This window comes from Chryseobacterium angstadtii (assembly GCF_001045465.1).
GTDB classification, from domain to species: Bacteria; Bacteroidota; Bacteroidia; order Flavobacteriales; family Weeksellaceae; genus Chryseobacterium; species Chryseobacterium angstadtii.
Genome location: NZ_LFND01000003.1, coordinates 519,044 through 634,386, shown reverse-complemented (window position 1 = coordinate 634,386; position 115,343 = coordinate 519,044). Strand labels below are relative to the sequence as shown.

General features: G+C 36.6%; 96 protein-coding genes and 1 tRNA gene (2 of these 97 running past the window's edge). 37 read left to right on the top strand and 60 right to left on the bottom strand.

Annotated elements, in window-relative coordinates; genetic code table 11:
• The 3 genes from ACM46_RS10745 to ACM46_RS10735 all read right to left on the bottom strand — a co-directional run.
• Positions 1–1,256, bottom strand: partial view of a urocanate hydratase gene (locus ACM46_RS10745; protein ID WP_048506646.1) — the 5' portion only. Its footprint begins 730 nt before the window's first position; the window shows 1,256 of its 1,986 coding nt (coding positions 1–1,256); its start codon is at positions 1,254–1,256; the stop codon falls past the left edge of the window.
• A 155-nt stretch (positions 1,257–1,411) separates the two neighbouring features.
• Positions 1,412–5,611: a T9SS type B sorting domain-containing protein gene (locus ACM46_RS10740; RefSeq protein WP_083997382.1), complete on the bottom strand. Its 4,200-nt coding sequence runs from the start codon at positions 5,609–5,611 to the stop codon at positions 1,412–1,414.
• A 189-nt stretch (positions 5,612–5,800) separates the two neighbouring features.
• The gene (locus tag ACM46_RS10735; protein WP_048506644.1) at positions 5,801–6,091 is read right to left on the bottom strand and encodes a hypothetical protein; all 291 of its coding nucleotides are present in this window, start codon (positions 6,089–6,091) and stop codon (positions 5,801–5,803) included.
• Positions 6,092–6,325: 234 nt separating this feature from the next.
• Between ACM46_RS10735 and ACM46_RS10730 the strand changes: the two genes are divergently transcribed.
• Complete coding sequence (locus tag ACM46_RS10730; protein ID WP_048506643.1) at positions 6,326–7,663, top strand: S41 family peptidase; 1,338 nt, start codon at positions 6,326–6,328, stop codon at positions 7,661–7,663.
• A 9-nt stretch (positions 7,664–7,672) separates the two neighbouring features.
• Here ACM46_RS10730 and ACM46_RS10725 read toward each other — a convergent pair whose 3' ends face one another.
• Complete coding sequence (locus ACM46_RS10725; RefSeq protein ID WP_048506642.1) at positions 7,673–8,653, bottom strand: 2-hydroxyacid dehydrogenase; 981 nt, start codon at positions 8,651–8,653, stop codon at positions 7,673–7,675.
• Between the two features lie 925 nt (positions 8,654–9,578).
• A complete protein-coding gene (locus ACM46_RS10720; protein WP_048506641.1) occupies positions 9,579–10,229 on the bottom strand; it encodes a protein-L-isoaspartate(D-aspartate) O-methyltransferase in 651 nt (216 codons plus the stop codon).
• A gap of 139 nt (positions 10,230–10,368) precedes the next feature.
• Between ACM46_RS10720 and ACM46_RS10715 the strand changes: the two genes are divergently transcribed.
• The 5 genes from ACM46_RS10715 to ACM46_RS10695 all read left to right on the top strand — a co-directional run bounded on the left by ACM46_RS10715 (position 10,369) and on the right by ACM46_RS10695 (position 13,945).
• Positions 10,369–11,331: a Gfo/Idh/MocA family protein gene (locus ACM46_RS10715; protein WP_048506640.1), complete on the top strand. Its 963-nt coding sequence runs from the start codon at positions 10,369–10,371 to the stop codon at positions 11,329–11,331.
• Between the two features lie 59 nt (positions 11,332–11,390).
• A complete protein-coding gene (gene bla-A / locus ACM46_RS10710; RefSeq protein ID WP_048506639.1) occupies positions 11,391–12,269 on the top strand; it encodes a CGA/CIA family class A beta-lactamase in 879 nt (292 codons plus the stop codon).
• 70 nt (positions 12,270–12,339) lie between these two features.
• Positions 12,340–12,750: a hypothetical protein gene (locus ACM46_RS10705; RefSeq protein WP_048507136.1), complete on the top strand. Its 411-nt coding sequence runs from the start codon at positions 12,340–12,342 to the stop codon at positions 12,748–12,750.
• Between the two features lie 12 nt (positions 12,751–12,762).
• On the top strand, positions 12,763–13,653 hold the full coding sequence (locus tag ACM46_RS10700) for a 3-hydroxybutyryl-CoA dehydrogenase (protein ID WP_173426483.1): 891 nt from the start codon (positions 12,763–12,765) through the stop codon (positions 13,651–13,653).
• Positions 13,654–13,705: 52 nt separating this feature from the next.
• Positions 13,706–13,945 carry a hypothetical protein gene (locus tag ACM46_RS10695; RefSeq protein ID WP_007845674.1) on the top strand — a complete coding sequence of 80 codons (240 nt, stop codon included), beginning with the start codon at positions 13,706–13,708 and terminating at the stop codon, positions 13,943–13,945.
• Between the two features lie 49 nt (positions 13,946–13,994).
• On the opposite strand, the gene ACM46_RS10690 is transcribed toward ACM46_RS10695, so the two are convergent.
• The 5 genes from ACM46_RS10690 to dnaN form a co-directional block, all read right to left on the bottom strand.
• Entirely contained in the window at positions 13,995–14,405 is a 411-nt protein-coding gene (locus tag ACM46_RS10690; protein WP_048506637.1) for an META domain-containing protein, read from the bottom strand.
• 329 nt (positions 14,406–14,734) lie between these two features.
• Entirely contained in the window at positions 14,735–17,137 is a 2,403-nt protein-coding gene (pheT, locus tag ACM46_RS10685; protein ID WP_048506636.1) for a phenylalanine--tRNA ligase subunit beta, read from the bottom strand.
• Positions 17,138–17,449: 312 nt separating this feature from the next.
• Positions 17,450–17,719 carry a M23 family metallopeptidase gene (locus ACM46_RS23795; protein ID WP_277619852.1) on the bottom strand — a complete coding sequence of 90 codons (270 nt, stop codon included), beginning with the start codon at positions 17,717–17,719 and terminating at the stop codon, positions 17,450–17,452.
• On the bottom strand, positions 17,680–18,222 hold the full coding sequence (locus ACM46_RS23640; RefSeq protein ID WP_241485991.1) for a hypothetical protein: 543 nt from the start codon (positions 18,220–18,222) through the stop codon (positions 17,680–17,682). The genes ACM46_RS23795 and ACM46_RS23640 overlap by 40 nt, the downstream gene beginning before the upstream one ends.
• A gap of 138 nt (positions 18,223–18,360) precedes the next feature.
• Complete coding sequence (gene dnaN, locus ACM46_RS10675; protein ID WP_048506635.1) at positions 18,361–19,491, bottom strand: DNA polymerase III subunit beta; 1,131 nt, start codon at positions 19,489–19,491, stop codon at positions 18,361–18,363.
• A gap of 203 nt (positions 19,492–19,694) precedes the next feature.
• On the opposite strand from dnaN, the gene ACM46_RS10670 reads away from it, so the two are divergent.
• Complete coding sequence (locus tag ACM46_RS10670; RefSeq protein WP_048506634.1) at positions 19,695–20,048, top strand: diacylglycerol kinase family protein; 354 nt, start codon at positions 19,695–19,697, stop codon at positions 20,046–20,048.
• Positions 20,049–20,082: 34 nt separating this feature from the next.
• Here ACM46_RS10670 and ACM46_RS10665 read toward each other — a convergent pair whose 3' ends face one another.
• The 6 genes from ACM46_RS10665 to purB form a co-directional block, all read right to left on the bottom strand.
• Positions 20,083–20,265 carry a bacteriocin-like protein gene (locus ACM46_RS10665; protein ID WP_048506633.1) on the bottom strand — a complete coding sequence of 61 codons (183 nt, stop codon included), beginning with the start codon at positions 20,263–20,265 and terminating at the stop codon, positions 20,083–20,085.
• A 77-nt stretch (positions 20,266–20,342) separates the two neighbouring features.
• Positions 20,343–20,675, bottom strand: coding sequence for a gamma-glutamylcyclotransferase family protein (locus ACM46_RS10660; RefSeq protein ID WP_048506632.1), 333 nt, complete (start codon positions 20,673–20,675; stop codon positions 20,343–20,345).
• A complete protein-coding gene (locus tag ACM46_RS10655; RefSeq protein WP_083997381.1) occupies positions 20,675–21,304 on the bottom strand; it encodes an SGNH/GDSL hydrolase family protein in 630 nt (209 codons plus the stop codon). Before ACM46_RS10655 ends, ACM46_RS10660 begins: the two co-directional genes overlap by 1 nt.
• Before the next feature lie 191 nt (positions 21,305–21,495).
• Entirely contained in the window at positions 21,496–21,912 is a 417-nt protein-coding gene (locus ACM46_RS10650; RefSeq protein ID WP_048506631.1) for a barstar family protein, read from the bottom strand.
• A complete protein-coding gene (locus ACM46_RS10645) occupies positions 21,890–25,585 on the bottom strand; it encodes a phosphoribosylformylglycinamidine synthase (RefSeq protein WP_048506630.1) in 3,696 nt (1,231 codons plus the stop codon). Before ACM46_RS10645 ends, ACM46_RS10650 begins: the two co-directional genes overlap by 23 nt.
• Before the next feature lie 159 nt (positions 25,586–25,744).
• Positions 25,745–27,172 (bottom strand): adenylosuccinate lyase, encoded by a 1,428-nt coding sequence (gene purB, locus ACM46_RS10640; protein WP_048507134.1) that lies wholly within the window; start codon positions 27,170–27,172, stop codon positions 25,745–25,747.
• A 291-nt stretch (positions 27,173–27,463) separates the two neighbouring features.
• Between purB and ACM46_RS10635 the strand changes: the two genes are divergently transcribed.
• Together ACM46_RS10635 and ACM46_RS23365 are read left to right on the top strand one after the other, a co-directional pair.
• Positions 27,464–28,018, top strand: coding sequence for an OmpH/Skp family outer membrane protein (locus tag ACM46_RS10635; protein ID WP_048506629.1), 555 nt, complete (start codon positions 27,464–27,466; stop codon positions 28,016–28,018).
• A gap of 202 nt (positions 28,019–28,220) precedes the next feature.
• Positions 28,221–28,370 carry a bacteriocin-like protein gene (locus tag ACM46_RS23365; RefSeq protein ID WP_157859446.1) on the top strand — a complete coding sequence of 50 codons (150 nt, stop codon included), beginning with the start codon at positions 28,221–28,223 and terminating at the stop codon, positions 28,368–28,370.
• 134 nt (positions 28,371–28,504) lie between these two features.
• Here the strand turns inward: ACM46_RS23365 and ACM46_RS23105 are convergent, their stop codons facing one another.
• The 8 genes from ACM46_RS23105 to ACM46_RS10600 form a co-directional block, all read right to left on the bottom strand.
• Positions 28,505–28,642, bottom strand: a complete 138-nt coding sequence (locus tag ACM46_RS23105; RefSeq protein ID WP_117614429.1) for a bacteriocin-like protein — start codon at positions 28,640–28,642, stop codon at positions 28,505–28,507.
• A 480-nt stretch (positions 28,643–29,122) separates the two neighbouring features.
• The gene (locus ACM46_RS10630; RefSeq protein ID WP_048506628.1) at positions 29,123–29,536 is read right to left on the bottom strand and encodes a hypothetical protein; all 414 of its coding nucleotides are present in this window, start codon (positions 29,534–29,536) and stop codon (positions 29,123–29,125) included.
• A 218-nt stretch (positions 29,537–29,754) separates the two neighbouring features.
• Complete coding sequence (locus tag ACM46_RS10625) at positions 29,755–30,141, bottom strand: hypothetical protein (RefSeq protein WP_048506627.1); 387 nt, start codon at positions 30,139–30,141, stop codon at positions 29,755–29,757.
• Positions 30,142–30,221: 80 nt separating this feature from the next.
• Positions 30,222–32,552 (bottom strand): beta-glucosidase BglX, encoded by a 2,331-nt coding sequence (gene bglX / locus ACM46_RS10620; protein WP_048506626.1) that lies wholly within the window; start codon positions 32,550–32,552, stop codon positions 30,222–30,224.
• 264 nt (positions 32,553–32,816) lie between these two features.
• Entirely contained in the window at positions 32,817–33,524 is a 708-nt protein-coding gene (locus tag ACM46_RS10615; RefSeq protein ID WP_048506625.1) for a carboxylesterase family protein, read from the bottom strand.
• A 111-nt stretch (positions 33,525–33,635) separates the two neighbouring features.
• On the bottom strand, positions 33,636–35,027 hold the full coding sequence (locus ACM46_RS10610; protein WP_048506624.1) for a glucoamylase family protein: 1,392 nt from the start codon (positions 35,025–35,027) through the stop codon (positions 33,636–33,638).
• A gap of 73 nt (positions 35,028–35,100) precedes the next feature.
• Entirely contained in the window at positions 35,101–36,528 is a 1,428-nt protein-coding gene (locus ACM46_RS10605; RefSeq protein WP_048506623.1) for a RagB/SusD family nutrient uptake outer membrane protein, read from the bottom strand.
• A gap of 11 nt (positions 36,529–36,539) precedes the next feature.
• Positions 36,540–39,365 carry a SusC/RagA family TonB-linked outer membrane protein gene (locus ACM46_RS10600; RefSeq protein ID WP_083997380.1) on the bottom strand — a complete coding sequence of 942 codons (2,826 nt, stop codon included), beginning with the start codon at positions 39,363–39,365 and terminating at the stop codon, positions 36,540–36,542.
• A gap of 350 nt (positions 39,366–39,715) precedes the next feature.
• Between ACM46_RS10600 and ACM46_RS10595 the strand changes: the two genes are divergently transcribed.
• A complete protein-coding gene (locus ACM46_RS10595; RefSeq protein ID WP_048506621.1) occupies positions 39,716–40,390 on the top strand; it encodes a DUF4197 family protein in 675 nt (224 codons plus the stop codon).
• Between the two features lie 41 nt (positions 40,391–40,431).
• Complete coding sequence (locus ACM46_RS10590) at positions 40,432–40,737, top strand: DUF493 family protein (RefSeq protein ID WP_048506620.1); 306 nt, start codon at positions 40,432–40,434, stop codon at positions 40,735–40,737.
• A gap of 38 nt (positions 40,738–40,775) precedes the next feature.
• On the opposite strand, the gene ACM46_RS10585 is transcribed toward ACM46_RS10590, so the two are convergent.
• The 23 genes from ACM46_RS10585 to ACM46_RS10475 form a co-directional block, all read right to left on the bottom strand.
• The gene (locus ACM46_RS10585; protein ID WP_048506619.1) at positions 40,776–41,126 is read right to left on the bottom strand and encodes an ArsC/Spx/MgsR family protein; all 351 of its coding nucleotides are present in this window, start codon (positions 41,124–41,126) and stop codon (positions 40,776–40,778) included.
• Between the two features lie 87 nt (positions 41,127–41,213).
• Positions 41,214–41,828: a deoxynucleoside kinase gene (locus tag ACM46_RS10580; protein WP_048506618.1), complete on the bottom strand. Its 615-nt coding sequence runs from the start codon at positions 41,826–41,828 to the stop codon at positions 41,214–41,216.
• Between the two features lie 29 nt (positions 41,829–41,857).
• The gene (locus ACM46_RS10575) at positions 41,858–42,823 is read right to left on the bottom strand and encodes a hypothetical protein (protein ID WP_048506617.1); all 966 of its coding nucleotides are present in this window, start codon (positions 42,821–42,823) and stop codon (positions 41,858–41,860) included.
• Between the two features lie 227 nt (positions 42,824–43,050).
• Positions 43,051–44,073 (bottom strand): glutaminyl-peptide cyclotransferase, encoded by a 1,023-nt coding sequence (locus tag ACM46_RS10570; protein ID WP_048506616.1) that lies wholly within the window; start codon positions 44,071–44,073, stop codon positions 43,051–43,053.
• 35 nt (positions 44,074–44,108) lie between these two features.
• Positions 44,109–44,486 (bottom strand): VOC family protein, encoded by a 378-nt coding sequence (locus ACM46_RS10565; protein ID WP_048506615.1) that lies wholly within the window; start codon positions 44,484–44,486, stop codon positions 44,109–44,111.
• Positions 44,483–44,992, bottom strand: coding sequence for a GNAT family N-acetyltransferase (locus ACM46_RS10560; protein ID WP_048506614.1), 510 nt, complete (start codon positions 44,990–44,992; stop codon positions 44,483–44,485). Before ACM46_RS10560 ends, ACM46_RS10565 begins: the two co-directional genes overlap by 4 nt.
• A 5-nt stretch (positions 44,993–44,997) precedes the next feature.
• Entirely contained in the window at positions 44,998–45,423 is a 426-nt protein-coding gene (locus tag ACM46_RS10555; protein ID WP_048506613.1) for an SRPBCC family protein, read from the bottom strand.
• Positions 45,424–45,447: 24 nt separating this feature from the next.
• A complete protein-coding gene (locus ACM46_RS10550) occupies positions 45,448–47,061 on the bottom strand; it encodes a Na+/H+ antiporter (protein WP_048506612.1) in 1,614 nt (537 codons plus the stop codon).
• Between the two features lie 211 nt (positions 47,062–47,272).
• The gene (locus ACM46_RS10545) at positions 47,273–48,277 is read right to left on the bottom strand and encodes a bestrophin family protein (protein WP_048506611.1); all 1,005 of its coding nucleotides are present in this window, start codon (positions 48,275–48,277) and stop codon (positions 47,273–47,275) included.
• 88 nt (positions 48,278–48,365) lie between these two features.
• A complete protein-coding gene (locus ACM46_RS10540; protein WP_048506610.1) occupies positions 48,366–49,043 on the bottom strand; it encodes a DUF2490 domain-containing protein in 678 nt (225 codons plus the stop codon).
• A 154-nt stretch (positions 49,044–49,197) separates the two neighbouring features.
• On the bottom strand, positions 49,198–49,590 hold the full coding sequence (locus ACM46_RS10535; protein WP_048506609.1) for a DUF1398 domain-containing protein: 393 nt from the start codon (positions 49,588–49,590) through the stop codon (positions 49,198–49,200).
• 203 nt (positions 49,591–49,793) lie between these two features.
• Positions 49,794–50,243 carry a VOC family protein gene (locus tag ACM46_RS10530; protein ID WP_048506608.1) on the bottom strand — a complete coding sequence of 150 codons (450 nt, stop codon included), beginning with the start codon at positions 50,241–50,243 and terminating at the stop codon, positions 49,794–49,796.
• 40 nt (positions 50,244–50,283) lie between these two features.
• Positions 50,284–50,826: an SRPBCC family protein gene (locus ACM46_RS10525; protein WP_048506607.1), complete on the bottom strand. Its 543-nt coding sequence runs from the start codon at positions 50,824–50,826 to the stop codon at positions 50,284–50,286.
• Between the two features lie 8 nt (positions 50,827–50,834).
• Positions 50,835–51,206 (bottom strand): VOC family protein, encoded by a 372-nt coding sequence (locus ACM46_RS10520; protein ID WP_048506606.1) that lies wholly within the window; start codon positions 51,204–51,206, stop codon positions 50,835–50,837.
• 77 nt (positions 51,207–51,283) lie between these two features.
• A complete protein-coding gene (locus ACM46_RS10515; protein ID WP_048506605.1) occupies positions 51,284–51,688 on the bottom strand; it encodes a hypothetical protein in 405 nt (134 codons plus the stop codon).
• 2 nt (positions 51,689–51,690) lie between these two features.
• Positions 51,691–52,161 carry a hypothetical protein gene (locus tag ACM46_RS10510; RefSeq protein ID WP_048506604.1) on the bottom strand — a complete coding sequence of 157 codons (471 nt, stop codon included), beginning with the start codon at positions 52,159–52,161 and terminating at the stop codon, positions 51,691–51,693.
• 11 nt (positions 52,162–52,172) lie between these two features.
• Positions 52,173–52,628, bottom strand: a complete 456-nt coding sequence (locus tag ACM46_RS10505) for a DUF1569 domain-containing protein (RefSeq protein ID WP_048506603.1) — start codon at positions 52,626–52,628, stop codon at positions 52,173–52,175.
• Positions 52,629–52,943: 315 nt separating this feature from the next.
• Positions 52,944–54,134 (bottom strand): ABC transporter permease, encoded by a 1,191-nt coding sequence (locus tag ACM46_RS10500; RefSeq protein ID WP_048506602.1) that lies wholly within the window; start codon positions 54,132–54,134, stop codon positions 52,944–52,946.
• A 2-nt stretch (positions 54,135–54,136) separates the two neighbouring features.
• On the bottom strand, positions 54,137–55,093 hold the full coding sequence (locus ACM46_RS10495) for an HlyD family secretion protein (RefSeq protein WP_048506601.1): 957 nt from the start codon (positions 55,091–55,093) through the stop codon (positions 54,137–54,139).
• Positions 55,094–55,111: 18 nt separating this feature from the next.
• Entirely contained in the window at positions 55,112–56,521 is a 1,410-nt protein-coding gene (locus tag ACM46_RS10490; protein WP_048506600.1) for a TolC family protein, read from the bottom strand.
• Positions 56,522–57,422: 901 nt separating this feature from the next.
• Complete coding sequence (gene eco, locus ACM46_RS10485) at positions 57,423–57,911, bottom strand: serine protease inhibitor ecotin (RefSeq protein WP_048506599.1); 489 nt, start codon at positions 57,909–57,911, stop codon at positions 57,423–57,425.
• A 45-nt stretch (positions 57,912–57,956) separates the two neighbouring features.
• The gene (locus tag ACM46_RS10480) at positions 57,957–63,830 is read right to left on the bottom strand and encodes an alpha-2-macroglobulin family protein (protein ID WP_048506598.1); all 5,874 of its coding nucleotides are present in this window, start codon (positions 63,828–63,830) and stop codon (positions 57,957–57,959) included.
• A 12-nt stretch (positions 63,831–63,842) separates the two neighbouring features.
• Positions 63,843–69,722, bottom strand: coding sequence for an alpha-2-macroglobulin family protein (locus ACM46_RS10475; RefSeq protein ID WP_048506597.1), 5,880 nt, complete (start codon positions 69,720–69,722; stop codon positions 63,843–63,845).
• A gap of 78 nt (positions 69,723–69,800) precedes the next feature.
• On the opposite strand from ACM46_RS10475, the gene ACM46_RS10470 reads away from it, so the two are divergent.
• From ACM46_RS10470 to ACM46_RS23360, 5 genes are all read left to right on the top strand, one after another.
• Complete coding sequence (locus ACM46_RS10470) at positions 69,801–70,496, top strand: UbiA prenyltransferase family protein (RefSeq protein ID WP_338151992.1); 696 nt, start codon at positions 69,801–69,803, stop codon at positions 70,494–70,496.
• A gap of 3 nt (positions 70,497–70,499) precedes the next feature.
• A complete protein-coding gene (gene recF, locus ACM46_RS10465) occupies positions 70,500–71,603 on the top strand; it encodes a DNA replication/repair protein RecF (RefSeq protein ID WP_048506595.1) in 1,104 nt (367 codons plus the stop codon).
• Positions 71,604–71,686: 83 nt separating this feature from the next.
• Positions 71,687–72,238, top strand: coding sequence for a hypothetical protein (locus ACM46_RS10460; RefSeq protein WP_131707574.1), 552 nt, complete (start codon positions 71,687–71,689; stop codon positions 72,236–72,238).
• A 1-nt stretch (position 72,239) separates the two neighbouring features.
• Positions 72,240–72,536, top strand: a complete 297-nt coding sequence (locus tag ACM46_RS10455; RefSeq protein WP_048506593.1) for a DciA family protein — start codon at positions 72,240–72,242, stop codon at positions 72,534–72,536.
• 75 nt (positions 72,537–72,611) lie between these two features.
• Positions 72,612–72,767 carry a hypothetical protein gene (locus tag ACM46_RS23360; protein ID WP_157859445.1) on the top strand — a complete coding sequence of 52 codons (156 nt, stop codon included), beginning with the start codon at positions 72,612–72,614 and terminating at the stop codon, positions 72,765–72,767.
• 279 nt (positions 72,768–73,046) lie between these two features.
• Here the strand turns inward: ACM46_RS23360 and ACM46_RS10450 are convergent, their stop codons facing one another.
• The 3 genes from ACM46_RS10450 to ACM46_RS10440 are packed head-to-tail and all read right to left on the bottom strand — an operon-like array spanning position 73,047 to position 76,826.
• The gene (locus ACM46_RS10450; protein WP_048506592.1) at positions 73,047–75,077 is read right to left on the bottom strand and encodes a recombinase; all 2,031 of its coding nucleotides are present in this window, start codon (positions 75,075–75,077) and stop codon (positions 73,047–73,049) included.
• A 13-nt stretch (positions 75,078–75,090) separates the two neighbouring features.
• Complete coding sequence (gene mtgA / locus ACM46_RS10445; protein ID WP_048506591.1) at positions 75,091–75,735, bottom strand: monofunctional biosynthetic peptidoglycan transglycosylase; 645 nt, start codon at positions 75,733–75,735, stop codon at positions 75,091–75,093.
• Positions 75,736–75,779: 44 nt separating this feature from the next.
• Positions 75,780–76,826 carry an ABC transporter substrate-binding protein gene (locus ACM46_RS10440; RefSeq protein WP_048506590.1) on the bottom strand — a complete coding sequence of 349 codons (1,047 nt, stop codon included), beginning with the start codon at positions 76,824–76,826 and terminating at the stop codon, positions 75,780–75,782.
• A 59-nt stretch (positions 76,827–76,885) separates the two neighbouring features.
• Between ACM46_RS10440 and ACM46_RS10435 the strand changes: the two genes are divergently transcribed.
• A tRNA-Arg gene (locus tag ACM46_RS10435) sits at positions 76,886–76,959 on the top strand.
• On the opposite strand, the gene ACM46_RS22985 is transcribed toward ACM46_RS10435, so the two are convergent.
• From ACM46_RS22985 to ACM46_RS10415, 5 genes are all read right to left on the bottom strand, one after another.
• Positions 76,925–77,326 carry a hypothetical protein gene (locus ACM46_RS22985; RefSeq protein WP_083997379.1) on the bottom strand — a complete coding sequence of 134 codons (402 nt, stop codon included), beginning with the start codon at positions 77,324–77,326 and terminating at the stop codon, positions 76,925–76,927. The two genes, ACM46_RS10435 and ACM46_RS22985, sit on opposite strands and share 35 nt — an antisense overlap.
• Positions 77,327–77,579: 253 nt before the next feature.
• A complete protein-coding gene (locus tag ACM46_RS10430) occupies positions 77,580–78,104 on the bottom strand; it encodes a GNAT family N-acetyltransferase (RefSeq protein WP_048506589.1) in 525 nt (174 codons plus the stop codon).
• Between the two features lie 191 nt (positions 78,105–78,295).
• Positions 78,296–78,649, bottom strand: coding sequence for a DUF1772 domain-containing protein (locus ACM46_RS10425; RefSeq protein WP_048506588.1), 354 nt, complete (start codon positions 78,647–78,649; stop codon positions 78,296–78,298).
• 15 nt (positions 78,650–78,664) lie between these two features.
• Positions 78,665–79,201: a cytochrome b gene (locus ACM46_RS10420; RefSeq protein WP_048506587.1), complete on the bottom strand. Its 537-nt coding sequence runs from the start codon at positions 79,199–79,201 to the stop codon at positions 78,665–78,667.
• Positions 79,202–79,264: 63 nt separating this feature from the next.
• Positions 79,265–80,080, bottom strand: a complete 816-nt coding sequence (locus tag ACM46_RS10415; RefSeq protein ID WP_048506586.1) for a helix-turn-helix transcriptional regulator — start codon at positions 80,078–80,080, stop codon at positions 79,265–79,267.
• 586 nt (positions 80,081–80,666) lie between these two features.
• On the opposite strand from ACM46_RS10415, the gene ACM46_RS10405 reads away from it, so the two are divergent.
• From ACM46_RS10405 to ACM46_RS10385, 5 genes are all read left to right on the top strand, one after another.
• Positions 80,667–81,293, top strand: coding sequence for a DUF6134 family protein (locus ACM46_RS10405; protein WP_048506584.1), 627 nt, complete (start codon positions 80,667–80,669; stop codon positions 81,291–81,293).
• Between the two features lie 193 nt (positions 81,294–81,486).
• Entirely contained in the window at positions 81,487–82,623 is a 1,137-nt protein-coding gene (locus ACM46_RS10400) for a helix-turn-helix domain-containing protein (RefSeq protein ID WP_048506583.1), read from the top strand.
• Between the two features lie 125 nt (positions 82,624–82,748).
• The gene (locus tag ACM46_RS10395; RefSeq protein ID WP_048506582.1) at positions 82,749–84,245 is read left to right on the top strand and encodes a serine hydrolase; all 1,497 of its coding nucleotides are present in this window, start codon (positions 82,749–82,751) and stop codon (positions 84,243–84,245) included.
• A 66-nt stretch (positions 84,246–84,311) separates the two neighbouring features.
• A complete protein-coding gene (locus tag ACM46_RS10390) occupies positions 84,312–85,733 on the top strand; it encodes a serine hydrolase domain-containing protein (protein ID WP_048506581.1) in 1,422 nt (473 codons plus the stop codon).
• 66 nt (positions 85,734–85,799) lie between these two features.
• Entirely contained in the window at positions 85,800–87,275 is a 1,476-nt protein-coding gene (locus tag ACM46_RS10385; protein WP_083997377.1) for a serine hydrolase, read from the top strand.
• A gap of 69 nt (positions 87,276–87,344) precedes the next feature.
• Here the strand turns inward: ACM46_RS10385 and ACM46_RS10380 are convergent, their stop codons facing one another.
• From ACM46_RS10380 to ACM46_RS10365, 4 genes are all read right to left on the bottom strand, one after another.
• The gene (locus ACM46_RS10380; RefSeq protein ID WP_048506579.1) at positions 87,345–87,863 is read right to left on the bottom strand and encodes a DUF2911 domain-containing protein; all 519 of its coding nucleotides are present in this window, start codon (positions 87,861–87,863) and stop codon (positions 87,345–87,347) included.
• A gap of 35 nt (positions 87,864–87,898) precedes the next feature.
• Entirely contained in the window at positions 87,899–89,590 is a 1,692-nt protein-coding gene (locus tag ACM46_RS10375; protein ID WP_048506578.1) for a sodium:solute symporter family protein, read from the bottom strand.
• A 100-nt stretch (positions 89,591–89,690) separates the two neighbouring features.
• The gene (locus ACM46_RS10370) at positions 89,691–92,195 is read right to left on the bottom strand and encodes a PIG-L family deacetylase (protein ID WP_048506577.1); all 2,505 of its coding nucleotides are present in this window, start codon (positions 92,193–92,195) and stop codon (positions 89,691–89,693) included.
• Positions 92,196–93,202: 1,007 nt separating this feature from the next.
• Complete coding sequence (locus ACM46_RS10365; protein WP_048506576.1) at positions 93,203–93,874, bottom strand: hypothetical protein; 672 nt, start codon at positions 93,872–93,874, stop codon at positions 93,203–93,205.
• Positions 93,875–94,266: 392 nt separating this feature from the next.
• Between ACM46_RS10365 and ACM46_RS10360 the strand changes: the two genes are divergently transcribed.
• The 7 genes from ACM46_RS10360 to ACM46_RS10330 all read left to right on the top strand — a co-directional run bounded on the left by ACM46_RS10360 (position 94,267) and on the right by ACM46_RS10330 (position 102,007).
• The gene (locus ACM46_RS10360; RefSeq protein ID WP_048506575.1) at positions 94,267–94,806 is read left to right on the top strand and encodes a hypothetical protein; all 540 of its coding nucleotides are present in this window, start codon (positions 94,267–94,269) and stop codon (positions 94,804–94,806) included.
• Between the two features lie 157 nt (positions 94,807–94,963).
• A complete protein-coding gene (locus ACM46_RS10355) occupies positions 94,964–95,986 on the top strand; it encodes an AlbA family DNA-binding domain-containing protein (RefSeq protein ID WP_048506574.1) in 1,023 nt (340 codons plus the stop codon).
• A gap of 170 nt (positions 95,987–96,156) precedes the next feature.
• Positions 96,157–97,563, top strand: coding sequence for a hypothetical protein (locus ACM46_RS10350; RefSeq protein ID WP_048506573.1), 1,407 nt, complete (start codon positions 96,157–96,159; stop codon positions 97,561–97,563).
• Between the two features lie 127 nt (positions 97,564–97,690).
• The gene (locus ACM46_RS10345) at positions 97,691–98,815 is read left to right on the top strand and encodes a helix-turn-helix domain-containing protein (protein ID WP_048506572.1); all 1,125 of its coding nucleotides are present in this window, start codon (positions 97,691–97,693) and stop codon (positions 98,813–98,815) included.
• A 151-nt stretch (positions 98,816–98,966) separates the two neighbouring features.
• Entirely contained in the window at positions 98,967–100,013 is a 1,047-nt protein-coding gene (locus tag ACM46_RS10340; RefSeq protein ID WP_048506571.1) for a serine hydrolase domain-containing protein, read from the top strand.
• Between the two features lie 318 nt (positions 100,014–100,331).
• Positions 100,332–101,375 carry a helix-turn-helix domain-containing protein gene (locus ACM46_RS10335; protein ID WP_241485989.1) on the top strand — a complete coding sequence of 348 codons (1,044 nt, stop codon included), beginning with the start codon at positions 100,332–100,334 and terminating at the stop codon, positions 101,373–101,375.
• 89 nt (positions 101,376–101,464) lie between these two features.
• On the top strand, positions 101,465–102,007 hold the full coding sequence (locus ACM46_RS10330) for a DUF3575 domain-containing protein (protein WP_048506569.1): 543 nt from the start codon (positions 101,465–101,467) through the stop codon (positions 102,005–102,007).
• An 80-nt stretch (positions 102,008–102,087) separates the two neighbouring features.
• Here the strand turns inward: ACM46_RS10330 and ACM46_RS10325 are convergent, their stop codons facing one another.
• Entirely contained in the window at positions 102,088–104,007 is a 1,920-nt protein-coding gene (locus ACM46_RS10325; protein ID WP_048506568.1) for an amidohydrolase, read from the bottom strand.
• 846 nt (positions 104,008–104,853) lie between these two features.
• On the opposite strand from ACM46_RS10325, the gene ACM46_RS10320 reads away from it, so the two are divergent.
• From ACM46_RS10320 to ACM46_RS10285, 8 genes are all read left to right on the top strand, one after another.
• A complete protein-coding gene (locus ACM46_RS10320; protein ID WP_048506567.1) occupies positions 104,854–107,259 on the top strand; it encodes a hypothetical protein in 2,406 nt (801 codons plus the stop codon).
• A gap of 516 nt (positions 107,260–107,775) precedes the next feature.
• Positions 107,776–109,659, top strand: coding sequence for a type VI secretion system Vgr family protein (locus ACM46_RS10315; protein ID WP_048506566.1), 1,884 nt, complete (start codon positions 107,776–107,778; stop codon positions 109,657–109,659).
• Positions 109,660–109,749: 90 nt separating this feature from the next.
• Entirely contained in the window at positions 109,750–111,432 is a 1,683-nt protein-coding gene (locus ACM46_RS10310) for a PAAR-like protein (protein ID WP_131707573.1), read from the top strand.
• A complete protein-coding gene (locus tag ACM46_RS10305; RefSeq protein ID WP_048506564.1) occupies positions 111,413–111,988 on the top strand; it encodes a hypothetical protein in 576 nt (191 codons plus the stop codon). The genes ACM46_RS10310 and ACM46_RS10305 overlap by 20 nt, the downstream gene beginning before the upstream one ends.
• Positions 111,989–112,008: 20 nt before the next feature.
• Positions 112,009–113,673 carry a hypothetical protein gene (locus ACM46_RS10300; protein WP_048506563.1) on the top strand — a complete coding sequence of 555 codons (1,665 nt, stop codon included), beginning with the start codon at positions 112,009–112,011 and terminating at the stop codon, positions 113,671–113,673.
• On the top strand, positions 113,670–114,158 hold the full coding sequence (locus ACM46_RS10295) for a hypothetical protein (protein WP_048506562.1): 489 nt from the start codon (positions 113,670–113,672) through the stop codon (positions 114,156–114,158). Before ACM46_RS10300 ends, ACM46_RS10295 begins: the two co-directional genes overlap by 4 nt.
• Before the next feature lie 22 nt (positions 114,159–114,180).
• Positions 114,181–115,050 carry a hypothetical protein gene (locus ACM46_RS10290; RefSeq protein WP_048506561.1) on the top strand — a complete coding sequence of 290 codons (870 nt, stop codon included), beginning with the start codon at positions 114,181–114,183 and terminating at the stop codon, positions 115,048–115,050.
• 112 nt (positions 115,051–115,162) lie between these two features.
• Positions 115,163–115,343 carry the beginning of a hypothetical protein gene (locus ACM46_RS10285; RefSeq protein ID WP_048506560.1) on the top strand. Its footprint extends 1,409 nt past the window's final position, so the window shows 181 of its 1,590 coding nt (coding positions 1–181); it begins with the start codon at positions 115,163–115,165; its stop codon lies beyond the right edge, outside the window.

The window sequence follows — 115,343 nt, the reverse complement described above, 5'->3', positions numbered from 1 at the left end:
CTTCCCAAGCTTGGATTCTCTGCCATTACATCTGCTCCGGCTCTTGAAGCCTCCAATAAAAAGGCATTTCCATAGTCAAAGAAATACATTCCTTTCTGAGTATGTTTGTTGATGGCTGCAGCGTGTCTTCTTAATGTTTCCTGAACTTTCTCTTTGAATAATTCAGGTTCTTCAGCCATCATTCTGTTTGATTCCTCAAAGCTTTGTCCTGCCGGATAATAACCGCCAGCCCAAGGATTGTGAAGCGATGTCTGATCTGAACCGATATCAATCTTTAAATTTTTCTCATCGAATTTCTCCCAGACTTCCACAATATTCCCCAGATAAGCAAGAGAAACGGTTTCTTTATTTTCCTGAGCTTTTCTTACTCTTTCTATCAGTTCATCTATATTTTCATGGATCTCGTTCACCCACTTCTGTTCGTGACGGATTTTTGTGATCTTTGGATTCACTTCAGCACATACAGTCACACAGCCTGCAATATTCCCTGCTTTTGGCTGTGCACCACTCATTCCCCCTAATCCCGAGGTTACAAAAAGGCCTCCTTTCGGATCTTTTTTAATCTTTCTGAATGCATTCAGAACAGTAATCGTAGTTCCATGAACAATCCCCTGCGGACCAATATACATATAACTTCCCGCTGTCATCTGTCCATATTGCGTAACCCCTAAAGCATTGAATTTCTCCCAATCATCCGGTTTGGAATAGTTCGGGATCATCATACCGTTTGTTACCACCACTCTTGGAGCATCTTTATGAGACGGGAAAAGCCCCATCGGATGGCCGGAATACATCACCAGCGTCTGTTCATTCGTCATTTCAGACAAATATTTCATCGTTAAAAGATACTGAGCCCAGTTTGAAAATACCGCCCCATTTCCTCCGTACGTAATCAGTTCGTGAGGATGCTGCGCCACGGCATAATCCAGGTTGTTCTGAATCATCAGCATAATGGCTTTCGCCTGCTCAGATTTCCCGGGATAATCCGCAATAGATCTTGCTTTCATTTCATAATCCGGACGGAAACGATACATATAAATTCTTCCGTATTTTTCCAGTTCCTCCTTAAATTCAGGCAATAACTCTGCATGAAACTGAGGTTCGAAATAACGCAGTGCATTCTTCAGAGCAAGCTTCTTTTCTTCTTCTCCTAAAATTTCTTTACGCTTTGGTGCATGGTTGATATTGGTTTCGTATGGTTTAGGCTGTGGCAGCTGATTTGGAATCCCCTGCTGTATCTGTTCCTGAAATGTCATATGGCTATTTAAAATTCAATGTTTAGAATAAAATGTTTGAAGTTTTAAAGATATTCAAATTAGGAAATATAGGCAAGGGAATTTCGTGATGTGTTGATTCGGGTGATGTGATGATTTGATGATGTGATAATGTGGTGATATGAAAATTTTACATTTTACTTCGTATTTTTAACGAGAAGCCAGCCTGAAATTACTTTACCGTTCGGCAGGGTGATCACATACCAGTAGGTGGCTGTAGGAATCACTCTTCCGGCTATAGTTCCGTCCCATACAATCTGTGTATTTGTACTTTGCTCAAATATTAAGGACTGATATCGGTCAAATATCTTCACATTGGTCATACCTCCACCAAAAATCCGGAGATTTTTTATAACCCACTGATCATTATGGCCGTCTCCATTAGGGGTAATAGTGTTTTTAATATCCAGAATCAATTCTTCATGGGTTACAATACATGCCTCATCTTTATATTTCACATAGAACGTAATAATTTCTCTCGGTAAATTATAGAATATATTACTTGTCTGCCAATTAATTCCGTCTATAGAATACAGGATTGTTTTTGAACCTGTTGCAAATACTGTACATTGATTATTATTAACATCAATTCTTTGAATAACCGGTACCTCATAATATTTAACTTCAAGAGTTGCTGTATAAGTACATCCATTATCCGATGTTACGGTAAGACTGTATATTCCTGGAGTTTTGATTCCGGTAACGGTAGCTGCTGTTGAAATGACCTGTCCATTAGGATGGGTCCAAGCATAGCTTACAATGGTATATCCCGGAACCTGGGCTGTGTAAGTAAGTGAACCGTCAGGACAGATATATTGCACAGGCATTGTAAAAAAAGGAGGCTTTTTTAAAGAAAGGTGAATTTCTGCCTTTTCGGAACAAAATTCAGGAATACTTACTTTTACATAAATGATATTGGGACCTGTATTTTGGTTAAATAAATACACTGAAGGATTTGGAATTACATTCGTATTGGCGTTCATGTCAGCCAAAGAAGGATAATATATAAATGTTGCGTTACCACCAGGATTGAGCTGTTGCTCAAATTGTGTTAAATTAACATTTTCAATTCCATCATTTCCATTATCACAAACATTGTTAAGCTGGAAAGGACCAGGATTTTGAAGGGTCAGTTTAGTTCCAAAAACAAAATTTATTTTCACAATATCATCACAACCCGGAATATTCTGTACTTTCACCCAGATCTGCAAAGGGAAAGGATTAGCCGTGTAATTACTCGGATTAGCAATGGCGTTCACCCCGTTTTGTGCGTCCTGCTGGGTAAGATAAAAACTGAAAGTATTGGCTGCATTAGGTGTATTAACCATTGAACCTGTATAATTCAATAAATTGACTTCGTAGCTTCCATCCAGATTTTCATCACAAACACTGATGGTTGTACTTATCGCTTTTGGAGGGAAATAAGTATTCAGCTGAATTGAAGCTATAGAATAACAGCCTGTGGTATTGGATTGAAATCTTGCCCAGACCATCAGCATGGAAACATTGGTAGTGATCGTATTTCCAATCTGGCTGGCCGGATTTCCAGCGTTGGCTTCTGCAGATGTGAGATAGTAAGATATGGTAATGTTTGAAAGCGGCACCGTATTTTGCGCAGGAATGAACAACTGAGGTACGGCGTCATTTAACTGGAATGTTTCATTTAAATCAAAATTTTTATCACAGGTATTCAATATTGCATTATTCAACCGGATTGGGGCTAAAAATGTCATTTGTATATTGACTTTCGCCACCGAGAAACATTCACTGTTATTGAATTCAACTTTAACGTATACTGTCGCATTTCCTGCTACCGGAAACTGCCCCGGGTTATTGATCGGATTGGAAAAAACGTGCGTGGCGGGATCATAATTAAGATAATAGGTAAAAGTAGCATTCGCTCCATTATAGATCTGAGGCTGAGCCAGCAGCAAGTTATAGTCTTCAGATCCGTCGTTGTTATTATCGCAAATATTGTTAACGATAATATTCACCTGCGAATTGACTCCGGAGTTTGAAGTAAGACTGAAATTTACAGGATAAATTTCATGACAATTATAGGAAGTAATTTTTACAAAAATCTGATGATTGCCCGTCACTATTAAAGTAGTTATTGCATTAGTTCCATTCTGCGCATCAGCCATTGTCGGGTAAAATGCTGTTGTTGCCACCTGATTTCCCACCATAGCAGCCGAGTACTGATCCAGCTGTATCGTTTCTGTGTTATTATGGTCATAATCACAAACTGTAAAGTTGGACTGAATAATAACAGGATGCACTAAATGAACATTAATAGGTCGTATCGTATAGCAAAGGTCAGACTGCTCAAAACGTACAAAATATGTTTTTATGACCAGATTTCCGTCAGTCGTAATCACCTGATTAGGACTGATGGGATTTACCCCTGCTGTGGCTGCTGTAAAATCATCGTAAAATTCGGTGACCGGAACTGTGGGCGGAGCAATAAGCATACCTGCCGAAAGCGTAGTGAGATTGATACTAATATCATCTGTCCCATTAAAACAAATATATTCATTCTTTACCTCTACGATAATTTTTGTAAACGTCACATTCATATTCACGGGAACAATGGCAAAGCATCCGTTCGGGATCTGAACCCTGATAAAAATCTGATATATGCCTTCCCTAATTGTTATTAAACCGGTTCCTGTACCTGCAAGAGCTTCATCATAGGTTTCAAAAGCTGTAAAAACAGCTCCGGGTTGGGTTGTTATAAGCGGACCAATAGTGACAGCATAATCAAAAGGCTCACTGTTATCTGCATTAATATCACAAACCGAATAAGAAAAATTGATAGGTGAATTAATATTAACTCCGGGTTTGAAATTAAAACGTACAGGTCCTAAAACATAAGTACAGTCTGTATCCTGAAGTCTTACCCAGAGAAGTAAATTCGTGGTTATGTTTGCTGTTGTTACTGCATTGGTATTATTCTGAGCATCCGTTTGCGTTAAATGATAAGAAATTCCTGTAGTTCCCGCTGGAAAAAGTTCGCTGTTCAGTAAGGATAGATTATAATTTGGTTCTACATTATCATTATTGGTGTCACAAATTTCTACAGTAGTTTTAAGCAAATTTTTGGTGAGAAAATTTAAGGTTAAGACAGCAACCCTGAAACATCCCGGAACATTGGGATTTTGAATTCTTACATACAATACGGTATTGGCGGTAAGGGTATAAGCTGTGGGGATGGCATTCGTTCCATTTTGTGCATTTTGCAGTGTTGTATGGAAACTGAAATTAAAATTGGCCGGATTTTGAGAAGTAAGATTTGACTGAAAATTATTTAGATTAAGATTAACTGGCGCATTTCCACAGAAATTCTGCGTAAAATCTTTTGCTGCAGGATACGTAGGATCAAATGTAACGGTAAAATCATCTGTCAAAGTAAGAGTACTGGTTCCACAAATGGCAAAATTAGCACTGGCCGTATAGGTCTCATTCTGCGTGGGGCAAAGCGTTGTCTGAATCCCGGTTCCTACGGTCTGACCCTGGGAATTCGTCCATGTGACTTCAGGCACTATATTGTTTCCCAGCGGACTGAATCTCCAACCTTCCTGAGAAGCTTGCCAGACCCCTGTATTTCTTGTAGCAGGCGAATATCCTGCTGTTCCGTCTGCATTAATCACCCCAATGAGTGCATTTTCAAATTTTCTGGTTGGGCAGGGAGTCATTTTTTTCTCTACAAAAACTTCAATAACATTCGTTGTTTCGTGCAAAACAATCTGGGATGAAGACCGGTCTGTACAACCTGCTACTCTGCCTTCATAAAAACTAATCACAAATTTCCTGTACGGTGCATTTCCTACGGTAGAATAGTAGATCTCTGAAGGATCTCCGGCAGAAAAAACAAGATCATGATAAACTCCGAAAATAGAATTTTTAGAAAGACCGGTATTAGGATTTTGCCATTGTACATTTGGATAGTTAATATTCCCTAGCTGATCAGCATCAAAAGTAATCATCCCGTTGGAACCTACCACAAGAGCATCAAAATGCTGATTGAAAAAACAGAATTTAAAAGGTAGATCCAGTTTTACAGCAAATAAATCATCATAATCCGCATTAAGTGGTGTTCCCTGATTCAGGGCAACAGGTGGATTGTAAGGAGTGGAACTCACTTCGTAACTGGTAGTCTGCTTCAGAACCGGGTATTCTACATGAAGAGACAGGCAGCCATTGGCATCGAGGTTATTATTACAGGTTACATTAAAACTTTCGTTTCCGGCCGCATCTTTTACCTTTATATCGCCAGAAGCCTGTGAAAAAACAAAAACAGCAATGAATAACATTGATAATTGTAGAGCTTTCACCATATATTGAAAAATTTAAAAAAATTAATCACAATAATACAGTGAAGTTAGCAATTTGTCAAAACATTTCAATCCATTTAATTCTAAAAAAAATTAAAATTAACGCAGGTAAAATACAAACAACTGATAGTCAAATAATTGCATTGTAATTATTAATAAAAAACTATACATTTAATAGATACTACTTAAATACTACCTTATCAGATCATCATTCTCTTCTTCGTGATCATCTTCATTATCGCTGAGGCTCCAGTAGTTGTTTTCTTCATCTTCAGATCCAATTTCTTCCATATCGTCGTCATCTTCGGTTCCTGGAATATCCAGACCTCCATCTATTTTATCATCATCCTCTTCTTTCAGAATAGGATTTCCGTCACCATCCATCGGAATGTGCTTTTCCTTATTAAATATGTCTTCGCTGGGATTGTAATCCATCTCTTCCAGCTTTCTGTTTTGTTCGTTGATGTTATCTTCTGGTATCATAATATGAAGTGTTTAGGGTTTAAGAATAAGAACAAAAATAATTCCAAGCTCAGGATTTATGGGTAAACTTTTTTTCAAAATAAAATTTAAATTGTTATTCTAGTGCTATTTATTATTCATTGAGTTATTGTATTTTAACCTGACCAAAAGATTCTTTAAATCTACAAAAGAGACAGATCGAAAATAAAGCGGTGAATGGATTTAATGGTATCATTTAACTTATAAAATAGAGCAATGAAAAAAAATATATCGTTATCTCTGGCCGCCATTTCACTGGGATTAAGTTTATCCGGACCCGTCTTATTCGCACAGGAAAAAAAAACTCAGATTGATCAAACGACCATTAAAGAGGTTATTCACAGTATCGACACTATTATTCAAAGAAATTATGTTTATCCTGATAAAGGCGCATTAATTGTCAAATTTCTCAATAACCAATACAAAAAGGGGAAATACAAAAATCTGACTGATCCTGTACAACTTACGGATAAAATTACAACAGATATCCTTTCTGTTCAGAACGACAAACATTTGCGAATTGAGTATAATCCTCAGCTTGAGAAAGATATTATTAAGTTTAATTCTTCCATTTCGGATAAAGACAAAATAACAGAACTGGATATTGCCAAAGAAAAGTCTCAGAACTTTTACTTTAAGAAGCTTGAAATTCTGCCCTCAAACATTGGATATATGGAATTTACCAATTTTGCATTATCCAGTAATGAAGCCCGGAAAATAATTCAGTCGGCGATGCAGTTTTTATCAAACACCGATGCCTTGATCATCGATTTACGAAATAACCGTGGTGGCAGCGGAGCATCAAATAATATATTGGGCTACTTTTTTGATCATCGAACGAAAACAGGACGCACCTTTAACCGTATCCAAAATACATGGACCGACAGTTTTGTGGAAAGCCCCGAAAATGGTGAAAACTTACGCATGAAAATGCCTGTCTATATATTGGTTAGTAAAAAAACATTCTCTGCCGCCGAAGGATTTGCGTATACTTTACTGACCCTTCGAAATGCAAAAGTGGTTGGAAATTCTACAAGCGGAGGCGCTCACCTCACCCGAAGTTTTAGTCTGGGCAATGGTTTTGTTGGTTTTATCCCTTATCTCCGTCATGAAAATGAGAAAACACATACGGACTGGGAAGGTACAGGAGTTGTTCCGGATATCCTATCTGATTCTCCTTTGCTCACCGCACAAAATGAAATACTTAAAGATAAACTTAAAACAGCGAACAATCAGGAAAAGTCAAAAATACAATGGCTTATTCATTACAACGAATCACAAATAGCCGATATCAAAATTGATAGCAGCCAAATGGAAAAATATACTGGTCGTTTTGCCGAGTTTGAAATTACAAAACAGGACAGCCAATTGTATTTCAGAGATGTCAACCAAAACAGCAAAGTTCCCTTTCCGATGATTGCTATTTCTCAAACCTTGTTTCAGATAGGCGGAGATTATCAAATAGAATTCATTAATCTGTCAAATGATAAATTCCAGGCAGTCAATATGAGCTGGAGCGACGGATGGTCTGAAAAAATTGACAGAACACCTTAAAAATGAAAATCAATTAACTTTATAGATTTCCGGATTCACGCAATAAGGTATTTTTTCACCTTTTGAAAAAGCAATAATATTCTTGGCTGCGATATTTGCCATCCCTGTTCTTGCCTCGATCGTTGCAGAACCGATGTGCGGCAGTACACAAACACTCGATAATTCTAAAAGCGGACTTTCCTTAGACATAGGCTCGGGATGAGTTACATCTAAACCTGCTCCCCATATTTTTTTCGAGATTAGTGCTTCATACAGGTCTTTTTCGTTCTGGAAACCGCCTCTCGCCGTATTGATGAAAATGGCGTTGTTCTTCATTTTTCCAAAAACAGGAGCATTGAAAAGATCCTTCTGTTCAGGGGTAAAATTCGCGTGAACACTTAAAACATCAGATTGCTCCACCAATTCTTCGAAAGAAACGTAGCGGGCATTTAACTCCTTTTCTGCTTCTTCATTGCGGTTTCGGTTGTGGTAAATGATTTCCATACCAAAAGCATTTTTAGACTTTTTAGCCATTTCAAAACCTATTCTTCCCAAGCCCAATATTCCTAGCGTTTTTCCATACAGTTCCTGCCCTAAAGCATGTAATGGATCAAAGCCTCCCCAATGTCCGTCTTTTACTTTCTGAAAATTATAGCTGGCTCTTCTCGCCACCGACTGCATCAACAGAAATGCTACATCAGATGTGGCTTTGCTGAGTACATCCGGTGTATTTCCAACCGGAATATTTCTCCGAGAGGCTTCCGGAATATCTACATGATCAAAACCTACAGAGTATAAAGCAATCATCTTTATATTGGGGCATTGATCGAAAAAATCTTTATTGTATTTAAATTCTCCGCCTACCCCTAAAATAGCATCACTATTCTGACAATAAATCAGCCATTCTTCATAAGACAGATTTTCGTGTTCCGGAATAAAAACCTCAAGTCCTGCTTCTTTCAGCTTATGGATTCCTGTTTCCGGAATTCTTTTATTGATAAATACTTTCATTGATTATTTCTGATTGAAGTTCTGTTTGAAGTTCAAGATAAAAAATATAAACCACAAAAGGAACAAAAGTTTTTTAACACTTTAATTTAAGTTTTAAATAATACTGCAGAAAAGGACACACAAGTTTTGTAAAAAATCTTAGATTTTTATTGGGTATGATAAAGAAATCTGCATCATCAGCTCAATCTGCGAGAAATTAAAACAATTGAACCATTAAGGTTTTTTAAGCTTTTAAGAATATGAAGGTGAACTTCGCTTGAAGACATACAGCTTAAAAAATCATTTGATTTTTCTTAACTATTCTTATCATCTTCATTGATCTTAATGGTTTATATTAACCACAAAAGGCACAAAAGTTTTTAACACTTTAATTAATGCAAAGTTTAAAATATTGCTGCAGAAAAGGACACCGAAGTTTTACAAAAAATCTAAGATTTTTATATGGGATAATAAAGAAATCTGCATAATCTGCACAATTCGCGCGAGCTTAAAGATTGAACACAAACATCTGTGCTCCTCCGTGAAATCCGTGGTTAATGAAAAATATCAACCACAAAAGTCACAAAAGTTTTTAGACCCATCAGTTAATTTAAAGTTTAAAATCCTACTGCAGAAAAGTACACCGAAGTTTTATAAAAAATCTGCGCCATCAGCTTAATCTGCGAGAAATTAAAACAATTGAACCATTAAGGTTTTTTAAGCTTTTAAGAATAGTAAGGTGAGCTTCGCTTGAAGAAATACTGCTTAAAAAATCATTTGATTTTTCTTAACTATTCTTATCATCTTCATTTTATATTAACCACAAAAGTCACAAAAGTTTTTAGACCTATCAGTTAATTTAAAGTTTAAAATCCTACTGCAGAAAAGTACACCGAAGTTTTATAAAAAATCTAAGATTTTTATTGGGTAAATTAAAAAATACGCATTAATGATTGGTATTTCCCAACATGGGAACAAATTTATAAGCTCCGAATTCCTCTTTTTCAAACTGAGTAGGAGCCGTTTTTGTAAATCTGTACAAAATCTGTTCATCAGTAGGCCCCAACGGAATAACCATTTTTCCTCCAACATTCAGCTGTTTCAGTAATTCCGTAGGCAACACTGAAGCACCACAGGTAACAATAATCTTATCAAATGGAGCAAAAGTAGGAAGCCCGGCAAAACCATCTCCGAAACTCTGAAATTTTGGGTTCAAATGCAGCTCTCTGAACTTCTTCTTGGAAAAATCAAAAAGATCTTTCTGCCTTTCCACGGTATAAACCAAAGCTTTCATTGCCAGTAGAACGGCTGTTTGGTATCCACATCCTGTCCCGATTTCCAGTACTTTCTCGCCCGGTCTTACCTGTAACAGCTCAGACTGTTCTGCTACCGTTGAAGGATGGGAAATAGTCTGATGGGATAAGATGGGAAATGCCCGGTCTTCATACGCATAATCTTCAAAAATACTTTCGATAAAAAGATGTCTCGGAACTTCACTCATTGCCGAAAGTACATTCTCATCTGAGATGCCGATTTTATGTCTTAAATATTCAACTAAGATTTTTCTTTTTCCTTTATGTACAAACGAATCATGCATCATTACTAAGATAGTAGTTATTAGGTTGTGGGTAGTAGATTCTACAAAAGTAAAAAAACTATCAATACTTATCAACCTAAAAGCGACAACGTATTTCCTAATACCTAAAATTCTTATCTTTACAAAAATTAAAAAATCTATGTTAAAAGCAGGTTTGGTAGGTGCCGGACATCTGGGAAAGATCCATTTAAGACTTCTTAACCAATCAGATAAGTACGAGCTGGTAGGTTTCCACGATAAAGATATTGAAAACGGAAAAAAAATAGAAGCTGAATTCGGATATAAATATTTTGAAAATTTTGACGAACTTCTTGAGCAGATTGATATGCTTGATATTGTGACGCCTACAGTGTATCACTACGATTATGCATTAAAAGCCATTGAAAAAGGTCTTCATTTTTTTATTGAAAAACCGGTAACCCAAACTCTTGAGCAGGCGGAAGAAATTCTTCAGAAATGCAAAGAAAACGGGATCAAAGCGCAGGTAGGTCATGTTGAAAGATACAATCCTGCTTTTATCGCTACCAAAGACTATATCAAGGATCCGATGTTCATTGAGATTCACAGATTGGCGGAATTCAATCCAAGAGGAACTGATGTTTCTGTTGTATTGGATCTTATGATTCATGATCTGGATATTTTATTAAGCATGGCTAAATCTAAGGTTAAAAATATTCATGCCAGCGGCGTATGTGTAGTAAGCAAGACTCCGGATATTGCCAATGCCAGAATAGAATTTGAGAATGGCTGTGTAGCGAATCTTACGACTTCCAGAATTTCGATGAAGGCGATGAGAAAAAGCCGTTTCTTCCAGAAAGATGCCTATATTTCTGTAGATTTCCTTGAGAAAAAAGCAGAAGTTATCCGGATGAAAGATGCTCCTGAAAATCCTACTCCTTTCGATATGATCATTGAAAATGCCGATGGGGAAAAGAATCAGATTTTATTTGAATATCCGGATATTCAGCCTAATAATGCTATTCTTGACGAATTAAATTCTTTTGCAGATGCCATTACCGACGGTACAAATGTAGAAGTTTCCCTGGAAGACGGGACCGAAGCTTTAAAGGTTGCTCTGGAAATTGTAAAGCTTATTTCTTAATTATTTTAAACCTGAATATTCTTGTTAAGCAGTAAAAAAGCTGCTTTAATAGCCATATTATGAAAAAAATAGGACTTTTCTTTCTTCTGGTTTCATCATTCACCTTCGCGCAGAAATCAGCTTTAGCGCAGAAAATAGACGCTATTACTAAGGGTAAAAAAGCGACCGTCGGAGTTTCTGTTCTGGGTTTTGAAAACAATGTGAAATATAATAAGAATGGAGATCGGCCGTATCCGACTTTAAGTGTATTCAAATTCCATATTGCGTGTGCAGTGCTGGATCTTGTTGACCAGGGAAAGCTTTCACTGGATCAGAAGCTGTTCTTCAAAAAAGAAGATATGCTGGAAAACACCTGGTCGCCCATCCGTGAGAAATATCCTGATGCCAATATTTCCCTTTCTTTGGGAGAAGTACTCGATTACACTGTTGCGCTAAGCGATAATAATGGCTGTGATCTGCTGTTAAAACTTATCGGAGGAACGCAAACTGTGCAGAAATTCATGGACTCCAAAGGGGTAAAAGGCTTCCAGATCAAGCGTAATGAAGATGACATGCACAAAAACTGGAAAACACAGTATGACAATTACAGTACACCCAATTCCGCAGTACATGTTCTGAAAAAATTCTATGACGGAAAACTGCTTTCCAAAAAGTCTACGGATTATCTGATGCAGATTATGATCGGAACCAAAACAGGTACCAACAAAATTGTGGAGCAGCTTCCTAAAAACACGCCTGTAGCTCACAAAACCGGTTCTTCCGGAAAGTATGACAACGGTCTTACGGTTGCTGAAAATGATATGGGAATTATCACTCTTCCCAACGGAAAACATTATGCAATTGCTGTATTTGTAAGCAATTCTACGGAAACTGATGCGGTAAACTGCAAAATGGTTTCCGACATTTCCAAAGCAGTTTGGGACGATTTTAATAAATAAAATATTAAGCTTATTTTTAAAGCTGAGAAACTGATTGAACACAGTTCTTCATCCTTTAAAAATGATTGATATGAAAAAAATAGCAGTAACAACATTTCTCTTCTGTTCAGCACTCTTTTTTGCACAAAAGAGCCTGAGCTATATAAAAATAAGTTACGGCAGCATCTGTTGCGGAACTCCTTCTACAAAACCGGTAATGGATTATCTGAAAAAGTTTGAGAAGACTAATCAGCTCGGTACTTTTGAAGTTCTGAAACAGGGAGGAATGGGAAGAGAAGGTGAATTTAATTTATACATCGGAACAAACAAATTGGGTAAAAAGCAAAAAAAGATGTTTGCAAAAGGCCTTCAATCTATCATTACTTCACAAAATAAAGCCAGAAAACAGGACAGTGACGGTACAGTGGATTTCGATCCGGCAGTAACTGTTTATCAATCTGATTTAACTGGAATTAAAAATTTAACTATCTATAAAAAATAAAAGAAAAAAATGATCAAAAACATTGTCGTTATTGGAGCAGGAACTATGGGAAATGGCATTGCGCATACTTTTGCACAAAGCGGATTCAAAGTAAATCTTGTGGATGTATCTCAGGATGCTCTGGACAGAGGACTGAAAACCATTACAACCAACCTTGACAGAATCATTGCCAAAGGAAACCTTACCGAAGAGCAAAAAGCTGAAACATTAGGGAATATCACTACGTTTACAGAGCTTAAAGACGCTGCCGGAGCTGCAGACCTTATAGTAGAAGCAGCTACTGAAAACCAGGATCTTAAACTGAAGATCTTCGGACAGATGGATGAGCTGGCTCCTGCCAACTGTATTCTGGCGACCAATACGTCTTCTATTTCTATCACTAAAATTGCCGCTGCTACCAAAAGAGCTGATAAGGTGATCGGAATGCATTTTATGAACCCGGTTCCTATCATGAAGCTGGTAGAGATCATCAAAGGATATTCTACTTCTAAAGAGACGTTTGACGCGATCTACGACATGAGCAAAACCTTAGGAAAAGTGCCTGTAGAAGTGAATGATTATCCAGGTTTTGTAGCCAACAGAATTCTGATGCCGATGATTAACGAATCTATTGAAACCCTTTACAACGGAGTAGCCGGCGTGGAAGAGATTGATACGGTCATGAAGCTTGGAATGGCTCATCCTATGGGACCTCTTCAGCTGGCAGATTTTATCGGTCTTGATATCTGTCTTGCCATTCTTAATGTAATGTATGACGGTTTCAAAAATCCTAAATATGCGCCGAACCCACTTCTTGTTAATATGGTAATGGCGGGGAAACTGGGCGTAAAGTCCGGTGAAGGTTTCTACGATTATTCAGAAAGCAAAAAAGCTGAAAAAGTTTCAAAAATGTTTTTGAAATAATTTTAAGTCAATAATTTTATTTATCTTTGATAAAGTTAAAACATTAAAAAAAATGAAATTACCAAAGTTTTTATTAGCAGACAATTCGGAATTTCCTGAAGATTTATTCGTAGTTCACACAGAATATCCAAGATTCATCTTAAACGTTGAGGAAGAAGAAGTTGAGTGGCTAGATGATTTGGAAGGTGACGATGAAGAAACTATGGCAGACGAAGCTACAAAAGTGGTAGAAGCTGCGTTTAAATGGTGTGATGAGGAGTTGGCTAAGTACGACGAAGAAGAGGAAGAATAATAACAACCTAAACATAAAAAAGGAACTCAAATTGAGTTCCTTTTATTTTTTATTCAGTTTTATTGAATTTCAACAGCAGAAGATTGTCTTTATAAAGTTCCAGTGTAGTTCCGGAAATCACATATTTGTTGGCCTTCCCTACCATATCCATAAAATTCTGCTCAACGCTCATATTATTGCACATCATTTTAGTAGATCCCATTTGTCCTGCAGAGAAATCACCTGTAGAAGCATCTATTTTAGCGGTTCCGAAATAGTTGTTGCATCCTGCATTTCCATTGATCTTTTCCCCCTCAATATTAAGGGTTGGCACCTTACCTTTCACATTATCAGCTAATGTCCATTTTGTATTGGCCAGTGAAGGCTGTGCTTTTCCTACTTTAGAAGCGGAAGCACTGGACATTGTTCCGCATGATGCCAGAACAGCTGCTGCACATATACTTAAAAAAAGATTTTTCATTTTTTACTTTTTGAATTACTCAAATTTAAGGAAATTATATTATTTAAACGGGATGCGGGGGATTTTATTACTTTTTAAGGGTTCTAATTTTGGGCTAAAGCCTTTCTTATTGTGGTAATTTGAAAGCGGGCTAAAGCCCGCTCCTATTGAATATCTATCAGGATTCTTTTATTCTCTCGCTGATTATGCAGATTGAACTGATCTTTATTTTGCTGAAAATTACAGATAAAATTTTTGTTCCGAATCTACGGGATCTTTGGGTGATCTGCACAGAATAGGAAACAAAAAAACGGGCTAAAGCCCGTTTCAATACTATATTTTCTTAAGATTTATGATCTTAATTCTGCGTTATATTCCTTTTGGAATGCTTTGATCAGAGAATCCATTACTTCAGAAATTTCCTTTTCTTCCAGTGTTTTCTCTTCGTTTAAAAGTTCAAAACTCATGGCATAAGATTTCTTTCCTTCCGGAAGGTTTTTACCTTCGTATACATCAAACAGGTTAATGGCTTTGATGAAAGGAGATTTGTTCTTTTTCGCAGTCTGATACAGATCCTGATAGTTTACATTCTTATCTATCAATAAGGCAAGGTCTCTTCTGATCTTATTGAATTTAGGAATATCTTTAAACTTAAGAACGTTTTTGGAACGTAATTCCTGTGCCCATTCAAGTTCTATTTCTGCATAGAAACATTCCTGCTCAATATCAAACTCTTTCGTCAGTGCAGGAGAAACTTTCCCGATTCTTACTAAAGTTTTTCCACCGGCTTCATAAGACAATGAATCAGAGAATCTGTCATCGGCTAAAGCAACTTCTTTATAATCAACAGCCAGTCTTTCCAATAAGACTTTTACATAGGCTTTAAGATTGTAGAAGCTTACGGCAGATTTAGGCTGCAACCAGTTTTCTGCAACTTCTCTTCCTGTTACCAGCAAAGCAAGCTGTTTTCTTTCCTCGTATTTATCTTTTTTGTGGTAGATCTTTCCAAACTCGAAGAACTTGATATCCTGGTTCTTTCTGTTGATATTGTACACCGCATTCTGTAAAAGACCTTCCAATAAAGATTTTCTCATGAAGGCAAGATCTCCGCTTAACGGGTTCAATAATTTTACAGCATCGGTTTCGTCTTTTACGGAAGTCAGTGAGTTGTTCATTGCTTCGTTGAATCCAAGACCTTGTAATGTTCTTGCCCAGTTGTTTTCCAATTCATCCTGATCGTTTGCACTTAGCTTAACCGGAGTGAAGGAAATTTTCTGAGGAGCATCAATTTTATTATATCCGTAGATTCTTAAAATCTCTTCAATTACATCAATTTCTCTCGTAACATCAGCTCTGTAGGCAGGTACGGAAATTTCAAGTCCGTTCTGAATTTCATTTAAAACCTGGATTTCCAAAGATTTTAAAATCTCTTTCACCTTTTCTCTGTGAATCTTTGTTCCCAGGATCTGTTCAATCTTTGAGAATCTGATGATCACATAATTGTCTTCGATTTTCTTTGGATATTCTTCCAGCAGATCTCCTGTCAGTTTTCCACCTGCAATTTCCTGAATCATTTTAATCGCATGAGTGATTGCCGTTCTGGTAATATTCGGGTCTACTCCTCTTTCGAATCTGAAAGAAGCATCCGTATTCAATCCATGAAACTTAGCTCCTTTTCTTACGGCAACCGGATTGAAATAAGCGCTTTCCAGGAATATGGTTTCAGTTGTATCGGAAACACCGGAATTGGCACCCCCAAAAACACCTGCAATACACATAGGATTGTCTTTTCCGTCTTTAATCATGACTTCAGAACCGTTCAAAGTTCTTTCCACACCATCCAGAGTGGTGAACTTCGTTCCCGGTTTTACCGTTCCTACTTTTACTTTATTTCCGGCAATTTTATCTGCATCAAATGCATGAAGAGGCTGCCCATATCCGTGAAGAATATAGTTGGTAATATCTACAATATTGTTAATTGGGCTTAAACCGATTGCTTTTAATCTGTCTTTTAACCAAGCCGGAGATTCTGCTACTTTCACATTTTCAATGACAGCTCCAATATATCTTGGGCACAGTTCCGCATTTTCAACTTCCAGAGTAAACTGGTGCGAACCTTCATTATTCAATACTACAGAAGATACTTTTTCAAATGTAGATTTCTGCTGGTTGGTTGAAAGGAATGCATGAAGATCTCTTGCAACACCATAATGCGACATAGCATCTGTTCTGTTTGGCGTTAAACCAATCTCGATCACTTCATCATTGGTTAATTCAAAGTAATCTGCAAAATTCTTTCCTACTTCATATTTGGTTTCGTCTAAAACCATAATTCCGCCATGATCGTCACTAAGTCCGAGCTCGTCTTCCGCGCAGATCATTCCCTGAGAAACCTCGCTTCTGATCTTGGCTTCTTTAATTTCGAAAAAGTTTCCGGTTTTATCATAGATCTTAGTTCCCACTACTGCTACAGGTACGGTTTGTCCTGCTTCTACGTTGGGAGCACCACAAACGATATTTAATATTTTCCCGTTTCCTACGTCAACTGTCGTTTTCTTTAATTTGTCTGCATTCGGGTGTTTTTCGCAGGTTAATACTTTTCCTACTACAATACCTTCCAGGCTTCCTTTTACACTTTCAAATTTTTCTATCCCCTCTACTTCAAGGCCTATATCAGTAAGGAATTCTCCGATTCTTTCCGTTTTCAGTTCCGTTTTGATAAAGTCTTTCAGCCAGTTGTTTGATATTTTCATTTGCTCAATCTATTTTTATTGGTCAGATATCCGTTTTTCTTCTTTTACCTGATCATTTTTGTTGTTTCAAAGGTCAGAAACCTTTTTTTATTTTGAAAATTTACTTGAATTTTTCGCGATACAAATGTCGTGTTTTTTTAAGAAACAGCGAAATTTAGAGATGACTTTAAGAGAATAACTTTTAATTTTTCTCGGTCATGATTTAGTAAATTCAGTTTATTTTTCCAGTGAAAATTTAAAATTATTTATAACCGTCATACCATGATTAATATTCAAAATTATGAACAAACCCACCAAGTATTCTATTCAATATTAGTATTCTTTTGAATAGGTCTTTTTTTCCACGAGATATTCTGCTTTGTTCCCGTTCCCTGTTTTAAAAAGAGTTTTGATCGTTTCTCTGGATTTATTCTCACTCACCCTTGGAATATAGCAAACAAAATGCAGATGCGGTCCTTTGCTCCAACCTGTATTTCCACTTAATCCAATGACATCGCCTTTCTTCACCTGATCTCCGATATTAACTTTAACACCGTTTTGTTTTAAGTGATAATATTGTGCAAAAGTTCCGTCCGGATGCATAATAGTAATATAGTAATATAATTAGCCTGATCTATACAAGCTCTTGTAGGACAGCCAGTATTATTATGCTTAACAAAATCTGTCACCACTCCCTCTCGGGAAGCCACAATCTCTGTACCTTCCGGCATATTAAAATCTAAAGAATTTTCATTTTGATGGGAAAAAGCACCATTATATCCTTGATAAATACCAATTGATTTCCCTTTTTTAAATGGTAAATCATATTGATAATCTTTGTCATAATTCTTCAAAGTTACGTCACCAACGTACATCATGTAACCCGGGATTTTTTTCACAGCCCATTTCTTTGTTTTATCCGCAACAACAAAATACGCTATTTTATTCCTTACTGATTGGGCAGGTATCACCTGAGTCATTTTAAACGCTTCAGGAGTTTTCATATTATCTAATTCCGGCATCCCTGAAAAAATAAAAGACATGGGATATATTTCCTGATTATCAGCATACAAAACCAAAGTATCCCCTTTTTTTTCATGGTACACTTTGATGTTTTTTTGAGAGAATAGATTGATAGACTGTATGATTAGGATGAATATAAATGTTCTTGTCATCACGCATTAGCTCATTAAAAAAGAGACTGAAAAAATCAATCTCTTATATGTTATTATAAATTTGAAATATTACAATCCGATTACCGGCATTGATAACATCAGAATATTTTCACTGTCTTCAAGACCATCCAAAGGTTCAATAATCCCTGGTCTGTTAGGCTGAGACATTTTCATTGTGATATCGTCAGAGCCTAAAATAGTAAGCATTTCCGTTAAAAACTTGGAGCTGAAACCAATATTGATATCTTCTCCGTTATAGTCGCAAGGAATCTGCATATCTGCCTTGTTTGCGTATTCTGTATCTTCAGCGTGAAGGTGAAGAATATTGGCAGACAATTTAAATCTTACCTGGTTGGTTGATTTATTAGACATGATAGACGCTCTTTTGATTGCTCCTAGTAGAAGGTTTCTGTTGATCGTCAGTACATTTGGATTTTCTTTCGGAATTACCGCTGTATAGTTAGGATATTTCCCATCTATCAGTCTGCAGATCCAGATATGTTTTCCAAAAGTAAATTTAGCCATATTCTCGTTGAAGTCGATGGTAACGTCTTCATTGGAGCTGGCAAGGATATTTTTGAAAATGTTCAAAGGTTTCTTAGGCATGATGAATTCCATAGGCTCGGCATTCATCAGATCTGTTCTTTTATACACCACCAGTCTGTGGGAATCTGTAGAAACAAAGTTAGTTTCATTTTCTCCAAACTGGAAAAGTACTCCTGTCATTACCGGACGAAGAGAATCATTACTTGTTGCAAAAAGAGTGTTGGTTAATGCTTCGGACAAAACTCCTGCAGGCATGGCTACACTTTGAGAAGCATCAAATTCGGGAAGTTCCGGGTAATCATCTGCATTATCCAGTGCTACCGCAAAATTGTCTTTTTCATCTAAAATCTCAAGCTGGCTTCCGGTTCCTTCTGCATTATCTTTTACAGCGAAGGTAAGAGGCTGTTCTCCGTAAGTCTTGATAAAATCCTGAAAAATTTTAGCAGGAACGGCAAATTTACCCGTATCGTCAGACTTTACCTCCAAAGAAGTAACGAGAGTAGTCTCGCCATCAGATGCTGTAATGGTAACGTTATTCCCGTCTAATTCAAAAAGATAGTTTTCTAAAATCGGTCTCGACTGAGAGCTTGATATTACGCCACTTACAGTTTGCAATGCTTTCTGCAGTTCACCACTTGAAATAATAAATTTCATAGATTTAAAAATAAGTTTCTACAAATATAATAAATAGAAACTATAATGAAAAAAATAATCTCAAGGAGTTTTTCACAAATATCACTAATTTGTTTTGAGACTTGATATTAGGTTCCGATTTCTTTTGTCATTAATTTTTGAACAGAAGATTTTATCTCCTGCCGCCATCAAAATACAAGTACTATATTTGTGAAAAAGAATCTATGAAAAAACCGCCTGTTCATAAAAGTTTTATCAACGCTTTCCGCGGTATTTTCCTGATGATAAAAACAGAAAGAAATTTTCAGATCGAACTTGCTGCTTTTTTCATCAATCTTTTTTTAATTTTCTATTGTAAGCTTTCGGCTACAGACACCATCCTTATTATTCTGGCTTGTATTGCTGTTTTAAGTGCCGAAATTTTCAATACTGCCCTGGAAAAGATATGTGACATCATCCAGCCGGATTTTGATGAAAGAATCGGCTTCATTAAAGATATTGCGGCGGGAGCGGTGTTGCTGCTGACGGCGGGAGCGGTTGTTGTAGGAATTGTTGTTTACGGAAAATATGTGTTTTAACAGAAAAGCATCCCTTACGGAATGCTTCATTTTTTTAAGAACAGTATTTATCCCATGATTCTGGGGTCATGCAGCCATCAAATCTTGCACAGTAGGAAATATACGGAGGCGTACTACAGTATCCGTTTTCATCTGTTGGATAAATGATTAATGACGGACCTAAACCTCCTTTTACATTTTTCAGCTCATCTCTTTTAAGCTTTTTCAGATTTTTCATAGTATATTTTATTTACAAGCATAAAACTAATTAAATAAAATTAATATTTCACCACTTAAAGAGTAAATTAATTCATTTTACTTCCCTACATAAATAAACCCTTTTCTTCCGGATTTGAAAACGGTTTCAATTCTTTTGTAGTCATCCACCTCATATTCATCAGCCTGAAGAATCTCTTCTTCCGTAACTTCAAAAAGCATACCTTCCACCTCATCGCTGCTGTTTCCGGAAAATTCTAAGATGGGATGAAATTTCTGATTGCTTTTACGCAAAACTTCGGGATCTGTAATTTCAACCATTCCCAGTTTATATCCTGTAAGAATATCTTTATCTCCTGATAAAAGTCTTTTGAATGTTTCAAGTTGTACCTGCTCTTTTTGCAGGGTTCCGTAAGAAAACAAATGTGCCATTATAAATATTTTTCTATGATTGATATTGCGGTTTCAGCCATTACTCCATATCCTTTTTCATTGGGATGAACCCCATCTGCGGAAAGCAGGATTTCTTTGTCCTGCACGAATGCAGCATACAAATCAACGTAATGTACATTATTTTGAGCAGCAATATCCTTCAACCTCTGATTGTATTGCAGAACGTCTGCATTGGTTCTTAATTTTCCGCTTGCCGCTTCTACTCCATCTATTTTTTCAGAAAACGGAAGAATACTTACCAGATAAATATCCCCGGAATATTCTTTTGCATGCAGAACTGCCTTCTGAATATTATCTTTAAACTGTTCAGGAGACACAATCCGGTTTCCGTTTTTTACAGCAAGATCGTTGGCTCCATAACCGATGAAAATTATATTTCCCTCCGCAGAATTCCGGGCAGCCAGTTCATGGGGCATTCTCTTTAACAGTCCTTCTGTGGTTTCTCCTCCTATTCCGAGATTAAAAAGGATCAATTCATTATTGCTTCCTTCATGAAACTGCTGCAGGGCATATCTTTTCAGGATATCTACCCATCCGCCAAAGACTCCGTCATATTCTCCGTAGGTAATGCTGTCCCCGAAAAACAATCCATAAATTATTTTCTTCATTTTTTTTAATTAGAAATTAGATGCTAGATGCTAGATGTTAGATGTTAGATGTTAGATGTTAGAAATTAGTAATTTTGAGGGTAAAAGCGATATTATTCATTATTCAAAATCCACAATTCACAACTCACAACTCACAACTCACAACTCACAATCAACGATTCATCATTCATCATTCATCATTCATCAAAATATCAATCCAAAATTAGTGTAATATTTCCGTGTGACTCTATGATTTCGATTAAAATTTCAAACAGTGTCTGTCCTTTTCCGGAAATGAGTTCATCCAGTTTTTGCTGAATTAGCTCGATATTAAATGGTTTTCCCTGATTTATTTTGTTTTGATAAAAGCTGCGGGTTGCGTCAAAACCCAGATCATTCCTGGATTTTTGAGATTCTTTCCAGATGAGTTCAATTTCCTCATTATTTTCAAACACTCCGAAACCACCATAGAGAATATCATCGAAGCCGTCCAGAGTTCCTACTTTCCAGTCTGTACCTTTCATGAGTACTGAAGAAACCTCTTCGTAGAATCCGGGCATATTTGAAAAATGACCGCCATAGATGACGATCATTTTTCTTTTATTGTTATTTGAAGTATTCCACTCCATTTTTGAATATATTATGGTAATTCGCGGTCGGTATATTTTTCATGAGACCTTCAGCAAAACGTTCTGGATGGCCCATTCTTCCGTAAATCTTTCCGCATGGGCTGGTAATTCCTTCAATTCCGAATAGTGAGTTGTTCGGGTTGAACGGCATTCCGTGCGCGATGTTTCCGTCAAGATCGATGTATTGGGTGGCAATCTGGCCATTTTCGTACAACTTCTTAATTTCTTCTTCCGAAGCCATAAAACGTCCTTCACCGTGAGAGATCGGAATAGTGAATACCTGATCTTTCATTCCTTTTAACCAAGGGCTTTCATCGTTGATTACTTTTACATTAACCATCTGTGAAATGTGTCTTCTGATGGCATTATGAGCCAATGTAGGAGAATTTTCATCCAGATCTTTAATTCTTCCGTAAGGCAGCAGACCGGATTTTACCAAAGCCTGGAAACCATTACAGATTCCAATGATCATACCGTCTCTGTCCAATAGCTCGTGAACGGCATTTTTCATTTTCTCGTTTTTCAGAACATTGACGATGAATTTTGCAGAACCGTCCGGTTCGTCACCTGCAGAGAAACCTCCAGAGAAAGCAAGGATCTGAGACGTTCTGATCTCTTCTACCCATGCATCAATGCTCTCGTCAAGCAACTGATGGCTGATATTTTTCAAAGGAAGACTGCTGATCACTGCTCCTTCTTTCTGGAATGCATTCAACGTTTCGTACTCGCAGTTGGTTCCCGGGAACACCGGAGCAAATACTTTCGGCTGGGCAATTCCGTGTTTCTTAATGATGATATTTCTTGGGTTGATTGAGTTGGATTTCTCATCTATTTCAACCGTTAACTTTTCTTTTTCTTTCGTTGGGAAAAGGTTTTCAAACGTTCCTGTATACGCAGATTCAAGAGTTGAGATCTGAGATTCAAGACTGTTTATTTTTAAGATCCCTGAATCTTTTACTTCACCGATCTGCTGAAGAGAGGCATTGCTCAGTTCTTCTTTTGCTTCGATGATTAAGCTTCCGATATTTTTAGCCAATAAAGCTTTTTCGTCAATGGTAACGTCTGCTCCCAATCTGTTTCCGAAGCTCATTTTTGCAAGAGCTACTGCTGCTCCGCCTTCTTTAACCGTCTTCACGGAAACAATTTTTCCTGCCTTGATATTTTCAAAGATCAATTCGAAAATTCCTTTTAAGCTTTCATAATTGGGAAGTCCGTTTTCCTGAGGGATATGGTTGAAGAAGTATAATTTATTTCCGGCATTTTTGAATTCAGGAGAAATAATGTTCTTCTTTTCTCCGTTGGCGCAAGCAAATGAAATCAATGTCGGTGGAACATTCAGATCCTGATAGGTACCGCTCATGGAATCTTTTCCTCCAATTGCAGCCAGACCAAGATGAATCTGTGCGTCATAAGCTCCTAAAAGAGAGGCTAAAGGCTTCCCCCATTTCTCAGGATTCTGACCCAGTTTTTCAAAATATTCCTGGAAACTTAATCTGATGTTTTTATAATCGCCACCCATAGCAGCAATCTTCGCAACACTTTCTACTACGGCATAGGAAGCTCCCAATAATGAATTCTGCTTGGAAATTCCGGCATCAAAGCCCCAGCTTGCCAAAGAAACGGTTTCAATGTCTTTAGCACCCAAAATCGGAAGAGTCTGAGCACTTCCCTCCATTAAAGTCTGTTGGTATTTTCCTCCAAGAGGCATAGCTACTGTAGTTCCGCCTACGGAAGAGTCGAACATTTCCAACAATCCTTTTTGGGACGCTACATTTTTATCGCTTAATATCTTAATGAAGTTCTCTTCCGTGAAAGATACTGTTTCTTCTTTTACCTCATCAAGGTGTGTAATTTTCACCTCCTGAGTTTTGGAACAACCATTGGTATCTAAGAATTCTCTTGAAAGGTCAACAATCTTGTCTCCTTTCCAGAACATCTGCATTCTGCCTGAATCGGTTACTTTTGCCACTTCAACAGCAACAATGTTTTCATCTTCACAGAATTTAATGAACTGTTCTTTATCTTTTGGATCCACTACTACTGCCATTCTTTCCTGAGATTCAGAAATAGCCAGTTCAGTACCATTTAATCCTTCATATTTTAATGGTAAAACATCAAGATTAACTTCTAAAGAGTCTGCAATTTCACCAATCGCTACAGAAACTCCTCCTGCACCGAAATCGTTTGATTTTTTAATCAGTTTTGTAACTTCAGGTTTTCTGAATAATCTCTGAATCTTACGTTCTTCCACTGCGTTTCCTTTCTGAACTTCGGAACTCATGGTATGAATAGAGGTTTCATCCTGTTCTTTTGAGCTTCCGCTTGCCCCGCCAACACCATCACGGCCTGTTGCTCCTCCTAAAATAATGATGGAGTCGCCATTTTCAGGTTTGTCGCGTCTTACCCAGTCTAAAGGAACGGCTCCGGTAACGAATCCTACTTCCATTCTTTTGGCTTTGTAACCTTCGTCATAGATTTCGGAAACCATAGTAGTAGCCAGTCCGATTTGGTTTCCGTAGGATGAATATCCGTTGGCAGCCTGCTTGGTAATGGTTTTCTGAGGAAGTTTTCCCGGTAAGGTTTTGTCAACTGATTCTAAAACATCAGCAGCTCCGGTAAGTCTCATGGCCTGGAATACGAATGATCTTCCGGACAAAGGGTCTCTGATGGCTCCTCCCAAACATGTTGAAGCACCACCGAAAGGCTCGATTTCCGTTGGGTGATTATGGGTTTCATTTTTGAATAATAAATACCATGGCTCTTTTTTACCGTCGTATTCAGCTTCGATCTGGATGGTGCATGCATTGATCTCATCTGAGATAACAAGATTCTCCAGATTCCCTGTTTTATGGAAATATTTACCACAAACTGTCGCAAGATCCATTAAAGAGATCGGCTTCAGCTCACGGCCTAAGAATTTTCTTTTTTCGATATAATCATTGAAAATAGTTTCCAATGTCTGTTTGAATGCTCCTTCAAACTGAATATCTGACAATTCTGTTTCAAAGGTAGTGTGACGACAGTGGTCGCTCCAATACGTGTCTAAAACTTTAAGTTCTGTTTCCGTAGGGTTTCTGTTTTCAGTTTTGAAATATTCCTGAATGAATCTCAGGTCATCCAATCCTAAAGCGAAACCATGATTATTGTAGAAATTTTCAAGTTCAGCTTCATTGAAATTGATGAAATTTTCGTGAATCAAAACTTTTGACGGCACTTCGTCTGCTGGAATATCCAGGATAGAAAGGTCTTTTTCCTGAGATTCCACTTTATTGATCAGAAGGTCTTTGATTTTTACAAGGTCTGCTTCAGAAACGCCTTCAAACTGGATCAGTTTTCCGCTTCTTACCTTTGATTTTTCATTCTCCGTCAATAAGGCGATACACTGCTGTGCAGAATCTGCGCGCTGATCGTACTGGCCTGGAAGAAACTCCATAGCAAAACAGATTCCTTGTGCAGGGTTTTCCGTGTGCAAAATATCAGTTACAGGATCTGCGAAAGTGCTGTTGACTACTTTCCCGAATTCTCCGTCATTCAGTCCGAAAATATCATATACATTATAGACTTTTACATTTTTGACTGCAGGAACAACTGCTTTTACTTCATCAAAAATTTTTGGACTTTCAACATCGAAAATTCCTCTTTTTTCTACGAAAATTCTTTTGTTATTAGACATATTAGATGTCAGATTTTAAATATTAGATTTATTACTTTCTTTTTTCTTTTTCAGAACCAATGGCTGGTTCACTTTTTATTTTACCAACTGAAGGATGATGAGACTATTCTGAAGAAAGTCTTTTAAAAAAAATATGCAGCCCAAAAGACTGCATATGTTTTATACTTTAAGATCAGCCTCCAATCCTATCAGGTCTTTATTCTGATCCAGAATCGGCTGAACTTCATTGCTGATAAATTCTTCCGTCTGAATAGGTGCAAAACCGATAAAGTTTTTAGGATCTAAAACTTCTTTTAATTTTGATTTGTCTAGTTTTAAAGAATCATCATTCAGGATTCTTTCAATCAGGTCGTTTTCTTTTCCTTCTTCTTTCACTTTCTTGGAAGCTTCCATAGAATGAACTCTGATTACTTCGTGAATTTCCTGGCGGTCTCCTCCTGCTTTTACTTCTTCCATGATGATGTATTCTGTAGCCATGAAAGGAAGCTCTTCTTCAATATGTTTGTTGATTCTGTTCGGATAAACCACGATTCCGTTCATAATGTTGTTCCAGATCAATAAGATGGCATCAACAGCCAGGAACGCCTGAGGAATCGTTAATCTCTTGTTCGCAGAATCATCCAGTGTTCTTTCAAACCATTGCGTAGAAGCTACCATCGCAGAACTTGTCGTAAGCGACATTACATATTTTGCCAATGCTCCGATTCTTTCACTTCTCATTGGATTACGCTTGTAAGCCATTGCCGATGAACCGATCTGGTTTTTCTCGAATGGTTCTTCAATTTCTTTAAGATTCTGAAGAAGACGTAAATCATTGGTGAATTTGTGAGCAGACTGAGCAATGTTTCCTAATAATGCTACCACTTTAGCATCAATTTTTCTGTCGTAAGTCTGTCCGGAAACTCCGAAAACTTTCTCAAAACCAAATCTTTTTGAAAGTTCTTTATCTAAGTGTTTTACTTTGGAATAATCACCGTTGAAAAGTTCCAAGAAGCTTGCTGCTGTTCCCGTAGTTCCTTTTACTCCTCTGAAACGTAGTGTTTCCAGGAAGAAATCCAGCTCTTCAATATCCAGAACCAAACTCTGTAACCAAAGTGTAGCTCTTTTACCAACGGTTGTCAGCTGTGCAGGCTGGAAGTGGGTGAATCCTAAAGTAGGAAGGTCTTTGTACTGAATAGAGAAATCGGCTAAGTTTTTCATGACGTTCACCAATTTTTTCTTCAGGATTAAAAGCCCGTCGCGAATTTGAATAAGGTCTGTATTGTCTCCTACAAAAGCCGAAGTAGCTCCCAAGTGGATAATTCCTTTTGCTGAAGGCGCCACATCACCATACGTGTGAACGTGAGCCATTACATCATGACGGAATTTTTTTTCGTACTCAGCTGCTTTATCGAAATCGATATTTTCTGCATTAGCTTTCAGCTCTGCAATCTGCTCATCTGTAATTTCAAGACCTAAGTCTTTTTCAATTTCAGCAAGGGCAATCCAAAGCTTTCTCCAGGTACGGAATTTATTGTTATGTGAGAAATTAAACAACATTTCTTCACTGGAATAACGCTCTTCCAATGGATTTTTGTAGGAATTCATTCTTTCTTTTACTTTTAGATGCACAAAAATACGGATTTTCATTGAGAGATAAAAATTGTGAATAGTGTTTTAAATTTTAACTAAAAAGATGGAATCATTCAATCATTTTCACATGGATTAAAAGCCCAGATTCCAGATATATTATTCTTATTACTCCACCATAAACTCACAAAAAAATTTTATGATTTAATCGTGTTAACCCTTTAATAATTAGCTTTTTTTAACACAAATGCAAAATCTAAATTGTGAATTATGCAATATATTTGTACCCAATTTCTAAAAAAAAATAAAATGAAAAAATTAATTATTGTGTTTTCAACAGCACTTTTATTCGCTACTAACTGGGCATATTCCCAACAAAAATTGGGACATGTGAACTCAGATGTTATTTTCGCTACTTTTCCTGAAGCAAAAACAGCATCCCTAACTTTTGAAAATTTTGCCAAGACAAAACAGACCGAGATTGATAAAATGGTGAACGATTTTCAGGCTAAGTTAAAAGTGGCCCAAGAAAAAGAAAAAACGCTTAGTGAAGCTAACAGAGAAAAAGTAACCAAAGAGCTGGTTCTTGCACAAACTGAGTTACAAAATCTGGGAAGCAGAATTGAGGAGTTTAGAGCAAAACTGACAAAAGATGTCGCTGATAAACAAAATGAATTATTCCAGCCGTTACAGAAGAAAGTCAATGATGCAATCAGTGCAGTTGCCAAAGAAAAAGGTCTTGCCTACGTTTTTGATACTTCAAAATCTCAAGGTTTTAATAATATCGCATATCTTGATGGCGGAGAAGACATCACGGCTTCCGTAAAAAGCAAATTGGGAATTCCTGTAACATCAAAGTTATAAACGGCATTCATTTTATCAGAATAGGTATATAACGGTATTCTTACGTTAAAGATTTAAGATATTTATTCAACAATTTGTATAAAATCATTTTATTTTTCAACGTTCAGTGATTTTATTTCAATTAATTTGTTTTAATTTAGTAAATATGGTAAAGCTCAAAACAGTGAAGAGCACCAATCAACTCAATTAAAACAAATTAATTATGAAAAATCTAAAGAAGCTATCAAAATCCGATTTAAAAATGATTTCAGGAGGATGGGTACCGCAACCGGGACAAAGCTGCCCGTCAGGAACATGTCAGTACACTGAGAATGGGCCATGCAGAAGGTATAATGAAGCATTGTGCATCTAAAAAGATAATGTCTGATCAAAAATCAGGTCTTTCTTTGTAATAGATATTCACTCTTTTAAAATAAGAATAGCCGTTCATCCGAACGGCTATTTGCTTTAATGAGAACAGCCCTGAGGCCGTAAGCGAATGTTCTGTTATGCAAGTCCGCACTCTACATTCACCGAAATACATTTTTTTACGAATGCACACCAGTAATACCCTGGCAAACACATAGGAATACCTCCCTGAACTGTTTTCAATTCTTTCTTGGTTAATTTTTTCAGATTTTTCATAATTAATTTGCTTTGTTGTTTTTCCTACTCTGTAAGCTTTTCGGATTCTGCTATGATTTAGTTATACGAATATACATTTTTTAACTAAAACAGAATTTATATATAATCAATTATAATTTTTAAGACTTTTCATTAAAAATCAGTTTAAACTTTTTTATTAAACCACAAAAATCACAAAAGTTTTATTTCAAACACTTTAGTGATTTTTAAGTTTAAATACTTTGCGCATAGAAGTTCATATAAGCCTTTAAAAATCTTTGATTTTTATTCTTTTGAGAACTTTTATCATATCTAACATCTGTGCAAATAGCTTTTGTCTCTTTTGTGGTTAAGCTTAAAATGTGTTTAACAGATTTATTTTATACTTTTAATGTCTTGTTAAAAAAGTTTAAACAAGTTTTAAATAAAAAACTATATTTTGCTTTGTTTAATTAAAAAAGCCACTCTTTCGAACGGCTTTATATTATCTAAAATTTAGATTTACTGATAAATCACGACATCATCTTTTTTAATCTGGTAACCTGTTTTTTTGTAAGGAATTAAAACGTAAGATTCTTTAATATGGCTTCCGCTTTTCCACATTTTGGTTTTTCCTTCTCTGTTAAGAATAATGCTTTTCGCACTTTGATCCGGGATGAAAACCTCAGCCCTCTTCATATCTTTACTAAAAATAACGGCAGTCATTGAAGTTGAGCTTTTATCAGAACTTACTTCCTTCAACTTAATTTTCTGTGCAAAAACCTTTACACAATCATTCTTGATTTGTGAATACGTATACCCTGCTGAAGCTCTACAGCCATGGACATCTTTATCGCCTCCTACAACCGGAGATTTTTGTTGGGCAAAAGCCAAAGAGCTGAGTAACACTGAACCCAGTAAAACAATTTTTCTCATATTAAAAATATTTATGGTTTAAGTTTTATAAAAAATAACAGAAACAAGGTATTAGTTGATCCAAGATACAAAAAACCACTCATTGTAAGAAACTTATACCTATATTTTGTTCTATTGATTTTCTGATTACCATGTCCTGTTAATTGATATATACATACGGTAAAAAACAAAGAGACCGCCTAAACAGACAGTCTCTATTGTATTTTATAAAATTTGATTTACTGGTAAATCACCACATTATCTTTTTTAAGCTGGAATCCGTTTTTCTGAAACGGAACCAAAACATACCCGTCTTTTTTCCAGGTTTTTCCTTTACCCAATCTGGTAAGAATAAGGCTTTCCCCGTCTGTATCCGGAATAAAAACCTCTGCTTTCTTCATATCTTTACTGAAAATCACGGCTGCCATTGAAGTAGAACTTCCTTTCGAAGCCACTTCCGTTAATTTAATTTTCTGTTCAAAAACCCTTACACAGTCTTTTCTGATCTGAGAATACGTATATCCTGCAGAACCGATACACCCATGGGCATCCTTATCTCCTCCTACGGTCTGAGCGAACATCAAAGAACCTACAAACATTGCACTAAGCATAATCGTTTTTTTCATAATTATTATTTTAATGTTACAAGTGTTTTAATAAAAATCATGCCAAAAGAATAAAAAAGCCACTCAAAAGAATGGCTTTTTTATTCTTTTGTCCAGTTGATTTTTGAATTTCTAACCTTATCAGAACTGGTTCCGATCATGATATCAAACTCTCCCGGTTCCCAATCAAGCTTCAGTTCTCCATTGTAAAATTTCAGGCTTTCAGGGGTAATATCAAAAACTACTTTCTTAGATTCACCTTTTTTCAGGAATATTTTCTGGAATCCTTTCAGTTCTTTTACGGGTCTTGTAATGCTTCCTACTATATCTCTGATATAAAGCTGTACCACTTCCGCTCCATCATAATTTCCGGAATTGGTCACCGTTACCACAGCCTGAATCGTTTGATTTCCTTTTGGATTCGGGTTCGAAACAGACATATCGGAATAGCTGAATTTAGTATAGCTCAGACCATATCCGAACGGATAAAGCGGCGTGTTGCACTCATCCATATAATTGGAACGGAATCTTTCGTATACACATTTATCCACTTTGTCCTGGCTCAGCGGGCGGCCTGTATTTTTTGCATTGTAATAAATAGGCACCTGCCCCAGACTTCTCGGGAAAGTCATCGGAAGTTTTCCTGAAGGGTTTACTTTTCCAAACAGAACATCAGAAATAGCGTTTCCTGCTTCTGAACCGGCAAACCAGGCATTAACAATAGCATCCGGTATATCTTTTACATTGGTTAAAGCCAGCGGACGACCAGTGTAAAGAACCATTGCAATTGGTTTTCCTGTCTTTTTCAATTCATTCAGCAAATCTACCTGAGACTGAGGAATTGTAATTTCAGTTCTTGAGGAAGATTCACCGCTCATTTCTGCAGATTCACCGATAGCAAGAACGATTACATCTGCTTTATTGGCCACATCAACGGCTTCTTTCAGTAATTCTTCTTTTGAACGGTTATCACGGTCTGTTTTTTTGCCGTGGGCTGCGTAAATATCTTCTAATTTAGCATCATAATCAATGTTGGCACCTTTTGCTGAAAGGAATTTCACTTCTTTTCCGTAATTGGCCTGAAGCCCCTGCATTAAAGAAACTGAAGCTGCATGCTTGGTAGCTACACTCCATGTTCCGGCCATATTCAGTGAATTATTAACCAATGGTCCGATTACGGCTACTGTCCCTGATTTCTTCAACGGAAGTACCTGGTTTTCGTTCTTCAGCAATACCATAGACTGTGCTGCCGCACTTCTGGCAATGTTTCTGTTTTCCATATTGTACACCTCTTTTGCGGCCAGTTTAGCATCACCATAACGGTAAGGATCATCAAATAATCCGAGGTCGTACTTGGCTTCCAGAATTCTTCTTGCTGCCATGTCTATTTCTGCCTGCGTTACTTTCCCTTCATCCAAAGATTTTTTAAGAGTTGTTAAAAATCCTTCGCCTACCATATCCATATCTATTCCGGCTTTCAGGGCTAATGCTGATACCTGCTGAAGGTCTCCCATTCCGTGCTCTATCATTTCGTTGATCCCTGTGTAATCGGTTACCACAAAGCCTTTGAAGTTCCACAATTTTCTAAGAACATCGGTTTGCAGCCATTTGTTTCCGGTTGCAGGAACTCCGTCCACTTCGTTGAAAGAAGCCATTACCGAAGCTACACCTGCATCTACAGCCGATTTGTAGGGTGGAAAATATTCGTTGAACATTCTCACGTGGCTCATATCTACCGTGTTGTAATCTCTTCCTGCTTCACCCGCACCGTACAATGCAAAGTGCTTTACGCATGCCAGAATGGTATTGCCCGCAGAAAGATCTTTCCCCTGATAACCGTACACCATATTTTTAGAAATTTCACTTCCTAAATACGGATCTTCTCCGGAGCCTTCAGAGACTCTTCCCCATCTTGGTTCTCTGGAAATATCCACCATTGGCGAAAACGTCCAGTTGATTCCATCGGAAGAAGCTTCTTTTGCTGCAACTCTTGCAGACTGCTGCACCAGGTTCATATCCCAGGAAGCGGCTAGTCCCAAAGGAATCGGGAAGGTGGTTTCGTAGCCATGAATCACATCCATTCCGAAGATCAAAGGAATTTTCAGACGGCTTTTTTCAATGGCCACTTTCTGAACTGCCTTGATTTTTTCAGCTCCTTTTATGTTGAATAATCCTCCTACTAATCCCTGCTCCACTTTTTTTCCGATATCTGAGCTTTGAGCCTGCCCTGTTGTAAAATCTCCTGAGGTAGGCAGGTTGAGCTGTCCAATCTTTTCATCTAAAGTCATTTTCGACAAAAGATTTTCTACAAAAGCTTTTCTTTTCGCTTGGTATTGGGCCGTCTGATAAGACTGCACCGGCTTGTTTACCATTTCCTGTGCGGAAAACACGGGTGAAAGTGCTAAAGCTGCAAGTACAATTAACTTTTTCATAAATCTATCTTCTTAAATTATAGTTCTAATTTTATTGTTTACTTTGGGTGTTTTGTTGGATAACGCAATGGCGCTATTTTTTTCAAGCTTTATGTTTTAAGGCGCAAAGATTTTATCAGAGATAAAATTGATTGTGTTATAACTCGCGTCTTTATTCTTTATTCTTTATTCTTTATTCTTTATTCTTTATTCTTTATTCTTTATTCTTTATTCTTTATTCTTTATTCTTTATTCTTTATTCTTTATTCTTTATTCTAATTAAACTTATTCTCCTTTTTTCTTCGAAAGCATCCATTCGTATAATTTAGGGTCAGAATAGGTAGAATCCCATGAATTATGGTTATCATTCGGAAAAATCACGAGTTCTGCCGACGGATTTACCGGATGCAGGCTCTGATAAAATCTAAGGGCGTTTTCCGGAAGGACAATATCATCCATTCCTCCATGAAAGATTTTCATATTCAACCCTTTATACTGATTAATATTGGCATACATTCCTATATCCGTAGGAGCGCATACTGAAGTTACGGATGCAAACATCTCTGGGTGCTCCATAGCCAGTTTTAAAGTTCCCCATCCTCCCATTGAAAGTCCTGTAAGGTGTATTCTTGAGGCATCAATTTTATATTTTTTCTGAATTTCTTTGATCAGATTATATACTGTAATCGTGTCCCACCAAGTATCTGCCGGGCATTGCGGTGCCAGAATCGCTACCGGTTCCTTAATCAGGTTTTTATATGTAAACGGACTGTGAGCCTTTACTAATTCCAGATTATTCCCTCTTTCTCCCGAGCCGTGGAGAAATACAATCAACGGAACATTTCCTTTTACCTTTTGAGGGTAATCCAGAATGTAGGACATTTTCTCCGTTCGCTTAATTTCTTTGTTTAATTCTCCTTTTATTTCCTGGGCATTCATCTGTAATGAAAATGGCAAGAGTAAAAGAGGCAGGTGTTTCAGTTTTAAATTCATATTATTATTTAGGTTTTGGCTAAAGCCGTTTGGTGTATTTGCTTTTTTATTTAAACGGGCTAAAGCCCGTTTCTATTGAATGAAAATCCTGTTGAAGATAATATTTCTCCACTATTTAATATTGTATTTTTCAGATTTGAAACTTAATTTCTTTAATCCCTGCTGAATTTCGGGAGCATTCATAAACAGTTTCCAAAGAAATCCGCTTCTGTAGTTTTCAATCATCGGAGCGATGGTTCCCTGATCTATTGCCAGATATCTCGGAGTGAACCAATTGTTATAATTCACTGAAGTGGCATCATAAGGTCCTGCTGACCCAATGAATTCAGGTTTTTGTATATAGAGGAATCTCAGGAAATCCATAGACTGTCTCGGGGTATATGGAAAGCTGCTTAATGCGGCGGTAGGTGTTATTACACCATTGTCATTGGTTGGCATATGAGCGGTGTACCCTGTGGTTCCGTCTTCATTTCTTGTATATCCGGCTGTCAGTCCCCAATAGTTCGGGCCGTAGCCTTTCCATTGTTTTGGATTTTCAACGCAGTATTTATAATCGATGAGAACTTGATTTTTATTTACATCAAAATAATTTTTCACCAGTTTATCGGAAAGTCCGGTGGGATCTAATCCGATATAGGAATATTGTGACCAGAAAAGCGGTCCGCCGTATTCTTCAGCGTAATTGTGTTTTACATACAGAGGAAGTCCGTATTTTGTTTTATCAGTAAGATAGGTCCCGTTTCTTGTCCAGCCTTTGTAGTATGTTTCCACATCTATGGGATGTGTAGGCGAAGAAGCGGCCAGAATGTAAGTGATGAGGCATTCGTTGTAGCCTTCCAGCGGGAAGTTCATTTCCCATTGATATTCCGGTGACCAATGCCAGTACAGCACTTTTTCACCTCCTTTTGTATACCAGTTCCATTGAATACCTTTCCAAAGTTCGTCGCATTTTGAGGCGAGTGCTTTTTCTTCGGCATTTCCATTTTTAAAATATTCACGAACCATCAGAATTCCTGAAGTTAGAAAGGCTGTTTCTACAAGATCTCCGCCATTATCTTTTTTCCCGAAAGGCACCGTTTTTCCTGTTTCCCCATTGATCCAGTGAGACCAGGCTCCTTTGTGACGGTCTGCTTTTGCAAGGAAATCCATCATATGGGTCAATCTTTTTACAGCCTCTTTTCTGGGAATAAATCCTCTTTCCACTCCTACCAGAAGTGTTGCCAGTCCAAATCCGGAACCGCCTGTTGTAATCACATGTTTATCGTTATCCGGATAAATATTGTCTTCGTGGTAACGCTCCCTTCCCAGCATAGACTTAGGTTCAGCATAGTCCCAGAAATACTTTAAGGCATCTTTCTGTACTCTGTCCATAAGCTGTTCGTCTGTAATATCACTTTTTACAGCTTCAACTTGAGTAGGATTTTGTTTTGGATTTTGAGAATTTTTGCAAGCGTATGCAAAGAATAAAGAGGTTACGGCAATTGATAGTAAAGTCCTTTTCATGAAATCTTTTTTTACCTGGTTCTACTAAAAGAAGAGGAGAACTTTCATTCTCCTCTAAAGTTTATATTCAAATTTAATATCCTGGGTTTTGAGTAAACAGCCCGTTACTTTCAAGCATAGCATCTAAAGGAATCGGGAACAGCTCATTCTTTCCGGCCTTAAATCCATATGGAGCCAGTACGGTAGCAGCCTGTCCTGTTCTTACAAGGTCTACGAAACGGTCACCTTCTAAAGCAAGCTCTACTCTACGCTCGTGCCATATTGCTGTTCTAAGAGCCGTTTGTGTTGTCGCTGTAGTTACTCCCAGCTGAGCTCTGTTTCTTACTTTGTTAAGATTGGTAACAGCTGCAGCTGTATTTCCCAGTTCGTTAGCAGCTTCAGCATTGATCAGCAATATTTCAGCAAATCTGAGAATTCTGATATTCTGGATTGATCCATAGCCGCATGAACTATTATTAAGAGCTTTTGGAACATACACTTTTTGATTATAGGTCGTTACAGACTGATCGTCCCCCATAGCAATAAGATCTCCTTCAGGTGTAATTTCACCATTTCTCAAAATAGTTAATTCTTTACGGATATCTCCAGGCTCAAATGCATTTTCCAATGCTTGAGAAGGAGTAAAGAATCCCCATCCGAACTGATTTCTTACTCCCTGAACCTCGGCATACTGACTTCCTGCAGACTGCCCAAGCTGAGGGTCGCAACCACAATTAACTTCGAAAACAGATTCTGATCCAAATTCTCCTGCAGGTCTGAATAAATGATTAAAATCCGGGTCTAAATTATATCCCATACCAATCACCTGATTAGAAACATCGTAGGCTCTCTGCCAGTCTTTCTTATAAAGGTAAACTTTTGCAAGCATCCCTAAAGCACCCCCTTTTGTCACTCTTCCAAGATCCGCTGCACCATATGACTGAGGAAGAACTGCCGCCGCTGCAGTAAGATCTGAAATAATGAAATTATAAACCTCATCTACAGAATTACGCGGAATATTATAATTTGACTGAAGGCCATCAAATATAGGAACACCTCCATAAATTCTTACCAAATTGAAATAGAAGTAAGCTCTTAACATTTTGGCCTCTGCAACCAATCTGTTTTTCAAATCATTATCCATGCTAATTCCCGGCACTTTTGTAATTACCTGGTTAGCTCTGTTTACCGCTTGCCACTGGCCAATCCAATATCCTCTAACCCCCTCGTTACTAACGGTGTAAGTAAAATTATCATATTCGTTAATAAATGATGCGTCTCCGGGGTTCGATCCTTTTATGACATCATCTGCAGGTACCCCAAAAACAAACTGATAAGGGAATGCTGAATTTTCCCAGCTTCTTAAAAAGCTGTAGATAGCATTTGTACCATTCATTGCATCCTGCTGTGTTGTGAAGAATGTAGATGCTTCAATCTCTCCCTCTTCTTTTATATCTAAAAAATCATCTTTGCAACTAGCCAAAAGAGAAACTAATGCGATTGATAAAAATATTTTTTTCATAACTCTTCTAATTAAAATGTTAAATTCATACCGAATGTATAGATTGCCGAGATAGGATAGATATTGTTATCAACCCCCATTTGCACTCTGTCCGTATTCATAATTTCAGGAGAGAAACCTTTATACTTAAAACTTGTCCAAGGGTTCTGTGCACTTATATACAATCTCAGTTTAGTTATAGACATAGCATTGGTGAATGCTTTTGGCAGGTTATATCCAACCTGAATATTTCTAATTCTGATATAGCTTCCATCTTCTACATAGAAACTGTTTGGTAAAATAATCGCCTGATCATTAGTAACCATTGAATAAGAGTTAGATGTACCTGCACCATTCCATCTGTTGTTATAGAAATCCAGATCCCAGTTTTCGTTTCCAAAACGCTGTTCACGGTTATAATTATAGATTTTGTTACCGAAAACTCCCTGGAAGTCAATGGCAAAATCAAAATCATAAATATTCATATTAACACCAAATCCATAAGTTCCTTTAGGTATAGGACTTCCTAAGAATGTTTTATCTCTTGTATCAATCACACCATTTCCGTCCAAATCTGCAAATTTAAAAGCCCCCGGTCTTGCCTGATTCTGGGTTGCCGAAGCATTTACATCTGCCTGATCCTGGAAGATCCCCGTAACCTGATATCCATAATAAGATCCAACTGCCTGTCCTTCCTGAAGTCTTACAATAGAATTACCAAATAAACTTGCTCCGGTTTCTAAATAAGAACCTCCATATACTGAAGTGATTCTGTTTTTCAACCCTGTGAAATTACCATAAGCTCCAATTCCTATATTCTCACTGATTTTTGTATTGTAGTTTACGGAAACTTCAAATCCTTTATTGTTAAAAGAATAGGCATTGGTTACAAAATTACGCCAGTTACTGGCTCCGGAAACTGTTCCCTGGAAAATTCCATAAACAACATCTTTGGAATCCTTGTTGAAATAGGTAGCGTCAATTTTCAGCTTGTTATTAAGTAAAGCCATTTCCAAACCTAAGTCTCCTCCGGATGTCGTTTCCCAGCCAATACTTGGATCTATTATTTGGTCAATCGTTTGTGCCGGATACCCTGTATTTCCATAATATGCACCTCCTGCAATGCTGGAAACGTTCAGAGTATATTTTCTTGTTACATTAGGATTTCCAAGTTTACCATAACTTGCTCTCAGTTTTAATAGATTGAACAGGTTCTGATTGCTCATGAAATCTTCCTTCGTTACAACCCAACCTACACTTACTGCAGGAAAGACTTTGTTTCTGTCATCAGCGGAAATCTGTGATGTACCATCTCTACGGATAGAAGCATTCAGGAGATATTTTCCTTTATAGTCGTAATTCAATCTTCCAAAGAATGATTCAATACGGTATTGATCCTGGTTCAGATTGAGCTCAGGTCTGTCGTTCGTATAAATAATAATATTGGTTCCGTTGCTTATAGCCAAAGACTCATTGCTTCCGTCATATCCCACATTGAGTGCTTCAGAATACACTTCAGAATAAGAGTTTCTTGTTCTGGAGAAACCGGCCAATACTTCAAAATTGTGGTTTCCAAAACTTTTTTTCCAGGTTAAGGTATTATCCCAAACATAGTTTCTGTCTTTGGAATCTCTTGTAATCAGCTTTGGTGGTTTCTGATCTGAAACAGGAGCGTAATTAAGCGTTGGAGAGTACTCGTACTTGCTCGTATTAATATTATCTGATGTGTAGCTAACTTTTAATGTAAAGTCTTTCAGGAATTTGTATTCTCCCCAAACATTATTAAGCAGCCTTTCCTGTCTGGTCTGCGAACGGAATAAATCCAGCTTTGCTCTTGGGTTGGGAATAGAGTAACCGTTGAAAAACTGATAATCTCCTGTTGCAGGATTTATCGTTGAAAATATCGGAGGGGCATTATAGGCATCCAGCAATGGATTCTGTGCCGCATCCGTACGCATTTTTGAAAATGAAAAATTATTTCCAATGGTAATATTGTCCGTTATTTTATACGTAAGGTTTAATTTTGTATTGAATCTGTTGAACCCGCTTCCTGAGTTGATTCCTCTTCCTGCAGCCAGGTTACCTTCATCCTGTAAATTTCCGATACTTCCATAATAATTAAGTTTCCCTAAATTACCGGAAGCTGAAAAATCATTGGAATTAATGATACTTGTTCTGAAAATTTCTTTAAACCAGTTGGTATCTGCCGGAAAATTAGATCTGCTTAAAAACTTTGTAGGGTCAGTAACATTTTCATTTCTTAATTTTTCATTATATAATTCAATATACTGATCCGAATTAGCCATTTCCGGAATATTGGTTACCTTCTTAATACCCAGATAAGAATTAAAATTAAAAACAGGTTTCTTTCCTCTACCTGTCTTGGTTTTAATAATCACAGCTCCGTTGGAAGCTCTGGCACCAAAAATTGCCAAACTGGAAGGGTCTTTCAATACACTCATGGATTCAATATCCTGAGGATTTAAAAAGGAAATATCATCGGTGATCATACCATCCACAATGAATACCGTTTTACCTGTAAGTGACCCTACTCCTCTGATATCTACTCTGGGAGAACCTCCGGGAGCTCCGGAATTTAAAATCTGTACCCCGGATAGCTTACCCTGAATTGAGCTTATCGGATTGGCATTCGGTTTATCAGCAAGATCTTTTGCTGTAACCAGCCCGATACTTCCGGTAATATTTTCTTTTTTCTGAGATCCATATCCAATAAGAACCACCTCCTCGATTTTTTGTTCTTTAGGAACAGTATCTTTTGGAGTAGTCTGTGCATTGACATTCATACCGAAGTATAAAACAGCAATGAGACATGAATACTTTAAATCACGTTGTTTCATATAGTTCAATTTTATTCGTACAATCTAAATTTAATTTAATGTCCTCAATGGTGGAGTTATTTAAATTCTCAAAAAAAGACATTAGTCAAAAATAGAAAAAAAAACGAACATTGTTAACATATCTTAAAAATTTAAAAAAATTAAATAAAAACTAAACAAAACACCACCATAAACCCCTACCAATTAACTAAATCTCATTATAAATATGAATTAACAATCAAATAACCAATTAAAAAACCTGCATTTTTAACAAAAATTTCACCAAACAGGCACCAAGAATTTAATATTTTGTTAATACGGGAATAGTATTTACCTTTGGCGCAATATTTGAAAAAATAAGAAAAAGATCAATGAAAAAATACATTATAGCGGCAGCCCTGATCATAGGAACCGGAACATTAGTATTAACCAGCGTACAGTCATGCCAGACCATGGCCACTACCGACCTCGGCTTATCGATCATTAAAAGAGTCCTTCTGAATGGTATTGATAAAGGAATGGGGATTTACAGCAATAAAGAAGCTTTTCTTCAGAACAATATGGTAGACAAAGCTCTTCCAAAGGAGTTGAGAGATATTAATTCCACACTGGAAAAAATTGCCCCTTCACTCGTAGCTAAGGAAAGAGATTTTATTGCCCAGGCAGCAGCCTATACCGTCAATACTTCAAAACCTATTCTACAGGATGCTGTAAACAGTCTGACGGCACAGGATGTCACAAGAATCATCCAGGGTACTACGGCAACACAGATTTTAAAGGAAAAAGCGTCTCAGCAGCTAGTAGCAGCCATTGCCCCGAAAGTAGATGAAAAACTGAATGAATACGGAATCGCGAAAACCATCAATACGGCACTTTCCGGGAACAATCTTCTGGGAAGCCTTCTGGGAGGTGGAAGCGGTAACAGTGTGAACTCAGGTGGGCTGAGCAGACTGGCCTCTGAACAACTGGTAAACGGACTGTTCAATATCATTGAAGATTATGAGCATCAGAATTCCAAAGCGCTTCTCGGACCGCTTGGAAAATAGAATAATTTTCGCTATATTTATATATAATTTAACAACTGGAGATGGATATATTACAAGGAAACCAACATGCTAATCCAGAGGATTTTTACAGTTCTCTGAAGGAAAAACTGGAAGGTCACCATGACTTTCCTGAAGATTATTTATTCAAATTTATTATCCCTACAGATGACGCAAAACTTACTGAAATCTATAAAGTTTTTGATGGCATTCAATTTACACTGGGAAACCGCGAAAGTAAAAACGGAAAATATACGGCCTGCAATATCAACGCATTTGTTTTGGATGCAGATCAAATCGTGAAAATCTATAAAGAAGTCGCAAAAATAGAAGGCGTCATTCTATTGTAAAAACAAAAAAGTCAGCTTCCGCTGACTTTTTTTATGTCTTATTTTTCAATAAAGAATTTTACATTTTCAATAGGTCTTCCCAGCATCGCTACAGATCCTTTGATCAGAATAGGCCTTTGTATAAGGGAAGGGTTTTCAGACAGAATTCTGATCCATTCTTCTTCAGAGTAATTTTTATCTGCATAGTTCTCCGTATAAAGTTTATCTGTCTTACGGATCATATGAAAGACACTCTGATTCAATTTTTTAAGCACCGTTTTAATTTCTAAAATACTCAATGGATCTTCAATAATATTGATGATTTCAAAGGGTACCCCATTCTCGTCCAGATACTCCAGTACAGCATTTGATTTTGAACAGTTTCCGTTGTGTAAAACCTTAACCATCATAACGCATTTATTTAAAAGATTAAACTCTTCCACTCAAATTTAGGAAGAAATGAATTGAAAACCGTCTTAAATTCTGATAAAAATTTGTTAAAACAGACCGTTTAATTCTGCTTCAATTTTTTCAAGGATAAATCCGAAATCTTCAGGTTTTTCCACAAAATCCAGATCATCTACTTCAATCACAAGAAGTTTTCCTTCTGTATAATCGGAGATCCATTTTTCATATTTCTGATTCAGTTTGGAAAGGTATTCGATACTGATGGACGCTTCATATTCTCTTCCTCTTTTGTAAATCTTTTTTACCAGATTCGGAACGTCAGATTTTAAATAGATCAACAAATCCGGTGCAGAAACAAAAGATTTCATCAGCCCGAAAACAGAGATATAATTATTGAAATCCCTGTCTGAAAGAAGCTTCATATCATTCAGGTTTTCAGCAAAAATATGGGCATCTTCATAGATTGTACGGTCCTGGATAATATTTTTCCCACTTTCTCTGATCTCTTTTACCTGGCGGAATCTGCTTCCCAAAAAGTAAATCTGCAGGGCAAAACTCCATTTGCTCATGTCTGCATAAAAATCTTCCAGATAAGGGTTATGGTCTACATCTTCAAACTGTGCATCCCATCCGTAATGCTTGGCAAGCATCGTGGTTAAAGTCGTTTTTCCTGCTCCAATATTTCCTGTAACTGCAATATGCATTCTCCTAAGTATTTTTTTGATTAATTTAACTAAACGCCAACTGCCTGAACCTCCGAAATATTCTCCATCAGCTTCTGTAAGGTATTATCAGGGGCTTTTTCCTGAGATTCTTTATTTTCTTCGTCTGCTTTTTTACCTTCTTCTCCGTTCTGTTTTTCTGATGAAGGATCTGTAACCGGTACAGGTTCCTGCTTCGTTTCAGGTTCTGTCTGCAGTTTAGTTTCTTTTATTTTTTCCAGGTTGTAAAGATAGAGTTTGTTCGCTTTGATTTCAAAATAAGAAAGGATGTTTTTATCAACAATTTGTGCGTCTTTATCTCCAAAAATTGTTGCCATCCCTTTTTCAGGATCATATTTCAGGATAGAATTATCCGCAATGACCAGAATAGTATCATTTTCCCTTCTGAACCGTTTTCCGTTTTCCAACGGAGCTTCAAAGAGCTTTTCAAATTTCAGCGTATAAATCCTGATGTGCTTTCTGGTTAAAATGTACACTTTAGTTTCATAAACCAGCAAATCCATCAGATCATCAAAACTGGCATCAAAAGGATAAGAATTGATGGTGGTGTCATTTCTGAAATTATACTGTATAAGACGCTTTGTACTGTCATCCAGAAGCCATAGCTGCTGAAGGTCTTCCGCATATGCCATTTTGATAAACCCGAATTTCTGTTTGAAATCAATCCTCTGAATCTCGTTCATATTCTGATCTACGAATTTCATTTCCTGGGCATTTTCAGAAAACAACGGTACGCTGAGGGGGTTCTGTACAGACTGAACTTTATAGGGAACCGTAAGCATCATTTTGCCGAGCTGCTTTCCTAATGAATCATATTTTGTAAAACTGAAATCTTTGTTTTTATAGATATACAGATTTCCGTAATCGTCTGCCAGCATATCTCTGGCTTCCTTCAACTTCAATGTGTCTAAAGGAAGAGATTTCTGCGCATTCACTACACAGAAAAAGAAGACGAATATGATATGAAACAGTTTCAAAATTTATTTTGGTAAAGATAACTTTCTTACTCGGAACGTTAGCAATTTACATTCTTTTATTTGAATATTAAACAATGAATATGGTATGGGAATTTATAAATTTCCGGACAGTTCTACTCTGTCATCAGAACGTTCCCAATTATCCATCAAAAATATTATTTTTTATTCTGTAATGAAAATAGCGCTCCATAGGAACGCTATACTTTATAGATAGATCTTCAATTCAATTATTTGATCTGAACTTCATAGATTTTTGACCAGTTTTTACCTGTAACAAGCATATTATCCCCTTTGAAAGCAATACCGTTCAAGACATCATCACTTCCTTTGGTGTTTTTGCTGGCAATATCAGTAAAATCAAATGTTCCTACGACTTCTCCCGTTGAAGGATTGATTTTTAACACCACCGGCTTCTGCCATACATTCGCGTAGATAAATCCGTTGTGGTATTCCAGTTCGTTCAGCTGATCATAAATCTGAGAGCTTCCGGCTACTGCAACATACTTAATCAGTTTTGAAGGATCAGCAGGATCAAGGAAATACAAAAGCTTGCTTCCATCTGATGCAATCAGGTTTTTCCCGTCATAAGTAAGTCCCCATCCTTCACCTAAAACATTTGGATAAGCAAATTCTGAAAGCAGTTTTAAAGAGCTTTTGTCATAAACATACCCTTTTTTGCTCTGCCACGTAAGCTGATACACTTTATCTCCCACAATGGTACTCCCTTCAGAGAAATCTTCTTGGGCTTGTTTTGTAGAGGCGAGAGGCGTTGTAGTTCCCAAAGTATATTTCAGGATTTGAGAAGAGCCATTCTGCCCGTCACTTTCATAGATGGTATTTCCTTCAATCTGGAATCCCTGTACAAAGTTTTTCGGATCATGCGGATATTCTGCAATAATCTGATACGCTATATTTTTTTCAGGATTTTTTGCGAATACGTTAATAGTTGCATCCTGATTAAGAACTTTTCCGCCTTTTGTTTTGATATTAAAAGTAACGGCATTATCACCTAAAGTGAAAAATTTGGGATCAACAGTTAAGCTGGATGTTTCCTTATCTCCAAAACTAATGCTGATACTTTCTGCATTTTCCGTTACCTCTTTCGGAAGTTCAAGTTTATCACCGAAGTGATATCCTTTATCTGCCATTGTATTGTTATATTCGTTCAGCGTGTTGAGAATTTTCTCATCTTTATTACAAGATGCCAGCATCAAAACGACCGCTAAACCAAGTATGATGTTCTTTTTCATTGAATTTCTAAATATTTCCCCAAAAATAGCAAATTTTATTCCGTATTGCCAATAGTATCGACAGACTGTCCAAATTGTAACAAATAACCATTGTTGTCATAGATCGCAAACTCTCTCATTTCCCAGTCAAAAGTCTCGATTTCATAGCAGACTTTCGCTTTTGTTTTAAGATCTTCCCAGAGTTCATCCACATTGTCTACATTGAAATAAAATGAGCCTGTAAAGCCTATTCCGCTCTTTTTTTCGTATTCATTCTGAGAAAGCATGATCTGCACTTCATCTTTACAAAGCGAAGCCCATTGCCAGTCATCATTTCTTCCCATCAGAGTAAACCCTAAAATCCGGGTATAAAATTCGATGGTCTCATCTATATTTTCTGTCCAAAGTATAGGACGGAGCGCTGTAAATGTCATATTTTCCTGAATTCAAAAGTATTTTTACTGATTTTCATATTAATGGAAAGCCACGATTCATTATCAATACTGACTTCACTCATAACGTCCGGATCTATTTCAAAACCTACTTTTTTGTAGCATTCAATAGCACCGGTATTCCAGTCGTAAACATTGAGTTCTGCTGTTTTTCGATCAAAATGACCAAAGCCGTATTGCAGTAATTCCTGTACCACTTTCTTTCCATAGCCTTTTCCTCTGTTGTTTTCGTCCCAGATCAGAATTCTTCCCAGCAGAAAGGTTTTTTCTTTTAAAAATAACTGTGCATGGCCAATCACTCTGTCCCCGGTTTCTTCAGAAATCTTAAACATCTGTCTGTTTTCGTTTTCCACATCACCCATCAGCTGTTCTTTTGTCAGGGGAAAATGGTAGGCGGGGCCGGCAAACTGAAGCAGCTCTCTTTTGTCTTTAATTTTAGAAATCAGTTCAGGAATATCTTCTGTTTCGAATGTTTTCAGCTTAATCATTTTCTTTATTTTTCCAGGTATTCTTTCATGCTCTGTCCAATAATTGCATGCCAGCCTTCAGTAAAGCTCTTTCTGGAAAAGACTTCCCCCAGCCCATCAAAGCCTTCGATATTTTCATGGATTAATGTGACCAGAGTTCCTTCATTTTCCTTCAGAAGATCCCATGTTACCGTAGTTACAGCGTCAGAAAGTTCCGGATATGCCCAGGTATGCTTTAATTTCTTATTAGGAATAATTTCTTCAATACGGCAATGATGAAGGTATTTCCCTCCATCGCAGGATTCGTAAAAATCAAATTCTTTCCCTGTTTCCAAAACAAAATCCGGAATTGTAAAATACCAGGATTTCATTTCGTTTTTATCGGTCAGCGCATTCCATACTTTTTCAATTGGAGCGTTTATTTTGTACTGAACAGTGATGGGTGTATTCATTGGATCAGATTTAATGTTACAGTTTTAGCTGTGAGAAAATCCTGTGATTTTGGCTTCATCGAAATCCAGCTGCATTTCTATACTTCTCATCACATGATCATCAAATATTTTTTCTTTTTTCATCCGGTGCAGTTCGTTTCTCTGGGCCTGGATAATCTGGCGGAGCACATCTTTATTTTCATTGACAGCATTCACATAATCTCCCGTAGAAGCCATACATTGGGCTTTATCTGCCATCAGCATCATTTCGGTTTCCAATTTATGTTTCTGATGACGTACCAGTGTATTTTTCACGGCCAGTTCAGAAAAATCATTGTCAAGTTTGTGCAGTGCCGTTTCTTTAAGTTTACGCATCAGGATCACTTCCTGTTTTTCTTCCGGCAGCTCGCTTCCTGCATCGTCTATTTTTAACCATTTTAAGATAGGCGTAAGAAGAAGTCCCTGCCCAACCAAGGTGATTAATATGATGACGAAAGTTACGAATAAAATGATATTCCTGTGCGGAAAAGCTTCTCCATTTGGCAGAAAAGCAGGAATGGAAAGAGCTGCAGCCAATGACACCACTCCTCTCATTGCAGCAAAGCTGATAATGAAAGGTTCCCGCCAATCCGGTTTTGGAATTTTTAATCTTAATTCTTTAGAGCAGAGTCTCGGGAAATACATCACCGCATAGCTGTACAGTATTCTGGTCAGAATAATAACACCTCCAATCACCACGCTGTAAAAGATTCCTTCTGAAATGGTATAGTCTTTCATGGCCGCAACCACTACAGGAAGTTCAAGTCCTATCAGAATAAAAATAATGGTATTCATCAGGAATATCAGGACACTCCATACATTTCCGGACTGTATCCTTGAAGTATGACTTAAATAACAGTGCGAATTGTAAGACATCAGAAGTCCTCCCGCCACTACCGCCAGTACTCCCGAAAAATGGAAATGTTCCGCTCCAACATACATAATGTAAGGAACGATAAGCGTAATCACGGTATCAATATTGGAATTGGAAGGAATAATCTTCAGCAAAGCTCCAAATAACATTCCTACCGCAACACCTACTGCCACTCCACCTACTGCCATCATAAAGAAATCCTGAATAGCATCTCTCCAGATAAACTGCCCTGAAATAACAGCTGCCAGAGCAAATTTAAATACAATTAAACTGGAAGCATCATTGATCAGACTTTCGCCTTCAAGGATACTGGTAATTTTTTTCGGAATTTTCATATGCTTCAGCACGGATGTAGCCGCTACGGCATCGGGTGGAGAATTTACCCCTCCCAAAAGGAAGCCCATTGCAACGGTGAGCCCCGGAATAATGGAAGATGAGAGATAAGCCACCACTACGGAAGTTAAGAACACCAGCCCGAAAGCCATAGAAAAGATCTGCTTTCTCCATTTGTGAAAATCCTGCCACGAGGTAAACCATGCCGCTTCAAACAGAATCGGGGGAAGGAAAATAAGGAATACGAGATCGGGCTCTATTTCAATATGAGGCATTCCGGGAATTAAACTGATCAGAAGACCGGCAATCACCAGGAAAATAGGATAAGCTACTTTCAGCTTTTGCCCTATCATCACCAATATCATTACAGACAATAGAACTGCAATGGATATGATAACATAACTGTGAATCATTTTGAGTTGTTGTTTTAGTTGTTGTTTGGGTTTGGTTAACTGAACCTTTTTTGTTGGTTATTGTGAAGGTGCAAGGTTGTTTAAGGTAGATGTTTTTAAGGCGTAAGAAAATTGGAGATTTTCAGCTTTTTTGCTTTTTATCCTTTTCTTTTTCTTTTTTAAACCTTATAGGTTTTGAAAACCTATAAGGTTTGGTGGGTCTTTTTTGTTATTAAAGTACAATATTGTTCTTTGGAGCAATGGCTGGCGGAAGATCAGCTTCATCCAGCATATCTCTCATATCAATCTCTATGGTACGGCTGATCTGGGTGATCGGTACATCATTCGGGCTGCCTTCAAAAGGGTTTACGGAGGCCTCTCCTACACTGTCCAGCGTATGGAAGCACCAGGTTACCATCAATGAAAACGGAATATTAAACCATATTGTCCAGCCTTCCAAAACCGTTCCCTCACCAAGTTTATCCAGTTCTTTTAATAATCCAAAAGGAACAAAAAGGATGAAGAGCAGCAAAAGATAAGTGGTAATTGATGAAAAATTTCGGGGATACGGAAAGTTTTTGATTCTTTCGGCTTTTCCCTGATCATCGGTAAATTTTACCAGCTGCTGATTAATCTGTGTCCACTGAAAATCATTGATCTCTCCTTTGGCATAAGCTTCGGAAAGTTCTTTGCTCTGACTGGCCATCAATTGGGTAGCTCTGTTCTTTTTGCTTAAAATATACTGAAGTTCCGTTTCCGAAAGGTATTTTTTAAGCTCGTCTTCTATTTTGGTCTGCCTTTCCGGAATATCATATTTTTTTGCATATTCGTCATACTGCGCCGTTCCCATATTTTCCCATGCTCTGGGTTCTCTCAACTGAAAACGAAGGGCCGTAAGCCAGGCATAATGACGAAGAAACATCTCCTTTACTTTTCCGGGATCTTTACCAGAAAGTGCATCTCTCAGGATATACCCGAAACTACGGCTGTCATTGATAATAGCGCCATAAATCTGTCTGGCTTCCCAAAGTCTGCTGTAGCTCGCATTATTTTTGAAACCTACAATAAAGGCCACTGCTGTTCCCAGAATAGCAATGGGCTGCCAGGGAACGGAAACGAATTTCCACCCTAAAAAGTACAATACTGTGGGTATTGCAGACAGTATCGTTAAAACATAGATACTGCGTCTTGTCCAGGTAGCGAACTCAATCGCTCCAAATCTTTTCCCTGAATGCATATGTGTTTATTTATTTTTATCTGTTGATTCTGTTTTCTAAACTAACAGTTTTTTTCTTCATCAAAGCATCCGGCAGGAACTGTCAATATTAATTTTTATTAAAAGGAATATTATTATAAAAACCGATCTGAATCTGTCCGCGGTTTTTATTCTCCTGGATCTGGTTCATGTAGCCGGCTTCTATCCTCATATTTTTGTTAATTACGTATCCCAAAGCTCCATACACCCTGTTTCTGTCGAAAACGGGATTATCAAAATGCAGAAAAATCTCATTATACACGGAAGCATATAATGATTTCGGAAGCATTTCTTTCTGGGTAATCGGAATATTCAGCCCGATCATATAACGGAATCTCATTCTGAAATCATCCTGCAGGAAACGTTCTTCCAAACGGTATCTGTGCTGCAGATTGAAACGTCCGAATTTCTGTTTGGTAATGAACTGCTGGAAGATTCTGTGTTCTATATTTTCCTTCTTCTCTCCGTTTACATAAGGCTGACTCAGGATAAAACCATAGCCCAGCAAAACATTATTGTTGTTTTCACTCAGATCATATCCAATTCCGGTACGGATGAGTAACTGTTCCAGGTCTCCTACCGCATCAAAGTTTCTGTACTGAATCTCGTTGTGCCAGTTCAGCTTTTTGCTGATCTTATTATTTCCGAAATACATATACCATGCTCCTAAATCGTTTTTCTGCGCCCATGCAGCCAGCGATCCCAAACTTAATACTATACATGCCAACCTGGTAAAGACCTTTCTCATATTATTCAATTACTATTATCTATCGTGCAAAACAAAATTAATAATTTAAATCAATAATAGCAAACAATACGTGTATTGGGTTTCGGGGTACGGGTTTCGTGATTCGTGATTCGGGCTTTCGGGTTTTGGGGAATAATTAACAGACTGTTGTTTGTTAGCCGGGAATCTGTTCTACCAGAATTTCGTTTCCTTGTTCATCCAGGTAAGTACAGGTCATTGCATTAAGATCCATTTTCCAACCTATTACTCCATTTTCTGCGCAGTCGTTGCAGAATGTAGGATAATCTGTTCCGCCTTGCTGATGAAGCTTCAGTCTTTCTTTAAAATATTCCAGATTTAGGTTCCGGGAAATGTTAAGTGGCTCATACTTCTTTCCGGTCTGCGCCGTTTCGTTTTCCGTATCAAAATACTGGGTATTTCCATCTGCAACAGCCACGGTATACTTTGAAACACCAAGATCTTTTATGGCTTTAATATATTGAGGAAAGTCTGCTCCGCTTTTTACTTTCTGATGTTCTGCTTTGATCTGTTCGATTGTAAATTTCATATCTGTTTTGTTTTTTTGCTTTAGGCAGTAAGCGTTAAGCAGTAGGCTTTATCACCCGTCCTAATTTCTAATCCCTGCTTCCTCTCATCTGCTGCCTATCCTCAAATTTAAAAATTTTTGAAATGCAAATGTATTATAAAATAAAAACCGACAGAAAAATCTGCCGGTTAGTTTTAACTATATTTCGTATTTAAAATATAAATTTACGGATGCTGCTGCATTTTAGCAGGATCGTCATAGTTTACCATCCAGTTGATCTCAAATTTATCGGTAAACATTCCGAAATAAGCGCCCCAGAAAGTATCTGCCATCGGCATGGTAACCTGTCCGCCTGCTGAAAGCCCGCTGAACAGCTTGTCCGCTTCTTCTTTAGATTCTGCGTTTACGGAAATGGAGAAATTATTTCCTGCTTTGAAATGAGATGCCCATTCTCCTCCTGTATCGCTTCCCATCAGGATGGTTTCCTTTGAAATAGGAAGGGAAACGTGCATGATTTTGTCTTTGTCTCCCTCAGGAGTTTCCTTGCCTTCCATTGGAGGCATTTCCCCGAAAGTTCCGATGTAAGGATATTCTCCTCCGAAAACTGACTTATAGAAATCGAATGCTTCTTTGCAGTTTCCATTAAATGTTAAATAAACGTTTACTGATGCCATGATTGTTTTTTTTATTTGTTAAGTTTTAATGAGTTTCTGTTTAAGGTTTCTCAGATAATTCTTTTAATCTGGAAAGCCCCTTCTGGTAATCTTTTCCTATAGCACCTTCCATATTCGTAAACATTTTCATTACCGTAAAGGGATAAGGTATTTTTGATATGAATCCCCATGTCACTTTACTTCCGCTACCTTCCGGAATAATTTTCACGTAGGTATGAGCCTCACTTTTATAAGGTGTCAAAAACTGAATATCCGTATCTATTCTTTTCCCGGCTGCATCTATCTTTTTTATTTCCTGACATCCTTTTCCGGCAGCCTCTTTCTGACTGTCCCAACATACTTTTTCTCCAATCTGTCCTGTGGTTCCGCTCCAATCTTTCTTCATTCCCGGATCCAGATCATTCCATGGGCTCCACTGATCCATTGCCTTTAATGTATTGGTTTGATGCCATACTGTTTCGGTAGGAGCATTGATGCTGATTGATTTTTCATAAACACAGTCTCCTGAAATAAAAGCTGCTACCACCATCCATAAGATAAGAACGGAAGCCAGAACGAGGATGATTCCTTTTAATACTTTCATAGATTCCGTTATCTGTGCTGATCAATTAAAATCATATTACCATCTGGATCTTTCAGAAAAATATGTTCCGGGCCTTCTGTAGTTTCATCAGCAGATTTATCAAGCTGTACTCCATTTTCCAGCAGATGTTTCTGGATGCTTCGCACATCGTCAAAAGATTCAAGATTCTGTGCATTTTCATCCCATCCCGGGTTGAATGTCAGCATATTTCCGTCAAACATTGCCTGAAACAACCCTACCAGAGTACTTCCATTTTTCATGATCAGATAATTCTGTTCCATTTTACCGGCCATAACGGCAAAGCCCAGTTTCTCGTAAAAATCTTTAGACTTTTCAAGGTCTTTTACACTTAAGCTGATTGAAAATGCTCCTAATCTCATATATACATTTTAATTTTTTATGGTTATACGGAATCGCCTAGATCAGAGGTATTGGGTTTACCTTGATCCCAGAAATTCTATATTTTTCTTGTTTTTAAAGCGAATTGACTTCCTACCCATACCAATCCCCAAACCAGGACTCCAAGAACCCAGAACCAAAGAGGAGTTGGCAGTGTAAACATCATATAAAGAGTTATAAAAAGGAAAATAACTCCACAGACAGCTGCAGAGGTGTGCTTTCCGTTATTGGCAATTTTTGAAGCGGTAAATCCTGAAACGAAAGCCGCCAAAGCATATCCTATGATTACAAAGAACAAGGCCATGAAAGGGGCACTTGCCACATATTCTTTCATCGCTTCCATATCTCCGCTTCCGGCCGCTGCAGGCGGCGGATAAAGCTGATGTCCTATTTTTTCAATGATGGTGATGCAGATCATCCCTGCTATCAATCCGGCCGGGACCGCCAATATTCGTCTTAACATGGTTATTGATTTTTTAAACGGGTTTTAAAATCCAGTGATCCGTCGTAACTTTTCCAATCTCCAATCAGTTCTATATACTGTCCTTCTATCTTTTCAGTTTTCTTGTTCCACCTGAAGGTATACACAAATCTACCTTTAAAAATACCTGAATGTTTTCCTTTCGCTTCTTCTGCCAGTTCATATTCTCCAAATACCACTCCTTTTCTTTTGGCATCCCTGTATTTTGTAATCGTTACTTTCCCTTCAAACTTTGCATAGTTTTCATCTACGAGAGAATACCCGGAAATAAAATATTCCTGGTCGTTTTTCTTGTTCTGTTCGGAAATATTGACTTTCAGTTTCAGTTCCTGACCACGGTCGCCAATAGTTCCAATGTAGGGTTTACTGTTATTCAGCCATACATTTGAAATATCCGGCATTTGTGCCCATGCAAAATTGCAGGCAAGAATGAGGATCCATAAAAATTTTTTCATTGTGTAAAGGTTTAAACTCCAAACTGGGAAAGGTGATGGTTCAAATGCTTCGCAAACATATTATTCCATTCCTGATAGTTTAATTTTCCGAAAGAAAATGATTCTTTACCGTCAAATGCTTCAGGTCCCAACTGCTGTGTTTTCTGAATGAAACCAATCAGTCTTTTTTTCTCATCATCAAAATTTTTCCTTCCTGTAATTAAAAACTGTGGAGCTGTAGGAGAATCTCTTGGATATGCTTTTTCTCCAATCACTTTTGGCTTTACAAAAGTTTTCAGAATAAACTTGGCAATAGATCCCGGTTTTTTATGTTTTTCAGGTTCATATACCATTTCATAAGACACATTACAGTGTGCAAGCATCTGATCCACTGTCATTTTACCCCACAAACCATGGGTATCTTCCACCAAATTATTTATTCTGTTAATATAGTTTTGAGCGTCTTTTGCGTCAAATACATTTTCCATATTCTTTCTAATTATCTGAAAGCAAATATATCAGTTTTTTCTTTTGATTTTACAGCCGGATGAAAAAAATGGTGACGTGTTTGAGGGGTGAGGTTCGGGATGCGAGGTACGAGGTTTGGATTATTGGTTGTCAGTTACTGGTTGTTAGTTGTAAAACGCAAATAAGGTTTTATTTTTCAGATAAGAGAGATGAACTGGTGACTTCGAGGCCCTCAGCCACCAGATATTTGTCATTCATTCAATGTTTCTGCATTTACCTCAAACTCTCCAGCTCTCAAAACTCGAAACTCGGAACCCGCATCACGAAATCCACAACTACTCTACCACTTCCTCTACCTCTTCTGGAACAACATTTCTAAAAACAAACCAAAGTTTGATCTTTAGCGCAATCCAGCCCAGAATACCGTAAACAACCAGTAAAATGCTTAAATGTTTCAAATAAGGAAAAGTGAGTTCTACAGAGCCTTTCTGTATCAATAAGATTTTAAAGGCCTGAAGAAAAGGAGTCAGAGGAATAATATTCGCAATAAACTGAACAAATGCAGGCATGGCACTCAAAGGCCATGTGAATCCGCTGATGATGAATGCCGGCGATGCAATCACCATTAAAATCTGTGTCGCTTTCAAGGCGTCCGGAATAAGGATACTGATCAATACTCCTAAGAAGGATACAGAACCAACAAACACTGCGGTAAGAACAATAAAATTGAGTATTCCTTCCGGCATCGGAACCCGGAAAATCATATGCATAAAGTAGTAAACTCCAACAATAAGGATAGAAAAGAACCAGATTGGAATCACTTTAATAAGCATCGTCGGGAATGCCCATCTTTTCATTTTCAGATATTCTTTTACAAAAGAGCCTCTTTCGAATTCAGCGGCAAAACTTACTGCCATGGCCAAAAGAATCACCTGCTGCAAAACAACTGCTAACATAGCAGGCCACATAAAGATCAGGTAGTTTCCGGTGGTATTGAAAAGGGTGATGTAATTGGCTTTGAAAGGTTCGTACTGCGTAGCTGCTTTTGTTGCGGGCATTCCTGCTTTCTGTAAAGCTTTTATGGACGCTCCGGCAGAGAAAGTTCCTATGGTAAGCTGAAGAGCTTTAGAGGCAAAATTGGCGGTCAGAACGTTTCCGGTATTAATGTATACATTCAGTTCAGGGTATTTTTTCTGGAGCATATTGGCTTCAAACCTTGACGGAATAATCACTACAGCAGCAGCTTCGTGTCTGATGACCTCATCTTTTATACTCAAAGGTTCCTGGGCATATTTAATAATACTGATGCTTTTATTATCATCCAGCATATCCGTCAACTGACTTGACAAAGGAGTATTGTCCCTGTCTATAACCAGTACAGGTGTATTTTCTACTTTTCCGCTTTTATAAACAAAACCCAGAAGTGTGGCATAAAATACCGGGGCCAGAAAAAAAACGGTCCTCAGCGTAGAATTGCCGATAAAAAGCCTGAACTCACGTTTCAAAAGCCGGAAAAATTCTTTCATAATTATTTCAGGATTACGTTAGCATTTACCAATATCGTTTTTGCCTTATTCATGTCTACGGGCTTCACTTTGATCTCGTAAACAGCATCCTGCAGCTGGTAATCGGGATAAGCAGTCGTAATATCTGCATATCTGGTCAGCTGTTTGATATAGACAACCGTTCCCAGCAGGTTTTCTTTGTTGTAAACCACCTGCATGTTTACTTCCTGCCCTTTCTTATATTTTGAGATGGCACTTTCGGGAACTGTAAACCTGAAATAAGTGCTTTCAGGAATATATCCGTTGAATAAAGCAAAACCTGCGGTAGCAAGTTCCCCCGTATTCAAGCTGATGGTTTCTATTTCCATGTCATTGGTCGCCATAATGTATCTTTCGGAATATGCTACATTCGCTTCCTGAAGAGCTCCTTTGGCCTGTGAAGCCTGTCCGGCCGCCATTTCCACTTTTTCGAAGCGGGTTCCTCTCTGTACGTCGTCCAGTTCTGCTACAACGGCATCATATTGAGCTTTTGCGCCCTGAAGTTTAGCATAAACTTCATCATACGCCTGAGGAGACATAAGGCTGTCGCGGAACATATTATTGGCTCTTTTAAAAGATTTCTGGGCAAATTCATACTGTTCTTTCAATCCTTTGTATTTAGCCTGAAGCTGTCTCAGCTGGTCTGCGGTAGCTCCGTTTTTAGCCATCTGTTCCTGGGCTGTTGCGGCACTTACCGCTCCCTGGGCCTGAGCAATTTTTGCTGAAACTTCCGGTACATCAAGCAGAGCCAGCGTATCCCCTTTCTTTACAGTCTGACCTTCGGAAACGTATATTTTAAGGATTCTTCCGGTTACTTTAGGAGCAAAAGAGATTACTTCTTTTTTTGTTTTTCCTTCGGAATCATTCAGGTTTTCTTTTTTTTCAGCACAGCTCCCTAATAAAAAAAGAGCTGCAAAGGCTATGAATATATTTTTATGCATCGTTTTAATGGTAAGGGATTAATACAGTTTGGTAATATCGAGTTCCTGAGTAGATCTCATGAGTTCTATTCCTGCTCTTCTCTGGTTGAAAAGGGCATTCTGATATTCAAGCTCAACCACTTCAAGGTCGTTTTCGGCATCAATGAGCTGTGAGGATTTACTCATTCCGTATCTGAATTCTTTTTCAGCTTGAATCAAGGCATTTTGAGCCAACTCCTTTTCTTTGGCTTTTAAAGTGATCTGTGCAGTCGCTATATCATAATTCGTCTGATTATTAGCCAGATTCAGAGTAAGTTTTTTTAAGGCATCTTCTTTTTTATTCTGAAGAACTTCTTTTCCAACTTTAGCCGTTTCTTCGGCATGCTTTCCTTCTTTTCCGTCAAATATTTCCCATTTGAAGCCAACTCCGGCCGTTAATAAAGGAAGAACATTAATATTGGTTGGTCTCCAATCCAGTTTTGCTCCTTCATAGCCTAAAGCCGGAACCGCGGGAATTACATTCTCAGAAGTTTTGATACGGCTGCCGTAAAGCCCAATATAATAGGCAGAAGCCATGAGCTGTACTTTAGGAATCATCCAGGTTCTTTCTGCTTTTATCTTGTAATCCGCAGCCGTTATTCCATGCTCGAGCGCGCGAACCTCAGCTCTTTCTTCTATTCCTTTTTCCGAAGAAAGAAGTTCCAGAGGTGAAAGCACAGGATCAATCATCCTGAGACGTTCTTTATTAATCCCTGTAAGAATATAAAGCTGGGTGAGCAGAAGTTCTTTCTTACCTTCGTACTCTACCATTTTGGCATTCAGTGTGGCCTGTGCAAGTTCAATCTTTTTATGATCATATGGAGTAATCAGACCATAGCCTAATGCTTTATCTGCTGTTTTCCGGTTGATATCAAGTCTCTTTTTACTTTCATCGAGAACTTTTTTGGATTGGTGAATCAATGCCAGCTGATCATAGGCCTTAGAAATATTGGCTACCACATCATCTTTCGTTTTCTCAATGAGTATATCTTCGGAAATCTTTTTTTCTTCGATGGCTTTTTTAAGGTATTTCACCTTTCCACCTGAATAGAGAAGCATTTTGGCATCTGCTTTTGCAATTCCTGAGAATCCGGAAACGTTGACATTATTATTGAAACTTCCTTCGGGAATATTGATGAAGGGCGCCAGATTGATTTCCGGTGACGTAAGTCTTACCGTACCGTTCAGGTATCCGGCCTGGCCGCTGAGTTCCAGAGTGGGAAGAAAGATGTCTTTCAGTTTGTGTCCGTCAAGGTCTGTGAGTTTATTCTGGGTAATCTGCATTTTGAGCTCAGAATCCCAAACCATAGCACTGTCCAGAAGTTCTTTGAAATCCGGCGCAGACTGTGCCCGGCAAAAAGCGGGGAAAGCCAAAAAACTAAACGCAAAAATCAATAAATTGTTTTTCATGGTTTATGTTTATAACAAATATAATGCAAAAATTCATTAAATACCGAAAGATAATTCCTCAATATGGTGAATTTAAAATAAGTTTAAAATGTGTTTAGTTTTAATCTTCTATTTGTGATAGATATAGCAGATCTGTTTAAGTTTAATTTGAGAGATGTTTTAATTTAAAAAAAAGATTTTTTCCTTTACTGGCTGTGTTTTTTTATCGCAAGGATAGACAAGGCTATTTTAAAATGCCATTATTTTAAGGTAGACAAAGGCGTTTCACTTATAAAAGTAATACGAAGTAAAGGAGTTTGTTTCTTATTGAAATGATATGATTGATCATTTCTGATTACTTTTTTGAAACATTAAGATGAGTGAAGGAGGTAAGGAGAATTAAGAGAAAAATCAAATGATTTTTTTTAAGCTATATTCTTCTTAAATTTCTTAAAAACTTAATGTTTGAATTTCTTTAAGATCTCGCAGATTGTGCAGATGATGCAAATTCTTGTTGGAACACGCAAAGACGCTATTTTTTTACTTGCTTTATGGGCATAAGGCGCAAAGATTTTATCTCCGATAAAATTTTATACCGCTAATACATAACCTTAGTGAACTTCTGTTTTCAAAGTATTTAAGCTTAAAAATAAATGTCTAAAAGCTTTTGTGACTTTTGTGGTTAATATTTTTCATTAACCACGGATTTCACAGAGGAGCACAGATGTTTTTATTCAATCTTTAAGCTCGCGCGGATTTTGCAGATTATGCAGATTTTGATGCCGGACTTTTAAAGATTGAAGCTGCTCAGTCAAACTGGTCTACGGGAGAAAATATATTATTTCATTTGCTCAGAAAAGGATTGTTACCAATAAAAAACTCCCCACGAAATGTGAGGAGTTGTTATTAAAGAGCGTTCGGATTATCTCTGAACGGCTGACTTTATTTTAGCATCAGGACGCAAGATTCTGTAACGAACTTCAAGGTCTTTCGGTACATAGAATACCAAAGGAAGCTTGCTGTTGTATCTTACGATCTCCGGTTGAAGCGTTACAAATTTCTTGGTTTTCTTCTGATCCGGGCAAGCCATTAAAGTTCCTCCCGTTTCACCGTTCGATTCTACTTCATAATAGTTGTAGCCCCATCCCTGAAGATCCTGGGTTTTCACATTTCCCATTAAAAAATGTTTGTTACAGTCCAGCAATTTCTCTGCGCCTACAAAAAATTCCACTTTTAAATCGCTTTCATTTTTGGCAACAGGCAGCTGAATATACACCTGCTTAAATCCGTCTTTAGCTTTCGGGAACATTTCAATCTCCAGCTTCTCAAACTTTTCTGCTTTCTTTTGTGCGAAAGCATTTACACCTGCCAACATAATCAGTCCTGTCATTAAAGTTTTTGAAAATCTCATCTTATTTTTGTTTTAAAAATTTTACTACTTCCCTATAGCCAAAAATCATTCCAAAATCTGCACATTGGTCCCTTTTGTATGGGCATTCATCTGCGGTGCATAATAATTCTGCATGGTGGTAATCCCGTTGGAGAATTTTCCTGAAGCATTTGAGATCACATCATACTCAAAGACATATTTTCCTTTCGGCATATACTGGATGTAGAAATTGGTAGATGCATCTTTCGTAGCCTGATAGTACCCCAGATTGTTTTTCCACTGGTAACCGGACAATACATCTGTAGGTTCAAATCCTGCCGCACGCATGTCTTTAATGTGAATGAATTCCATCGCTCTGTCTGTATTCAGGATCATTCTTACGGTTACTTTATCTCCTACTTTTAAAGGGGTATCCGCTGAAATTTTCTGAAGTTCTTCCCCATTTACCGTTTTCACTTTTTTGTAAAGTTCTTTGGTGATGGAGATGTAGTTTTCGGAAGATTTTATTTTATCCAGATCTTCATAGTACTGCCAGAACAATCCGCCTTGAACAATTCCCGGTCCCGGTTTTGTAACCGTTACTGTTCCCAGGTTTTTATCTACCGCGTCTGTTTTCACAGTTGATTTTACATAACCTGTGGCCTGAGTCTGGGGAACTAATTCTTTTCCGCCCCAAACGATTGTTGCTTTATCGCTTTCTGCACCTGTCCAGGATTTTCCTGAATTTAAAATCGTAAAGATCACTTCTGAGGTTCCTCTTGAGCTTCCCCATGAGTTCACTTCTTTCTGAGTCACCAGCCAGATCTTCATATCTTCAATCATTTTCTGATCGTTAGGCTTCAGTTTGTTGAATGCTTCCAACGCACCTGCCTGATTAACCACTTTAGATCCGAACCATCCCCAGTCATTAAGATTCTGTTTCCAGTAAACGCCCTGAGTTTTTGTATCGGTAGACGTTTCTTTCAGATAGTTCATTAATTTATCCGAAACATCTTTTAAGCCATAATCATTCATCAGTAAAGCAGCTCTGTGAAGTCCGAAGAAGGTAAAATCTGTGATCTTCGCTGTTTTTGCTTTCTGTTTTACCATAGATTTCAAGGATGCTCCTTTTCCGCTCAGAGGATATTGTTTTTCCAAGTAGTTTCGGGTATCAAGATAATCCATAGCCCAGTTGCTCCAGACATTATTGGCTTTTACATCCCAGTATTTGCTTACTTCATTATCTACATACTGCACTAATTTCGCTACCAGTTCTGCCTGTGCTGTCCCTTGATATTCTTTTGCATTATCTTTCAGCCAGCTGTTGATTTTTCCTAAATTTTTAAGGATATACAATGATGTTCCGTAAGAGCTCGGATATCCGGGATACCATGAGAAGCCGCCATCCGGATTCTGCAGTTTTTTAAGATCGTCCCAATCCTGAGTGACGGAGTTTCTCATTGTATTGGCATCGAACAATAAAGCCAGTTTCTGCATCTGTTCGCCTTCACTTTTACTTTCCAGCACCCAGGGTGTTTCTTCCAGTAAAAGCTGTTTCAGTTCCTGATTTTTTTCAAGATTTGAATTCAGTAATCCTTTATTCTGATATTCTTCAAAAACGGTCTTCATTTTCGGATTGGCTTTAAAGATTTCAGAAGCCAGTACATCGGCAAACCATTTATTGAAGATTACATCCGCAGAATTGTTCTGGTCGTTTTTAAGGCTTGGCAGTGCAAACATAATTTCCCAGATCGGATTGGTCGTAAGTTCCAACGTATTGGAAACATTGGTAATGGTTGCAGAGTTTGCGTTTTTAAGGTTATCCAAAACAAATGTTTTTGTTTCGCCTTCTTTTACAAATACAGGAAGTGCATCTGTTACGAGCATTCTGTTCGGAAGTATCGCTATAGCCTGCTGTTCACCATCTGAATAGGTGCCTGCTTTTGCTACTACTTTTAAAATAATAGAAGATACATTATTCGGAACTTTAAGTTTCCATGTGAGTGCACTGTTTCCTTTTTCGTCTAAATTAAAATTCTGTGTTCCTGCATTGATGCCGAACTGAGAAGAAATATTTTCATTCGTGAAGGCATCCAGAATCTGAAGTTCCGCAGAACCGCTCAATTTTTTATCGGTAAGGTTGGATAGTTTCGACTGAAGGTTCAGTTCATCCCCTTCTCTCAGGAATCTTGGATAGTTAGGCGTTACAGAGAATTCTTTCTGCGTTACCACCTGTTTTTCCAACACCGCTGCTCTGGCATCTTTTGTATGGGCCAGGAACATCAGTTTCCATTTCGTTAATGCTTCCGGGGAAGTGAATTCAAAATTAACATTGCCTTCTGCATCTGTTTTCAGATCCGGATAGAAGAATGCAGTTTCATTTAAGTTTTGACGTACAGGAACTTTTTCCAGGTCTTCTGCTGAATTTTCTTTATCAGCAACACCATCGGCATCAGCCTGCTGATCTCCGGCAGCAAATGAGTTTGCTCTTTTTGCCCTATTTCCTACCACTATAGCCTCTTCAACACTTTCCATTTTTGCGCTGGCAACCGGTGCCGGAAGAGCTGTACTGTAAACCTCCAGACCAGGGGCGATTCTTCCTCCCTGATTGTACAGACCTCCATCAAACCAATTAAAATTAGGAATATCTACATATTTTCCATTGTAGTATTTTAATCTTTTCTGATAGTATTGCTGAAGCAGATACTGTCTCACATCGTAAGACGTCACGATGGAATATGGCGTATATAAATTCTGCCAGCTAAATGTATTGGCTGCGAACTGATCCAGTGACATATCGTACATATTGGCTAGTACTTCAGCATTTACTTTTTCTTTATCATTTCCTGATACTTTCACCGTCCATTTTTCTTTGGAATTCGGCTCCAGTTTATCTCTGAAAGTAACGGTTTCTATTTTTAAAGGCTGTTCGGTATTTTTTATTTTCAGTGTGGCAGACTGGGTCTGAACATCATTGAAGGCTGCAATCTGGAACTGAATATTTAAAGCTGATACCGCTTTATCTTTAGGGATATCTGCGGTATATTCCAGTACACCTTTTTTCATCTGATGACTTTCTGCAACTGTTTTTCCTGAACCATCCTGAATAAATACATTCACCAGCGCATCCGGAATTGCCGAATACACATATACTTTCGCCTTTTCGCCTCTTGAAAATTCGTTCTTCGGTTCAATAACCGTTAAGAAGGTTTTCTGAGCGGGTTTCAAAGAACCTTTATCCCAGATACTGAAATTCTGAGAAGATTTTATGGTGTCTTTTCCTTCGATATTAAACAATTCAAGCTGATAATCTCCTGCATCCAGCTTTCCTAAATCCAGTTCCGGAGCTGTCTGCTGAAGTTTTTCATTGATTACTTTTTCTGTTTTCCAGTTTTTGGCTTCGTCATTTTTATCAAACAAATCATGTGGGAATTTACTGATAAATTCGTCTTTTGAATATTTTGGAAGGTTCTGAACCTCTGTCGCAAAATTGTCTCTGAAAATTCTGTCCGGAGCATTCAGTTTTGACAGTTTAACGTGATATGATTTTTTAAGATCCTGTTCGTTATAATTCAATGTTTCCACTTTCAGTTTTACACTTTCGTCACTGAATGCATTTTTGATGTTTTCTGCTTTGATGTAGTGGGAAACTGAGGACACTTTCAATTGTGTATTCGCAGACTGTGTTTCTCCATTGATATCGGTTACGGAAGCATTAATCTCATAATTATCAATCTGAATTCCTTCCAGTTTTTCATCTTTTTTAAGATCAAGACGGATTACAAATTCTCCTTTTTCATTGGTTTTGGCCTCGCCGAGAATAGAGTTTTCATTACCGCTATCATTTGGATACCACCAGAAGTATCTCCATCTGATGTTGTGTTTTTTGATCTCATAATTAACCGTCGTATTGCTCAAAGCAACACCGGAGAACATCATGGCTTTTCCTTTCAGTTCAATGACCTGCCCGTATTTGTATTCGTCTTTTACAGAGTCAAAAGTAACTTCAAATTTCGGTCTCTTGTATTCCTCCACTCTGATGTCCTTGTATCCCTGGGACACATCATCAGTTCTTAAATAAAACACCCCGTTCAGCTGCCCTTTCGGAAGAATAAAGCTTCCGTGGTAGGAACCGAAATCATTGGTGGTGAAATTCTGCGAAGTGACTTCCTGACCGTTGGCATCCTGAAGGGTAATTTTCTGTTTTACACCGGAAGTAACGGATTCTATTTCCTTATCTATTTTTGTGTTGATGACCTTAAAATAAACAACTTGTCCCGGTCTGTAAATCGCTCTGTCTGTAAAGATCTGCGCTTTGGTCCGGGTTTGTTTATTCGGGTTGTAGTCTTCCACATTTCCGTTGTTTCCATATACCTGCATCATTTGGAAATCATTGGTTTTAGGCTGGCGGATCAGAAATGTTCTGTAATATTCATTGCTTGAGGTGGAAGGAAATTTAAAAACACCGTTGGCATCTGTTTTCCCTTCTATTTTATTTAATGTTTTATTGGCCACAAATTCATAAAAAGTAAGGGTTTCATTGGCCGCCGGTTTTCCGTTTTCGCTGTTCACCAGTTTCAGAGTATTGGAAAGCTGATTCCTGTCTGTTTTTGCCTGATAGATGATTCTGTTTCCGGAAACCAGGAAATAGAAATTCTGTCTGGAATCGCTGTCTTTTGCATCAGATCCTGCCACGGAATATTCAAGAACATAGACTCCCGAAGGAAGAGGTTTGATCTCTAAAGCCGTTTTATGCACCTGATAGTCTTTGGCATCCACCAGCTGAAAGGTTTCTTTTCTTACCAGACTTTTTTTAACTCTTCCAAAACTGTTGTTGTAAGAGTTCTGCATATATTGCATGAAGGTTGTAAAATCTTCTTTTACTTCATAAATATTCAGTGAAAATTCGGTTACATTTTTGTGATCTGCCACAAGTTGGATCGGCAGATTATTCTGGGTCTGCTGTTCATATTTAAGCGTAAGAAAAGGATTGATGATCTGGTTTTCTTTGCTTTTAATGTTGTCGATAAACGGAGATTTCGGATATTGTTTCTTAGCTTGTTCAGCTATAGCCAAAGCTTCTTTATCCTTCTTTTTGGCCATCAGCTCATTCATGATATCTTCCATGATGATGACTTTATAATCTCCTTCCGTATCAGATTTCAACAGATTCTGAAGCTGTTCAAGTTTATCTTTGCATGAGTTGTAGTTGCAGTTTTCCATCAGCTTTTCTTTCATGAAATAAAGCTTAGGATTTCCGTTGTTTTGAGCAATCAGTTCATCAAAGGTGATATTGATCTGCGTTCTGTTTTCCGTCAGTTCATTTTTTGTGAAAAGGCTGTTTTCGGAAAGGAAACCGATCTTTTTCATGGAATACCATTCAAGCAAGGTCGGGAAATAAGCGATGTCTTTGCTGTCTGTAAAAATATCTTTATACTTCGCAAGGGATGTTTTTTTCATGTCCTGTTTCTGCTGATCCAGTTCCTGATAGCTTTTCTTCAGATAGTTTTTAAAGTCCAGCTTACTCCAGGTTTCTATCTGGGACAGATCCTGTGAATTGATGTTGGTTCTTCCTTCTATCTCCCACGAATTCTGATTATAGTAATCCATAAAGAATCCGTTCAGAAGAACACGGTACACCAGTTTTTCTTCTCCTTTCAGTTTGGAATCTGCTCCCTGAAGTTTCTTAAAAAACTGAGACGCAGCATCATTTTTATCGTCATCTACCGTTTGATTGACAATACTGAATTCCGCTTTCAGGGAACGGATAAGCTGGATGGCATTATTTTCTTTCATTGCGTGATTTTGGATGTCTAAAATAATGGGAAGATTAGATTTATAAGCGCCTTTCGCACTGTTTTCAATCACCTTTTTCCATTGGTCGTCGTAATATTTCTGGGCATGCATTTTCGCAAAAAAGCTGAAACACAGAAGTATCATTATTAGTTTAACATTTCTCATTTGCTTATGTTGTTATTTTCTTATTTCTATTTTGTCTCCTTTCGTTCTGGCATTCATCTGAGGTGCATAGTAGTTCTGCAAAACCGCAAAACCACTTGAAAAACTTCCTGAGGCATTGCATACCATATCATATTCAAACACGTATTTTCCTTTCGGCATATAATAGATAAAGAAGTTGGTAGAGGCATCTTTCGTCACCTGATAATACCCAAGATTATTTTTGTACTGATACCCGGAAAGTACGTCTACAGGCTCTAAACCGGCGGCTCTCATGTCTTTGAGATGCACATACTGCATCGGCCGGTCTGTATTCAGAATCATTCTTACCGTTATTCTGTCTCCTACCGTAAGCGGACTGCTATCTGTAATTTTTAACAGCTGTTCCCCGTTTTCGGTCTTTATCTTTTTATAATATTCTCTGTTCATCGAAAGATAGGTTTCCGTAGATTTTACGTTCTCCAGATCTTCATAATACTGCCAGAATAATCCACCTTGTGCAATTCCCGGACCAGACTTTGTAACTGTAACTTCCGCCAGGCCTGGATTGATCTTGTCAGATTTAATGACCTGTTTCAGATAGCCTGTTGTTTTGGTTTGCGGCACCACTTCTTTTCCGCCCCATATCACGGTGGCTTTATCTGCCTCGGGAGTTGTCCATGATTTTCCGGAATTCATCATAATATAAATGATCTCTGCCGTAGTTCTGGAATTCCCCCATGAATTTACTTCTTTTTGGGTAGCCAGCCATACTTTAGATTCTTCTATAAAATCAATGTCGTTGGGGGTAATTTTATTTAATGCTTCTATAGCCCCTGCATGGTTTACAGCTTTACTTTCATACCATCCCCAATCGTCCAGATTCTTTTTCCAGTAAGCTCCCTGAGTTTCTGAGGATACGGATGTTTCCTTTAAATAATTGATCAGTTTTCCGGAAGTATTTTTCAGTCCGTAGCTGTCATAAATAAGGGCTGCCCTGTGAATTCCAAAGAAAGTAAGATCTGTTACTTTGAATTGATCTGCCCGGTCAATAATTATTGTCTTTAATCTTGCTCCTTTTCCGGTGATAGGATATTCTTTTTCCCAATAGCGTCTGGCATCTAAATAATCCAGTGCAAAATTACTCCAGGGATTGTCTTCCCCTTCCTTCCAATACCGTTCCAGCTGCCAGTCTACAAAGCTGATGAGTGAAGAGATCATGGCATTTTGACCTGTCTGGTATTCGGAAATTCCGCCTTTAAGCCATTCATTCATTTTTCCAAGATTTTTCAGAATATATAATGAGCAGGTATAGGAGCTCTGATATCCCGGAAGCCACGGAAAGCCTCCATCCTGGTTCTGATATTTCATAAGCTGATTCCAGTCTTTATTGATTGAGTTTTTCATGGAATTCACTTCGAAAAGCCTTGAAATGCTATTCATGGTTTCTGCTTCGGATTTGGATTGCAGTACCCATGGGGTTTCTTCCAGTAAAATCTGTTTCAGCTCCTGATTTTTTTCAAGATTGCTTTTCAGAAGATCGGCCGTTTTGTATTCATCAAAAACAGCTTTCATCCGGGGATTGGCTTTGAATATTTCAGTTCCTACCACATCTGCAAACCAGGTATTAAAAATTTCGTCGGAGCTTATATTTAAATTCTGATTCAGATCAGGAAGGGCAAAAATAATTTCCCAGATAGGATTGGTTTTCAGTTCTAAGGTATTGCTGAAGTTAAATGCTGTTTTAGAAGTATTCTGTTTCAGATTATTCAATGTAAATGTTTTGGACTGTCCTTCTTTTACAAACACCGGAACCGCATCGGTAAGCAACATTCTGTTTGAAAGTACAGCAACCGGAATCTGCTCCCCGTCGGAATAGTTTCCTGCTTTTGCCAGTATTTTGATAATAACGGAAGAGGCTTTACCGAAAGGCGTTTTTATGTTCCAGCTTACGGTAGAATTTCCGGTTTCTCCCACCGTAAAATTCTGTACAGATGTGACCCCGAACAGGGAAGAAATATCCTCACCGCTTTCTGCATCCAGAATCTGTAAAGATGTAGCCCCTTGCATCGCGGTATCGGTAAGATTTGAAATTTTGGTCTGGAAATTAAGTTCATCCCCTTCTCTCAAAAATCTTGGATAGTTTGGATTGACGGACAATTTTTTCTGTGAAACAATATCTTTTTCCAAAACAGCTGCCCTTGCCTCTTTTGTATGGGCCAGAAACATCAGCTTCCATTTGGTGAGCGCTTCCGGTGTTGTGAATTCAAAACTAACCCTGCCTTCTTTATCTGTTCTAAGGTGAGGATAAAAAAATGCAGTTTCATTAAGGTTTTGGCGGGCTTTCACTTCATCCAGACCGTCTTTATCCTCTTCAGACTTTTTATCTTCTTTTTTATTGGAAGCCATGCGGATCTCTTCATTTTCAAAACGCCCGCTTTTTGTTTTCAAAGTCTGGTTGATTTCCATAGCCATTGCCCGCCTAGGTGCTGGGCAGCCATTATACGTTTCCAGTCCGGGAACAGTAGGGCATGCATCATTCGCGTCATCTACCCCATCACCGTCCGTATCTGTCAGCATACAATATTTAGCCAACAGATTATAAAATACATTTTTATCAAACCAATTGAACTGAGGAATGTAAACCGTTTTTGTTTCTATATAATTGAACTTCTGATACCAGCTCAAAGTCTCGGAGAAGTTACCGATATTATAATCCTCAATCACACTGTACGGGATATAAAATTTACTGAATCTGTAGGTATTTGGAACAAATTTATCAAGCGATTTATCATACATGGCCGCCAATACTTCTGCCACTACTTTCTCTTTGTTTTTCCCTACCACCGTCACGCTCCATTTTTCTTTTGAATTGGGCTCTACTTTATCTCGGAAGGTAGAGAGTTCAACTTTTAAAGGTTCTTCATCATTTTTAATATAAATATTGGCAAATTCATTCTGAACATCGTTGTAATGAGTCACAGAAAACTGTACATTATATTTCACAATGTTTCTGTCCTGAGAAACCGGAAAAGTATAGGCCAGAACTCCGTTTGTGAATGTCTTATTTTCAAGTTTTTTACGTCCTTGTCCGTCTTGCCAGTATACATTCACTACAGCGTCCGGGATTGCGGAATAGGCATACAGAGTCACCTGCGATCCTCTTACCACTTCATCTTTGGGTGCTGTGATTTTCAGGAACGGATACTGATCCGGCCCTAGCCCTTTTTTGTCCCAGATGCTGAAATCCTGCTGTGCTTTTATGGTATCTTTTTCTTCGATATTGTAAACCAGCAATCTGTAATCTCCGGCTTCCAGGCGGCCTAAGTTCAATTCTTTGTCACCTTGCGAGCGCTCTGTAACGGTTTTTAAGATTTCCCAGTTTTTACGGTCTTCCGACTGATCATATCTGTCATGTGGAAATTTCACCAGATATTCTTCTCTGGACATCTGCGGAAGGTCCTGAATATTGTTTCTGAAATTATTTCTCAGAACGCGTTTGGGCTGCTTTAGCTGAACCAGCTTGACTTTATAGTTTTTTTGCAGAGGAATATCGTTGTAATTGAAAGATTTCACTTTTACTTTCAGCTCATCGTCTGCAGCAGCTTCTTTTATTTCATCCACCGCCAGATAATGGGAAACCGAAGCTACTTTTATATTGGTTTCGGCAAGCTGTGTTTCCCCATTGATATCGGTAGCCGAGGTTTTTACTTTGTAGTTATGAACCTGTATTCCTTCTGTATTTTCATCCTTCTGAAGATCAATTTTAATGGTAAACTCCCCTTTTTCATTGGTTTCCGCCTTTCCTAAGATTGAATTCTCATTGCTGTACTGTTCAACGGGGTACCACCAGAAATACCTTTGGCGTATGTTCTCTTTTTTAAGTTCAAAACTGACATTGGTATTGCTTAAAGGAATCCCTGAAAAGGTAAGCACCTTTCCTTTCAGTTCTATAATCTGTCCGTATTTATAGTCCTTTTTGATGGTATCAAAAGTGATTTCAAATTTTGGACGCTTATACTCTTCCACAGAAAAATATTTTGAATCAGTGATGGCAAAATCGTTATACATTCCGGAGACTTCCAGTCTGAATTTTCCGTTCAGTTTATCTTTCGGAAGGACAAAACTTCCACTGTATGATCCAAATGCATTGGTTTTAAATTTTTCAGTCGCGATTACCTGATTGTTGGCATCGAACAAAGCAACCTTCTGTTCATTATTAACGATGACATTATCTCTCTTTTTATTAAAATCAGGAATGGTGGATATTGCTTTAAAATAAACGGTCTGCCCGGGCCTGAATATCTCCCTGTCCAGAAAAAACTGCGTATGAGGATATGGATAAGCGTCGGAACGCTCATTGTAGGTTCCATCTACCAAATTGAAATCATTATTTGCAGAGTCGTAAATCAGATATTGGGGAACAGCGTGGTACCGGATCTTTTCAGACGGAAATCTTGAAAAATTATCGGTTTTAATCAGCAGCTGGGTTTCATTCATATTGGAATAATCTCCAAATCCATATTTCAGGAGCCTTGTATTGGTCATGGGTTTACCATTCTCCCTGGAAACGAGGATATGGTCTTTATTTTCATCATAAATAACCCTTGAAGAGGTCACAAAAAACAAGAACTTTGACACATCTTCTCCGTTAATATATTCACAGATATACATTCCTTTGGGAAGTGCCTTCATCTCCAGTGCCGTGGTATGACTCTTATAATCTTTCTTATCAATCAGAGGAAAAACTTCTGTTCTGTAAAGTGTTTTATCTAGTTTTTTGTAATTCACTTCATAATCAAGATCTCTCAGATACTGAAGCTGCTTTTGGAAATTATTGATACTGTAGATCTTGATGGTAAAACTGTCCGCATTTTTATGTCGGGCTACAATCTGTATTGGTTTTTCAGGTTCGTTGTGAACTTCGTAATAAAGCTGCACTTCAGAATTCTTCATCCTGCTTTCCAGATAGGTAATATTGCTCATAAATTGGGATGCCGGATATTCTTTTTTTACCTGATCAATGAGCGCTACTGCTTCCTGTGGTTTTGATCTGAACAGCTTCTCTGCCGTATCATTTAGAATTAAAATCTTATAATCTCCCTGTACCGGACTTTTAATCAGAGCAATCTGCTTATCAAGCAACTCATCATCCTTTTTTATAGAATTCCCGTAAACCAGCTGCTGATGCTGAAAATAGAGTTTAGGATTACCTGTATTAAAATCAATAAGATTCTGATATAGGGCTAGAACTGTAGTCTGATTGTCTTTCAGTTCATTTTTTGTGAACAGGTCACTGCTTTTTAGGAACTCCATATTTTTTCTGACCTTCCAGTCATAAAGGCTGGGGAAAAATTCAAAATCACTTTTTGTTTCGAAAGCATCTTTGTATTTCTCCAAAGGAATTTTTTTGAGTTTTCTATCTAATTCCGAAAGCTGTGCAAACTTGTTCAGGTAGTAATTCTTAAAATCAAGCTGAGTCCAGGATTCGATCTCAGCAATATCTCCTTTATCAATATTGGTCCGTTTCTGGATTTCCCATTTATTTTTTGCGAAATAATCTTCAAAAAATTCAATCTCCAGTACCTTAAATAAAAGCAGATCATCTTTTTTCAGCTGTTTTTCCGTATTGCTGATCTTTGAAAAGAAAACGGAAGCATAATCATTTTTGGGATCATCCTGAGTATCTTTATAAATGGCAAATTCAGCTTTTAAAGATTTTATAATTTCTACAGCATTTTTATCCTTAACTGCCCTTTTCTGAATTTCAAGAATGATGGGTAAACTGGATTTGAAATCCCCATTTCGGTATCCTTCTGCTACTTTCAGCCATTGCTCTTCATAGAAATTCTGAGCCGAGAAAAATATACTGAAAAAAGTAAAAAACAACAGAACATATTTGGAGATGTTTTTCATAGGTATTATTTTTGATCAATGAATTTCTTAAAAATACTGAAAAAAACTGTTATCGACAGTCAAATTTATGTCTCCGTTATGGGAACTTTTTTTGCTGTATTTTTCATGAAAGAGCAAAACACATTCCGTTTCCCTACCATTTTACTCATTTTCATCACTTATTTCAGCGGCTATCTTTACACTAAATATCAGTATACCAAACACTTCTTAAAGATACTGGCATTGAATGCGGCAGCGGGTATCATCTGTGCTTTTCTTATTATTCATAATCATAATGAAATAAGACTTCTGAAGTGGTTGGTCATCGTAATTCTGGGACTGCTTTACAACAGCTTCTTTCTGAATGTTTATATCCGTAAGATTCCTTTGCTTAAAGTATTTTATGTAGGACTTGTTTGGGCTCTCGTCAACTGCTGGCTTACCCTTCCTGAGTTTAATATTCCTATATTTCTGATCAGCTTTTTTTTCATAACAGCTCTGGTTCTTCCTTTTGACATCAGAGATATGAAAAGTGACACGGTAGAAACTTTTCCCAAACTGATAGGCATTCAGAATACCAAATATATTGCGTATGGGATGGTATTTGTCAGCATCATTCTGGCTTCCGCATATCTCAATCCTGTTTATGGTTTAGCTTTTTTTCTATCGGGAATTCTCACTTATATCCTGATCTATTTCTCTGAGAATAAACGAGATGACCTTTATTTTTCATTCGGGATAGAAACCTGTTCCGCACTTCCTTTTTTATTTTTACTAATAATGGAGTATTTTTGACGAATGATTATCAAAAAGCTTTCCCTATACAACTTCAAAAATCATTCGGAGAAAAAGTTTGAGTTCTCTCCGCAAATCAACTGTTTTGTGGGAAACAACGGTGCCGGAAAAACCAATATTCTGGATGCACTGCATTATCTGTCGGTCGGAAAAAGTTTTCTGGGGAATACCGATGTCAACAATATCAAAAGAGAGGAAGTTTTTTTTACTATTGATGCTGAAATTCTGAATGAAGACAGTGAAGATATTATTAAAATTTCCCAGCCCAAAGAAGCCAAAAAGATCATTAAAAAGAATGATAAAAGCTATGACAGACTTGCAGATCATATCGGATATCTTCCCAGTGTGATGATTTCACCCTATGATTCCAATTTAATTTCAGATTCAGGGGAAAGCCGCAGAAAATTTCTGGATTCTATGATCTCTCAGACGGATTCCGAATATCTTTTTGACCTGATCCAATACCAAAAAACAATACAGCAAAGAAATGCACTTTTAAAATATTTCGCTAAAAACAGAACCTGGGACAAAGATTCGCTGGATATTTATAATGAGCCCATCAGTAAATTTGGGACCCGCATTTTTGTGAAAAGAAGAAATTTTGTTGAAAAACTGGATCCTATTGTTCAGAATTTCTACGGAATTATTTCAGGTGGAAAGGAAACAGTTTCAGTTCAGTACCAGTCTGATTTAAGTGAAGGCTTTGACTCTACTCAGCCTGACAAAGCTTTTCAGACGCTATTAACGGAAAGCCTTGAAAGAGACCGGATGCTGACGTATACTTCAAAAGGTATTCATAAAGATGACCTGCTTTTTGAAATGGATCATGTGCTGATTAAGAAAACAGGTTCGCAGGGACAACAGAAATCTTTCCTGATTTCGTTAAAGCTCGCACAGATGAGCCTTGTGAAAGAACTGACAAAAAAGACCCCAATTCTTCTTCTGGATGATATTTTTGATAAGCTTGATGATACCCGTGTTTCGCAACTCATTGAGCTCGTGAATCAGGAGAATTTTGGGCAAATATTTATCACGGATACGCACAGAGAGCGTACGGAAAGTGTAGTGAAAAAGATCAATGAAGAGAGTATAATTTTTGACATATGATTCAAAGAGTTTTTATCATCCTATTTTCATTACTTTTTGTTTTTTCTTTCGCCCAGAACAAGCAAAAACACATGAAATCACCTATGAACGAGCGTGTTGAAATTAACAAAAATTTTAAACTTATTTCACTCAATAATAGAATTTCTAAATTTCCATTCAGCCAAGCAACTCAGGTTAAAATTATTTCTTATAATCTTAATTTTAGAGGATATCATATTCCCGATCCTCCCAAATTAGATACTGCAAGCTTAAAAAAATATTATGAAAATATTAAAAAGCCCATTGTATTATCTATTTTAATGGAAAACAATGATAATAAAGGAGTACAGCAATCAAAAGTATTGACTCTATCAGAAATTTCGGAAGTTTCCAATATTTTATATAATACATGTGGAAAGTATTATTTAAAGAATCGAATGGGAAACAAATGTTTTTTTCCAAGAAATGCAATTCTGTTTTATGATGAAAATAATGAAATTTTTGCTTATCTTGATATTTGCTTTGAATGTTCTGGAATAGAATTCTTTCCAGAGGATATCTCTGAATCAATTGATACATGCGAATTCATCTATCCAGAATTAGAAAATTTCTTTAAAAGCAAAGGCTTAATAACTGAATATACACAGGAGAAATAACATGAAAAGGAACAAAAAACGTGAATTTCAATCCTCAGAACTTGTACAATCTTTTGCAAGGATTCATGGTTTTGAGCATAAGCTGATTGCTTTTGAAATTAAAGATTTTCTTGAAGATTATCTGGATGAAAGTCTTTTCAGGGAAATCAGAAGTGTCAGCATTGAAAACCAGTGTATCCTTATTAAAATTGATTCCCCTTTATTAAAACACGATTTTCAAATGCGTAAAAGTTTTTATCTTAAAAAGTTTCAGGATAAGTTTGGAGAGGACAAATTCAATGATATCCGCATTTTATAAATATATTTTTCATAAAACTGGCTAATAGTATTGAATTTAATATTATATTTGAGAACAATATTAAATCACCTAAACATGAAAAAGTCTATCAAAAAATTAAACAGGGAAAATTTAAGCCAGATTATGGGAGCAGGAGTTAAAATTTGCTGTCAAACTTCTTGTGCTACAGGGGAATGTACCTACTATACCACACTTCCTGCTACATGTCCACTCATGGAACCTTGCATTTAATAAAACTAATTTTGCTGTTATTATTAACATTAATCACCTAAACATGAAAAATTCAATTAAAAAACTAAGCAGAGAAAATTTAAGTCAGATTATGGGCGCCGGAATTAGAATATGCTGTGAAGCTAATTGCGACACAGGGGAATGTTTATCCTATGTCACTCTTCCCAACAGATGCCCATCACCGAATATTTGCTAAGTAATTTATATTTCTATCTATAAAAATAAAAACGCTCCTTTCCGGGAGCGTTTTTAAATATATATTCATTTTATAATCAGCTGTTAATGATCTTCAGATTTATTGGAGATCGTACTGCTCATCAAATCATCTGCTTTTTTATCCAACCCGGAACGGAGAGGAAAGAAAAATTTAAACGGATTCTTTGCAAAATATCTGAAAATCTCTCTGTAGATTTCGCTCACCTGCCCAAAATTCATTTTCCTTGAACGGAATGCGAGGAACATAGACAAACTGAAGCTGACCAGGAAGTTGAAAAATCCTATCAGGAAAACGGTAATAAACGAGATCCAGAATGTATAGGAATCTACTGAGAAGTCTTTTCCATACAACCCTAAGGCAAAATTTCCGGCGGCAAAAGTGATGTGTCTGATATCAAGATCAAGCCCGAAGAACAACCCTATTGGAGCAGTAGCACCCAGAAATACCCCGAACCAGAAGTTGGAAACAATTCCCGGCCAGTTTTTAGCATAATATTTGGAAAGCCTTTTGGCGAATTTCTTCCCAAAAAAACTTCTGATTGAAAGATTTTTCGCAATTCTTTCCGGAATCTGGTAAAATACAGAGTTGTTTCCAATATTCCCTGAAATAATCCCTGAAATAAACAGATAGAACCCAGCAATACTCGCATGGAGTATGGCTTTTGATTTAAAGGGATCCAGATCTCTCAGGAGTTTGTCTGACCTTTCTACGGCTAAGTTCTGAGAAAAAAAGATGTCCAGACCATAGATAATGGCCAGTGCAATAGGAAAGGAAAGAAGAACATTTCCTACAAAGGCAATGAACTGGCTCCTGAAAAGCTTTGACACAAGATGGGCAAATTCAGTATTATTCCGTTTGCTGTTGCCTTCTTCTGAAAGCACTTTAGTCATAGTAGCTGCAGTCATTGCAGGCTGTTTGGTAGCCAGCGTAAAGCCCATCAGATAAATCATAACGAATCCCATCGCATAATTCATCGAATACAAAAAAGCATGCGAGAAATCACTTCCCGGAATGTATCCGTAAAGCATTTTCAAAACGCAGAGTGCTCCTACAATAATCCCACCACCACTGGCTTTATAGAACATCGTCATATATTCCTTACGGGTAGACGTAATATAATGGGTACCGGTTTCTGCGGTATGATTCGTAATAAGATGCGAGATCAGACGTGTACTGTCGTTGATGAGATCTGCAATATTATTTTTATGAGATTTATAATTTAAGATATTAAAAACCAATTGTTTAGATTTTATAATAACATCCCTTTCGTTATCAATGACTAGAAGCTGTACAATTTCATAGATCCTTTCGGTCTGCTGACGAATTTTAAGCAGAGACTGATTAATTTTCCCCGAAATACCGTATTTAGCTGAGTTTTTAAAGGCAATATTGACGAATTCCTGACAGTGTTCCGTATAGATTTTAATCTGCTTATAACGGCTGTCTTTGGAATGCAGCTGAAGTTCAGGATCTTTTTTAAGATCTTCGGTAAGGGCTTCCAATTCATTCTGAAGAGCCAGGAACGGGTTATCCAGGTTTCTGTACTGGGGAGCCATCCTTACCACTTCCACTTCCATCGCCATTCCGGTTACACGCCAGGAAAGGATGTTCATGGAGAAAATCAGTTCTTTTTTGACGTTGGGTTTGGTAATAAAATCTGAAGCTCCGAGAAGGGTTAAAAATTCTTCAATTTCATTCTCGGGAAGGTTATGAAGGTATCTCAGATCTTTTTTGGGTCTGAGACTTACATTATCAATCATGTACCACACTGTTTTTTCATTTTCTACAGGTGGTAAAATTTTATTCAGGATTCTTTTTTTCAGCTCCGGAAAGAAGGCATTTTCTGAGAGAATATTGGCCTCAGTCAGAGAGAGATTAAAAGGTCGTCCTTTGAAAATATTGTGGATGTAGTGCTTAAAATTTTCAGCAAAATTCGGATTATTTCTTAGAAAATTGAGAACATCCGTAAAATCTGCCCTTTTAATGCTCTCTAAAAACTCGGCAAAAGGCTCTAGAGAAAGGGTTTCATTCTTAAAAGAGAAATATTTTTTAAGAACCGATTCAAAATTTGTACTGGAATTAAACAATTTCATTAGGACAAAGATACTATTTCAAACTCACATTCCTCATCTGTCTCATGATCCAATTGTGTTTCTTTCTTAAATAAGGAGACGGATTCTTCGGATCATATTTCTTCGGATTGGGCAATACAGCTGCAATCCAGGCTGCATCTGAAGCGCTCAGATCTTTGGAAGATTTTCCAAAATAATATTGAGCTGCTGCCTCTACTCCGAATACGCCCTGCCCCATTTCAATGGAATTCAGATATCTTTCCAGAATAATATCTTTAGACCAGACTTTCTCAATGATAAAGGTATACACTGCTTCCAGTCCTTTTCTGAACCAGCTTCTGCCCTGCCACAGGAAAATATTTTTTGCCGTCTGCTGGGAAATGGTACTTCCTCCACGGATCTTTTTTCCTTTTTCGTTGTTCTTCATCGCTTTTTCAATGGCGGTATAATCAAAACCGTTGTGATCGAAGAATTTCTGGTCCTCAGAGGCTATAACGGCTTTTTTAACGTTATTTCCCATTTCATCATAGGAAATATAATCTCTGTGCAGCTTCCCGAATTCGAAAACTCCTCCTATCTGCGTAATGGTAATTGGCGGATTGAAAAACCTGCCCCATATGATGAATACCACATTCAGAACAAGAACAATGAATATAAACTGTTTAATTTTTTTCCACATAATTTTTCTAAAAAGGAACTGCAAAAATAAGGAATTCGTCCGAGTTATTGAAGCTCTTTCATATAGGTTAGCTTATATTCCGGAAGAAGTTCAGGGTGGAAGATCTTAATATAGTCTTTCAGGATGATATCGGCTCTTACTGCTCCGCTTTCGAAGAAGTCGTTGGCTTTATTTTTTTCTTTTCCTGCAATCGTGTATATTTTTCCTTTGTTGAATACGTCCAGTTTTCCGTAGAAAGAATTGGTCCCCAGCATTTCTTTTTTGGAAGTATGGCTTCCCGCATTCACCCAATACTGCACGCCCGGTGATTTGGCATATACCTCCTCAAAGCTCATGGTCAGAGACTTTTCGTCTTTATTGTCTTTCATGATGTAAGAAGCGTTGGCATCACTGATATAATTCGCTACCGAAGTTTTTCCGCCTGGCAGATACCATACATCCCCATACATTTCATTGGCAAGTACTACAGGCTTATCTTTCGCTTTTAATGCCAACTGCTTCAGCTCGTTGTAATTTTTCTCAATTTCAGTGTATTTGGCTGCTGCTTCTTTCTCTTTTCCGAAAAACTCTCCGAAAAGTTTAATGTAAGCTGTCTTTTCCAACGGAAGCTGCTCCATGTACTCATCCAGAAATACCACCTGAATTCCGTTGTTTTTCAATAACTGATAGGCATTATCAAAGCTTGCAATATAGTTGGTAAAAATAGCATCCGGCTTCATAGAGATAATCTTTTCCACATCATATTTCTGATCGCTTCCCACATTCTGGATCTTTCCTGTCTTTAAAAGGTTTTGAATTTTTTCCGAATAAATATACTCCGGACTGGAAACTCCGATGATCAGATCTTCGGCGCCCAGTTCAGAAATATACCCCGCCATGCTCGCATTTAAAAGGATGATTTTTTTAAATGGAGTCTGATTTTTCTTAAAATTATAGGTGAAATTCCCCGATTTCAGCTCCAAAGTACCCTCCTGCTCCTTGAATTGGGTCCGATTTGAGATATTAGTCCAGTCGGAGGACGAAATTTTTTGTTCTCTTTTACAGGAGATTAGCGCTATAACCGTAAATAAAAGTAAAATTCTCTGTTTCATCTTTCAAAGAACGGAAAAAAGTGCTATATTTGCAAACCTTTAAACAACAAGGAAACAACGGCCTCGTGGCGCAACTGAATAGCGCATCTGATTACGGCTCAGAAGGTTACAGGTTTGAATCCTGTCGAGGTCACAAGACGGGGATTAAAATTTTTTAAATTTTGATCCCCTCTTTTTTTTCCTCCTATCTCCTTCTTAATTAAATATATGATTAGCAAAACTGTTGATTTTAGCGGTTCGAAAAGTCGTTCTGTCGAAAGTGTTATCTTTTCAGGAAATATCGAATCAATAATTGCACGCTTATCAAGGAGACTGGCATTTCTGTAATAATCTGCTACATTTGTTACCGCATCTAATGTTAAAACAAGTTTTGTTTCAATTTCATTCTCAGGATTTTTCTTTATCAAACTTAACTTTATTTTTAATTCATCCCATTCACCCTTGCATCTATTCTTAATGTCTCTAAAATCATCCTCGTCAATTTTATCAGATAAAAACATATCTCTTGCCTTCGAGATTCTTTCATTGAGAGCGCTGATTCTATTTGTAATAATAGATCTTTCATCCTCTACCGTTGTAATGCTAAAAAGGATTTCTACTTGGGAGCAATTCTAAAGAGGATTTCTATAAAAATTACTAGATAGACTATGAAAATAAATTTAATGAGTAATACAAATTAAGCGAATAAGTCTATAAAAGCGAAACTGATAGAATTGTAATAATCTGATTGAGAAATTTTGTAATCAATAATATTTAATTATTCAATATCAGCTTCATCATAATGTCAGTCTGTTCTTTATCACCAAATTTAAAAACATGTTTATCAAACTCTTCGAAACCATTTTTCTTATAAAAACTAATTGCTCGTTTGTTTTCTCTCCACACTCCTAACCATACAAAATCAACGTTTTCCTGTATGGCAATTTCAATTGCTTTATTGTATAAAATTTGACCAACTTTTTTTCCCTGGAAATCTTGAAGAACATAGATTCTTTCTATCTCAAGACTATTGTTAGTTTTGATTTCGGTTTGAGAAATTCCTGAATTCAGTTTTAAGTATCCTACTATTTGCTTTTCAATCTTCGCAAAATAAAACTCTGAGTTTTCATTATTTAATTCAACACTTAGTTTTTCTGTCGAGAAACTTTCAGCCAAATATTTTTGCATATTTTCCTGTGTATTACTTTCCGAAAAAGTCTCTAAAAAAGTTTGTTTTGCAATTCTTTGTAATTCGCTACAATTATTTACTGTAAGCTTTTCAATATCAATATTTTCCATTAAACTATTTTATGGTTAAGGTTAGCACTTGATTGGGTGATATAATTTAAAATGATGATTAGTTTTAGTTAATTTCTACCTTTTTCAATTATAGAATTTAAACCAAGTATACAAAAGAATGTTGCTATTGCCGCAAATATTGTTCTTATAACATGAGCTTTTTCCCACGTAATTAATTCACTCTTAACATGTTATGCCATAATAGTTCCTGAAGCTAAAGATGCGTTAGCTGGTTTAAAATAAAATATGAATAGTAAAAGCACTATGATATTGCTCAAAAGATTTAGTAACCACCACTTCCGGGTACTTTCTTTCTGTTTGTATGACAAATAAAAAACGAGAATAGATACTAATAAAGGAATTACTTCCAAAGGCAACATTATCTTGGCAATATTTGAAGAATATTTGGAAAACCAAGCCAGGAAATCGTCTGCATTACTTTGTTGCCAGAAAGGCACCAGCACAAATAAAATTACAAGACAGCCTCCTGTAAATAGTGATTGTAAAGCCAATAAAAATAGCTTTATAGTTTGATTATTTTTCATCCTTATAGAGTTAGTTTATGGTAAAATTCGTTTTAATGTATTTTCTTTATTTTTCAGATAGTGGATTATTACCCCTCCAACGTGACCAATCAATAAAATAATTAGTATGATTGCTAAAACTCTATGAGCTGAAAGTGATGGAATATCTACGTTTTCAGGCAAGTAAGAAGAATCAGACAGTTGTATTGCCTGTCCAAAGTTTCCTAAAATGATAGTAGCAATACCTGATACGCACAAAAATATCAACAGATAGTAGAATGAGTTCTCTATCCAAAAAACCAATCTGTTGTGTAAGAGATTTCCTGTTTCAAGCTTTGAAGGTCTTTTGTAATGGAAATAAAAGAAAACACGCACTAGTGTGAGAATAAAAACTAAAATGCCTATTCCAAAATGCAGTTTTAAAAGATTTAGTTTGGTTGGTCCCAATTCCAAGTCTGACATTATGTAACCCGTTGGGATAAGTAAAAGTATTAACAAGAAACTGATCCAATGGATAATAATAGTTCCCTTACCATACTTTTTTAAAAGATTGTTGTATATAATTTTTTTCATCTGAAAAACATTTTTGAGTGTATCAAATCTATTTATTAGACAAAACTATATATAACTTTAAAGTTAAAATTGTAAAAATCGGAAATTCGGAATATCCTTACGTAATTTGCTTGGACTTTGTCCTGTAATATTTTTCACTTCGTGCACAAAATGAGATTGGTCAAAATAGTTATTATCAACTGCAATATCCGTTAAGGAAGTTTCTGAATACTTTAGCTGGTAGGCGATTTGCTTTAATTTTACAATACGGATAAATTCTTTAGGCGAACAACCTACATTACTATAGAAGTGATTTCGAAGTGTACGGTCTGACACATTTAATTCTTTAGACAATAGTCCAATTTCAGTATTTCCAGAACATTTTTCAACCAGCTCAACAGCATTTTTGATAAGTGATAAATCACGGGTTATGATATTATTTGAAAACACATCTTCCAATGTATCAAACATATCCTGTGCATTCGAGAGGTGATGTATTTTGCTAAAAAAATCTTTTGCAACATTTCCGAGAAGTTCTTCAGTATCAATTAGCCAAGGTAACGAGTTTATATTTTTTTTGGTATAATATGCCAATCCAAAAGGCTTTAAATGTGCGCCAACAATTTTTATCCTGTCAGTAGCAGGTAGAACGTTTATTTTATTTAAAGAAATTCGTGATGTAGCATTATATATTAGTTTCGACTCGTTTAATGTATCATTCACAACTTCAAATGGATGGTCAAAAAAATAGCCCATTGTTATGCGAGGAAATGGCATTATAAATTCGGCTACTTCAGATAATTTTGATACAGGGATATCAATGTAAAAGTAAGCTTCAATAATACTTGCAAGAAACGGATTAAAAGGTTCTCTTATTGAAAAGTTTTGGTCAGTTTCCATTTTAAACTCATCGCTTTTATGATATAAATATAAGATTAAATTTTTGCTTATTTTAATGATGGTGACAATATATTTGAATGTACTAATTTAATTTCAATAGGCTTTTTAATTATGATATATTTCTATTTATCAGAAAATTATCATAGAATAAAAGCTGTTGGAATGGTAAGCGCCGTAAATATAGGATCTATGTTTAGAAACGGCTGGGAAAATGATGTAAAAGATGCAGAGGCGTTATCTTATTTGCTGGCTGGCCACATTATGATCTTTATGATAAACCGGAACCGGTAAAAATTGCATTGGATAAGCTTATCCCTTTTTACAAAGAAAATTTATAATTAAATAACAAATGGGGTCAGATGAATTCTGACCTCATTGTTTAAAACAACATAAAAAATGGTTCAGGATTATCAATCGGAACGCTAAAACATAATTAAATCATTCATTTTCAGTATATTAAATACTGTTTATTTAATAGGTTCGAATTTATCCTACGGAACATTTCAGACTTTCCACAAGCATAATTTTGCATGATAACTACTTCTATTATGAAAGAAGTTGTTACCTATTTTAAAGAATAAATAAAATGAAAGCATTCCTGATTATTTCAATAATGTTGCCCGGTTATTTTCAACCCAATATGGCAACGCCAATTACCAAAGAATATCTGAATTATTCTATTATAAAAGATAATAAAACCATTGGCAATATCCGTGTGGAACGTTCTTTGAAAGACGGTATTACCGAATATCTTTTTGAATCCCGGGCTAAGGTAAAAATCCTCTACAGTATTGAGATTTACGACAAAATGGGAGTCACTTTTAAACAAAATATTCTACAACAAGCAAAGCTTTACCGCACTATGAACGGGAAACTGAAAGTGAACAATACCACTACCTGGAACGGGAGTTCTTATAATCTTTCGGATAAAAATGGTGCTAATGGCTTTCTAAAACAGTCTGTTTTCTGCTCTACTGCAAGTTTGTATTTTAATGAGCCAGGAAATGTAAAATCTGTTTTTTCTGAAAAATTCCAGAAAATGGTTCCTATTCAGAGGATTGATTCCAAAAAATACAGAATAGATCTGCCCAATGGAAACACTGCTACGTATACGTACAACAGCGGAATTTGTACTTTAGTTGAAGCTAACACAGACTTTGCTGACCTAAAGTTTGTTCTTAATATGAACCTTAATAAAGCTCATTCGTATTAATCACAACCCCTCTGATTTAGGTCATCAAATTTAAAAAAATTCCAATCAGCTTTCTTTAAAAACGTTAAAAGAGGTAATCTGTGTTCAGCAGTATTCTCTTTCAGCCCTCGACGTTCGAGAAGATTTTTTAGTGGTTCTTTTTGTACCAAGCTTTCCTATTTAAGTATTAAATTGCACCCACGTTAAAAAAAGCATGAACCCATACAGTTTTTTAGAAATAGCAGCATTGATAGGAATATTTTTGGTGCTGTTTCTTGCCTTATTTTTATTTACCGTTAAAACTAAATATACATTAGGAAATCGCCTTTTTGCTTTTTTTCTTATCGGAAATGCCATAGATGCATTTAAATTTTTGATGCGGGAATTTCCGGTTAATCATATCAACCTCGAGGCTTTTCGCTGGAGTATTGTCTATTTGGTTCCGGCATTGTTTTATCTCTATGTATTGTCCGTTTGTTTTTCTGACTTTCGATTAAAAAAGAAACATTTACTACACGCTATTCCGTTTGCTGCTTATAATGTGTATTTAATGTCGGGTATCTATTTTGAAGATACAGCCATGAAATTGCTCTTCATAAAGGGCATGAATCAAATGCCTGTTACCCAATTCTTTCAGTTTCTTTTCGAATTTTTATTTCAAGTTTATTTTATCGCTTCATTTTTGGTGATTAGAAAGTCTAAAGCCATTTATCTCGAAAATTATACAAATCCAAATATCTCTATCTTAAATGCACTTTACAAAATAACAATTCTATATTATGTCTTACATTTTATAGTCCTTCTAAGATGGATGGCTACTTTTATCTTTGGTTTGGGAGAAATCAGAGCTTGGATTGTAACCCTTGATGGGTTTGCGTTTTTCTTTTGTACATGTTGGTATCTATTTGTTGCGTTAAACAAACCTGAATTTTTCAGAGGAGTTAATTCTCAATTAAAACCTATCCTGGATCTAATTCCGAAACAAAAATCTTCTCCTGCAGTTGATGACGAAAAAAATAAGCAAATCCTGGCTTTAAAAGAATTTATGATTGAAAAAGAACCTTATCTCGATTCTTCATTAACGATTCTTGATTTGGCAGAACAATTAAAAATGCCTGTAAAAGATCTGTCGGCTTTGATTAATCTGTATATGAACAAGCATTTTTTTGATTTCATTAATGAATATCGGATCGAAAAAGCGAAGGAAATATTGAAAGATCCTTTGCAAAAAGAACTCACTATCTTAGAAATTCTTTACCAGGTTGGTTTCAATTCTAAATCGTCGTTTAGTACTTCTTTTAAAAAATATACAGGAACAACTCCGACAGATTTTAGAAAAAATCCAAATTAACCCATTTTTTTCTAAGAAATGCGTTCGACTTTTTTTAATCGGTCGTGTACTGAAGCGTTTTAAAGCATTTTTGCAGAAAGTTTTAGACCATCAATCAAATTCTATTTCTGAAAAATTAATTAAAAATGAAGAACGGATTTTTCTTACTATTACTAACTGGCTTATTTACAAATACGCTTTTTGCCCAAGAATTAAATAATTTTTTCACCACACTTTCTCATAAAAATCTTTTTAATGGAAGCGTTGCCATTTCAAAATCAGGAAAGACTATTTTATCTAATAATTATGGATTTTCTAATCTCGAAAAGAAAGAGAAAATCACCGACTTATCTCAATTTCCGATTGCTTCTGTCACAAAAACATTTACGTCAACAGCAATTCTGCAGCTTCAACAGAGAGGAAAACTGAATATTAACGAGCCCGTTCAAAAGTACCTGCCCGATTTTCCTTATCCTAATATCACCATCAAACAGCTACTGAACAACACTTCCGGAATAGCGCAAGAATATAATTTGTTTGATGCGATCATCAAAGAACAACCCGAAAAAATCATTTCGAATCAGGACATTATTCCGACGTTTATCCGTTTCAAAACATCCCTTTCATTTCCGTCCGGAAGCAAATGGGAATACAACAATCTTAATTTTTGCCTTGCTGCCTTGATTATTGAAAAAGTTTCCGGAATCAGTTATGCCAATTATTTGGAGCAAAATATCTTCAAACCTGCAAAAATGAAAAATTCATTTGTTCCGTTGGACAAGAAAATTAAATCATCCAATCAGGTAGAATTATATACGTATCCCCATCTTTATTCAACGGAATTGGTGAATACAAAAGCTGTAAAAGAGACTTTTCTAATCGTAGAAAAAAGTAATTTTTATGGAAATGGCGGCATTGTAAGCACCGCTTTAGATTTACAAAAATATCAAAAGGCCTTATTCAATGATCAGATTTTAGGTAAAAAAGAGTTAGAAGAAGCTTTGACGGCAACCAAACTAAATAATGGAAAAACGGTGTCTTATACCATTGAGGGAAAAGAAATGAGTTATGGTTTAGGTTGGGCCATGTACACGGATGAAAGCGAGGGGAAAATAGTTTTGCACGATGGAAATATTACCGGATTGACCAGCATTTTGTTGTATAATATCACTAAAAATCAAAGTGTAATTTTACTTTCTAGTTCGGGAAACTTGCCTGTTTATCCTATTTCTAATGCTGTTTTAAATTTAATAAACGATAAACCGTATACAATTCCTGCTCAAAACCTTTCTAGAATCTATGGAAGTTTAGTTGAAAACGAAAATAAGGAAAAAGCCAATCAGCTGATTCAGGAATATTTAAAAAATCCGAGCAGTTATGAAGCTTCGGAAAGAGATTTTAACAGATTGGGGTATCAGTTTCTTCGACTTCAAAAGTGTGATCATGCTTTACAGATATTCGATTCAGCAAGTTTAATTTTTCCAAAGAGTTGGAATGTTTTTGACAGTTATGGCGAAGCTTTGCATCAATGTGGTAAAAAAGAAGAAGCAATAAAAATATATCAAAAATCGGTTGAGCTCAATCCTGAAAACAAAAATGGAAAACAAGTGCTTTTGAAAATTGAAAAGGAAATTGGGAAGTAATATATTCTTAATTGTAACAAACACTTCTCTGAATTGTCTTATTAATTAGAAACTAATAACATCTAAATGAAAAAACTATCATTCATCTTTTCCTTCCTATTATCAATGCATACTTTTTCACAAAAAATTGATAAAGAAAAATTAGACAATTATTTAAAGGAAACGATTGGAGTCAATCAAATTCCAGGTTCAGCCGTTGCTGTTATAAAAAATGGGAAAGTTATCTACGAAAAATATTTTGGCAAAAGCTCGATACAGGACAATACAGATGTAGATGAAAACAGCATTTTTAGATTATATTCCACAACCAAATTAATTACAACAGTTGCTGTTTTTCAGTTAATTGAGAAAAATAAACTGTCATTAGATGATAAAATTTCTACATATTTGGATCATCTTCCGAGAGAATGGCAGGAAATCAAAATCAGAAATTTAGTAACCCATTCTTCTGGTTTACCGGATATTGTAAAGTTCGAAGATATTCCATATTCTTTAGATGAGAACGAAAAATGGGTAAGATTATACAAAAAACCAATAGAATTTGAAGCCGGAGACCATTACAGTTATAACCAAACCAATTATTGTCTGCTCACAAAAATTATTGAGAAAATAACAGGTTCTTCATTTGAAGGTTACGTATTGAAAAATCAGTTTCCTGATGTGAAAAAAGGGGTGATTTTTTCAGCAAATTCTTCAGAATCTGTTCCTAATAGAGTGGTTCATCACGTTTATAATTTTAAAAATAAAAAGTACGAAAGATTTAATGCAGACCACGGTAAAATTCATAATTCAGGAAGCGGATTGAATTTAACTCTCAAAGAATTTATTGCCTGGAACGAAAGATTAGATAAAAACAAACTTTTAAACGAAACCACAAAAACGTTGATGTGGAAAGCATTCAATTTTAAAAATAAAAAAGATAAATTCCTTCACGGCTGGAGCGAATATTCTACAAATAACATCAGTTCATTAGGTTTTAGCGGCGGTTATATGACTGCCTTCAGAAAATTTACAAAAGAAGATCTCACAATTATTTTTCTTTCAAACGGTTACAAATATTTTCATATTGAAGAAAAAGTCATTGACCATATTGCCGGAATAGTTGATGAAAAATTGGTTGACAAAAAATCGTGGGCAGAAGAAGAAGTTACAAATGCTTTTTTCAAAAATGATCATACAAAAGCTATACAAACTTATTACACATTAAAAAGTAAAAATCCCACATTAAACTTTGAAGATGCGTTGCTTATGACAGCATATACATTAATGAGCAGCGACAAATTAAGTGAAGCAATTAAAGTATTTGAATTGAATGTAAAAGAACATCCAAAATCATTCAATGCATTTGATAGTTTGGCAGAAGGTTATTTTAATAATAAACAATTCGAGCTATCAAAAAACAACTATGAAAAGTCTCTTGAGCTAAATCCTGAAAACACAAATGCTAAAGAAATGCTTTTGAAAATTGAAAAGGAAATTGGGAAGTAATACGATTCTTAATGTAATACATACTTTCCTGAGTTGTCTTATTAATTAAAAATCAATTATTCCAAAATGAAAAAACTACTTTCCATCACCCTACTCCTATCCGGATTTTTTGTTTTTGCTCAAAAAACCATAACTGAAAAACAAATTTTTGCTTCAATGGATTCTCAGGCAGAACTATTTTTAAAAGCAACAAAGGCGAATTCTTTCTCTATCGGAATCGTGAAAGACGGAAAAACTTATACCAGACATTACGGTGAAATGGACAAAGGAAAAGGAAATAAAGCCAATAATTCTACCCTATTTGAAATTGCTTCCATTACCAAATTATTTACCGGAACATTGATGGCAAAGGCTGTTTTGGACGGAAAGATCAATCTGGATGATGACATCCGAAAATACATGACAGGTTCTTATCCGAATCTTCAGTTTAACGGAACGCCTGTAACGATTAAAGATTTGGTTTCATTGAAATCCGGGTTCAACAAAGATTTACCGGACAGAAGTGAATTGTTGAAAGTACGGAATGACAGCACTGCTTTCAAAGTTGAAAAATTGGAAAAATCTTATACGAAAGAGCAGTTTTTCAAAGATCTGAAATCAATTAAGGTAGAGACTATGCCGGGGACAGTCTATAATTATAATAACGGAACTTTACAGCTGACAGCGCATATTCTTGAAAATGTTTATGGAAAAAGTTTTGAGACATTATTGAAAGAAAATATGCTGATTCCTTTACAATTAACTCACACAAGACTTCATATCAATCAAAATGAAACGGTTGCAAAGGGTTATGACGGAAACGGGGGTTTGATGCCGCTTTTACCCTACTCGCTTTGGGGAGCTGCGGGTTATATGAAATCAACTCTGGCAGATCTCACCACATTTTTGAAATTTGAACTGGATAAAAAAAATCAGCTGGTTCAGGAATCACAAAGAGATTTACTTCATAATAAAAACTACTGGAACGCCTATTTCTGGGATGAAGTTACGATCAATCACAACGGGCGAAATGCAAGAAAACACGGTGGCGCTTTTGGAACACAGAATCTGTTTTGGGTTTTCCCGGATTACAACATCGGGATTTCTGTGATTACCAATCAAGCTGGAGAAAATACGTATGGGAATTTATACAGTGCCGTCCAAAATCTGATAGACGATTTGAAACCGTTTGGACAGAAATTAATCGGAAGAGAAATCGAGAAAAAATGTTTTGAAAACATCGATTCCGGAATTGCTTATTACAAAGAATTGAAGAAAAACAAGTCTGATTCTTTCAACTTTTCCGATGAATCTGAATTGAATAATCTAGGCTACAAATTGATGAGAAGCGGAAACATCATTTCATCCATCAAACTGTTTCAATTGTATGTTTCTGAATTTCCCAACTCTGGAAATCCTTACGATAGTTTAGCAGAAGCCTATTTTAACAATAAAGAATATGCGCTTTCTGAGCAAAATTACCGGAAATCGCTGGAACTCAATCCTGAAAATACAAATGCCAAAGAAATGCTTTTGAAAATTGAGAAAGAAACAGGAAAGTAAAATCTTTAAATCAAAACTCCACACAAAAAATCCCGGATTAACCGGGATTTTAATTTCTTATATTTAAATTTATTTGATCTCTACAGGAACTGAGATTTTGTCCCAATCCATTGTAAATCCATTACTGTTTACTTTATAAACCAAAGCTTCCTGTGTTGCCGGTAATGCTTTTGTTTTTACATCGACACGTAAAGCATCTTTAGCTTGTTCGTATTTATAAGCACCCCACTGTTTTGGTTCTTTGTTAAAAATCGCAGTCCACGTTCCGCTTTCTTTAGGGATTAAGAAAAAGCTGTATTTACCTGCAGGCAGCGGTTTACCCTGAACGGTAATATTTTTATCCGTTTCAAAAGTGGTTGCTTCATTGGCTCCCGCGCGCCAAACTTTATCATAAGCTTCCAGACCACCCCAGATGGTACGGCCTTTAACAGAAGGACTGCTATAGGCAATGGTAATGGTTGCATCTTTAATTTTTCCCGTTGCCGTAGCCGGAGGGCTGGCCGGCTTTTTAGTGTCCTGTGCAAAGGCATTCACTGAAATCGTCATTGCAGCCATAATAACGGTAGCAGATTTAATGATGTTTTTCATAATATTTTTGTTTGTTGGTTTTTTTATTTATTTGTTTACGAATTTACTGCTTTCCGCTTATAAAACACTAACCCGATTGCAGAAAATATAATGACTGCCGCAGCCCCGATTACGTTGAGCCAAAGAAAAGAAACAATATCGAACTGATAAATGGCAATCACCGTAATTTCAGATAAAATGGCCGCAATAAATACATTCGGGCCGTCAATTTTTTTATAGTAAAATGCAACCAGAAAAATCCCCAGTATCGGACCATAGAAAAGAGAACCCAATACATTCACCGCTTCAATAAGAGAGCCCATTTGGGTGGCAAACATAGCAACCCCGATTGAGAAAATCCCCCAGGCCAAAGTGTGTAAGCGGCTATACTTCAATTCCGTTTTCTCATCAGGAATTTCTTTTTTGAATATTAAATGAATATCTTTTAATGAGGAGGAGGCAAGAGAATTCAGTGCTGCCGAAATGGAACCCCAGCTGGCCAGAAAAATAACAGCAAACAGTAAACCGATCATTCCTACCGGTAAGGTATTTTTTACGAAATACAGAAAAATGTAATTTGTATCCGTTTTTTCTGCATTATAGTTTGATTGATTGATCGCTTCCTCTACCCTGCCGTGAAGTGCTTTTACCTGGGTTTGTGTGTTTTTAAAATTCTGAATCGTTTTTGTGAGTTGAGGAGAATTGTTTTCTTTCAGCTTTAAAATTTCTTTCGATTCCGCATTAAATTTTATTTGTAAATCCTGATGTTCCTTTTCAAAAACCGCAGCCTGTTCAGGTTTTGCTTCCTTTAAATGTTGATAAGAGCGTTCATTAAAATAAATCGGAGCCGGTTTCAAAGAAAAGAATGCGAAAAGTAAAGCACCGATCAGGAGAATCGCAAATTGCATCGGAATTTTAACCAACCCGTTCAATAGCAAGCCCATTTTTGCATTGGTATTGTCTTTCGCCGTAATATACCTCCCGACCTGACTCTGGTCTGTACCGAAGTAAGAAAGCGCCAGAAAAAAACCGCCAATTAAGCCACTCCAGATATTGTATTTATCTTTCCAATCGAATTCTGTGGTGATTACATTGAGCTTTCCGGATTTTCCTGCCAGATACAGCGCATCCTTAAAACCAATTCCATTCGGCATATTCTGAATAAGCAAATAACCCGCAAAAGCCATGGTTCCCAGAATAATGAGAAACTGTAATTTTTGGGTGTGAGCGATTGCCTTTGCTCCGCCAACATAGGTGTAAATCATCAGAATACCACCTGTCAAAACATTCGTTAAATAAATATTCCAGTTTAAAACGCTTGATAAGATGATACTCGGCGCGTAAATGCTGATTCCCGTTGATAAACCTCTGGAAAAAAGAAAAAGCAGTGAAGTGAGTACCCTTGTTTTTTTATCGAAACGGTTTTCTAAATATTCATAAGCAGTATAAACATTTAAGCGCTGAAAAATCGGGATGAAAGTGATACAGATCACAATCATCGCCAAAGGCAGACCAAAGTAATACTGCACGAAACGCATCCCGTCTGTATAAGCCTGGCCCGGTGCAGAAAGAAATGTAATAGCACTTGCCTGCGTAGCCATAATCCCTATCAACACAATGTACCAGGGCATTTTATTATCTGCTTTCAGGTAGGATTCGTTGCTTTTTTGGCCACGACCGATGAATACGCCGTAAACTACCACTGCAACCAATGTAAAAATAAGAACTGTCCAATCTATAGTACTCATGCCCAGAATTTAGTAAACCAATAATAAAATGCGATCTGCAATACTAATGCAACCGCTAATAGTATGTACCAGATATTCCAATTTTTAAGTTGCTTGTTCATCAGTTTTTCTGTGCAGATATAAAGTTAAAAAATAAACGGGCCGCACCCACATTTCCCGCAGGCAGTTGTCTGAAAAATGCCAATGGCGTATAAATAAAATTACCCTTCCCGTATTTTGCATATAAAGTTGAACCCTTCAGCGGTTCTTCATCCGTATCGTGCATTTCAAAAAGCGGTTCATACGCGGCATCCCATTGAGAAGGGAAATAAGCGCCACGCTCCTGTACCCAGCCTTTAAAATCATCCGCAGTAATTTTGTTCGGAAAGTTCAGTAGTTTATGATTGGGATTTAAAAACTTAACCGCGGCATTTTCTTCAGTAACCCGTTTATTAGCAATACTGAAATTGTACATACCCAATTGGTCAACGGTTGTATCCTGGTTGGTGTTATACTGCATCACCAGATTCCCTCCGGCTTTTGCATAAGACCATAAAAAAGGCATCCAGCGGCCCAGCTTTTTCTCTGTGTTATTGGCACGAACCCCAAGTACGATGGCATCATACTGCAACAGCTTGTTTTGACTGCCGTTTCCGCCGGATTCATCTATGTTTCCAGAGAAATCTCCGTCTTTCAATACATCTACCTGAATACCTGCCATGCGTAGAAACTCAGGAATGAAATCGCCCGCACCTTCTATGTACCCCACTTTTTTAACCTCCGCCTGAATATCGCCTTTCATTACGGTTGCAGTGGCAGGCGTAAAATATTGTAAGGAGGGTAAATGCGGATACTGGATTAATACTTGTTTCTTATTATAAGTGACTCCGTCTGCAACAAAATTAGCATCCAATTGCAAACGAGATGAATGTATTGAGGCAAGCTTCGTTTTTGGAATCACATAATCAACGGTAAAATCTTTCCCATTTATAGAATTTAAATCAGCACCGCCTAACTGTTCTCCGTTATACATCAGGTTGAGTTTACCATTACTGAATTTTTTATTGGAATTAACCTTACCATTTAAGCTCAGATGTAGATCTTCATTTTCTTTGACTAAATAAAGGGGTTGTGCAAATTTCAGTTCCAATGCAGGAACAATCCGCAAGGGCTCTACCACATCACCACGCACCGGATCTAATTTCTTGAAAGATAAAGGAAGTTTAACCTGAAACTTTTCCGAACCTATTTTTAAACTCAGTAAAACATTGAGTGGTGATTCTGCCTCTGGCAAACCGATTAAAGTATCATTCGGAACAGAGAAAGTCGCCGCGTTCGTGGCTGGTTTTGCTAACCAGTAAGGTTCTGTGAGTGCCGCATCCGCAGGAATCTGAATGTCATGCTGAATGGTAATTAAAGAATCTTTTGATAGTTTTCTGTTGAAGCTTTCTTGCTGATTTAACCATTTTACATCTTCTAAAACGACAGGGTTCGAAGCTCTTGAAATCAAATTTAACCTGAAATTGTAATGATCCCCGGCAACCGCCTCAGCCTGATTGGTAACCATCTCGCCCATAAATCCGGCACAGCTTAAAATAATGTTGTCAAGAGATTTAATTTTATCCTTTTTAAGATCTGTATCTTTTAATGCCATGACCTTTTTTCGTAAAGCAAACAAAGCTGGCAAGCTAAGATCAGGATGATTGAAATTGAAAGTGGAAATAATTTTATCCAATGATTGGTCAATATCTGCATTTCCTTGTGAAGTCCAGGTTTTAGCTACTCCATCAAAAAGTGTTGTTTTTGCAGGTTCGCCAATAACGTGGGCAAAATATTCAGTTCGGATACCGGCCACAGACTGTGTTCCCGCACCCTGGCTTTTATGTAAACTTCTGCTTAGTCCTGCCAATTCACCGTAGCCCATTCCCAATTGCGCATCATATTGCCCAACGGTAACTTTCAGTTGATTTTCGGCTGTCGTATTAACCCCACCAAAGCGGAACGTATTCCACAATACGCGTTTTGGCTGCCATACATTCACATATTTCAGTTGATCCGGGAAAGCGGTTTTATCGCCTGCCAGCTTAAAAGCTTTTTCTGCCACTACAGCCGAAGCCGCATGTTGTCCGTGGCCTGCCGCAGCAGTAGGAGGAAAACGACAAATGATAACATCCGGACGGAATTGACGGATTACCCAAACTACATCCGCTGTAATGCTGTCTGCATTCCATTGTTTAAAAGTATCGGTTGTATTTTTAGAAAATCCGAAATCAATCGCCCGGGTAAAAAACTGCTGGGCGCCGTCTAATTTTCTTGCCTCTAAAAGCTCATGCGTTCTGATTAAACCCAATGCAGCACCCTGCTCTGTGCCTAATAAATTCTGACCACCATCACCTCTGGTTAAAGACAGATAGCCCGTTTCTACATTCTGATCGTTGATTAACCAGGAAAGCAATCCTGTATTTTCATCATCGGGATGAGCCGCAAGATATAGAACTTTAGGGAGATGTTGAAGTGTTTTGAGTTCACGGTAAATTTCAGATGATTTGGAGGGCCGAATCTGTTGGGCCGAACAAAAAACCGTATAAAATCCAAGAATAAATACAGTGCTTACTTTTTTGAACATTTAATTTTACTTTGCAGAGCAAATATAAGTAAATCATCTTTCTTTCAACCTTAAAAGATTCAGACTGTGAATTTCTCAAAAAATGGTTTGTTTTTTTTATTAAACCACAAAAGGCACAAAAGTTTTTTAAACTAAGCTATTTAAGTTTAAATACTTTGAAAACAGAAGTTCACTTAAGATTATGTATTAGCCAGTATAAAATTTTATCGGAGATAAAATCTTTGCGCCTTATACCCATAAAGCAAGTAGAAAAATAGCGTCTTTGCGTGTTCCAACAAAAGTCTGCGTCATCTGCTAAATCTACGAGAACTTTCATTTAAAATTTTAATATTTATGGGTTGAACGCAATGGCGCAAAGGTCGTTTAATGCTTATGTTTTTAGGGCGCAAGGGCGTTTCACTTAGCAATGGTTTGATTAAAAAAAATCAATGATTTTATTATTCTCGCAGATACCGCGGATTGAGCAGATTTCTTTAAAATAAGAATTCTGAGATTTTTTGGAAATTATCGGATAAAACCTTATAGGTTTTTAATATGCATAAATTTTAAAACCTATAAGGTTTAGTACCTTTATAAAATCAGCGTTATCTGCAAAATCAGCGAGTGAAAAATATCAAAAACATCAGTGAAATTTATGGAAGATTTTTAACCACAAAAGGCACAAAAGGTTTTGAGATACTTTAGTTTATTTTAGTGACAAGCTAAATATTGAGAAGAGCACATAAGTTTAAAAAAAATCAATGATTTTTATTACTCTCGCAGATACCGCGGATTGAGCGGATTTTTTACAAGTAAGAATTCTGAGATTTTTCGGAAATTATCAGATCAAACCTTATAGGTTTTTAATATGCATAAGTTTTAAAACCTATAAGGTTTAGTACCTATATAAAATCTGCGTTATCTGTAAAATCAGCAAGAGAAAAATATCGAAAACATCCGTGAAATTTGTGGTTAAATTTAAGCAGACTTTATGTATGAATCAGAGTTTCAGGGAAAATAAAAATTACTTATGTTTTTCTAATTGTATTCTGTGTAAGATAGATATAATTAAACATGCAAAATGTGGCTGCCGCCCCGAAAGTATGCCATAAAAAGTGGGTTCCGAAACTCAACCATTCCCATTTATCAGCTATACGGAAGGTCAGTGCTAGAGCAAACGACAATAAAGCAAAGCCTACCCATTTTCCAGCTTTCCATTGGGTATAGATTAAATATCTCAATACCGAAAAAAGCACAAATGAAGCCATGATTGCATAATTTACGTTGATAAAGAGAGAAGTTTTATCTGCCAAAATCCAGTTTCTTAAACCCAACATCAATATCAGATAGACAAGAACCATGACAACAGCATAGTACCATCTGGTGCTCTGAGCTACAAAATAAAACCCGGCAGACAAACAGAGCAGCATAATAGGCATCCAGTCCATCATGATAAATACCGGCCATTGTCTGAATGAATGGTAAACAGTTCCTCCTATGGCACCAATATATAACAAAACCAGGCAATAGGTTAAAAAAGGATATTCTTTAAAATTACCCTTTATTTTAAGGGTCCAAAAAATAGCGATAGCTAAAAATAAGAGAGCAGTTATTGCATTGAATGGCTCAGGGAAAAACTGAGCCATATCTGTTTCTTTATATAACATGCCTCCGTCCGGAGGTATTGAGTTTATCGGCATTATAGATATACTAATATACTTCTAAATATAGAAAAAATTATAGTATTATATACCAGGTTCCAAAATTATTAAAGCTACAGTAAGTGATATAGAAAATAGAAAACGGAACTTTACATTATTATATTGATTGATTTAGCTAGAGGTATAAATATGTTCTCTAAAGACTTTTTGAACTTTAAAATTGATTAAAAATTATCACGAGAGTTGGGATTTATTTAATATTAAGGAAATTTCAATAAAATTTTATAGATTATTTTTGTTGTTTACCGAGGAACTCTAAAATCATTATTAAAAATGCTTATTAGAGCAAAATGACATTGTTTTCCGATATTATGGTTTTCCGTAATTGATTATGATTATTAAATAATATTTTCACGTTCAAATTATTTGTAATGAAAAAAAAATTAATATCACTTAGCCTCATAGTCATTTCTTTAACCGCTTTTTCACAGGACTTAAAAAAAGATTTAGAAACAACCAAATCTGAAAAGTTTTCGCAAAGGTCCGGAACTTTACTTCAAAAAGATTTTACCGATATCGGAAACATAGGCGGAACTGAAATCAAAATTTTGAAAATTAAAGATTTAAACAATAATGATTCTAATAGTTCTGTTCGATTTGAAAAACAGGGTTATGGAACCTACTCAGATACCTATATTAATGCAATTGACAAAGACGAAGTTGATGGGCTTATTATTTCAATTAAAAACCTAGTAGACAATGTATTAAAAACGACACCAACAACCTATACGGAAGTTACTTATTCATCCAGAGGTGGATTTAGCCTGGGAAGCTATTTTGAAGTTAAAAAATCTAAATGGACAAACTTTTTAAAAGTTGAAAAACATACAAGTAAAAGTATGGGAACATTGAGTGAATCCGATCTGCAAAGCCTATTAAGTTTATTAGAACAAGCTAAATCTAAATTATAATTAATAAATACATAAAGTTGAAAATCCTGACGAAAGTTGGGATTTTTTTGTGATAAAATTTTCAAAATCTTTAAGAAATACCGTGAAAATACGGACTGAAAATTTTGAGATAGCTTATATTTTTGTTGTTTACGGAAATCCGTAAACTTCTATTATAATGAATTTTGTAAGTTTGAATATATATATGAAAGCTATGACACACAGTCTATCTATTTTTGGAAAAAATATTTTTGATTTGAATTATCAAGATCTTGAACTATTCTTTCAAACAGAACAGGAAGAAAAATTGAATTTAGAGTTTAAATCATATGTAAATCAAGGCCCCTATAAAGAAAAGGAAAATCTAATAAAAAAAAGTGTATGCGCATTATTAAATTCGGAAGGTGGTATTATTATTTGGGGAGCACCAATTGAAACTAAAGATACAAATGGAAATACAAAAGCTTCAGGGAATCTAACTCCTTTTGATTCTGGTTTAGATAAAGATAAATTAATAAATACTTTATCAGATTCTATTATACCGATGCCTATTGGGATCAAAGTCAATTTTTTAAATGATGGAAATGGAAAATTTGTTATAATAATTGAGGTTGAAAAAAGTGTAGAGAGACCACATCAATATGATAATCGCTATTATGTTAGGTTAGATGGCCAGACAAGGGTTGCTCCTCATTATTTAATTAAAGCTTTGATTAAAAGTCAAGATTTTCCAGTTATAAGAGGACATATAAAGTTGAAAAACATCCAAATTTCTGGAAATGATATTTTTTTAACATTCCGATATTTACTATTTAATACCTCACAATTCAATAATGAGAAAAATGCTTTTATAAGGATTGTGGTTCATCCTGGTGACATATATATTAATCAAGCTTTGATGAGTAATCCTTATGATAAAGATTTCCCTTTAATAAGCCATGGCAGGCCAATTATGTCAAGCTTTATTATCAAATTAAACACTTCTCAAATTCAAAATAAAATTGATATAATTTTTCAATTTGGAGGAGAAAAATCACCTTCAAAAGTATCAACATATAAGTATGACATCATGAAAAATTTTGTTAGCGGAGATGTAAAAGATGAAAACATATATTTAATTGAAAAACGTGAAAACTCTTTACCATCAGACGTTTCAAGCAATACAGATGATGATAATATCAATCAACTTCTAGATTTATAATATTCCACTAAATTAAGAAAAATTCAAATGTCTACTATTTGATATTAAGGTAGATTAAAATGACAAAAATTATTTGGACAAACTATTTAAAATAATTTCTTGTTAGATTAAAATCCCTTAATTTAAAAATATCAAACTATTATAAGTTCTTACATAAATATAATTAATGAATGAAAAAAATAACAAGTATTGGAATCGAAATACCTTCAAATGGAGATAATTATATAAAACTTGATAGTAAAAGATCACTTTCAGAAAGTGACATTGTCATTTTTAGCCCAAGTTTTGATAATAGTGATTATTCAACGTATGAAAGTTTTTCTGCAAGCCAAACATATGAAGGTAAAAAACTATATTCAAAAAGTTCTTCAGTTAAAATAATTGAACATTCTAAACATTGGAAAAATGAGATTCTACATTTTGTAGAAAATGGAGGAACAGTATTTTTTATTCTAACTAAAAGAGAGGATTTTTATATTTACACTGGAACAAAAGCATTTAGCGGGACGGGAAGAAATCAAAAAACAACTGAGCACGTCTCTCCATTTTCTAATTATAATTTCATATCTGTACAAACAATTGAATTCAATTCTGCTAGTGGTTCATTTGTCAGCCCTTGCAACAACTTATTCATTGATTTTCATAAAAATTTTCAAAATTACTTTTCATATGAAATATATCTTAAAGGAGAAAACCTACAGAACCCTATTTTTACTACAAAAAATAAAGATCGGATTTTAGGAGCAACGATAAAAGTAAAAAAGGGTTGTATTATATTTTTACCTAACATTGATCTAGATAGAAAAGAATTAATAAAATACAATCCAAAAACCCATCAATCTATTTGGACACCAGAAGCAATTAAAATTGGTAAATCTTTTTTAAACAATATTGTTGAAATTGATAAAATTTTAAAGAAATCAACTGAAAAAACCCCTAAACCAGATTGGTTGAAATCAGATGCGTTTAACTTAAAGAATGTTTTAGAAACAGAAAAATTAATTCAAAAGAATGAAATAATAATAAATAAAAAGGTACAAGAAAATGAAAAATTAAACCTTTTGCAGGAAGAACAAGAAAGTCTTAAAGATCTATTATTCGAAAGTGGGAAGCTTTTGGAAAATGCAGTAATTAAAGCATTAACTATTCTAGGTTATAAAGCAGAAAATTATGATGATGGAGAATTAGAATTAGATCAAATTATTTTATCACCAGAAGGTGAAAGATTCATTGGAGAATGTGAAGGTAAAGACATGAAAGATATTGATGTGACCAAATTTAGACAACTACTTGATGGACTAAATGCTGATTATGAAAAAGAAAATATAAATGAAAAAGCATATGGATTACTTTTTGGAAATGCACAAAGGCTAATTGCACCAGATGAAAGAACACTTTCATTTACTACAAAATGTCTAACAGGTGCTAAACGCGAAAAAATTGGGCTAATTAAGACACAAGATTTATTTGGAATATGTAGAATAATTCAAGAAAACAATGATAGTGAATACGCTGCTCAATGTAGAAAAGCTATTTTTGAACAATTAGGAGAAATAATTATTTTTCCTAAAAAATAATATTAATTCACCTTATGATAAAAATCAAAGCCAGAAAACTTTCCACAGCACAGCACAATATTAAAAAAAATCATCACCACCAATCACTTCCCTTTATCACTTATATCCTATTTTTGTAAAAAAACTAATGGACAAATTAAGTTTTCTGGAAGTTATTGCTGCGATTGCTGTTTTTGTATCGTTGCTGCTTGCCGTATTTTTATTAACGGTGAAAACAGAAAGAAAACTGGAAAACAGATTATTTGCGGCGTTCCTTATCATTAGCGCCATTGATATGAGCGGACTTTTTATGCATCTTTTTGTGGATAGCTATAATCTGAAAGCTTTTAAAATATCTGCTTACTTATTGGTAATGCCTCTTTTTTATCTGTATGTGAATGCTGTTTGTTATTCTGATTTCACCCTAAAAAGGAAGCATTTACTGCATCTTATTCCTTTTATTGTTGTCAATTTAATTTTAGTTCCACGGCTTTATCTGGCAGAAGGTGCTGCTAAGGAAGATTTCTTTAAAGTGATGTGGAATTCTCCGGAAATGTTTGTTTATCAATTCATTGGAGAACTTCAGTATTTCTTTTATATCATTGGTATATTTATGATACTCAAAAAATATAAGAAGATTTATCTTGAAAATTATACCAATCCCAACACTTTGCTGTACAAATGGCTGTCTCAGCTTACCGTGATTTTATTAGTCATCCATATCTGTATTATTTTAAAAAACATCGTAAGATATACGCAGCATAGAGATCTGTTTATCTGGTTGAATATTGTGGCAGGAACGGTATTTTTACTGGCTGCCTGTTGGTTTATATTAAAAGCATTAAATTATCCTGAACTTTTCCGCAGAATTGATTCTACCTTGCAACCTGCAGAAGATTTTGCTGAAACGCTGGAAACTGAAAATAAAACCGATGAAACAAAAAATAGTCAGATTGAACAGCTTAAAAAATTCATGGTTGAAAAAGAGCCTTTCTTAGAACCTTCATTAACGATTCAGGAATTGGCAGATCAGGTGAACATTCCTGTTCGTGAGTTGTCTGTATTAATTAACCATCACCTCAATCAGCACTTTTTTGATTTTGTGAATGAATACCGCATTAAAAAAGCAATGACCATTCTAAAAGATCCCGCGAAAAAAGAATATACGGTCTTAGAAATTTTGTATGAAGTAGGTTTCAATTCAAAATCTTCTTTTCATACCTATTTTAAAAAATACACGAATCAAACACCGACAGCATTCAGAAACAATTGATAATTAATCAATTGCAAATAGTCAAACTCTGAATTGTAAATAACCGGACTCATTTTATTCATTAAAAAGAGTCCGACTTTTTTTAGATGGACTCTTTTCAAAATTCTCTACAGCATATTTGCGTCAGAAATATCAAATTAAAATTTTGACCATGAAATATGCACCCCTTATTTTATTATTTGCCTTATTTGGATGTAAAAGTATTCACCCAATCCATCAACAAAATGTTGAAAAAGCAATTACAAAAAATGCCCTTCAGTTATTGGAGGACAAAAGATTTCATTCTGCTTCCGTTGCCGTGCTCAAAGATGGAAAATCTACCATAAAACATTTTGGAGAATTAACGATTGGAAAGGGAAACAAACCCAACGATTCTACTCTTTATGAATTAGCTTCTGTAACCAAAACTTTTACAGGATATTTAGCCGCCAAAGCCGTACTTGATCAAAAACTCAGTTTAGAGGATGATATCAGAATCTATCTTAATGAACCTTATCCCAATTTAGAGTTTAAAGGTGAGCCTATCAAAATCAAACATCTCATCACTCATACCAGCGGGTTTCCCAATTTTCCAATAAAAAGTGAAAATAAAAAGGCTTTTTTTGAGGGATTAAAACTCATCAACATTAAAACAAAGCCGGGAGAAGTCTATTCCTATTCCAACACAGGTCCGGAGCTGACTGCTTATATCCTTGAAAAAGTATACCAAAAACCTTTTGAGGAACTGGTGAGCGAATTTGTTTTGAAACCTAATCAAATGAACCAAACGAAGTTTACACTCAATGAAAATGACAGAACAAGACTGGTAAAAGGCTATAATGATAAAAACGAGGTAATGCCTAACTTCAACAGAACGTTATGGGGCGGCATTTCAGGACTGCATTCTACGACTACGGATTTGGTGAAATATATGAAACTGCAGCTTGACCCATCCAATCTTATCGTCAAAGAATCTCATAAAAAACTCTATAAAGAAGGTTCTGATTTTTGGGAAGGTTATCACTGGTACATCATAGAAAATGATCATCAATTAATATACAGACATCACGGAGGCATATACGGAATGCAGAATTGGTTTGTGATTTATCCTAAACAAAATATAGGTATATCCATATTGACGAACACCAGCTTTAATGAAACCGGAGAAATTTTAGAAAAAGTAGTGGATAACCTGTATAACGACATCCATGCAAAATAAACAGTACATAGCGGGAATGAAAAATAGAACCTACTTTCTGTTCAGATTAACCCAACTTTTGCACCTGAACCCTTATTTATCAATCCCTTAAAAGACTCATCAGCAGACCTATCAATTCATTTTATCAATCCGTATGAAAAAGCTATATTTAAAAAATAATTACCATGATATGCCAAAGCAGATCTTTACAACAACTTCTACAAAAAATTGATCTATACAACACTTTTAAATATTGCTATTTTTCAAGGAATAGTCTTAGGCGTAGTCATTTTAAAATCTTCCTTATTCAATAGCCAATCAAATAAGTATCTGTCCTACTTGTTATTTGCACTTTCCATTGTTTTACTGAATTATGTTTTTGAAATTGAAGGTGCATTTAAGTCTTATCCTTTGCTATGTTTTCTGGACTATATTGAATGGATATTTTTACTACCCGTCTTCATCTTCCAGTTTATCATAAACCGGATTGATGATACCGTAAAGAGCAGACAAAAAACTTATCTGTATTACATTCCGTTTGTCTATTCCTCTACTTTTACGATTATATACCATCTTAATGATATTTTAGGAATTTATAAAATCACGGGTTCAGGCATTTTCATCATTAATATACTTAGACTGATTCAGCTTTTATTTGCCTTTATCATCATCCTGTTTCCACCTTTTTACTCTTATTTCATGATAAGGCACTTAAAAGACCCACAGGAGAAAAAATGGGTAATTACCTTATTAACTACGCTCTATTTATTATTATCTACCTGGTTAATTACCTATATGACCGGCTTCTTTTTTGGAATAGATATTTCCTCTACCATGAGTGGACTGGCTCTATCGGCAACATTTATCATGCACTGGACGGCTTATATAGGCATTTACAAATACAAGCTTGCCAAAAACAAAGATGCAGTTTACCAGTTTCTAAACAACGATTTCGCTATTATACATCCCAATCTGCAAGTTGCAGAAAACAGTATAACGCAAGAAAACAGCACTGCAGAAGAATACCGGGAATCTATAACAGCTGACAATCTTTATTTTCAAAAACTTGAGCAGCTTTGCAAAGAGCAGCATATTTATACCGACAGCACATTAAACAGAGAAAAAGTAGCAGAAAAACTGGGAATAAGCGCCGGATATGTTTCACAAATTGTAAACACCATAACCGGAGACAACTTTGCTCATTATATCAATCAATATCGGGTGGAAGCTGTCAAGGAAATGATATCGAATTCGGAATATGGCAACTATACTTTGCTGACGATGGGCTTAGAATCCGGGTTTACTTCAAAAACAACTTTTTATAAAGCTTTTAAAAAAGTAACGGGTCAAACACCCAATGAATACAAAAACACCCTCAAATAGGTACCATTTTCTCCATTTTTAAGCTTTTGAAACCTCTTATAACTTGAATTAATTGAGTTTTGCACTTAAATAATTCAAATACCTTTTTTATGAAAAAAAACTTTTTACTCCTCATCATTTTATGTGCTTTTTATTCTGTCAAAGCTCAAAGCAACGAAAACAACGGGGATTCATATGTGAAAAAAAATGAAATTAAGCTGAATTTATTTTCTCCTTTAATGGGAGCTATTGAAGTAGGTTATGAACGGTTTCTCAACAAAAATTCATCACTCGGAATTTCTGCATTTAAGGTTTATAGCCATTCAGCAAATGAGGATATGAATTACTATATCTCTCCTTACTACAGATATTATTTTGGAAAAAAATATGTTTCCGGTTTTTTTGTCGAAGGATTTGGAATGCTCACTTCCATTGACGGAAAACAAATCTATACAGCAGACAAAACAATGTTCACTGAAGGCAAAGATGTTTATGATCTTGCGTTAGGCGCAGGTCTTGGCTGGAAGCTGGTAACAAAGAAAGGATTGGTTTTTGAAGCCAATGCTGGCTACGGAAGACTTGTTTTCAATGCGGATAAAACAGATCACGATCAGGTTGTAAAGCTTGGGCTAAGTATGGGCTATCGATTTTAATATCAAACCTGTAAAAAGCAAAATCAGAGCAGAAACAATCTACTCTGATTTTGTGTATAATTAACTCACTTCAGAACCCTTTACAAATTATTTGAAAGAATCGTATCGTTTTCAGGGATTGCTTTTACATTTTGATTTCCTTCATAAACGCATATACCACCCACCCAGGTTTCCAATACCGGAATATTCCGCATTCTCATATATTGTAAAGACGGAGTATCTAATGAAAGAGGGTCCTGTTCCAATATCACAAAGTCAGCAAAGTACCCTTTATTTAATGATCCCACCCATTTGTCTGCATAACATTGCCAGGCCGCATCATAAGTAACGGCAATTAAAGCCTGCTCTGGAGTAAGGCGTTCGTCACTGTTTAAAACTTCAATATTCTTCGGATTCTTTTCCATGATTCTGGTAATCGACTGCTCCATCATACGCAAAGGCCCCAGCGGACTTACTTCGTTGTCGCTATGAAGGGTAATTCTCATACCGGCAGCCAGCGTTGAACCGCAAAGATCAAGCATTTGTGCCTTTTCACCGAATATCACTTCCTTGAAAGCATATCCCCAGTAACCTACGTGCCCGATAAGAAAACTTGGCGAAACACCCATTTGCAGCATATTGGTAATCTGATCTGCCGTCAGAAGAGAGCAATGTTCTATACGGTTACGAAGCTCGGGACCTCTATATTTCGCAAGGGCTCTCTGATATGCATTGACCGCAAATGTTACCGCCTGATCTCCATTGGCATGAACCATCAACGGCCAGCCTTTTACGGCTACAACAGTATTAATTAATGTATTGTAACTTGGCGGAATGGTATGAGCTGGAATACCTGTCTGTGGAAAATTAAATACCCCTGTATTACCGGCAGGATCACATAAATATGGAGCACTCTGATAACCCGTCAATCCCTGGTTGGAACCATCCGAAACCACTTTAATATGTCCGCAATATGCCGGTTTGTAGTGATCAGGCTCTTTGTAAGGATCCAGTTTATCAACGTCTTCCTGGCTGGAACAAAGATAAGCCCCGCCTGTTCTCACCAGTTCCGTATGCGTCTCAAAATATTTGGTCAGCAGTGTTTCCGAACCGTTATTCAACCCGGCATCATACATAAAGGTTACTCCTCTTGAATTGGCCACTTTAAAAAGATCAGTAAGATAAGTGTTAATATGTATGCTCATCGCAATGATCTGCAGCTTTACCACCTTTAATGCTGGGGTCATCTGTAAACCTTCCTGCAACTGGCCATTGGTTTTCTGAATATAATCCTCAGCTGATGTATAATGGCTCTTCACCTCATCACTGTGATTGTATACATAGGTTAATGCTGCAGTATTCAGATAAAGGGTATGCATGGAGGCGCTCAACAGCATGATAGGGATATCCTTATTAATCTTATCAAGTACGGTATTGGTAATGGTGATCAACTCTTTTTTACCATTTATTTCCTCAAAAGGCATTAATGAAGGATCTAAGCCTTTTCCTAAAACAAAATATCCCGGGATTTTAGGAATTTCTTTAATTTTATTATTTATTATTAATCCGACAGAAGTCAAATCATATTCAGCCAGTAAATCCTGCCCATCAAAAGGGCTCACATCCAGCCAGCCATGCATCATTGCTGTAGGAACCATATGTACATGGGGCTCAATAAGGCCTGGGAGTAAAGTTTGGAACTCGGTTAATTTTTTATCCTCATATCCGGAATAATGATCTCCCATATAGGTTCTTACATCATCCTCTTTACCGGTTATCACAACATTTCCATAAGCGAACCCAATGGCTTCTACTCTATCTGTTGAGCCGCCAATCATAGGCCTGATAATTCCTCCGCTTATCATCAGAGGTTTGGGTTTTTCGTGGGGTGTTTTGCCGGAACCGGGATTTATTTTCGTCAGATTTTCTGCGCTGAAAAGTTCTTCTTTAAGAATTTCCAAAACAGGATTGTTGCAGGAGCAGTGGGTGCAGCCATGCTCGTGTTGGTGTAAATTTTCCATAAGAATAATTTGGTTTGGTTGTAGGTTAAAGTTTTTAATTCTGTATATCTGTTTTTAATGATACATTCTCTTTAGGTATATGAAGACACAAGCCTATCATGGATGACGACTTACTATATGATCAAAATAAAAAAATGGATTATTTTTAGTAAATTATGTTTTAATAAATATTTACATATGAATAATTTTAATTTATTTTCATGGATTAGTTTATTTTATAAAAATAATAAAAATATTCTTTCAACCCAATTTTTATCACTTAATGATGATTAATTTTTTCTATCTAAATTTTTAATTGACAATGAGTTCCAATTTAATTCACAATTACACCTTCAATTTTTACCTCTTCAGAAAACAAGTATTTTAATGGTGATGTCTTTTTAATGCCACACCACACTCGTTTAAACTTCTTTTTTCAAAAAACGCAAGGACGCAAAGGAGCTAAAATGATGCTGTTGTTAAGGCGCAAGAAAATCAAAGATTTTCAGTTAAGCATTCATTGTGAAATAGACATTATTCAATTTTATTGGAGATAAAATCTTTGCGCCTTATATAAAGATAGATATTAAAAGATCTTAGCGTCTTAGCGTTTTTCTAGCTAATACTGTTTAAACTTTTCATTACACTACAAAAGTCATAAAAGTTTCATTTTAAATACTTTAGTAATTTTTAAGTTTGAGTACTTTACGCATAGAAGTTCATATCTAACATCTGTGCAAATAGCTTTTGTTTCTTTTGTGGTTAAGTTTATTATAAAGAATCTAGTAAATATCCGTAAGATATTATCCATTTTCGAAACCATTAAATCATTAATTTAGCATAGAATTAAAATGCACTAAGATTTCTATGAAAAATATATGCTGTGTATTGCTTCTTTCAATAGTACAACCTGTACTGGCACAAACTAAACTGGAAAAAGCACTCACCAACCTTGAGAATAACTACGAACAGGAAAAAGTATACTTACTTACCGACAAACCCCAATATGCAGCCGGAGATAAAATATGGTTTAAAAGTTTTGTATTTGACGGATATAGCCGTTCTGCACTATCTACCACTCTATTTGTTGAACTGTACAATGCAGATAAAAAAATAATTGACTGGAAAACGATACTTCTGACCAATGGTGAAGGCAGCGGAGATTTTCAGCTGAAGGACAACCTTCCTGAACAGGTCTATTTTATAAGAGCTTATACTCCTTACATGACCAATTTCAATGAGGATTTTCAGATTGTTAAAACGATTCCGGTGTACAATCCCAACTCCACTGAATCATTGATGGTCTCCAAAAGCTCTGACTGGTCTGCAAAAGCCTTTCCCGAAGGCGGAACATTCATTAGCGGTATACCTTCAAAAGTAGCTGTAAGATTATCCGGCAATACTTCCCTTCCGGAAAACTGGTCGGGAAAAGTAGTAGATGCACAAAATCCCAATGTCTCCATAACGACATTCAAATCGTTTGATAAAAATGTTGCTTCTTTTAAAATCACACCTGCTTCAGGAAAAAAATACCAGGTGATCATTCAGGATAACGCAGGAAAGAGCCAGACAATAGATCTGCCACAAGTTGCAGACAGCGGTATCGGTTTAGAGGTTTACAGCTCTAAAGAAGGGATAAAATATACCTTAAAAGGCGTCAACTTAAAACAACAGCTTCAAAATTATAAAATTGTAGGAACCATCAATAACCATCTTGCCTACAAAGCCAATATCAAGCAATTAACCAATGAAGCGACAAGTCTTATTCCTACAAAAATCAGCAATGGAGCTAATGGTATTCTCCAATTGTCTATTTTTGATGAACAGGACAATCTGGTGGCCCAAAGACTTTGCTTTATAAAACCCGGTCAGTTAAAGCTTGAAAAAGCAGAAATTGTAGCTCAAAACATAAAAACAACACCAAGATCTTTCAACAGCATTGATCTTTCTCCGGAGTCTTATTTTAAAAATTACACGGTTTTGGTAAGCGAGGATGACGGTACGCAAAAACCCGAAGAAGAAAATTTACTGAGCGGACTTTGGCTAACGGGAGATTTCACTTCAAAAATAGACAGTCCTGCACAATATTTCTCCAAAACCGCCAACACTGAAGCTTTGGACGCACTCCTTATTTCTGAAAAATGGCAAAGATTTGACTGGAACTCCGTACTCAGCGGAGCTGCACCTGCTATCAAAACGAATTCTCAACCTTATCTTTCTTACAAGATAAAACCTATTAAAAATGGGTCCCTGCTAATCAATACCAGTGTCAATTTAATATTGAGATTAGGTAAAAATGAACCTTCCATTAATCAATTTATAACGGATCAGAACGGATATGCTTATTTGAATAATATCAACTATGATGAACCTTTGGATGTTTCATTATTTGTCAATTCAGAAAGTGACAAAGGGTCATCAGGTACTGATAATTTATTTGTTACCGTAGAGCCGCTGGTCAATCCCACAACATTTAAAGGGAATTTTCCGGGAACAAAATATACATTGGTAAAATCCGGTGCAACCAAAACCCTTTCCCCAAGCATTTCCAGAGCCATCAATACGCAGAAAAACAATAAAAAGATCGACAATGCCGATGTACAGATTGAAGAAGTAAAACTGGTCGGAAAAAAGCAGGATCCAAAAGAAGAATTAGACAAACAACTGTCCAGCGGAATGTTTAGTGCTATGAATTCTACTATTTTTGATTTCGTGAATGAAGACCAGCATGTTGCCGGATCCAATAATATATTAGACTGGCTACAGGGAAGAGCGGCTGGTTTAACCTTCCAAAGAAACAGTTCAGGAGTCAATGTCCCTTATATTCGCGGCCAGCAAGCCAAGCTGTATTTAGATGAAACGCCTACTGATCCTTCCATGATTGCCAACCTTCCCGTAAGCAATATTGCGATGGTAAAAATCCTTAAAGGAGCCGGATTAATAGGCGATGCAGTAGCCATCTACACGATGAAAGGAAACATGAAGTCTAAAAATAATGAAAAAGACACGCAGAAAAACAACTCATCTATCATAAAAGGCTACGATAAACCGTCAGAGTTCCCTATTGAAATGCTGGATAATGACGATCCTGCCAAGAAAATTGAAAATGACACCCGGGAAACCCTTTACTGGAATCCTAATTTATTTGACAGCGATTACGTTCCTCCAAGAATTAAATTCTTCAATAACGACAGCGCAAAACAATATAAAGTTTTGATCATAAGTTTTGATGAAGATGATAATATTCTGTATGATCAGGAGATCTTTAAATAGTGTTTTCTGTATAAAATAAAAGCCTTTCAGTTTTGTTGAAAGGCTTTTTTGTTTAAATACACAATTCTTTTCTTAAACGCAAAGATTAATATTCTAAGCAAACAAAGAGGCGTGACTGTGTCACGGACTAAGCATGCCTTTTATCCATACGCTTCTTCGAATCAATCAAGATTGATTCTTCCTTTGCCTTCTACGCTATGCATCATTAAATTAAAGCTTTGCGTCAATGAAATTTTATTTGAATGAAATTTATCTTTTTCATCTTTGCCCTTTTCTCTGGTTATATTTCTCTCTTCTTCCCAGAATGATATGCACTGCATCTAGCATTTTGATCAAATGGATGTAGGGAGAATCACAGCTCATCCTCAAATTACCACTTTAAACCAATTCTAAGCACGATTTTTCCTCAATCGTAGTTTTACTACAATTTAAAAAATTTAATATAATTTTATATTGAATAGTATATTTTTTATCTAACTTAGGTGACATAATATCCAAAAAAACGCACAAAATACTATGAAAAACACCTCAAATTCTGATAAAGTTTCAGAAAACCATATTGCGGGCATCAACCGTGTGGTAAAACTGGAAATTGTGATTGAGGGCAAGGCTGTCAATCACTTTAAGCACTTTCGTTTGCAACAGAGTGCAAGGAAGCACCATGATTTCGAACTGGTATTGGCTCATGACTCTTTAGGCGAAGTACAAAACCACAACCTTGAGCAAGCCCAAAAGTTTTTAGGAAAAAGAATTACTGTTGTTTTTAAATATAAAGATTATGAAAATGAAAGCCCCGAAAGAACATTTGTGGGGCTCATTACCAAAGTATCATTCAGTCAGGAAAAAATGAGTCTGGGAAATATAATCTTAAAAGGAAAAAGCCCGACTATTCTGATGGATGCCGCTCCGCATACCCAAAGTTTCGGAGGAAATCAGGAGGTGAATACCAATATTATTGCCAACCGGATTATCAAGGAGACATTAGGAACCAACAAGTTCGATTTCAGGATAGATACGCAAAACAAAAGTTATATCAGCTACAGTGCACAATACAACGAAACCCATTACAATTATCTGACAAGGATTGCAGAAGCTTACGGAGAACAGTTCTATTATGATGGCGAAATCCTGCATTTCGGGAAACTTCCTACTTCTGAAAAACCAATCTCGCTGGTGTATGGAAGCAATGTTATTGATGTAAATGTGGAACTGAAAGCCGTTCATACCAAACCGGAATACTTTGGCTACAACAGCAGCAGCCACACTAAAATGGTGGGTGTTGATGACCGTATACAACATAGAGGAGAACTATCTTCCAAAGCGTATGAGCTGAATGATACTATCTTCACAACCCGTTCATTAACCCCTACTCCTATCAATGCCAATATGTTCCGTGATGTGGATGATTCCCAGAAAAGCACAAGAGGAAGTAAAGCGGTAGAAGTTTTTACTGTCTCAGGACATACAACGGTTCCCTTCCTGTATATTGGCTGTGTTGCAGACCTGGCCATGAGAAAGGCTGACAGCAATGAAACCTCACATTTCACAACGCTTATGATCACTGAGGTGAATCACGAAGTAGATGCTAGAGGATATTATACCGGAAGCTTTGAAGCCATCGCTGAAGGGACCGGTTTTATGCCGAAACCCGATTTTGAGATGCCCAAAGCAGAACCGCAGGTAGCCACCGTCATTTCCAATGTAGATCCATTGAATCAGGGGAGAATACAGGTGCGGTTTGACTGGCAGTTAAATGATACCACCCACTTTATCAGAATGATGAGCCCTGATGCCGGCGGAACGGATGCTATCATGCAAAACAGAGGGTTTGTAGCTGTTCCTGAGATTGGCGATCAGGTGATGGTGGGATTTGAATACCACAACCCCGATTTTCCTTTTGCCATGGGCGGAATGTTCCATGGGCAGGTAGGCTTGGGCGGAGGTGTTAACAATCATCTGAAATCTATACAGACGAGAAGCGGGATTAAGGTGTTAATGAATGATGCTGATAAAAGTGTAACCATTAAAGATCCGAGCGGAAATACTTATTTCATGGACGGTCAGGGTAATATTGATGTTACTGCCCCAAAAAATATGACTTTTACGGCTGGAGAAGATATGAAGATTTCAGTGGGAAGGAACATGACCACCAAGATTGGTAAAGACAGTACGCTGAATATTGGAAATGACCACACTGAATCCATTACAAAAAGATACACCCAAACTTCTGAAAACAAAAGTGTTACCGTTAAAAAAGATCAGACAGAAAGCACCGGCAATGCATTTAAAAGTATTTCCGGAGAGGCTGATATACAGACCTCTAAAGGTGATTTAAAACTGAGAGGGACAACATTGGCTGTATTCCAGGGAGGAAAAGACGTTAAAGTAAGTAAAGGCTAAACTGATTAAAGTGATGAAAGTACTATTCAATTGTTACCTGTGAATATAATTCCGGCCTCAACAGTTGAATCCAATCCAAAATATGAACCCATGGAAAACCAAAATACTTCAGCGCATGATCAAAAGCTTTCTGAAAAACGGGAAGAAAAGCAAAAAAAATCCAATGAAGATACTCCTTTAGAAAAAAGAGAGGTGGTTATGCATGGAGCCAAGTTGAGTTGTCCATACGCTCAGGCCGCAGGAGACCTTAAAGTGACCTCTAACGAAATAAAACTTCAGGATCAGTTATGGGCAACGGATGCCGACGGAAACAATATGATCAACCTGCAGTTTAAAGGAACTTGCGGACACCCGAAATGGCCCGCAAGAAATATGTCTCCTCCACCCTGCATGAGCGTTATAAAATTAAGTCCCTGGCAGAATCTGGGAACTTCTACAGTACAGACCCAAACTGTTTTGGTCAAAGAATCATTTATCACTTGTAATCCTGAATTTAATGCTGCCGCTCCCAAAGCGATTCCGCAGGTGGCCAGTATAAAAAGTGAAATTCAGACTGATGAAACGCCTAAAATCATTGACGCCTATTTCGTTAAATGGACTTCAGAAAAAGGCACCCCTGTTGAAAAGGAAGAAGAAGTATTCAACAAAAAACTGGGCAAGAAAGTTACTGTAAAGAAGAAAATAGACACCGAAAAAATAACTCCGGAAAAAATAACAGAACGGGGATTAAGTTATCAGGTTGCTTTAATTGTGGAGACGCAAGGGCTTTCAGGGAAAAAAGTAAAAGTAAAGGTTAAAAGCGGGAAAAATAAAGTCTTAACAGATGTAGACAGTGATGTAAGTCTTATTGATTTAAAAGATATAGAAAAAGTTACAGATGCTTCAAAATATGCAGGCATAAAAGCAAAAGCTGAATTTGAAATCGCTGTTGACAATCTGGCGAATGATCCTACAATAGAAAATTCAGCCCAATTCAAAGACAAAGCCGTTATCAAACTCATGCTCAATCAGCGTGCCGATGACTTATCATTTGATTGGGCAAAACTGATAAAAGCAAGTCCTGACAAAGAAGCCTCCTTGTATATTGAAGTGACTTCTGATGAACCCAAAATTGAATATCTCGGGAAAGAAGGTAAAAGCAGCAGCTTAAAAAATACCTTTTTAAACGGAGAAGGCACCTATTTCAAAATAAAATATTTAGAACAGCCATGGATCATTAAAGCCCGCGAAGAACAGGAGCTTGGCGTTTCGGAAGCAACGCATTGTAAAAAAATAATAGATGAATACCATGCCATAAACCGACAGAATAAACCTAGTGCCTGCGCCAATACGGATAACAGCTCCTGGTGCGCCTCATTTGTGGGCTGGTGTTTAAATAAGAGCGGATATTCTGCCCAATTAGATCCCGGGGCCTATTCATACGGACACGAAAATACAAGATACAGAGCCGGATTTAAGAAAAATCCAACAGATAAAAAAGGACTGGAAAAAGAAGAATTTGATGATCCGGTATGGGGGAAACTTATAGCGGGAAATCAGCCTTTGCTGGGCTCCATCTGTGTTTTATCAAATAAGCATCATGTAAGCATGGCTGTGGGAAAGAGCAGCGATGGCAAAACCATATATTATCTTGGAGGAAACCAGGGAAACAAAGTTTGTGTAGGGACTTTCGGGCAAAGAACCTCTTCCATGTACCCAACAGAATATACTAAAAAATCTGAAGATGATGAGTTACCTATTTACTATACAAAAAATGAAAAACTTAGTTACTAGTTTGATATTATTTTTCTTTATTCCTGTTTGTGGGCAGAAGTCTGTTCACGACAGTTTGAAAGTATATTATCAGGATTCATTGATGATCAGTAAGAATTTTAAAAGCGGAAACATATCCGATCATCTTACCGTAAAAGTAATTAATCCCTGTAACTCTGAAAAAGAAAGATTTGACGGAGCGGTCACCATCATCAGCGCCACTGTTAAAAATAAAAAATACAGTGATAGTATGGTTTACAATTATCCCTATGCGCAATCCGGTTTAATTAATCTGAAAGCAAATAATATATCCAATTATACAATAGATAAGCATCAGGCAGTCTTAGTCCCTTTTACCTATTGCGGGAATTGGGATAATGACAGAAAAGTCTCGTACATGATATTTTATAACCATAAAAAGTACCTGCATCATATCAAGTACTATTGTGGAGAGGACGAAAAATGCAAAATCAATGATAACCTGAACGTTACGTTAAAAGATTTACCTTCAAAATTAAGATTAAAAGTTATTAAAGACTTAGAAACAAAATACAATAAGTCCAATGATTTTTACTAATAAGCTCAAAATAAAATAGTATGAGTGGAGAACAAGAAAAAGATGGATATTCTGCCAATCCCAATCAAAAGGTTTATGATATGCCGCATCAGGTAGATCATGAGGTGAATGTGGTGAAGATCTATTTTGCGAAACAGGTTCCTAAAATGACCTGGGAATCTAAAGAAGAAACCTATACTGTAAAAGGTAGCGGATCGGTATCTGATGTAAAAAAGAAATATGAAAAAAAAGGCAGAAGAAACATTCAGGCGGATAAAGAAGATTCTGTAAAATTAAAAGCAAAAGAAACCGTAAAAATCACCTGGGAAGAAGAGGTACAGGCAAAAAAAGCCGATGGTACCCCGGATTTTGATTTTGAAAGAATCAACAGTACCACCATCAAAAAGAAAGTATGGGTTGTTGCCAACTGTGAAGGAGCAAGTGGAAAACTCTCGGTTGAGATTCATGAAAATAAATTGAAAAATGCAGAAAACGTCTATGAAAATCCTGTCAAGTTTTTAGATGGAGAAGAAGAAAAAAGCAAAATTGAGTTTACCATCAACGGAACACTGGTTTATTCTAAGGAAATAACGATGCGTCCCAAAAGTGATGAAGATCTAAAGAAACTGATAGAGAAACTGAATAAAAGAGACGATCTGAACGCCTTCTTATATTTCAAAGCTGAGGTAACAGGAACAGAAGATGAGGTGAAATTTCCGGATGAAACGCATGAGTTCTTAAATAAGGACGGCGACAGATTTGAGATCAGATATTGTAATTGCGGAAAGGATTATGATATTACCTGTACCCGATACAGCGGGAAATATGGCCCGGCCTACTGGGGATCGAAAAAGCTTGAAAATTATGCCGATTGGGATACATTAATTGAAGACAAGAAAATCACGGCCGAAGAAAAATCTATTTTGATAGGAATGTCTGAAAATGAAGGTAAATTAGACTCCGTTCAATCCTATGATTGGGATCTTTCAGGAGAACAAATGATCTTAACGGCAGGAGCCATGCAAAAAACAGTGGATCATACCGGAAAAGGCGAATTTACAACACAGGTTGAAGAATTTAAAGCTCAGTATCCGGAAAAATATGATGAGTTGTTTGTAACCTGCGGATGGACGGTGGAATCCGGGATTTTATACTACAAAGATCCGGCAGATGCCAAAGCGGAGAAAATTACAGGCAATACCTTATCCAATAAAATCAGGGAAAACTGTAAAGAGTCTTTATTCGGAAAAACAGTAGAATCCAAGCCTCTGCAACCGATTGTAAATGCGGTTATTGATAAACTGTTCCAGGAAAAACAAGTGCTGGATTTTATCAAGAGATTGAAAGAAGTCGTACTTCCTTTGGTTCCTACAGGGTATTCCTATAAACTGTCCGATTATTTAAAATCAAAATTAGGGAAAGCAACTGTATTGGATCATCATATTAACAGACCGGGATATGTAAAAGACGATTTCGGTGCTGCATTAGGACGGTTTTTCGCCAAAAAAGACGCCAACACAGCCAAAATAAACAAAACCAAAAAAGAAGGTGAAAAATTAGAAAATATATCAAGAAATCCTGCCGAATGGGGAGATCAGCACAGTACATACGAGAAAGAGATCCTTGATGATTACGGCAATAAAAGAAGAGGTACCGATATGGACAAGCGCTACGAGAAAATGGAAAAAAACGCCAATTTATTATGAAAAAAATAACAACCGTACTGATGATTTTAATGATTTTAATTACGTGTGGAAACGTGGCTTCCTCCCGGAATCATGAGGTACAGACTAAAACAGAAAAGAAAGACACCCTGATTGCTTTAAATAATAATATATCTCTGTATTACGCTTCCTATAACAACAATATGAAACTATGGTACAATCTCTATATCGTTAATAAAAATAAGCGTATAAAAATAGATAAAGGAAATAAATATAAAGGGACCGGAAGTGAGCTTTTTTCTTCCCTCTCCCCTAACGCGAATTATGTGGTAGTGGATGCCATCATCAAAGATTATGTACATGAGAGCGACAAAGACAGTACGCTGCATGAAAACTACACATGCGCCATTATTGATGTAAAAAAAGCCAAAATAGTGAAACAGATGCAGCAGGATTGCGACGGATCGTGGAACAAAAAAAACCAGTGGGTTTCCTCCGGAGGGAAAGTAGTTTTTGGGCAGCAATAAGTTGTAAAATGACTGAAAAATTATGGAGCCAGTATTTCCTATAGATATTAAATTGAACCTTGCTGAAGGAAAGAAATTTTACCGCTATACCTATAATGAATATACCACCGTCCACGGAAAAACCCATAGAAGTGAGCTCAACAAAGTTTTTCATGTCACTCTGAAACATTTAGAGGAAGAAAGATTTGAATACCATATTGAAATTTTCGACAGAGTTCACAGAGATAAGGAAGTGTCCCTGTCTGAAAAAAATTTTTTAGCCAGAATTGCAGACATCAACAATGAAGTGGTGCTTATAACGGACGAATACGGTCGTTTAAAAAATGTGCAGGAATTGTCAGTTCTTCAGGACAGAGTGGAGAAAACGGTAGAAAAGCTTTCACGATCCTACGTAGGCAGACAGGCGGAAGATCTTTACCGGTTTTTAAGAGATTTTTACCAAAAAGAGAATTTAGTAGGCAAAGATTTTTTAAAATATAATCATTTTGGAATGATCCTCCATCCATTTTATGGAAGGTATCAGCAGGAAAATCAGACAAAGAACAGGGTACGCTACCGTAATTTTATGGCCAACACCATCATAGATATAGATGAACATGTACAGCCTCAGGATATGCGTTGTGATGATGAATTATTACTGGTGCAGTATATCGGAAGCATTCCTTCAGACAAAAACCGGGAAATGTTTTACGGAGAAATGAAAAGAAAGGAAATTGCTTATAACAATGAAACGGATTTTCCAAAACTGGACAAATATAAAGGACAAATTTTACTGGATTTTAAAACCAAAGAAGTCTTGGAGCATAAACTGACTATAGAATTTTCACTGGGAGAAAACTACCAAAAGAAGATCATCTATCATATAAAAGAAATAAGCTATGAAGAACTTTAAAAAATCGGGCAAAGAACTGTATTCATTATTTGGATGCCTGAACCCTGTTTCATTTAAGGATCTTCGTCAGGAAATATCAGAAACTCCGTATTAAAAAAAGAAAACTCTTACAATGGCGACACGTATTACAATAACAGATTCCGGGCAAACCCAAACCTTAAATGGTCCATTGGCTCCGGATACTCCTGATGATTCATTACAGCGTATCAGTGAGGTTTATTTTGCGAAGAAAACAACCACAGACAATGGAACAAGGGTCAGTTTTACAAAAATTGATTCTGCTCATGCACAGC

Coding starts and splice junctions, on each gene's coding strand:
- ACM46_RS10695 (WP_007845674.1), top strand. CDS start 13,706: ATGAAATTACCAAAGTTTTTATTAGCAGACAATTCGGAATTTCCTGAA.
- ACM46_RS10505 (WP_048506603.1), bottom strand. CDS start 52,628: ATGGAAAATGTATTTGACGCAAAAGACGCTCAAAACTATATTAACAGA.
- ACM46_RS10420 (WP_048506587.1), bottom strand. CDS start 79,201: ATGAAAAAAATTATATACAACAATCTTTTAAAAAAGTATGGTAAGGGA.
- ACM46_RS10630 (WP_048506628.1), bottom strand. CDS start 29,536: ATGAGAAAAATTGTTTTACTGGGTTCAGTGTTACTCAGCTCTTTGGCT.
- ACM46_RS10565 (WP_048506615.1), bottom strand. CDS start 44,486: ATGACATTTACAGCGCTCCGTCCTATACTTTGGACAGAAAATATAGAT.
- ACM46_RS10480 (WP_048506598.1), bottom strand. CDS start 63,830: ATGAGAAATGTTAAACTAATAATGATACTTCTGTGTTTCAGCTTTTTT.
- bglX (WP_048506626.1), bottom strand. CDS start 32,552: ATGAAAAAGTTAATTGTACTTGCAGCTTTAGCACTTTCACCCGTGTTT.
- ACM46_RS10405 (WP_048506584.1), top strand. CDS start 80,667: ATGAAAGCATTCCTGATTATTTCAATAATGTTGCCCGGTTATTTTCAA.
- ACM46_RS10395 (WP_048506582.1), top strand. CDS start 82,749: ATGAAGAACGGATTTTTCTTACTATTACTAACTGGCTTATTTACAAAT.
- ACM46_RS23360 (WP_157859445.1), top strand. CDS start 72,612: ATGAAAAAGTCTATCAAAAAATTAAACAGGGAAAATTTAAGCCAGATT.
- ACM46_RS10525 (WP_048506607.1), bottom strand. CDS start 50,826: ATGAAAGTATTAAAAGGAATCATCCTCGTTCTGGCTTCCGTTCTTATC.
- ACM46_RS10345 (WP_048506572.1), top strand. CDS start 97,691: ATGGACAAATTAAGTTTTCTGGAAGTTATTGCTGCGATTGCTGTTTTT.
- ACM46_RS10665 (WP_048506633.1), bottom strand. CDS start 20,265: ATGAAAAATCTGAAAAAGCTTAAAAGAGATGAGCTGAAAAATGTAAAA.
- ACM46_RS10625 (WP_048506627.1), bottom strand. CDS start 30,141: ATGAAAAAAACGATTATGCTTAGTGCAATGTTTGTAGGTTCTTTGATG.
- ACM46_RS10590 (WP_048506620.1), top strand. CDS start 40,432: ATGGATATATTACAAGGAAACCAACATGCTAATCCAGAGGATTTTTAC.
- ACM46_RS10325 (WP_048506568.1), bottom strand. CDS start 104,007: ATGGAAAATTTACACCAACACGAGCATGGCTGCACCCACTGCTCCTGC.
- purB (WP_048507134.1), bottom strand. CDS start 27,172: ATGAATTCCTACAAAAATCCATTGGAAGAGCGTTATTCCAGTGAAGAA.
- recF (WP_048506595.1), top strand. CDS start 70,500: ATGATTATCAAAAAGCTTTCCCTATACAACTTCAAAAATCATTCGGAG.
- mtgA (WP_048506591.1), bottom strand. CDS start 75,735: ATGTGGAAAAAAATTAAACAGTTTATATTCATTGTTCTTGTTCTGAAT.
- ACM46_RS10495 (WP_048506601.1), bottom strand. CDS start 55,093: ATGCATAAAAATATATTCATAGCCTTTGCAGCTCTTTTTTTATTAGGG.
- eco (WP_048506599.1), bottom strand. CDS start 57,911: ATGAGATTTTCAAAAACTTTAATGACAGGACTGATTATGTTGGCAGGT.
- ACM46_RS10735 (WP_048506644.1), bottom strand. CDS start 6,091: ATGATACCAGAAGATAACATCAACGAACAAAACAGAAAGCTGGAAGAG.
- ACM46_RS10490 (WP_048506600.1), bottom strand. CDS start 56,521: ATGAAAAACAATTTATTGATTTTTGCGTTTAGTTTTTTGGCTTTCCCC.
- ACM46_RS10425 (WP_048506588.1), bottom strand. CDS start 78,649: ATGAAAAATAATCAAACTATAAAGCTATTTTTATTGGCTTTACAATCA.
- ACM46_RS10670 (WP_048506634.1), top strand. CDS start 19,695: ATGAAAAAACCGCCTGTTCATAAAAGTTTTATCAACGCTTTCCGCGGT.
- ACM46_RS10545 (WP_048506611.1), bottom strand. CDS start 48,277: ATGCATTCAGGGAAAAGATTTGGAGCGATTGAGTTCGCTACCTGGACA.
- ACM46_RS10375 (WP_048506578.1), bottom strand. CDS start 89,590: ATGAGTACTATAGATTGGACAGTTCTTATTTTTACATTGGTTGCAGTG.
- ACM46_RS10535 (WP_048506609.1), bottom strand. CDS start 49,590: ATGAAATTTACAATCGAACAGATCAAAGCAGAACATCAGAAAGTAAAA.
- ACM46_RS10650 (WP_048506631.1), bottom strand. CDS start 21,912: ATGGAGTGGAATACTTCAAATAACAATAAAAGAAAAATGATCGTCATC.
- ACM46_RS10595 (WP_048506621.1), top strand. CDS start 39,716: ATGAAAAAATACATTATAGCGGCAGCCCTGATCATAGGAACCGGAACA.
- ACM46_RS10310 (WP_131707573.1), top strand. CDS start 109,750: ATGGAAAACCAAAATACTTCAGCGCATGATCAAAAGCTTTCTGAAAAA.
- ACM46_RS10350 (WP_048506573.1), top strand. CDS start 96,157: ATGAAAAAAATAACAAGTATTGGAATCGAAATACCTTCAAATGGAGAT.
- ACM46_RS10515 (WP_048506605.1), bottom strand. CDS start 51,688: ATGTTAAGACGAATATTGGCGGTCCCGGCCGGATTGATAGCAGGGATG.
- ACM46_RS10440 (WP_048506590.1), bottom strand. CDS start 76,826: ATGAAACAGAGAATTTTACTTTTATTTACGGTTATAGCGCTAATCTCC.
- ACM46_RS10295 (WP_048506562.1), top strand. CDS start 113,670: ATGAAAAAAATAACAACCGTACTGATGATTTTAATGATTTTAATTACG.
- ACM46_RS10355 (WP_048506574.1), top strand. CDS start 94,964: ATGAATTTTGTAAGTTTGAATATATATATGAAAGCTATGACACACAGT.
- pheT (WP_048506636.1), bottom strand. CDS start 17,137: ATGAAAATATCAAACAACTGGCTGAAAGACTTTATCAAAACGGAACTG.
- ACM46_RS10660 (WP_048506632.1), bottom strand. CDS start 20,675: ATGGCACATTTGTTTTCTTACGGAACCCTGCAAAAAGAGCAGGTACAA.
- ACM46_RS10690 (WP_048506637.1), bottom strand. CDS start 14,405: ATGAAAAATCTTTTTTTAAGTATATGTGCAGCAGCTGTTCTGGCATCA.
- ACM46_RS10475 (WP_048506597.1), bottom strand. CDS start 69,722: ATGAAAAACATCTCCAAATATGTTCTGTTGTTTTTTACTTTTTTCAGT.
- ACM46_RS10510 (WP_048506604.1), bottom strand. CDS start 52,161: ATGAAAAAATTTTTATGGATCCTCATTCTTGCCTGCAATTTTGCATGG.
- ACM46_RS10360 (WP_048506575.1), top strand. CDS start 94,267: ATGAAAAAAAAATTAATATCACTTAGCCTCATAGTCATTTCTTTAACC.
- ACM46_RS10305 (WP_048506564.1), top strand. CDS start 111,413: ATGAAAAACTTAGTTACTAGTTTGATATTATTTTTCTTTATTCCTGTT.
- ACM46_RS10570 (WP_048506616.1), bottom strand. CDS start 44,073: ATGAAAAAGAACATCATACTTGGTTTAGCGGTCGTTTTGATGCTGGCA.
- ACM46_RS10540 (WP_048506610.1), bottom strand. CDS start 49,043: ATGAGAAAGGTCTTTACCAGGTTGGCATGTATAGTATTAAGTTTGGGA.
- ACM46_RS10730 (WP_048506643.1), top strand. CDS start 6,326: ATGAAAAAAAATATATCGTTATCTCTGGCCGCCATTTCACTGGGATTA.
- ACM46_RS10365 (WP_048506576.1), bottom strand. CDS start 93,874: ATGCCGATAAACTCAATACCTCCGGACGGAGGCATGTTATATAAAGAA.
- ACM46_RS10530 (WP_048506608.1), bottom strand. CDS start 50,243: ATGGCATCAGTAAACGTTTATTTAACATTTAATGGAAACTGCAAAGAA.
- ACM46_RS23105 (WP_117614429.1), bottom strand. CDS start 28,642: ATGAAAAATCTGAAAAAATTAACCAAGAAAGAATTGAAAACAGTTCAG.
- dnaN (WP_048506635.1), bottom strand. CDS start 19,491: ATGAAATTTATTATTTCAAGTGGTGAACTGCAGAAAGCATTGCAAACT.
- ACM46_RS10720 (WP_048506641.1), bottom strand. CDS start 10,229: ATGCATGATTCGTTTGTACATAAAGGAAAAAGAAAAATCTTAGTTGAA.
- ACM46_RS10520 (WP_048506606.1), bottom strand. CDS start 51,206: ATGAGATTAGGAGCATTTTCAATCAGCTTAAGTGTAAAAGACCTTGAA.
- ACM46_RS10390 (WP_048506581.1), top strand. CDS start 84,312: ATGAAAAAACTATCATTCATCTTTTCCTTCCTATTATCAATGCATACT.
- ACM46_RS10500 (WP_048506602.1), bottom strand. CDS start 54,134: ATGAAAGAATTTTTCCGGCTTTTGAAACGTGAGTTCAGGCTTTTTATC.
- ACM46_RS10315 (WP_048506566.1), top strand. CDS start 107,776: ATGAAAAACACCTCAAATTCTGATAAAGTTTCAGAAAACCATATTGCG.
- ACM46_RS23365 (WP_157859446.1), top strand. CDS start 28,221: ATGAAAAATCTAAAGAAGCTATCAAAATCCGATTTAAAAATGATTTCA.
- ACM46_RS10705 (WP_048507136.1), top strand. CDS start 12,340: ATGAAAAAAATAGCAGTAACAACATTTCTCTTCTGTTCAGCACTCTTT.
- ACM46_RS10450 (WP_048506592.1), bottom strand. CDS start 75,077: ATGAAATTGTTTAATTCCAGTACAAATTTTGAATCGGTTCTTAAAAAA.
- ACM46_RS10585 (WP_048506619.1), bottom strand. CDS start 41,126: ATGATGGTTAAGGTTTTACACAACGGAAACTGTTCAAAATCAAATGCT.
- ACM46_RS10725 (WP_048506642.1), bottom strand. CDS start 8,653: ATGAAAGTATTTATCAATAAAAGAATTCCGGAAACAGGAATCCATAAG.
- ACM46_RS10320 (WP_048506567.1), top strand. CDS start 104,854: ATGAAAAATATATGCTGTGTATTGCTTCTTTCAATAGTACAACCTGTA.
- bla-A (WP_048506639.1), top strand. CDS start 11,391: ATGAAAAAAATAGGACTTTTCTTTCTTCTGGTTTCATCATTCACCTTC.
- ACM46_RS10340 (WP_048506571.1), top strand. CDS start 98,967: ATGAAATATGCACCCCTTATTTTATTATTTGCCTTATTTGGATGTAAA.
- ACM46_RS10460 (WP_131707574.1), top strand. CDS start 71,687: ATGAACGAGCGTGTTGAAATTAACAAAAATTTTAAACTTATTTCACTC.
- ACM46_RS10470 (WP_338151992.1), top strand. CDS start 69,801: ATGGGAACTTTTTTTGCTGTATTTTTCATGAAAGAGCAAAACACATTC.
- ACM46_RS10385 (WP_083997377.1), top strand. CDS start 85,800: ATGAAAAAACTACTTTCCATCACCCTACTCCTATCCGGATTTTTTGTT.
- ACM46_RS10290 (WP_048506561.1), top strand. CDS start 114,181: ATGGAGCCAGTATTTCCTATAGATATTAAATTGAACCTTGCTGAAGGA.
- ACM46_RS10300 (WP_048506563.1), top strand. CDS start 112,009: ATGAGTGGAGAACAAGAAAAAGATGGATATTCTGCCAATCCCAATCAA.
- ACM46_RS23795 (WP_277619852.1), bottom strand. CDS start 17,719: ATGCATCCGGACGGAACTTTTGCACAATATTATCACTTAAAACAAAAC.
- ACM46_RS10455 (WP_048506593.1), top strand. CDS start 72,240: ATGAAAAGGAACAAAAAACGTGAATTTCAATCCTCAGAACTTGTACAA.
- ACM46_RS10555 (WP_048506613.1), bottom strand. CDS start 45,423: ATGAATACACCCATCACTGTTCAGTACAAAATAAACGCTCCAATTGAA.
- ACM46_RS10330 (WP_048506569.1), top strand. CDS start 101,465: ATGAAAAAAAACTTTTTACTCCTCATCATTTTATGTGCTTTTTATTCT.
- ACM46_RS10560 (WP_048506614.1), bottom strand. CDS start 44,992: ATGATTAAGCTGAAAACATTCGAAACAGAAGATATTCCTGAACTGATT.
- ACM46_RS10740 (WP_083997382.1), bottom strand. CDS start 5,611: ATGGTGAAAGCTCTACAATTATCAATGTTATTCATTGCTGTTTTTGTT.
- ACM46_RS10370 (WP_048506577.1), bottom strand. CDS start 92,195: ATGTTCAAAAAAGTAAGCACTGTATTTATTCTTGGATTTTATACGGTT.
- ACM46_RS10645 (WP_048506630.1), bottom strand. CDS start 25,585: ATGTCTAATAACAAAAGAATTTTCGTAGAAAAAAGAGGAATTTTCGAT.
- ACM46_RS10415 (WP_048506586.1), bottom strand. CDS start 80,080: ATGGAAACTGACCAAAACTTTTCAATAAGAGAACCTTTTAATCCGTTT.
- ACM46_RS10610 (WP_048506624.1), bottom strand. CDS start 35,027: ATGAAAAGGACTTTACTATCAATTGCCGTAACCTCTTTATTCTTTGCA.
- ACM46_RS10715 (WP_048506640.1), top strand. CDS start 10,369: ATGTTAAAAGCAGGTTTGGTAGGTGCCGGACATCTGGGAAAGATCCAT.
- ACM46_RS10635 (WP_048506629.1), top strand. CDS start 27,464: ATGAAAAAATTAATTATTGTGTTTTCAACAGCACTTTTATTCGCTACT.
- ACM46_RS22985 (WP_083997379.1), bottom strand. CDS start 77,326: ATGTTTTTATCTGATAAAATTGACGAGGATGATTTTAGAGACATTAAG.
- ACM46_RS10380 (WP_048506579.1), bottom strand. CDS start 87,863: ATGAAAAACATCATTAAATCTGCTACCGTTATTATGGCTGCAATGACG.
- ACM46_RS10600 (WP_083997380.1), bottom strand. CDS start 39,365: ATGAAACAACGTGATTTAAAGTATTCATGTCTCATTGCTGTTTTATAC.
- ACM46_RS10400 (WP_048506583.1), top strand. CDS start 81,487: ATGAACCCATACAGTTTTTTAGAAATAGCAGCATTGATAGGAATATTT.
- ACM46_RS10615 (WP_048506625.1), bottom strand. CDS start 33,524: ATGAATTTAAAACTGAAACACCTGCCTCTTTTACTCTTGCCATTTTCA.
- ACM46_RS10655 (WP_083997381.1), bottom strand. CDS start 21,304: ATGAAGAAAATAATTTATGGATTGTTTTTCGGGGACAGCATTACCTAC.
- ACM46_RS10605 (WP_048506623.1), bottom strand. CDS start 36,528: ATGAAAAAAATATTTTTATCAATCGCATTAGTTTCTCTTTTGGCTAGT.
- ACM46_RS10550 (WP_048506612.1), bottom strand. CDS start 47,061: ATGATTCACAGTTATGTTATCATATCCATTGCAGTTCTATTGTCTGTA.
- ACM46_RS10580 (WP_048506618.1), bottom strand. CDS start 41,828: ATGCATATTGCAGTTACAGGAAATATTGGAGCAGGAAAAACGACTTTA.
- ACM46_RS10430 (WP_048506589.1), bottom strand. CDS start 78,104: ATGGAAAATATTGATATTGAAAAGCTTACAGTAAATAATTGTAGCGAA.